The sequence below is a fragment of the Paenibacillus sp. RC21 genome, from assembly GCF_044907935.1.
In the GTDB taxonomy this organism is placed as follows: domain Bacteria; phylum Bacillota; class Bacilli; order Paenibacillales; family Paenibacillaceae; genus Paenibacillus; species Paenibacillus terrae_A.
The window spans coordinates 115,344-230,686 of sequence record NZ_JBIYCS010000009.1 but is presented as its reverse complement, the minus strand read 5'-3'; the positions used below and the strand labels follow the sequence as shown (position 1 = coordinate 230,686).

Annotated in this window: 99 protein-coding genes, 1 pseudogene and 2 riboswitches (2 of these 102 cut by a window edge); of the genes and pseudogenes, 81 read left to right on the top strand and 19 right to left on the bottom strand. The window is 48.2% G+C overall.

Annotated elements, in window-relative coordinates; all coding sequences use genetic code 11:
* The 6 genes from ruvA to yajC all read left to right on the top strand — a co-directional run.
* Positions 1-597, top strand: partial view of a Holliday junction branch migration protein RuvA gene (gene ruvA, locus ABIA61_RS23320; protein WP_283652985.1) — the 3' portion only. It extends 18 nt beyond the left edge of the window; only the last 597 of its 615 coding nucleotides appear in the window; its start codon lies beyond the left edge, outside the window; its stop codon occupies positions 595-597.
* Positions 598-647: 50 nt separating this feature from the next.
* Complete coding sequence (ruvB, locus tag ABIA61_RS23315) at positions 648-1,655, top strand: Holliday junction branch migration DNA helicase RuvB (protein ID WP_283652984.1); 1,008 nt, start codon at positions 648-650, stop codon at positions 1,653-1,655.
* Between the two features lie 278 nt (positions 1,656-1,933).
* Positions 1,934-4,027 (top strand): SpoIID/LytB domain-containing protein, encoded by a 2,094-nt coding sequence (locus tag ABIA61_RS23310; RefSeq protein WP_283652983.1) that lies wholly within the window; start codon positions 1,934-1,936, stop codon positions 4,025-4,027.
* 7 nt (positions 4,028-4,034) lie between these two features.
* Positions 4,035-5,063 (top strand): tRNA preQ1(34) S-adenosylmethionine ribosyltransferase-isomerase QueA, encoded by a 1,029-nt coding sequence (queA, locus tag ABIA61_RS23305; RefSeq protein ID WP_283652982.1) that lies wholly within the window; start codon positions 4,035-4,037, stop codon positions 5,061-5,063.
* Between the two features lie 20 nt (positions 5,064-5,083).
* Entirely contained in the window at positions 5,084-6,223 is a 1,140-nt protein-coding gene (tgt, locus tag ABIA61_RS23300; RefSeq protein ID WP_014282980.1) for a tRNA guanosine(34) transglycosylase Tgt, read from the top strand.
* A 35-nt stretch (positions 6,224-6,258) separates the two neighbouring features.
* The gene (gene yajC, locus ABIA61_RS23295) at positions 6,259-6,594 is read left to right on the top strand and encodes a preprotein translocase subunit YajC (protein ID WP_137064049.1); all 336 of its coding nucleotides are present in this window, start codon (positions 6,259-6,261) and stop codon (positions 6,592-6,594) included.
* A 79-nt stretch (positions 6,595-6,673) separates the two neighbouring features.
* Here yajC and ABIA61_RS23290 read toward each other — a convergent pair whose 3' ends face one another.
* Positions 6,674-7,063 (bottom strand): TIGR04086 family membrane protein, encoded by a 390-nt coding sequence (locus tag ABIA61_RS23290; RefSeq protein WP_283652981.1) that lies wholly within the window; start codon positions 7,061-7,063, stop codon positions 6,674-6,676.
* Between the two features lie 205 nt (positions 7,064-7,268).
* Here ABIA61_RS23290 and ABIA61_RS23285 point away from each other — a divergent pair, with 205 nt between their 5' ends.
* Positions 7,269-8,048: a YetF domain-containing protein gene (locus ABIA61_RS23285; RefSeq protein WP_283656314.1), complete on the top strand. Its 780-nt coding sequence runs from the start codon at positions 7,269-7,271 to the stop codon at positions 8,046-8,048.
* A gap of 5 nt (positions 8,049-8,053) precedes the next feature.
* Here ABIA61_RS23285 and spoVB read toward each other — a convergent pair whose 3' ends face one another.
* Positions 8,054-9,628: a stage V sporulation protein B gene (spoVB, locus tag ABIA61_RS23280; RefSeq protein ID WP_404581322.1), complete on the bottom strand. Its 1,575-nt coding sequence runs from the start codon at positions 9,626-9,628 to the stop codon at positions 8,054-8,056.
* 306 nt (positions 9,629-9,934) lie between these two features.
* On the opposite strand from spoVB, the gene ABIA61_RS23275 reads away from it, so the two are divergent.
* From ABIA61_RS23275 to ABIA61_RS23245, 7 genes are all read left to right on the top strand, one after another.
* Positions 9,935-10,192 carry a post-transcriptional regulator gene (locus tag ABIA61_RS23275; RefSeq protein WP_013311570.1) on the top strand — a complete coding sequence of 86 codons (258 nt, stop codon included), beginning with the start codon at positions 9,935-9,937 and terminating at the stop codon, positions 10,190-10,192.
* A 90-nt stretch (positions 10,193-10,282) separates the two neighbouring features.
* Positions 10,283-11,539, top strand: a complete 1,257-nt coding sequence (gene secD, locus ABIA61_RS23270; protein ID WP_283652979.1) for a protein translocase subunit SecD — start codon at positions 10,283-10,285, stop codon at positions 11,537-11,539.
* A complete protein-coding gene (gene secF / locus ABIA61_RS23265; RefSeq protein ID WP_283652978.1) occupies positions 11,529-12,446 on the top strand; it encodes a protein translocase subunit SecF in 918 nt (305 codons plus the stop codon). The genes secD and secF overlap by 11 nt, the downstream gene beginning before the upstream one ends.
* Before the next feature lie 132 nt (positions 12,447-12,578).
* On the top strand, positions 12,579-13,535 hold the full coding sequence (locus ABIA61_RS23260; protein ID WP_283652977.1) for a cation diffusion facilitator family transporter: 957 nt from the start codon (positions 12,579-12,581) through the stop codon (positions 13,533-13,535).
* Between the two features lie 34 nt (positions 13,536-13,569).
* Complete coding sequence (gene recJ, locus ABIA61_RS23255) at positions 13,570-15,966, top strand: single-stranded-DNA-specific exonuclease RecJ (protein WP_283652976.1); 2,397 nt, start codon at positions 13,570-13,572, stop codon at positions 15,964-15,966.
* A 69-nt stretch (positions 15,967-16,035) separates the two neighbouring features.
* Positions 16,036-16,548: an adenine phosphoribosyltransferase gene (locus ABIA61_RS23250; protein ID WP_283652975.1), complete on the top strand. Its 513-nt coding sequence runs from the start codon at positions 16,036-16,038 to the stop codon at positions 16,546-16,548.
* A gap of 321 nt (positions 16,549-16,869) precedes the next feature.
* On the top strand, positions 16,870-18,828 hold the full coding sequence (locus ABIA61_RS23245; RefSeq protein ID WP_404581321.1) for a methyl-accepting chemotaxis protein: 1,959 nt from the start codon (positions 16,870-16,872) through the stop codon (positions 18,826-18,828).
* Positions 18,829-18,968: 140 nt separating this feature from the next.
* Here ABIA61_RS23245 and uraA read toward each other — a convergent pair whose 3' ends face one another.
* Positions 18,969-20,279: a uracil permease gene (gene uraA / locus ABIA61_RS23240; protein ID WP_044648345.1), complete on the bottom strand. Its 1,311-nt coding sequence runs from the start codon at positions 20,277-20,279 to the stop codon at positions 18,969-18,971.
* 268 nt (positions 20,280-20,547) lie between these two features.
* On the opposite strand from uraA, the gene ABIA61_RS23235 reads away from it, so the two are divergent.
* From ABIA61_RS23235 to ABIA61_RS23185, 11 genes are all read left to right on the top strand, one after another.
* A complete protein-coding gene (locus tag ABIA61_RS23235; protein ID WP_283652973.1) occupies positions 20,548-22,725 on the top strand; it encodes a RelA/SpoT family protein in 2,178 nt (725 codons plus the stop codon).
* Between the two features lie 137 nt (positions 22,726-22,862).
* Positions 22,863-23,309 (top strand): D-aminoacyl-tRNA deacylase, encoded by a 447-nt coding sequence (dtd, locus tag ABIA61_RS23230; RefSeq protein WP_137064039.1) that lies wholly within the window; start codon positions 22,863-22,865, stop codon positions 23,307-23,309.
* 39 nt (positions 23,310-23,348) lie between these two features.
* Positions 23,349-23,573 carry a hypothetical protein gene (locus ABIA61_RS23225; protein WP_152643857.1) on the top strand — a complete coding sequence of 75 codons (225 nt, stop codon included), beginning with the start codon at positions 23,349-23,351 and terminating at the stop codon, positions 23,571-23,573.
* Between the two features lie 160 nt (positions 23,574-23,733).
* Positions 23,734-24,240 carry a type 1 glutamine amidotransferase domain-containing protein gene (locus ABIA61_RS23220; RefSeq protein WP_283652972.1) on the top strand — a complete coding sequence of 169 codons (507 nt, stop codon included), beginning with the start codon at positions 23,734-23,736 and terminating at the stop codon, positions 24,238-24,240.
* 50 nt (positions 24,241-24,290) lie between these two features.
* On the top strand, positions 24,291-24,743 hold the full coding sequence (locus ABIA61_RS23215; RefSeq protein WP_404581320.1) for a hypothetical protein: 453 nt from the start codon (positions 24,291-24,293) through the stop codon (positions 24,741-24,743).
* Positions 24,744-25,409: 666 nt separating this feature from the next.
* Positions 25,410-26,654, top strand: a complete 1,245-nt coding sequence (gene hisS, locus ABIA61_RS23210; RefSeq protein WP_404581319.1) for a histidine--tRNA ligase — start codon at positions 25,410-25,412, stop codon at positions 26,652-26,654.
* 84 nt (positions 26,655-26,738) lie between these two features.
* A complete protein-coding gene (gene aspS, locus ABIA61_RS23205; protein ID WP_283652969.1) occupies positions 26,739-28,517 on the top strand; it encodes an aspartate--tRNA ligase in 1,779 nt (592 codons plus the stop codon).
* Between the two features lie 156 nt (positions 28,518-28,673).
* On the top strand, positions 28,674-29,423 hold the full coding sequence (locus ABIA61_RS23200; RefSeq protein WP_014282962.1) for a tRNA threonylcarbamoyladenosine dehydratase: 750 nt from the start codon (positions 28,674-28,676) through the stop codon (positions 29,421-29,423).
* A 49-nt stretch (positions 29,424-29,472) separates the two neighbouring features.
* Positions 29,473-30,771, top strand: coding sequence for an NCS2 family permease (locus ABIA61_RS23195; RefSeq protein ID WP_283652968.1), 1,299 nt, complete (start codon positions 29,473-29,475; stop codon positions 30,769-30,771).
* Between the two features lie 97 nt (positions 30,772-30,868).
* Entirely contained in the window at positions 30,869-32,665 is a 1,797-nt protein-coding gene (locus tag ABIA61_RS23190) for an ABC transporter ATP-binding protein (RefSeq protein WP_483874923.1), read from the top strand.
* A gap of 401 nt (positions 32,666-33,066) precedes the next feature.
* Positions 33,067-35,208: a HelD family protein gene (locus ABIA61_RS23185; protein ID WP_404581318.1), complete on the top strand. Its 2,142-nt coding sequence runs from the start codon at positions 33,067-33,069 to the stop codon at positions 35,206-35,208.
* A gap of 171 nt (positions 35,209-35,379) precedes the next feature.
* On the opposite strand, the gene ABIA61_RS23180 is transcribed toward ABIA61_RS23185, so the two are convergent.
* The gene (locus tag ABIA61_RS23180) at positions 35,380-35,541 is read right to left on the bottom strand and encodes a hypothetical protein (RefSeq protein WP_404559652.1); all 162 of its coding nucleotides are present in this window, start codon (positions 35,539-35,541) and stop codon (positions 35,380-35,382) included.
* 23 nt (positions 35,542-35,564) lie between these two features.
* Here ABIA61_RS23180 and ABIA61_RS23175 point away from each other — a divergent pair, with 23 nt between their 5' ends.
* From ABIA61_RS23175 to crcB (ABIA61_RS23165), 3 genes are all read left to right on the top strand, one after another.
* The gene (locus ABIA61_RS23175; protein WP_404521012.1) at positions 35,565-36,875 is read left to right on the top strand and encodes a replication-associated recombination protein A; all 1,311 of its coding nucleotides are present in this window, start codon (positions 35,565-35,567) and stop codon (positions 36,873-36,875) included.
* 106 nt (positions 36,876-36,981) lie between these two features.
* A complete protein-coding gene (gene crcB, locus ABIA61_RS23170; protein ID WP_404521011.1) occupies positions 36,982-37,383 on the top strand; it encodes a fluoride efflux transporter CrcB in 402 nt (133 codons plus the stop codon).
* Positions 37,380-37,736 carry a fluoride efflux transporter CrcB gene (gene crcB, locus ABIA61_RS23165; RefSeq protein ID WP_404521010.1) on the top strand — a complete coding sequence of 119 codons (357 nt, stop codon included), beginning with the start codon at positions 37,380-37,382 and terminating at the stop codon, positions 37,734-37,736. The genes crcB (ABIA61_RS23170) and crcB (ABIA61_RS23165) overlap by 4 nt, the downstream gene beginning before the upstream one ends.
* A gap of 147 nt (positions 37,737-37,883) precedes the next feature.
* Here crcB (ABIA61_RS23165) and ABIA61_RS23160 read toward each other — a convergent pair whose 3' ends face one another.
* Both ABIA61_RS23160 and ABIA61_RS23155 read right to left on the bottom strand, forming a co-directional pair.
* Positions 37,884-38,714, bottom strand: a complete 831-nt coding sequence (locus tag ABIA61_RS23160) for a PPK2 family polyphosphate kinase (protein WP_404521009.1) — start codon at positions 38,712-38,714, stop codon at positions 37,884-37,886.
* Between the two features lie 192 nt (positions 38,715-38,906).
* Positions 38,907-39,065 carry a hypothetical protein gene (locus ABIA61_RS23155; RefSeq protein ID WP_404581317.1) on the bottom strand — a complete coding sequence of 53 codons (159 nt, stop codon included), beginning with the start codon at positions 39,063-39,065 and terminating at the stop codon, positions 38,907-38,909.
* A 543-nt stretch (positions 39,066-39,608) separates the two neighbouring features.
* Here ABIA61_RS23155 and ABIA61_RS23150 point away from each other — a divergent pair.
* Together ABIA61_RS23150 and ABIA61_RS23145 are read left to right on the top strand one after the other, a co-directional pair.
* A complete protein-coding gene (locus tag ABIA61_RS23150; RefSeq protein WP_044648697.1) occupies positions 39,609-40,178 on the top strand; it encodes a hypothetical protein in 570 nt (189 codons plus the stop codon).
* Between the two features lie 36 nt (positions 40,179-40,214).
* Positions 40,215-40,835: a hypothetical protein gene (locus ABIA61_RS23145; protein ID WP_404521008.1), complete on the top strand. Its 621-nt coding sequence runs from the start codon at positions 40,215-40,217 to the stop codon at positions 40,833-40,835.
* Positions 40,836-40,886: 51 nt separating this feature from the next.
* Here ABIA61_RS23145 and ABIA61_RS23140 read toward each other — a convergent pair whose 3' ends face one another.
* A complete protein-coding gene (locus tag ABIA61_RS23140) occupies positions 40,887-41,333 on the bottom strand; it encodes a YhfM domain-containing protein (protein ID WP_283652958.1) in 447 nt (148 codons plus the stop codon).
* A 113-nt stretch (positions 41,334-41,446) separates the two neighbouring features.
* On the opposite strand from ABIA61_RS23140, the pseudogene ABIA61_RS23135 reads away from it, so the two are divergent.
* A pseudogene (locus ABIA61_RS23135) lies at positions 41,447-41,641 on the top strand (recombinase family protein); the annotation flags it as partial.
* Between the two features lie 751 nt (positions 41,642-42,392).
* On the opposite strand, the gene mnmA reads toward ABIA61_RS23135, so the two are convergent.
* The gene (mnmA, locus tag ABIA61_RS23130; protein WP_404581316.1) at positions 42,393-43,520 is read right to left on the bottom strand and encodes a tRNA 2-thiouridine(34) synthase MnmA; all 1,128 of its coding nucleotides are present in this window, start codon (positions 43,518-43,520) and stop codon (positions 42,393-42,395) included.
* Between the two features lie 298 nt (positions 43,521-43,818).
* Between mnmA and cymR the strand changes: the two genes are divergently transcribed.
* The 4 genes from cymR (at position 43,819) to ABIA61_RS23110 (ending at position 46,279) form a co-directional block, all read left to right on the top strand.
* On the top strand, positions 43,819-44,238 hold the full coding sequence (cymR, locus tag ABIA61_RS23125) for a cysteine metabolism transcriptional regulator CymR (RefSeq protein WP_014282941.1): 420 nt from the start codon (positions 43,819-43,821) through the stop codon (positions 44,236-44,238).
* A gap of 11 nt (positions 44,239-44,249) precedes the next feature.
* On the top strand, positions 44,250-45,401 hold the full coding sequence (locus ABIA61_RS23120; RefSeq protein WP_404581315.1) for a cysteine desulfurase family protein: 1,152 nt from the start codon (positions 44,250-44,252) through the stop codon (positions 45,399-45,401).
* Positions 45,402-45,534: 133 nt separating this feature from the next.
* A complete protein-coding gene (locus ABIA61_RS23115; RefSeq protein ID WP_404581314.1) occupies positions 45,535-46,056 on the top strand; it encodes a PRC-barrel domain-containing protein in 522 nt (173 codons plus the stop codon).
* 10 nt (positions 46,057-46,066) lie between these two features.
* Complete coding sequence (locus ABIA61_RS23110) at positions 46,067-46,279, top strand: hypothetical protein (RefSeq protein ID WP_013311529.1); 213 nt, start codon at positions 46,067-46,069, stop codon at positions 46,277-46,279.
* A 215-nt stretch (positions 46,280-46,494) separates the two neighbouring features.
* Here the strand turns inward: ABIA61_RS23110 and ABIA61_RS23105 are convergent, their stop codons facing one another.
* Complete coding sequence (locus ABIA61_RS23105; protein WP_404581313.1) at positions 46,495-48,468, bottom strand: methyl-accepting chemotaxis protein; 1,974 nt, start codon at positions 48,466-48,468, stop codon at positions 46,495-46,497.
* A 209-nt stretch (positions 48,469-48,677) separates the two neighbouring features.
* On the opposite strand from ABIA61_RS23105, the gene ABIA61_RS23100 reads away from it, so the two are divergent.
* Positions 48,678-49,745, top strand: coding sequence for an AI-2E family transporter (locus tag ABIA61_RS23100; RefSeq protein ID WP_044648689.1), 1,068 nt, complete (start codon positions 48,678-48,680; stop codon positions 49,743-49,745).
* Between the two features lie 71 nt (positions 49,746-49,816).
* On the opposite strand, the gene ABIA61_RS23095 is transcribed toward ABIA61_RS23100, so the two are convergent.
* Positions 49,817-50,053, bottom strand: a complete 237-nt coding sequence (locus tag ABIA61_RS23095; protein ID WP_354453357.1) for a hypothetical protein — start codon at positions 50,051-50,053, stop codon at positions 49,817-49,819.
* A gap of 34 nt (positions 50,054-50,087) precedes the next feature.
* Here ABIA61_RS23095 and alaS point away from each other — a divergent pair, with 34 nt between their 5' ends.
* The 11 genes from alaS to ABIA61_RS23040 all read left to right on the top strand — a co-directional run bounded on the left by alaS (position 50,088) and on the right by ABIA61_RS23040 (position 62,496).
* Positions 50,088-52,721 (top strand): alanine--tRNA ligase, encoded by a 2,634-nt coding sequence (gene alaS / locus ABIA61_RS23090; RefSeq protein ID WP_283652953.1) that lies wholly within the window; start codon positions 50,088-50,090, stop codon positions 52,719-52,721.
* 136 nt (positions 52,722-52,857) lie between these two features.
* A complete protein-coding gene (locus ABIA61_RS23085) occupies positions 52,858-53,118 on the top strand; it encodes an IreB family regulatory phosphoprotein (protein ID WP_007431624.1) in 261 nt (86 codons plus the stop codon).
* Between the two features lie 9 nt (positions 53,119-53,127).
* A complete protein-coding gene (ruvX, locus tag ABIA61_RS23080; RefSeq protein WP_014282932.1) occupies positions 53,128-53,544 on the top strand; it encodes a Holliday junction resolvase RuvX in 417 nt (138 codons plus the stop codon).
* A gap of 13 nt (positions 53,545-53,557) precedes the next feature.
* The gene (locus ABIA61_RS23075; RefSeq protein ID WP_025682191.1) at positions 53,558-53,860 is read left to right on the top strand and encodes a DUF1292 domain-containing protein; all 303 of its coding nucleotides are present in this window, start codon (positions 53,558-53,560) and stop codon (positions 53,858-53,860) included.
* Positions 53,857-54,162 (top strand): DUF1292 domain-containing protein, encoded by a 306-nt coding sequence (locus tag ABIA61_RS23070; protein WP_283652952.1) that lies wholly within the window; start codon positions 53,857-53,859, stop codon positions 54,160-54,162. The genes ABIA61_RS23075 and ABIA61_RS23070 overlap by 4 nt, the downstream gene beginning before the upstream one ends.
* A 95-nt stretch (positions 54,163-54,257) precedes the next feature.
* The gene (gene mltG, locus ABIA61_RS23065) at positions 54,258-55,286 is read left to right on the top strand and encodes an endolytic transglycosylase MltG (RefSeq protein ID WP_283656313.1); all 1,029 of its coding nucleotides are present in this window, start codon (positions 54,258-54,260) and stop codon (positions 55,284-55,286) included.
* 11 nt (positions 55,287-55,297) lie between these two features.
* A complete protein-coding gene (locus tag ABIA61_RS23060) occupies positions 55,298-56,227 on the top strand; it encodes a peptidase U32 family protein (protein WP_283652951.1) in 930 nt (309 codons plus the stop codon).
* A gap of 32 nt (positions 56,228-56,259) precedes the next feature.
* Positions 56,260-57,591: a peptidase U32 family protein gene (locus ABIA61_RS23055; RefSeq protein WP_283652950.1), complete on the top strand. Its 1,332-nt coding sequence runs from the start codon at positions 56,260-56,262 to the stop codon at positions 57,589-57,591.
* Positions 57,592-57,814: 223 nt separating this feature from the next.
* On the top strand, positions 57,815-60,064 hold the full coding sequence (locus ABIA61_RS23050) for a methyl-accepting chemotaxis protein (RefSeq protein WP_404521005.1): 2,250 nt from the start codon (positions 57,815-57,817) through the stop codon (positions 60,062-60,064).
* Between the two features lie 368 nt (positions 60,065-60,432).
* Complete coding sequence (locus ABIA61_RS23045; RefSeq protein ID WP_082067271.1) at positions 60,433-60,534, top strand: sporulation protein YjcZ; 102 nt, start codon at positions 60,433-60,435, stop codon at positions 60,532-60,534.
* 153 nt (positions 60,535-60,687) lie between these two features.
* Positions 60,688-62,496: a peptidoglycan D,D-transpeptidase FtsI family protein gene (locus ABIA61_RS23040; protein WP_404521004.1), complete on the top strand. Its 1,809-nt coding sequence runs from the start codon at positions 60,688-60,690 to the stop codon at positions 62,494-62,496.
* Here ABIA61_RS23040 and ABIA61_RS23035 read toward each other — a convergent pair.
* On the bottom strand, positions 62,451-63,605 hold the full coding sequence (locus ABIA61_RS23035) for an AI-2E family transporter (RefSeq protein ID WP_283652947.1): 1,155 nt from the start codon (positions 63,603-63,605) through the stop codon (positions 62,451-62,453). The two genes, ABIA61_RS23040 and ABIA61_RS23035, sit on opposite strands and share 46 nt — an antisense overlap.
* Positions 63,606-63,873: 268 nt before the next feature.
* On the opposite strand from ABIA61_RS23035, the gene ABIA61_RS23030 reads away from it, so the two are divergent.
* A complete protein-coding gene (locus tag ABIA61_RS23030) occupies positions 63,874-65,271 on the top strand; it encodes a polysaccharide deacetylase family protein (protein WP_283652946.1) in 1,398 nt (465 codons plus the stop codon).
* An 89-nt stretch (positions 65,272-65,360) separates the two neighbouring features.
* On the opposite strand, the gene ilvD is transcribed toward ABIA61_RS23030, so the two are convergent.
* From ilvD to ABIA61_RS23015, 3 genes are all read right to left on the bottom strand, one after another.
* Complete coding sequence (ilvD, locus tag ABIA61_RS23025; RefSeq protein WP_044648168.1) at positions 65,361-67,049, bottom strand: dihydroxy-acid dehydratase; 1,689 nt, start codon at positions 67,047-67,049, stop codon at positions 65,361-65,363.
* A 237-nt stretch (positions 67,050-67,286) separates the two neighbouring features.
* Positions 67,287-67,535, bottom strand: a complete 249-nt coding sequence (locus ABIA61_RS23020; RefSeq protein WP_014282920.1) for a KGG domain-containing protein — start codon at positions 67,533-67,535, stop codon at positions 67,287-67,289.
* A gap of 175 nt (positions 67,536-67,710) precedes the next feature.
* Complete coding sequence (locus tag ABIA61_RS23015) at positions 67,711-68,745, bottom strand: acyltransferase family protein (RefSeq protein ID WP_404521003.1); 1,035 nt, start codon at positions 68,743-68,745, stop codon at positions 67,711-67,713.
* 315 nt (positions 68,746-69,060) lie between these two features.
* Between ABIA61_RS23015 and ABIA61_RS23010 the strand changes: the two genes are divergently transcribed.
* From ABIA61_RS23010 to ABIA61_RS22990, 5 genes are all read left to right on the top strand, one after another.
* Complete coding sequence (locus ABIA61_RS23010) at positions 69,061-69,867, top strand: alpha/beta fold hydrolase (RefSeq protein ID WP_404521002.1); 807 nt, start codon at positions 69,061-69,063, stop codon at positions 69,865-69,867.
* A 15-nt stretch (positions 69,868-69,882) separates the two neighbouring features.
* On the top strand, positions 69,883-70,662 hold the full coding sequence (locus tag ABIA61_RS23005) for an HAD family hydrolase (RefSeq protein ID WP_404521001.1): 780 nt from the start codon (positions 69,883-69,885) through the stop codon (positions 70,660-70,662).
* Entirely contained in the window at positions 70,650-71,393 is a 744-nt protein-coding gene (locus tag ABIA61_RS23000) for an NAD-dependent protein deacylase (protein ID WP_283652941.1), read from the top strand. Before ABIA61_RS23005 ends, ABIA61_RS23000 begins: the two co-directional genes overlap by 13 nt.
* An 84-nt stretch (positions 71,394-71,477) precedes the next feature.
* Positions 71,478-72,497, top strand: coding sequence for an L-glyceraldehyde 3-phosphate reductase (gene mgrA, locus ABIA61_RS22995; RefSeq protein ID WP_283652940.1), 1,020 nt, complete (start codon positions 71,478-71,480; stop codon positions 72,495-72,497).
* The gene (locus ABIA61_RS22990; RefSeq protein WP_404529695.1) at positions 72,463-72,684 is read left to right on the top strand and encodes a hypothetical protein; all 222 of its coding nucleotides are present in this window, start codon (positions 72,463-72,465) and stop codon (positions 72,682-72,684) included. Before mgrA ends, ABIA61_RS22990 begins: the two co-directional genes overlap by 35 nt.
* 14 nt (positions 72,685-72,698) lie before the next feature.
* On the opposite strand, the gene ABIA61_RS22985 is transcribed toward ABIA61_RS22990, so the two are convergent.
* On the bottom strand, positions 72,699-73,565 hold the full coding sequence (locus tag ABIA61_RS22985; RefSeq protein WP_283652939.1) for an AraC family transcriptional regulator: 867 nt from the start codon (positions 73,563-73,565) through the stop codon (positions 72,699-72,701).
* 218 nt (positions 73,566-73,783) lie between these two features.
* Between ABIA61_RS22985 and ABIA61_RS22980 the strand changes: the two genes are divergently transcribed.
* The 10 genes from ABIA61_RS22980 to ptsP all read left to right on the top strand — a co-directional run bounded on the left by ABIA61_RS22980 (position 73,784) and on the right by ptsP (position 86,708).
* Positions 73,784-74,962: a galactokinase gene (locus tag ABIA61_RS22980; protein ID WP_283652938.1), complete on the top strand. Its 1,179-nt coding sequence runs from the start codon at positions 73,784-73,786 to the stop codon at positions 74,960-74,962.
* Between the two features lies 1 nt (position 74,963).
* Entirely contained in the window at positions 74,964-75,953 is a 990-nt protein-coding gene (gene galE / locus ABIA61_RS22975; protein ID WP_404521000.1) for a UDP-glucose 4-epimerase GalE, read from the top strand.
* 18 nt (positions 75,954-75,971) lie between these two features.
* The gene (locus tag ABIA61_RS22970) at positions 75,972-77,615 is read left to right on the top strand and encodes a UDP-glucose--hexose-1-phosphate uridylyltransferase (protein WP_404521021.1); all 1,644 of its coding nucleotides are present in this window, start codon (positions 75,972-75,974) and stop codon (positions 77,613-77,615) included.
* A gap of 187 nt (positions 77,616-77,802) precedes the next feature.
* Positions 77,803-78,966, top strand: a complete 1,164-nt coding sequence (locus tag ABIA61_RS22965; RefSeq protein WP_404520999.1) for an iron-containing alcohol dehydrogenase — start codon at positions 77,803-77,805, stop codon at positions 78,964-78,966.
* Between the two features lie 182 nt (positions 78,967-79,148).
* Complete coding sequence (locus ABIA61_RS22960) at positions 79,149-79,664, top strand: NfeD family membrane protein (protein WP_044648157.1); 516 nt, start codon at positions 79,149-79,151, stop codon at positions 79,662-79,664.
* Between the two features lie 48 nt (positions 79,665-79,712).
* Positions 79,713-81,248 (top strand): flotillin lipid rafts scaffold protein FloT, encoded by a 1,536-nt coding sequence (locus tag ABIA61_RS22955; protein ID WP_283656311.1) that lies wholly within the window; start codon positions 79,713-79,715, stop codon positions 81,246-81,248.
* A gap of 193 nt (positions 81,249-81,441) precedes the next feature.
* Entirely contained in the window at positions 81,442-82,299 is an 858-nt protein-coding gene (glcT, locus tag ABIA61_RS22950) for a glucose PTS transporter transcription antiterminator GlcT (RefSeq protein WP_283652935.1), read from the top strand.
* A 256-nt stretch (positions 82,300-82,555) separates the two neighbouring features.
* Positions 82,556-84,607: a glucose-specific PTS transporter subunit IIBC gene (gene ptsG / locus ABIA61_RS22945; RefSeq protein ID WP_404581312.1), complete on the top strand. Its 2,052-nt coding sequence runs from the start codon at positions 82,556-82,558 to the stop codon at positions 84,605-84,607.
* A 120-nt stretch (positions 84,608-84,727) separates the two neighbouring features.
* Positions 84,728-85,003 carry an HPr family phosphocarrier protein gene (locus ABIA61_RS22940; protein ID WP_014282905.1) on the top strand — a complete coding sequence of 92 codons (276 nt, stop codon included), beginning with the start codon at positions 84,728-84,730 and terminating at the stop codon, positions 85,001-85,003.
* On the top strand, positions 84,996-86,708 hold the full coding sequence (gene ptsP / locus ABIA61_RS22935) for a phosphoenolpyruvate--protein phosphotransferase (protein ID WP_404520997.1): 1,713 nt from the start codon (positions 84,996-84,998) through the stop codon (positions 86,706-86,708). The genes ABIA61_RS22940 and ptsP overlap by 8 nt, the downstream gene beginning before the upstream one ends.
* Positions 86,709-86,825: 117 nt before the next feature.
* Here the strand turns inward: ptsP and gcvPB are convergent, their stop codons facing one another.
* From gcvPB to gcvT, 3 genes are all read right to left on the bottom strand, one after another.
* Positions 86,826-88,352, bottom strand: coding sequence for an aminomethyl-transferring glycine dehydrogenase subunit GcvPB (gene gcvPB, locus ABIA61_RS22930; RefSeq protein WP_404520996.1), 1,527 nt, complete (start codon positions 88,350-88,352; stop codon positions 86,826-86,828).
* The gene (gene gcvPA / locus ABIA61_RS22925; protein WP_283652932.1) at positions 88,349-89,704 is read right to left on the bottom strand and encodes an aminomethyl-transferring glycine dehydrogenase subunit GcvPA; all 1,356 of its coding nucleotides are present in this window, start codon (positions 89,702-89,704) and stop codon (positions 88,349-88,351) included. Before gcvPA ends, gcvPB begins: the two co-directional genes overlap by 4 nt.
* Positions 89,705-89,834: 130 nt before the next feature.
* Positions 89,835-90,935, bottom strand: a complete 1,101-nt coding sequence (gene gcvT, locus ABIA61_RS22920; RefSeq protein WP_283652931.1) for a glycine cleavage system aminomethyltransferase GcvT — start codon at positions 90,933-90,935, stop codon at positions 89,835-89,837.
* Between the two features lie 80 nt (positions 90,936-91,015).
* Positions 91,016-91,112, bottom strand: a riboswitch (glycine riboswitch).
* A riboswitch (glycine riboswitch) is annotated at positions 91,113-91,301 on the bottom strand. It abuts the riboswitch before it with no gap.
* 299 nt (positions 91,302-91,600) lie between these two features.
* Here gcvT and gcvH point away from each other — a divergent pair.
* The 17 genes from gcvH to ABIA61_RS22835 all read left to right on the top strand — a co-directional run bounded on the left by gcvH (position 91,601) and on the right by ABIA61_RS22835 (position 112,556).
* The gene (gene gcvH / locus ABIA61_RS22915) at positions 91,601-91,996 is read left to right on the top strand and encodes a glycine cleavage system protein GcvH (RefSeq protein ID WP_283652930.1); all 396 of its coding nucleotides are present in this window, start codon (positions 91,601-91,603) and stop codon (positions 91,994-91,996) included.
* Positions 91,997-92,512: 516 nt separating this feature from the next.
* Positions 92,513-93,991 carry a PTS mannitol transporter subunit IIBC gene (locus ABIA61_RS22910; RefSeq protein ID WP_283652929.1) on the top strand — a complete coding sequence of 493 codons (1,479 nt, stop codon included), beginning with the start codon at positions 92,513-92,515 and terminating at the stop codon, positions 93,989-93,991.
* An 83-nt stretch (positions 93,992-94,074) separates the two neighbouring features.
* Entirely contained in the window at positions 94,075-96,153 is a 2,079-nt protein-coding gene (locus tag ABIA61_RS22905) for a BglG family transcription antiterminator (protein ID WP_404581311.1), read from the top strand.
* A complete protein-coding gene (locus tag ABIA61_RS22900) occupies positions 96,150-96,584 on the top strand; it encodes a PTS mannitol transporter subunit IIA (RefSeq protein ID WP_014282897.1) in 435 nt (144 codons plus the stop codon). Before ABIA61_RS22905 ends, ABIA61_RS22900 begins: the two co-directional genes overlap by 4 nt.
* Complete coding sequence (locus ABIA61_RS22895; protein ID WP_404581310.1) at positions 96,581-97,726, top strand: mannitol-1-phosphate 5-dehydrogenase; 1,146 nt, start codon at positions 96,581-96,583, stop codon at positions 97,724-97,726. Before ABIA61_RS22900 ends, ABIA61_RS22895 begins: the two co-directional genes overlap by 4 nt.
* 217 nt (positions 97,727-97,943) lie before the next feature.
* A complete protein-coding gene (locus ABIA61_RS22890) occupies positions 97,944-100,109 on the top strand; it encodes a DUF454 family protein (RefSeq protein WP_404520992.1) in 2,166 nt (721 codons plus the stop codon).
* A complete protein-coding gene (locus tag ABIA61_RS22885; RefSeq protein WP_283652924.1) occupies positions 100,102-101,757 on the top strand; it encodes an amino acid ABC transporter ATP-binding/permease protein in 1,656 nt (551 codons plus the stop codon). Before ABIA61_RS22890 ends, ABIA61_RS22885 begins: the two co-directional genes overlap by 8 nt.
* A 370-nt stretch (positions 101,758-102,127) precedes the next feature.
* Positions 102,128-104,629 (top strand): type I pullulanase, encoded by a 2,502-nt coding sequence (pulA, locus tag ABIA61_RS22880; protein WP_404581309.1) that lies wholly within the window; start codon positions 102,128-102,130, stop codon positions 104,627-104,629.
* Between the two features lie 232 nt (positions 104,630-104,861).
* The gene (locus ABIA61_RS22875) at positions 104,862-105,503 is read left to right on the top strand and encodes a 50S ribosomal protein L25 (protein ID WP_283652922.1); all 642 of its coding nucleotides are present in this window, start codon (positions 104,862-104,864) and stop codon (positions 105,501-105,503) included.
* Between the two features lie 234 nt (positions 105,504-105,737).
* Positions 105,738-106,019, top strand: a complete 282-nt coding sequence (locus ABIA61_RS22870) for a hypothetical protein (protein ID WP_404581308.1) — start codon at positions 105,738-105,740, stop codon at positions 106,017-106,019.
* A gap of 40 nt (positions 106,020-106,059) precedes the next feature.
* On the top strand, positions 106,060-106,197 hold the full coding sequence (locus ABIA61_RS22865) for a hypothetical protein (protein WP_283652920.1): 138 nt from the start codon (positions 106,060-106,062) through the stop codon (positions 106,195-106,197).
* Positions 106,198-106,332: 135 nt separating this feature from the next.
* Positions 106,333-106,491: a hypothetical protein gene (locus ABIA61_RS22860; protein ID WP_404581307.1), complete on the top strand. Its 159-nt coding sequence runs from the start codon at positions 106,333-106,335 to the stop codon at positions 106,489-106,491.
* Positions 106,492-106,566: 75 nt separating this feature from the next.
* Positions 106,567-107,553 (top strand): S66 family peptidase, encoded by a 987-nt coding sequence (locus ABIA61_RS22855; RefSeq protein WP_404581306.1) that lies wholly within the window; start codon positions 106,567-106,569, stop codon positions 107,551-107,553.
* 52 nt (positions 107,554-107,605) lie between these two features.
* Positions 107,606-109,267, top strand: coding sequence for a sensor histidine kinase (locus ABIA61_RS22850; RefSeq protein ID WP_283652918.1), 1,662 nt, complete (start codon positions 107,606-107,608; stop codon positions 109,265-109,267).
* Positions 109,264-110,028: a LytR/AlgR family response regulator transcription factor gene (locus ABIA61_RS22845; protein ID WP_404581305.1), complete on the top strand. Its 765-nt coding sequence runs from the start codon at positions 109,264-109,266 to the stop codon at positions 110,026-110,028. Before ABIA61_RS22850 ends, ABIA61_RS22845 begins: the two co-directional genes overlap by 4 nt.
* Before the next feature lie 190 nt (positions 110,029-110,218).
* Positions 110,219-111,466 carry an L-lactate MFS transporter gene (locus ABIA61_RS22840; protein ID WP_283652916.1) on the top strand — a complete coding sequence of 416 codons (1,248 nt, stop codon included), beginning with the start codon at positions 110,219-110,221 and terminating at the stop codon, positions 111,464-111,466.
* 178 nt (positions 111,467-111,644) lie between these two features.
* Positions 111,645-112,556 (top strand): serine/threonine protein kinase, encoded by a 912-nt coding sequence (locus ABIA61_RS22835; RefSeq protein WP_404520990.1) that lies wholly within the window; start codon positions 111,645-111,647, stop codon positions 112,554-112,556.
* Between the two features lie 41 nt (positions 112,557-112,597).
* Here ABIA61_RS22835 and ABIA61_RS22830 read toward each other — a convergent pair whose 3' ends face one another.
* Complete coding sequence (locus ABIA61_RS22830) at positions 112,598-114,688, bottom strand: VWA domain-containing protein (protein WP_404581304.1); 2,091 nt, start codon at positions 114,686-114,688, stop codon at positions 112,598-112,600.
* Between the two features lie 630 nt (positions 114,689-115,318).
* Here ABIA61_RS22830 and ABIA61_RS22825 point away from each other — a divergent pair.
* Positions 115,319-115,343, top strand: the start of a protein-coding gene (locus tag ABIA61_RS22825) for a transcriptional regulator (RefSeq protein WP_283656309.1). It continues 2,144 nt past the right edge of the window; 25 of the gene's 2,169 nt are visible here — the first part of the coding sequence; its start codon is at positions 115,319-115,321; the stop codon falls past the right edge of the window.

The following is a 115,343-nucleotide window of genomic DNA, read 5'->3' as shown; positions in this document are numbered from 1 at the left end:
GGTTCTGTGGCTCACTTGGAAAATGAATATGTCGTTTTGGATGTGCAGGGTGTCGGGTACCGGGTATTTTGTCCGAATCCTTATGCCTTTGCCAAAACGGAAGGGCCGATTGTCATCTATATTCATCATCATGTAAGGGACGATGCCACTTTACTGTTCGGGTTTGCGACTCGTGAGGAACAGCAGTTGTTCCGTAAGCTGATTGATGTATCCGGCATTGGGCCGCGTGTGGCGCTAGGCATCTTGGGAGGCGGTACACCTACTCATGTGGTAACGGCAATCTATCAGGAGAACATCGCATTTCTCACCAAACTGCCTGGTATCGGTAAAAAGACAGCACAGCGCATGATTCTGGATTTGAAGGATAAGCTGGATGGCATCGGTTCAATCGGCATTGCTACGGGATTGTTTGCGGAGCCTGTCGTGGAAGAGGGCGAGGGTTCCTATTGGAGCGAGGCACGAGAAGCGCTCAAGGCGTTGGGCTACACAGATGCAGAGCTTGATAAGGTATGGAGCAAAATGAAGAAAGATGCGAAACCTGATGAATCTGCCGATATTTTAATGAAACGGGCTTTGCAACTGTTGTTTGCCGGATAGGACGATGATGTCCGTTAAAGAAGTCTGATGAAAAGGAGGAGCGATGGAATATGGATGACCGGATTATTTCCGCCAATTTGATGATGGAAGACCAGACGGCGGAGCTAAGCCTTCGCCCCCGTTATCTGAATGAATATATCGGGCAAAATCAGGTAAAAGAAAATTTGAAAATATATATTGAAGCGGCCAAAATGCGTAAAGAGGCGCTGGATCATGTGCTGCTGTACGGCCCGCCTGGATTGGGCAAAACGACGCTCGCCAATATTATCGCCAATGAGCTTGGTGTTAATTTACGCACGACCTCAGGCCCGGCAATTGAAAGACCTGGGGACCTGGCGGCGTTGCTGACTAATCTTCAAGAGGGCGATGTTTTGTTCATTGACGAGATACATCGCCTGCACCGTACGGTGGAAGAAGTCATGTATCCGGCAATGGAGGATTTTGCTCTGGACATTATGATTGGTAAAGGCCCGAGTGCGCGTTCGGTTCGTCTGGATTTGCCGCCCTTTACGCTTATAGGGGCTACTACGCGCGCTGGGCTGCTTTCTGCGCCGTTGCGTGACCGATTTGGTGTCATTAGTCGGTTGGAGTTCTATACGACAGACGAGCTGGCCTACATCGTATCAAGGAACGCAGATATTATGGAGATTGAGATTGTCGGGGATGCGGCCGAGGAAATTGCATTGCGTTCACGGGGGACACCACGGATTGCGAATCGGCTGTTAAAAAGGGTACGTGATTTTGCCCAAGTTGCAGGAGACGGTATTATTCATTCGGAGCTGGCCGCAGAGGCGTTGAAGAGATTGCAAATTGATCCGCGCGGACTGGATGAAATTGACCATAAAATGCTTAAGGCGATGATTCATTCATTCCGTGGCGGACCTGTGGGATTGGATACAATTGCAGCGACCATTGGCGAAGAAAGTCAGACGATCGAGGATGTGTATGAGCCATATTTGTTGCAAATCGGCCTTCTGCAAAGAACGCCGCGGGGACGGATGGTGACTCCGGCGGCCTATGCTCACCTCGGAATTCCCATGCCAATGGATTCACGGTGAGCAGGGAGTGTGTACTTTTATCACATGAGAACAGGCAGTATCGCCTCATACACAGAAAAATGTAGCTGAAATTAGTTCTTAACGTGATTACAGGGCTATGTACTCGTATGATATTGTGAGACGAATGGTATGGAAAAAGAGAGTGCGTGAATTATGATTTGAGCGGGTTCAAGTTTAGCCGTATTTCGCCGATGTATTAAAAGGGACAGGTATGAGTCAAGTTCCCGCCAAATCATGCAGTATGCGTGCTATGACAGCCAGAAATGGGGGAGCCAGAAATGAGTGAAAAGGCGTTGAATCAAAACACAATTTTCGGCACATGGGCGGGTCGGGCCAAACGGGCAATAGCGGCTATAGTATTAGCTGTAGTTTGCCTGCCTTGGTATCCGACTGTTCACGCCGCTGCCACCCAAGAGGATATTCGTGTAGTGATCTTTGCGGATCTGGGCAGCAAATATAAAGCGACTACACCCGCTGTTACCTTGAAATCATCAGGGGGTTTGAGTGTCGGACAAAACAGTGGGGGCAGCTTTCAGGCCTGGACGAGACTTCCGGACAGCACAGCACGCTTTAGTGTAGACAGCTATCGGGTGAAGGTACTTGAAGGTAATGAAGCGGCTGCGATAAAAGCGGCTCAAGTGTTGCAGAAGACCAATGATAAACCGACGGTTTTTATTGGCTCGAAAAACGGTAGCTCCGTCTATCAGGTGTATGCGGGAATATATGCGAGTGAGCAGGCGGCGCAGGCCGCTGTACAGCGCATTTCTACTGCAGCTGGAGCACAGGCCGAAGTTACGGGGAACAAGCATTGGTCTACAGGGAACTATGGCAGTGAGCAAGAGGCCAATCTCGTCCGAACGACGATTGCTGCCGCAGGTTTTGATGCTTTTACCGTAGTTCAATCGAGAGGTCAATATGCTGTATGGATCGGTGAAGAGAGTAATGACAGCAAGTTGTCCGCTTTGAAAACAGAACTGGAAAGCAAGCAACCGCGACTCACCCTCTCTAAAGTCAACGCTACTCAAACTGGACTGATTGTGAGACAGGAAGCAGGAGTAACGACAGGCTCTCAGGTGATGACTCATTACGTGCTGAGTGGTTCTGATAATAGCAAGGTTATTGTCAACGGAGGCAACGATGGAATTCAAGTGGTTGAGAGATCACAGCGTACATATCGTGGAGACATGGAGATTGGCATGACGTCAGGACAGCTAGCGCTAGTAAACGAAGTGCCGTTGGAGCAGTATTTGTATTCCGTGGTAGGAGCTGAAGTCTATTCCTCATGGCCGGGTGAAGCGCTCAAGGCACAAGCGGTAGCGGCTCGCAGCTATGCGCTTGCCCAAGGCAATCGTTTTCAGATCGGGAACGTGGTGGATGGAACGTTAAGCCAGGCTTATAACGGCAAAGGCTCGGAGCATGCAAATGTTAGCGAGGCTGTAGATGCAACCGCTGGTGAAGTGATTAAAAGTGGTGGCAAGGTGGTTGAAGCTGTATTTTCGTCCAATGCGGGCGGCGTTACAGCGGATGCTTCCGAGGTGTGGAACAGTGGCGGCGAAGCGTTTGCCAGCGTAGATAGCTCTGGAGATACTTCGGCGCAAAAAGGAGCACAGGAGTGGTATCACGTGCTTCTCTCGAGCGGAAAGACAGGCTATATCCGAGAAGATAACGTTAAGGAGCTGGAGGGAGTCACAGAGGCGGGGCTAGACAAGGTCACCGTGACTGCTGAAAATACCAATGTGCGTCCCATTCCTCAAATTCAATCAAACGTGACAGCAGTAGCCAAGGTACAACCGGGTGAAGAAATGATTGTATTGGAAAAGGTACCTCAATCTGGAGACTACGCATGGGTGCGGGGACCCTTTACGGCTGCTCAGCTTGTAAAATCCTTGCAAGGGAAAGTAACGGGCACAGTACCGTCCTCTATTGACCATCTCGATGTCACCAAACGCGGTCCGTCTGGACGAGTGCTGGAGGTTGAAGCGAACGGATCGCCTTTAAAGGTGAAGTATCCTGATATGTATCGTTCAGCGATGGGCGGATTGCCGAGCACGCTGTTTGATATTGCGAGTACCGGCAGTTATACTGTATTAGGCGCTGATGGGGCTACTACTCATGTAAATGGTGCACAGGGAACTACAATCCTGTCGGCATCAGGGAGCAGCACTTCCGGTGGTAACGGGGTGATCGTCATGAATGAAGATCGTCATGCGCGAGTCATCGACAAAACGCAGAGCTTTATTTTTACAGGCAAAGGGAATGGTCACGGTTTGGGCTTGTCACAATGGGGAGCCAACGGTTTGGCTGATCAGGGGTATGATTACAAGAAAATTTTGCAACACTATTACAAAAATGTGGATATAGTTAAGGACTGACCAATATATGAACGTAAACGATTACGATTTTGAATTACCTGAAACATTAATTGCACAGACGCCTTTGCTTGATCGAAGTGCTTCCAGACTGCTGACGTTGAACAAGGGTAGCGGTGAAGTGGATCATCATACATTTTCAGATATTGTGCAGTATCTTCAACCGGGCGATACGCTGGTGCTAAATGATACGCGAGTGATTCCTGCACGCTTGTTTGGTATCAAGGAAGACACGGGAGCTAAGGCCGAGGTGTTACTGCTCAAGCAACTGGAGGGTGACCGATGGGAAGCATTGGTAAAACCCGGCAAGAAGCTTAAAAAGGGCGCGGTCATCGTTTTCGGTGATGAGCTGAAGGCGGTCATTGAGGAAGAAGGCGATATGGGCGGAAGAGTGCTTTCATTCTCATATGAAGGTATTTTTCAGGAGATATTGGATCGTCTTGGGCAAATGCCGCTTCCACCGTATATCAAGGAGCAACTGGATGACCGTGAGCGTTATCAGACGGTTTATGCCCGGCATGAAGGCTCAGCTGCGGCTCCAACCGCAGGATTGCATTTTACAGAGGAATTGCTGGACCGAATTAGAGAAAAGGGTGTTTCCATTGCTTTTGTCACCCTTCACGTCGGTTTAGGAACGTTCAGACCCATGTCTGTGGATACGATTGAGGAGCATGTGATGCATGAAGAATATTACTCATTGTCACAGGAAACGGCAGATGTGCTGAATGAAACCAAAGCGCGTGGCGGAAGAGTCGTGGCGGTGGGGACAACCAGTTGTCGGACGCTGGAGACGGTGGGCAATACATTCGGTGACGGACTATTACAGGCCAGCAGCGGCTGGACGCAGATTTTCATTTATCCAGGTTATGAATTCCGTGTGGTAGATGCGATGATTACGAATTTTCATTTGCCTAAATCCACATTGGTTATGCTGGTCAGCGCACTGGCGGGCAGGGAGAATATTATGCATGCTTACCAGGAGGCGATTGACCAGGAATATCGGTTTTTCAGCTTTGGGGACGCAATGTTCATTTATTAATTAAGGATGGTAGAGAAAATATGGCACCAGCAATAAGATACGAACATATTAAAACCTGCAAGCAATCGGGAGCCCGTCTCGGGCGTGTGCATACACCTCACGGGGTTATTGAGACACCAACCTTTATGCCTGTAGGGACACAAGCTACAGTTAAAACGATGAGTCCTGAGGAACTGAAAGAGATGGATGCTCAAATTATTTTGAGTAATACGTACCATCTGTTTCTTCGTCCTGGTCACGATATTATTCGTGAAGCGGGTGGGCTGCACAAGTTTATGAACTGGGATCGTCCTATTTTAACGGACAGCGGCGGGTTTCAAGTGTTTTCATTGAGTGAAATGCGTAAAATTACGGAGGAGGGCGTTCATTTTCGCTCTCATTTGAATGGAGATAAGAAGTTTCTTTCGCCAGAAGTGGCAATGGAAATTCAAAACTCGCTCGGCTCGGATATTATGATGGCCTTTGATGAATGTCCTCCTTTTCCGGCTGAATATGAGTATGTGAAAAAGTCGTTGGAACGCACCAGCCGTTGGGCTGAGCGCTGTCTGGAGGCGCATGCGCGTCCTCATGATCAAGGGTTGTTTGCTATTGTTCAGGGAGGGATGCATGAAGATCTGCGCAAGCAGAGCGCGGCGGATTTGACTTCCATGGATTTCCCGGGGTATGCTATTGGTGGACTGAGCGTAGGTGAACCGAAGCATTTGATGTATGAAGTGCTGGATTATACGCTTCCTCTGCTTCCCACTAACAAGCCACGCTATTTGATGGGCGTAGGTTCTCCGGATGCCTTAATTGAAGGCGCTATCCGTGGTGTGGATATGTTTGATTGCGTACTTCCAACACGAATTGCTCGCAACGGGACAACGATGACCAGCCAAGGCCGTCTTGTCGTTCGCAATGCCCAATATGCAAGAGATTTCGGCCCGCTTGATCCGGCTTGTGATTGCTATACCTGTCGTAATTATTCACGTGCTTACTTACGACACTTGATTAAAGCGGATGAAACCTTCGGGCTCCGACTGACAACGTATCATAATTTGCATTTCTTAATTCAATTGATGCGCAATGTCAGACAAGCGATTATGGATGACAGACTGCTTGATTTCCGCGATGAATTTTTTGAGCAGTACGGTCTTCATGATAATGATAAAGGTTTTTAAGTTTTAGGGGAGAGTATACGAAAGGGGGATTTAATATGTTTCAATTTGCTACAGCTGCAGCTGCACCCGGTGGAGCTGGGGGGCTTTTTCAAATGATTTGGCCACTGGCTCTGATGTTTGTAATCTTCTATTTCTTGCTGATTCGTCCGAATCAGAAAAAACAGAAGCAGCGTCAAACGATGCTTCAAGCCTTGAAAAAGGGTGATAAAGTGATTACAATCGGAGGTCTTCACGGTACAATTATGGAGATTACGGATGATGTGGTCGTTTTGCGTGTGAATGATGTTACGAAGCTAACCTTTGATCGCAGCGCGATCAGCAATGCGATTGCAAAAGATGCTGCTTCCGAGGAAGTTGTTTCCAAATCATAGAATATTAGCATAACCATGCAAAAACCGAGCCTTTGAGAAGGGCTCGGTTTTTTGTGTTGTTTCGCCACATACATTTTGATTATCTGCTCAGGTTAATCCCAAACATCCCGCCCCCGGCTCCAATGATAAAGGCAATTCCCAGATGCAAAAGATCCTTGGCGTTCATGCCTGCATCCAGTGCCAGAAAACCGACCAGCAGCACGATTAGCCCATACAGGATGCTTGTAATACCGCCTTGATACCAGCCTTTGTTCGTAGATCTTTTACCGGCGACGAAGCCGCCGGATACCATGGCGAATGCATGAACGATGTACGTATACAACGATAAATCCTGTTCCTGCATCTGTGTCAGCCACAAGAGTAGCGAAAGGATAAATGCGCCCAGCAGCATCCATGCAAAAGCATAAAACAAGCCGGATAAAATGGGATGGGCCAGACGAAACGAACACCAGCGGCGAATGAGCTCCATTGATAATTCCTCCTGTACCAAGGTTTGAACTATTATAATTCTATGGCCAAGCCTCCCGGCTTAGTACCAAGTCGTAAGCAGTCTTTGTCTTTATTTGAATAATTTAACCTTTTGTTTTTTGTATGGTTGATATGAGAAACGGTCAGAATACGTGTACAATGAACGGCGAATGTCTTGTCGCAAGTACAGGAGAGGAGGCGACATGTTGGGTCACGATATTTTTGCACATATATTTCGAACGTTGCTCATGTATTTTATTGTATTTCTGGTTATGCGCTTAATGGGTAAACGGGAGATCGGAAAATTATCTGTTTTTGACCTCGTGATATCCATTATGATTGCGGAAATCGCTGTATTCAGTTTGGAAGATATAAAACGTCCGTTGTATGAAGGATTGATTCCTTTGGGCGTGCTTCTGATTTTGCAGATCGGCATTTCGTATTTCAGTCTTAAAAGTCGGCGTCTGCGGCTGCTGTTCGATGGTAAGCCCAGTGTATTGTTCTCCAATGGACAAATAAACAGGGAAGAAATGCTGAAGCAACGCTACAATTTAGATGATCTGCTGTTACAACTTCGGGAACAAAATATCGAAGGCTTGGACGATGTAGAATACGTTATTTTGGAAACGACAGGCAAGCTCACGGTCATAAGTAAAGATGATGACGTTGGAGATAGTGAATCTGAAAAGCAGAAACCAAATTTAGAACAAACGAATTTGATAAACAACGATCAACAAGAGAATAAAGTCCATCCTTCGCCTCAAATCGGCGGGAAGTTTAGATATGAAGGCCTTCCCATTCCGTTGATTATGGATGGCAAAGTGCTGGATCGAAATTTGGAGCGTATGGATATGAACCGTTTTTGGCTTAAAAATCAGATTCAAGCTCAAGGACATAAAGATTTTAAGGATGTTTTCTTGTGCTCGGTTAACCATAAAGGCGATGTATATATTACGCCGCCTGCCTTTGGGGAATCCTCGGATTAAGCCTGCTATGCCTTAAACCATCTTCTCAGGATGGGGATACGATTGAGATTGTCCCAGTCAATCATTTTGATCAGAGTCATTAGAAAAAGGTACAGAATAATGCCTAAGCCTGCGGCGAAAAGAAATTGCAGCCACATTTGACTGAAAACCGTTAGATGTCTGTAAGCATATAAGACGGCAGCCGCCATGATAATCATGCCGACTCCGGTTTTCCAGAAATCAAGCAGCCGCACTCTAAACCGAAGTAGTCTGCTTACACTGAAGCCATGCAAAAGAGTGACTATGGAACTGTTGATACAAATGGCAATAACAGCTCCATAAATACCGTATTGAGGCTGGGAAGCAAGCCAGACGATAAGCACGATTTTGATAACGGCTCCGACAAAGGTATTGAATAAGGCGCTTCCGGGACGATCCAGAGCCTGAAGTGTTGCCTGAAGCGGGGCCTGAATGTACATGAAAAGAGCAAAAGGAGCCATGAGCTTAAGCATGCCCGCAATGTCGCCATTGTTGTAGAGGAGCAGGCACAGAGGCTCAGCCAATACGTACATAATGACAGCAAATGGGGCTCCTGCAACTAAAGCAAGCCGAAGGGATTGATGCAATCGCTTATGAATGGCTGTCATTTGTCCCTTGGCAGCAGCTTCGGATAAAGAAGGTACAAGGGAAACAGCCAGTGAACTGGTGAGGACACCGGGTAGTAATAACACAGGAATGACCATACCCTGCATGGCCCCGTATTGGGCGGTTGCCACTCCGGTGGCAATACCTGCTACGGCCAGGCTGCGCATACATAGAATAGATTCGAGCAAATAGGACAACGATCCCACAAGTCTTCCGGCTGTTACGGGAACCGATATAGACAGAAGTCGTGACAACACAGACGGTTGTTCGGAATGAGCACCTGAAGATGGAGAAACTTCCGGTTGTAGGGGGATATGACCTTTTTGCTGGTTCCACTTGTATTGCCATAGAAGAACAATCATGCCAATGAGTTCACCCGCCAGCGCACCGAGCATCGCCCCCGCAGCAGCATAGGCTACGCCATGCGGAAGGAGCAGATAAGCAAACCAGATGACGCAAAAAATGCGCATGACAGTCTCGGCAATGGAGGAGCTTGCGGACGGAATCATATTTTGTTTTCCCTGAAAATAGCCTCTGTAGGCAGAGGAAACAGCAACAATAACAATCATCGGACTCATGCTGACAAATGTATAATAAACACGGCTGTCTGTCAGCAGGTGGCTTGTAATCCAGGGGGCAAAGAGAAGACAGAGCACCATGGCAAGCAGGCTGAGTGTAACGGTGAAACGCAGGCTTGTGTGCAAAATACGCCGTGACATTTCGGGCTGACCTGCCGTTTCAGATTCGGCTACAAGCTTGGCTACGGCAAGCGGTATCCCCCCGGTAATAAGGGTTACCAGCACGATAAAAAAGGGATACCCCTGTTGGTACAAGCCGACTCCTTCGGGACCGATAATACGCGGGAGCGCGATTCGCGGAATAAAACCCAGCAGCCGATTGATAATTCCAGCCGCTAATAAAATAATTGCTCCATGGATGAATGTCTGCTTTTTCAATCGCAACTCCCTCTTCCCCAAAAATGAATTCCGCGTCTATGTGTTACTTTAAAAGATATGCCAGACCTGTCCATGTTCATGACAAGCTTTTCCGAATGAAAGCAGAGGGATCAGAACAACCAGAGGGGGAGTGGTGAATTCTGCTATTGACGATCGAAATGAATGCATATATTGTTGATTTACGGCTATTTTCGACGAAAAAGAAGGGTTTTCCAGGATCAGGGCAGAAATGTTCTATAAAGCAGTCAATAACCCGCTAATTTCTGATCTGCGGAACCGGAGTCGCTGGGAGGAGGAACGGCCATCGTGGGTATGGAAGAGCTGGATGAGCAGGATTGGGATGACGCAATTGAGATGCTGTGTCAAAGCAAGGCGGACGAGTTGATTCTCGTAGGCTATGAGCATGTCACAAGCAAGGACGTCTGGAATTGTGTCAGCCATAAATATGAAAAGGAGGGTATTCCTCCGCTGCACAAGCTCGTTAACGATATACTTTCCCTTAAAGCGACGAGCTTTATGAACTATTTGACAATGTCCGCATTACGGGGCTCCACTTTCGAATAGAAGGGGGTCTTTTTTTGCGTTCAAATTGACTGCTTTTTGAGGGGTAGCTATAATAGGAATATTGAGAATGAAAGGGGAACATGGGACGGAATGAAGAGAATTCTAAGTTTCATCGTGGTCGTGCTCATAACCACTGGTGTTATGGTCGGGACAAGCCCGGGCCTGCTGAACAGTTTAAAACTAGGCCTCGATTTAAAGGGAGGCTTTGAAATTTTATATGAAGCCCAGCCTTTGGAAGCCGGGCAGAGTGTAACCAGACAGTCTCTCATACAAACAGCTCAAAGTCTGGAGAGACGGATTAATGCGCTCGGTACGACTGAGCCGGAAGTAACAACGGAGGGCACCAACCGTATTCGTGTGCGGCTTGCTGGTGTCTCCAATGAGGCAGAAGTCCGCTCCATGCTGAAAAAGCCTGCCGAGCTGACGTTCCGCAGTGCAACGGCAGCGGATGCTAAAAAGCCGGGCCAATTCAGCAAAGTTGAGCTTCGCGGTAATGATTTTGTGGAGAACGGCGCTGTTGTCGGCTTTGACCAGCTGAACCAACCTGAAATTAGTATCAAAGTGAAAGACAAAGCCAAGTTTGCTGAAATTACAAAGCGACTTCTGAACAAAGAGTTGGCTATTTTCCTGGATCAGGAATTACTCTCCGCCCCTACGGTACGTGGAGAACTGACGGATGGCAGCGCATCGATCACAGGTAACTATACTCGTGATGAAGCGAACAAGCTGGCCGATACGATTAACCTGGGTGCGCTTCCGCTCAAACTGACGGAAAAATATTCTCAGAGTGTAGGCGCTACACTGGGCCAATTGTCACTGGATCAGACGATCCGTGCCGGTTTGATTGGTTCGATCATTATTTTGGTATTCATGATTTTGATGTTCCGTGTACCGGGACTGGTTGCCAGCTTCTGTCTCATCGTTCATACCTGGCTGGTGCTTGCCATCTTCTACTTAGGCGGGTTTGTACTCACGCTTCCGGGTATCGCAGCGTTCGTGCTGGGGATCGGGATGGCGGTCGATGCCAATATCATTACGTATGAGCGGATTAAAGAAGAAATCAAGACAGGTAAAACGATTCGTTCTTCTGTCATCGCAGGTAGTAAAGCCTCGTTCCGTACCGTTATGGATGCCAATATTACAACCATTATAGCGGCTGCTGTTATGTTTGGTCTGGGAACAGGCTCGGTTAGAGGTTTCGCTCTGGTGCTCATCGTTGATATTGTCACCAGTATTTTGACAAATATCTTCTTCTCTCGTTTCTTGCTCAATCTGCTGGTTAAAGCGGATGCTGTGAAGAAGCCCAAGTATTTTGGTGTGAAGGAGAGTGATATCAGTGCGCTTTAATTGGGACTTTAAATATATCAAGATGAGCAAGTGGTTTTACACGTTTTCGATTATTATCACGCTGCTTGGTATTTTGAGCTTGTCGATTTTCGGTTTGAATTACGGTGTTGATTTCCGTTCCGGTTCCAATGTGGATGTCAATTTGACCAAAGCAGTTACACAGGAACAGATTCAAACTTTGCTGGACAAGAAGGGTATCGGCAAAGAGGTGGATTATACGCCGGGCAAAGAACGTTTTGGTATTCGCTTTTCGCAGGTATTGACGGATCAGCAAGTGAATGATTTTAAAACATCTTTCAATAAAGAGCTTGATCCAAAGGCATCCTTTGAGGTTAATACGGTGGATACGGAAATGGCGCAAGAGCTGGAGCGAAATGCAATATGGGCAATTTTGCTGGCCTGTGTAGCCATCGCTGCCTATATCTCGATCCGGTTTGAATGGCGGTTTGCCATTGCAGCAATTGTTTCGCTGTTGCATGATGCATTTCTCGTTATCAGTATTTTTTCCATCTTCCGACTTGAGGTGGATTTGACCTTTATTACGGCAATTCTGACGATTGTCGGCTTCTCCATCAATGACACCGTCGTAATTTTTGACCGTATTCGGGAAAATTTACGATTTGCGAAGAAGAAGTCCAGGGATGACTTGGAACAGGTGGTCGATCACAGTATTGCACAGACGATGACTCGTTCACTTGCAACGGTGTTTACTGTGTTTATTGCCTCCTTGTGCTTGTTCGTTTTTGGCGGCGAGTCGATTCGGATGTTCTCGCTTGCGATGGTTATTGGTTTGTTGTTCGGTGCTTATTCTTCCATCTTCATTGCCAGCCCGTTGTGGGTAGCTTTGAAAGGAAAACAAAAGTCTCCGGCAGCAGGCGGTGGTGCAGCCAAGACTGCAAAGTCTTAAATTATGCTTAACATCAGCAGTATGAATTAAAGAGAAAGCCGCGTCTGCATGGGCGCGGTTTTCTAAGGTTTGGAGAATTTGAAATGGAGCATTACCGGGAAATTGTCAGTTCAGGATTGAGGGGGAGACGTTGTGAATAGCGAACGCAGCCGATCATTGGAAACTGCGGCGTGGAGCGGGATTGTGGGTAATCTTGCACTGGCTGTTCTAAAGGGAACCGTCGGTTATGCGGCAAACAGCAAGGCGCTGATGGGTGATGCGCTGCACACGGCTGCGGATAGTGCTTCCCGTTTGCAGGAGCTTTTGTTTTCCAAAGGTGCAGCAGAGCATGGTATACTGGCACGGTTGCGAAACGGTGAAAAAGTCCGGACTGTCATATCGGTAGTACTGGCTATATTGGTTCTAATGAGTGGTCTTCAGTTGGGCATATCGGCTGTTCGTTCTTTAAGCAGTCCAGATCCGCAGGCTCCAGGTCTGTATGCACTAATTACCGCTTTCACTGCTTTGGTACTGAGAGAGTCGCTGTTTCAGTTTCAATACCGCTACTCCATTAAACATGGTCATAAGGCTGAAGCAGATTTGTACGCTAATCATGAACGGTATTCGCTTTATGCGTCGCTGATTGCTTTGATCGGCATGATTGGGGCAATGACAGGCGAAGCGATGGAGTGGCCTGCATTATTATATCTTGACCCGACCGCTGCGTTGCTGGTAGCCTGTCTGGTGTTGCGTAAAGGATATCTGATGGTACTGAATACCGCCTATTCGGCTCCTGCACAACCTCTGCGTGAGGAAGACTCACAACGCTTTATGGAGACGATACAGCGGGTGCATGGTATCGTAACAGTTGAGCATCTGCATGCACAGGAAGCAGGTCATTTTATAACTGTGGATGTAATCATTAGCGTGAATCCCCGGATTACCGTGCAAGAAGCGCAGGAAATTGCTGATCGGGCAAAAAATCTGCTACTGGCGCGTTTTCCGCAGGTGACCCATGTACAGATGCAGTTCGTTTCTTATCAAGCCGGGTATCCTTACAAGTCTAATCATGAACTACCGGATAATGATGTGTCGTCCTTGCTGCAATAATAACAGGGCGACTATGAAAGAAAGGTGAATAGGATTGCTTCATTCGCAGTACCGATGGAAGACCCCGGAGGTTAGCCTGGAAGCGGCTCAGCCGTTGACGGAAGAGCTGGGGATTTCACCATTGTTGTCCCGGCTTTTAGTGAATCGGGGTGTCACTACGGCCGGGGAAGCAAACCGTTTTTTGTACGGGAGTGCAGACGACATACACGACCCTTTTCTGCTCCTGGGCATGAAAGAGGCAGTGCCGAGGATCCGTCAGGCGCTAGAACGTGGCGAACACATATTAATTTATGGTGATTATGATGCGGACGGGGTATCCAGTACGTCATTGATGATTCAGCTTATGCGCTTCCTGAAAGCTTCGTATGATATTTATATTCCGCACCGCTCCAATGAGGGATATGGACTGCACAATCATGCCCTTGATTGGGCTAACCAGCAGGGGGTTACGCTCGTCATTACAGTGGATACGGGAATTAGTGCAGTAGAGCAAATCGCTTATGCGGCAACCTTGGGTATAGATGTTATTGTTACAGACCATCACGAGCCTCCTGCTGTGCTTCCTGAAGCGTATGCTCTGATCAATCCTAAGCTACCTGGCTGTCCCTATCCATTCAAGGGTCTTGCTGGTGTAGGTGTCGCTCTAAAGCTGGCGCAGGCGCTGCTGGGTGAAGTACCCGAGGAATGGTTTGAAATTGCTGCTATCGGTACGGTAGCTGATCTGATGCCGTTACATGGTGAGAACCGGACGATGGTACGCAGAGGGATTCAGTCTATGAGAAGCTCTGCGTTTCCGGGTATTCGGGCGTTGCTTGGTGTAGCGGGTGTGGATATGTCTACAGTGACCTCTGTCAACATTGCATTTGCCTTGGCTCCCCGGATTAATGCCAGCGGACGTCTGGATCATGCAGGACGGGCGGTCTCCCTTTTGACGACAGAGCAGGAGGAAGAAGCTGATCAGCTCGCGCATGCGCTGGATCTGCTCAATCGGGAGCGTCAGCAAGTAGTTGAACGTATTGTGGAGCAAGCCGAGCAGCAGCTGGCAGCCAAGCTGAATGGAGGCACGCTGCCGTCTGTCATCGTATTGGCTGGTGAAGGCTGGAACGTGGGTGTCGTGGGGATTGTGGCATCCAAGTTGCTGGATCGCTATTATCGTCCAACCATTATTCTGGGCATAGATGCAGAGACAGGAATGTGCAAAGGGTCTGCCCGTTCTATTCCGGCCCTGGATATTTATAGTGCTCTGACAGACAGTCATGACCTGATGGAGCACTTTGGCGGTCATCCTTCGGCTGCGGGTATGACGCTGTCTCGCGACAATCTGGCATTATTTGAGGAACGGTTAAATCGCTATGCCGCTTCCATTTTGACGCCAGACAATCTCGTTCCTGTAGCCGAGGCAGATATGGTCTGTCGTCTGGACGAGGTATCTTTACAGGTGGTTGAAGAACTGGAGTTACTCCAGCCCTTTGGTATGGGGAACCCTTCTCCACGTTTCGTGTTACAGGGTCTTCAATTGCGTGAGGCCCGTAAAATGGGGCGTGAGAAAAATCATGTAAAGCTGTTGCTGGAGCAGAACGGATTATCGCTGGATGCGATTGCCTTCCGGCGTGGTGATCTGGCTGATTTTTTGCAGCAGCAAACCGAGCTTGATCTGATGGGCGAGCTTTCTATTAACGAGTGGAACGGCAAACGCTCCCTCCAGCTGATGATGCAGGATATCCGTGTACAGGCTCCGCAAATTTTTGATTATCGGGGAGTATCGGACCCTTTTGCTGAGCTGGAGCGGGGGCTTAAGATTTTTCATCCTCGTATAGAAGAACGAAAAAATGACGTTGCTGTTGTGATGCATCCATCGTCCAGGCTTCGTCCGTCTCGTCCAGTGAACGCCGAATCCATATGGGTATATGATAAGGAGGGCGGCGTTACTCCCGGTGATGATCGAAGGGATACGCAGCACTCTGTAAAGTCACTGTTCGTGTTGGAGCCACCGGATACGCCAGAGCAGTTGCAGGCATTGTGGTCTACGTTTGAAGATGTGGAGAATGTGTTTCTTCTTCATTCGGTCAGTGAACGAGGCGGTCGGCTCGTCAGCCCGGACAGAGAGCTGTTCAAGCGTATTTACGTTGTGCTTTCCCGAGTAGGGACGCAGCCTGTGGACGAAAAAGCAATGCTGCCTGCCCTTAGCCGCCAATGCTCCTGTTCAGTACGAATGCTATCAAAAGTGCTGGACATTTTCGAGGAGCTTGAGTTTATAACGCGTACAAAAGGGCGATTCTGTTTTGTTTCCAATCCACCCAAGCGAGATTTAACGGCTTCTCCACGTTATCAGGAATTGCATGATATGGCTGAAATGGAGCGTTATTTGCTGGATGCGGATACAACCCAGATGACAAGCTGGATTATGTCGCTTATGAAGGGCGCGTCTTGAGGCGTACCCTCAAAGTCAATGATGTAGGATGGACATACTAATTAGAAGTTTACAGTAGGAGGAACTAAGTTGGACTACAAAGAATATATTCGGGTGATTCCCGATTTTCCACAACCAGGGATTAGTTTTAAGGATATTACGACCCTGATGAAAAATGGAGAACTGTACCGCAAGGCAATCAATGATATGAAGGAACTGGTATCGGATTTGAAAATTGATCTGATTGCAGGTCCTGAAGCACGTGGATTCGTTGTAGGTGCGCCTCTGGCTTATGCGCTTGGTGTTGGTTTTATTCCCATCCGTAAAAGTGGCAAGCTGCCTGGTGATACTATCGAGGAAGCATACGGCTTGGAATACGGCAAGGACATGCTGGCTATGCATAAGGATGCAATTGAGCCGGGACAAAATGTTTTGATTGCGGATGATCTGCTTGCTACAGGCGGAACCATCGCTACATCAGTGAATTTGGTACGTCAGCTTGGTGGAAATGTGGTAGGGACTGCTTTTCTTATAGAGCTGTCTGATCTGAATGGACGGGCGAAATTGCCTGACGTAGATGTATTTACGCTGATTACGTACTAAGCGCTCTAAAGCCTGGGGGTTTCCCGGGAAATATTTGAGCATGAATAACAAAAATAGCTCGATGGAACCTCTCTTTTCTAAAAGAGTTGCTCCATCGGGCTATTTTTGTATAGGTATGTGTTTTTGGTTAGAAATGTAATTAACATAAACTTTCAATTCATTTACGAAAATCGTTATAAAAAAATTGAACGAATTGTCGATAAACAATAAAAAGGGGCAGGGGTGGTCATATTGCGTACATTTCAATTTAAAAGCTTACAAGCACGAACATTCTCTACCTTGGTTCCCCTTGTGCTCCTGACTTTGATTTTAATCAGTTTTTTGTCTTACTTTTTCGCCAAGCAAAAGTTGGACGCGGAAATTAGCCAGAATGCTACCCACTCTCTGTCGGGAGTTAAAGCAGATATTGCAGCTAATGTGGATCGGCATGCTTTACTTGTCTCCATGCTGGCCAAGAGTGCAGAACAGCTGGGGACAGGAACGAAAATTGAAGATTATGGTCATTTGTATGAACAAGAGTTGGCATTGAATGATATGACCTATGGTCTGGGTGTTTTTTTCGCCAAGGATGCGTATGAGCCTGATACGACATATCGATCCAATTATGTGTATAGAGATGGTAAACAAATGAAGCAAACGACTGAATATGATGATCCCCAATATAACTATTTAACAAAGTTGTGGTATACAGGGGCTGTTGAGCGAGGTAAAGATATAAACTTTACGGAGCCTTTTTACGATTCCAAAATGAAAGTAAATATGATTACTGCCGGAAAAGCATTTTATGACCGAACAGGTAAGCTGATGGGTGTCATTACGGGTGACTTAAGTATGGCGAGTATTCAAGCCTATATCGAACGGATGAAATTCGGTGCCCAAGGAAGCGCGGTTTTGATGGACAAGAATGGAGCGATCCTGTCATCGGGACTCCAATCCATAAAAGCAGGTGAACCGCTGGCGAAAGTGTTGGGTATGGAGGAGGCAGAAGCTATCCAAAATGGTGCTTCCGGGCAGTTGTCCGCGTCCATCGGGAATGAGGATTATCGGATATTGTATGATACAATACCGCAAACCGGTTGGAAAATTGGGGTGCTGCTACCGGATTCGGAGCTGAATCGTCCTGCGAACGAAATGCTTAAACTGCTCCTTATCGTTAGTGCTATCGGAATCCTGTTGATCATGGGGGCTTTGCTGGTTAGCAATTCAGGAATGGTCAAAGAAATTAAAAAAATAATGCAGATAACGAATCGCATGGCCGTTGGAGATTATACAGTTGAAGTATCTCATCATCGTAAAGATGAGTTTGGTCAAATGGCAGAGGGAATCAATGAGGTGATTGCTGCTACAAGGGGGATGGCAAGTCGCTTGAGCGAAGAATCCGGCGTGATTACGACGGTATCCTCAACTATTTCCGGGGATATTTCTGGCGCAGCTGAGGATGCGAAGCACAATGCTGACGAGCTGGCTCAGGTAAAAGAAGGCGCAGAACTACAGTTGGCTGCTGCGGCAGAGAGTGCGACTGCGATGGAGGAAATGGCTGTTGGCGTTCAACGTATTGCCGAATCCATACAGCAGGTATCTGAAGCTACCACAGGCATTGAACATAAGGCTCATCAAGGAAATGAACGTTTGACCGAGGTCACCCGAGGAATGCACAAAGCGAAGGTATCTATGGATGAAGCAGGCAAGGTAGTAGGTTCGTTGAATGAACGGTCGGCCCAGATCGGCAGCATTATCGGGATCATTCAGGAAATTAGCGGGCAGACCAAGCTACTGTCGCTGAATGCCTCTATTGAGGCCGCACGTGCGGGTGAGCATGGCCGAGGGTTCGCTGTTGTGGCTTCAGAGATCGGCAAGCTTGCCGTAAATGTCAGCCAGTCAGCGGAGCAAATTACGAGCCGAATCCGATCTATGCAGGAAGAAACGAAATTAGCAATGGAAGGGATGCAACAAGGCACTCTGGAGATGGATGAAGGGGTGGCAATTTTGCAGGAGGTGGAACAGCGTTTTGCTGCGATGAATCAGGATATCCAGCAGGTGGCGATTGAAGTGCAGGAGGTTTCATCGGCTTCGGAGCAAATGTCAGCAGGCTCAGAGGAAGTTGCGGCATCTATTAGTTACCTTGCCGATATTGCAAAAGCTTCTGCTGAACGTGCTGGGCAAGCCTCTGAACGATCTGAACGGCAACTGAAAGCGTTGGAAAGTCTGGATAGCTCAGCGAAGTCGCTTACAAGCGTTTCTGACACGCTCAATCAGGTGGTATCCCATTTTCGTGTGTGATGTTGTTTGAAAATACAGGCGCTGCAATAAAAAAATCGCCGTTCTCCATGGACTGTGGCTCAACACGCTTTGCCGTTTTGGCAGGTGGTGTTCATTCGCAGCACATGGAGTCGGCGATTTTTAATGTGATGGGACAGGCATCAATCCGGTGTTTTTTCTGTCAAGGGTTCCTGAGTTTTATCATTGGACCAGCCGAGTACGTCAATTAGCTTGAAGAACAAGCTAAGGATGATCCCGATGATTGTAGCCAACGCCATACCTTTGAGGGTAACAGCGCCCCAAGTGAGTGTAGCACCACTGATTCCGACGACCAGTACGACCGTAGCAAGCAGCATGTTAGTCGGCTTGGCGAAATCAACTTTTTGCTCCACGAAGATTCTTAGACCGGAAGCAGCGATGACACCGAACAACAGCAAGGATACGCCGCCCATGACCGGAGCCGGGATATTGGAAACAATCGCCGAGAAGGTGCCTGAGAAGGACAACAGGATGGCAATGACAGCGGCCCCGCCAATGACCCATACAGAGTACACTTTCGTTAATGCCATGACACCGATATTTTCACCATAGGTTGTATTGGGCGTCGAGCCAACAAAACCAGAAAAGATAGTGGAGATACCGTTACCCAGCAGCGAACGATGCAGGCCGGGATCTTTGGACAGCTCGCGTCCGACAATATTGCTAGTCACAAGCAAATGCCCGATATGCTCCACGATAACGACCAGAGCGACCGGAAGAATCGTCAGCATAGCCGAGGTGTTAAATACTGGAGTGGTAATTGCAGGATGTCCGAAAAAAGGAGCATCCGCAATTGCTTGCGTGTTTACCATACCCATAAAATAAGCGAGCACATACCCCACCACGATACCAATCAGAATATGAATGATTTTGGCAAACCCGCGAAACAGCACGGCTCCCAGAACAGTGACACCTAGTGTAACAAGGGAAAGGGTAATGGTTTTGGGATCCGGGGTCCAGGCTTTGGTGGGATCGGCATTGATAATGCCTGCCATGCCTGCTGCAACCGGAACCAGTTCCAGACCAATCAGGGCTACGATGGAGCCCATGACAGCCGGTGGGAATACAACGTCCAGCCACCGGGTTCCGGCATATTTGATCACCAGCGCAACAAGGCAGAAAATAATACCTGTAACAATGAAAGCGCCGAGGGCCATGGCATAACCATTGCCACCAGGGTTGTTTTTAAGCACGAGACTAACTGGAGCGATAAAAGCGAAGCTGGAGCCGAGATAGGCGGGAATTTTGCCACGGCAGATCCAGATGTACAGCAATGTGCCAATTCCGTTCATTAGCAAAATCATGCCGGGATCGACACCGAAGATATTCGGTACCAGCACGGTACTGCCAAACATGGCAAACAAATGCTGTACGCTGAGCAGGAACCCGGGTCCTGCCGGAAGCTTTTCATTAACTTGAATTTCGCGTTGCAACGCAGTTCACTCCTTAGTTCTTTCAATTATTCTTATATACATTAATTACTTTTCGTATTTTTTTCAATATAATTCGTTTCATTTCGCCAACAATCCTGATTTCATTGACCTATATGTGTCGGAATGACACGACAATGCCAAACCTGTAATAGTTGACGTGTGACGTGGTAACCGTCATAATTATAGGAAATCACTTTTAAAAGGGAACCTTTGCGCGACATGATCGGCGGGTTCCATTTTGCATAGAAAGGACACGGAATAGAGCAGAATGGGGATAGAGCAATTACTTAAAAAGGCCGGGGCCTATACCAGAGAAGCAGATCTTATCCGCATCAGGGAAGCCTACGATTTTGCCGAGCAGGCCCATTCAGGCCAGACTCGCAAGTCCGGTGAACCTTATATTCTGCATCCGCTTGCGGTTGCTGATATCGTCGTTAATATGCAGATGGATACCATCTCCATTATCGCCGCTCTTTTACATGACGTTGTGGAGGATACGACAGTGTCTTTGGCGCAGATTCGCGAGCATTTTGGCGATACATGTGCGATGCTTGTCGATGGTCTGACGAAGCTGGAGCGTATCCAGTTCCGTTCCAAGGAAGAACAACAGAACGAAAATTATCGAAAAATGTTTATTGCCATGGCACAGGACATTCGCGTCATTGTCATCAAGTTGGCGGATCGTCTGCATAACATGCGCACCTTGAAATACCAGTCCGAGGAAAGCCAGCGCCGGATCGCTTATGAAACGTTGGAAATTTTCTGTCCGGTTGCGAACCGACTGGGTATTTCAGCGATTAAATGGGAAATGGAAGATATTGCTTTGCGCTATCTGAATCCTCAGCAATATTATCGCATCGCCAATTTGATGCATAAGAAGCGGGCAGAGCGGGAGCAGTTTATTGATAACGTTATAGAACGCATCGCTGAGAAGCTGGAAGAGATGGGCATTCAGGCCGATCTATCCGGGCGTCCCAAGCATATTTACAGTGTGTTTAAAAAAATGACGACGAAAAACAAGCAATTCAATGAAATATATGATTTGCTGGCGATTCGGATCATTGTGGATAACATTAAGGACTGCTATGCCACACTGGGCATTATCCATACATTGTGGAAGCCGATGCCGGGGCGGTTTAAAGATTATATAGCCATGCCTAAGGCCAACATGTATCAGTCCCTTCATACGACAGTAGTAGGTCCGAATGGCGAACCAACCGAGGTACAGATTCGCACGGTGGATATGCACCGTACTGCTGAGTTCGGGATCGCGGCTCACTGGGCCTACAAAGAAGGAAATGGATCGAATAACACCAATTTTGAGGATAAAATCACCTTTTTTCGCGAAATTCTGGAGTTGCAAAATGAGGCGAAGGACGCGTCGGAATTTGTGGAATCGCTCAAAATGGACTTTTTCTCCGATCTTGTTTTTGTATTTACGCCAAAAGGAGAGGTTATTGAGCTGCCAGCCGGATCGGTTCCGCTGGACTTTGCTTTCCGGATCCATACCGAAGTCGGGAACCGCACAATTGGCTCCAAGGTAAACGGAAGAATTGTGCCGCTGGACTATCGGCTTAAAACCGGCGATATCGTCGAAATTATGACGTCCAAGCATTCTTATGGACCTAGTCAGGACTGGCTCAAAATTGCCCAGTCCTCTCACGCGCGCAGTAAAATCAAGCAGTGGTTCAAGAAGGAAAAGCGTGAGGAGAATGTCGAAAAAGGCCGTGAGAATCTGGAACGCGAGCTGAGAAAACGCGATATAGAGCCTTCGGTGTGGATGAGCGACGACAAGCTTCAGGAAGTTGCGCAAAAGTTTTCTTTTAACGATATCGAGGATATGCTGTCTGCCATCGGCTTCGGTGGAATTACAGCAGCGCAGGTCTGTACACGTTTGACAGAGAAGCTGCGACGAGAGCAAGAAGAGGCGCGGCTGATTGAGCTGACGACCGAGGTCAAGGAATATAAGCCGCAGGGCGAACGGAAAAAAACACCGACCAATGGTGTCAGCGTCAGAGGCGTAGACAATTTGCTCGTTCGTTTTGCACGATGTTGTAACCCTGTGCCGGGAGACGACATTATCGGTTATGTAACACGTGGACGCGGGGTATCTGTTCACCGCACGGATTGTCCTAATATCCCTTCGGGTACGGGCGAAGATCAGGCGCGTGTGATCGAGGTTGAGTGGGAAGAAGCCGCAGAAGTGAATTACAGCGTCGATATTGAGATTACGGGACATGATCGTAACGGCTTGTTGAACGAGGTGCTTCAGGCTATTTCAGAAAATAAAACCAGCTTCTCAGCCGTTACAGGCCGTACGGACAAAAATAAAATGGCGATGATTCACATTACGATTCTCATCCGCAATACGGATCATTTGCACTCTGTTGTTGAACGAATCAAACGGGTGAAAGATGTGTACACTGTTCACCGGATTATGCAATAGCCCTTGTGGGTGTGCAAATAGGTTTACAGCCTTTGTAACGCATTTTGGTATAGAGACACGTTATGTTGCTAAAAGAGACGTGGCGTGCCTGTAGGAGGCTTTTAAAGGGCAAGGATAAAGGAGACAGCGGACAGGCGATGAAGATTATTATTCAACGCTGTAAAGACGCTCAGGTAGCGGTTAATCAAAAGGTGGTCGGCAAGATCGGAACCGGATTGATGCTGCTGGTTGGTATTGGTCAGGGAGATACGGCGGCCGATGCCGTTTATTTGGCGGACAAAACAGCGGGATTACGTATATTTGAGGATACTGAAGGCAAAATGAACGACAGTGTGCTGGATGTTGGCGGAGCTATTTTGTCCGTTTCTCAGTTTACGCTGTATGGTGACTGCCGTAAGGGCAGAAGACCAAACTTCATGGGGGCGGCCAAGCCTGAGGAAGCAGAGAAGCTGTATGATTTTTTCAACAGTCAGCTAAGAGCAAAAGGCTTGGAGGTCGAGACGGGAATTTTCGGGGCCATGATGGATGTGTCATTGACCAACTGGGGTCCGGTAACGCTGATTCTGGATAGCGAACGTTCGTAACGTGGAGCAGTATAAAATGACCGTTCAAGGGGGAGGATAATGTCATCTCCGCTGGTGTTTAGCCAGATGGATAGCTTTAAGGGTGACAGGAGAGACGAAGCCATGCGTCAAACCCCGAAAATGGACGGTTATCGAACTGCTGCACTTTTTTTTCCCGGTAGCATTCAGGAGGCAACCAGCCTCACTCGTGAGAGTGATACGTTATTGCAGCATGTTGCAGCAGCTATGGACAAGCCGGGACGTGGCGCTTTGCCACGCAGATAGGGAAGGAGCCGAGAGGCTCCTTTTTCTTTTTCACTGCTTCGAATTGTTATAAAAATAGATCAAGCGGGTAATAACAAAGCGTGGTAGACAAATCAAAATTTGTCACAAACTTAACTTACAACTCATCTTTGAGGATAACCGGAAAGGAGATCTGAACGATATGAGTAAAATTGCGTTTTTGTTGGCCGACCAATTTGAGGATTCCGAAATGCAAGTGCCCTACGATGAATTAAAGAAAGCCGGACATGAGGCGGATATTATCGGGCTAAAACAAGGCGAAAAGGTGAACGGCAAGCAGGGAAAAGTAAGCTACACCATCGAAAAATCCATTGCGGATGTGGAGTCAAGTGACTATGATGCTGTCGTTATTCCCGGCGGATCATCCCCGGAAAATCTGCGTCTGGATGCGTATGTTCTAAAATTTGTGACTGAAATTAATGAAGCAAAGAAAACGATCGGCGCGATTTGCCACGGTCCGCAAATTTTGGCGAGCGCTGATTTGTTACAGGGACGGACGATTACAGCTTATCCTCCTTTGAAGGATGACTTAATTAATGCGGGTGCGCATTTTGAGGATCGCGAGGCGGTTGTGGACAGAAACTTTATTACGTCTCGTACACCTAAAGATGAGCCTGCTTTTGTGCGTGAGCTGTTGAAGGTACTGTAAATTCCACTGGAATTCATGCCTGTACAATCCCATTTTGAGGAGGATTTGATATGGAAAAGCAAATTCAGGCTTATTTTCGCACTGAAGATGAAGCTGAGGGCGCCAGATCTTCGCTGCAAGCCTATAGAACGGAGCATTTGGAAGTAGGTGCGCTGGATGATGCGCTCGGCAGGGACACGCGGGTATTAATCCCAATGTTACCCTATAACAACACTGGCACTGCTGGCGCGGCGATACCTGTCGCTGGGGCTTATAGTGAGAACATTATTCCAGAGGCGGAGAATGGCGAGGCTGACCGTGGCACTGCACGCAGGGATTTGAACAAAGACCGCAGCGGAACGACGGATCACGACACAGGCCTACTTCATGCGACAGACGTCTACATTAACGGTGATCAGGATGAATTACGGTATGTGTTATCTGCGAAGGTGAACGATGCTGACTACGATGAGGTTGTTCATAAGCTTCGTTCCAATCGCGGTTATGTAGCACAATTGGATTAAAGCTGAAAAAACTGTCACGGGTTTGTCGAAAAATTGAGGAATTCAGATGTTATAGAACGGCTGTAATACAATTGTAATATTCGAAACATCATTCCTTAATATTCGTTGTTTATAATAACAGCATGACCCCCTTTTGATATATCTTTTGAACCTGCGGACCGTTTCCGCAGGTTATTTTCTTTTTATAGGACTTATTTGTCTTATTGTGAAGGGAATGTCTTGACTTTGTCGAAGCGGTTCTTTAAAATCATAAAATAATGAAAAATGATTTGATGACGGGACCAAGTACTCCGAACCCACAAGCGCAGAGAGGAATTTCCAGGCTGTAAAAATTCCCTTGATGAGCGGACGAATGACTTCCCCGAGAACAGACGGCGAACAATTGAGGCATACACGCTTAGAGTACATGGTAATTGTACCAAACAGGCGATGATCCTGCATAATAGCCGTACTGCGCGTTACGGGCGTTATACGTATGAGCGGAGTCAGCGCAATGCTGACGGGCACTGAGCGTTTTTTACGCTGGTTGTCCAGGCAAACTCCGGAATGTGGGTGGTACCACGGGTGATTCGTAAACGACAATCTCTCGTCCCTGTTAATTTAACAGGGCGAGGGATTTTTTGTTTTATATTGAAACAAGAAATACACAGACGGGGGGATATGTTAATGGCCTTTCAAAAACCGACGGGAACGCAGGATTTGCTGCCGGGCAATGTAGAAAGATGGCAAGTTGTCGAGGAAAAAGCCCGCGAAATTAGCCGCCGCTTTAATTATCGTGAAATCCGTACACCGATGTTCGAGCAAACGAATTTGTTCGTTCGGGGTGTGGGTGAAACAACGGATGTGGTGGAAAAGGAAATGTACACCTTTGAGGATAAAGGAAAACGTAGTATGACTTTACGTCCGGAAGGGACAGCAGGCGTGGTTCGCTCCTATGTGGAGAACAAGCTGTATGGGGAGCCGGATGTAACGAAGCTGTATTATATCGGTCCAATGTTCCGCTATGAGCGTCCACAGGCTGGACGTCAGCGCCAGTTCCACCAATTCGGTATTGAAGCTTTAGGTGCGGTAGATCCTGCACTGGACGCAGAGGTTATCGCTTTCGGGTATCAGTTCTGCCGTGAGTTGGGCTTGAAGGGGGTAAAGGTAGAGATTAACTCAGTCGGCAATGCAGCCAGTCGTGCAGCTTACCGTCAGCATCTGGTAGATTTCCTGTTGCCGATCAAGGATACATTGACCAAGGAGAGCCAAGCGCGTATTGAGCGTAACCCGTTGCGAGTGCTGGATAGCAAGGATGACCAGGACAAATTTGGCGGTGCGCCTTCCATTTTGGATAGCTTGGACGAGGAATCAAGCACGCATTTTGAGAAGGTAAAGCAAAATTTGGACGCCATGGGCGTGGAATATACAGTCAACCCGCGATTGGTACGGGGGCTGGATTACTATACGTTGACCGCGTTCGAATTTAAAGCCGAAGGAATTGGAGCCATTGACACCATCGGTGGGGGCGGACGCTACAACGGATTGGTTGGCGATCTGGGCGGACCGGATCAGCCGGGTATAGGCTTCGGCATCGGACTGGAGCGGATTCAGCTAATCTTGGAGCATCAGGGTGTCGAACTGAACGAAGCCAAGCCGCTGGATGTCTATATGGTGGCGTTGGGTGAAGCGGCAGAAACGGAAGTGACCATACAGCTGTTCAAGCTGCGCCAAGCCGGATTTGCCGCAGAGCGAGATTATCTGGGTCGCAAAATGAAGGCACAGATGAAATCGGCAGATCGTTTTAAAGCACGATATACTGCGATTTTGGGCGAGGATGAGCTGGTACGCGGTGAAATTGCACTGAAAAACATGGAAACTGGCGAGCAGCGTACCGTCAAGCTGGATCAACTGGTGGAAGAGCTAGGTTAATCCAGAGTAACATTCAGTCGGGTGGAACTTCCTTCGGCTGGTCAGATAGCATCAACTACTAAAACATAAACAGGAGTGTGTATTATGAAAAGGAGTCATCAATGCGGCGCATTAACCCATGCGCACATCGGAGAAACAGTTACATTGAACGGTTGGGTACAAACCCGTCGTGACCTGGGAGGCGTACTTTTTATCGACCTGCGTGACCGCAGCGGGATTGTACAAATCGTGTTTAACCCGGCATATTCCGGTGACGCGCTGCAAATCGCGGACCGTGTTCGTAGTGAATACGTGCTGGAGGTTACCGGTACCGTCGTCAAGCGGGATGCAGAAACCATTAACGCGAACCTGCCTACTGGTGAAATTGAAGTACGTATTACGGAAATTGAAGTATTGAATGCAGCCAAAACACCTCCATTCTTCATTGAGGATGGCGTGGAAGTAGACGAGTCGCTGCGTTTGAAATACCGTTATCTGGACCTGCGTCGTCCTGAGATGCACCAGACGCTGAGACTGCGTTCCAAAGCAGCAAAAGTATTCCGTGACTTCCTGGACGGAGAAGATTTCATCGAAGTGGAAACACCGATTTTGACGAAAAGCTCGCCGGAGGGTGCTCGTGACTATTTGGTGCCAAGCCGTGTGCATGAGGGCGAGTTCTTTGCATTGCCGCAATCGCCGCAAATTTACAAGCAATTGCTAATGGTGGGTGGCGTAGAGCGTTACTACCAAATTGCACGTTGTTTCCGTGATGAAGACTTGCGTGCTGACCGTCAGCCTGAATTTACCCAGGTCGACATTGAGACCTCCTTCATGCAACAGGATGACTTGTTGCCTATGATGGAGAAGCTTATGGTCAAACTGTTCAAAGAGACGATTGGTGTCGAACTCGAAACACCGTTCCAACGGATTACACATGCAGATGCGATAGACAAGTACGGCTCTGACAAGCCGGATCTGCGTTTTGGCCTTGAGTTAATTAATGTCAATGATATCGTGGCAAGCAGCGGCGTGAAGGTATTTGCTTCTGTAATCGAAAAGGGCGGCGAGGTTAAAGTCCTCAATGCTAAGGGCTGTGGCACATGGAGCCGTAAGGACATTGATGATCTGGGTCCTTATGCTGCACGTTATGGTGCCAAAGGTCTGGCTTGGATTCAAGTGAAAGAAGGCGAATTCAAGGGGCCTATCGTTAAATTCTTTACACCGGAAGAAATCGAAGCTCTGCGAGAGCGTACAGGAGCCGAAGAAGGCGACTTGCTGCTCTTCTCTGCGGATAACAAAAAAGTAGTCGCTGATGTATTGGGCGCGCTTCGTCTGAAAATTGGCCGTCAACTGGGTCTGATCGACGACAACGTATACAAATTTGCATGGGTTGTAGACTTCCCGCTGCTCGGCTATGACGAAGAACAAAAACGTTATGTGGCGGAACACCATCCGTTCACACGTCCGAAAGACGAAGACCTTGCCCTCTTGGATACAGACCCGGGTCAAGTTCGTGCCCAGGCTTATGACATCGTGCTGAACGGCTACGAAGTGGGCGGCGGCTCGATGCGGATTCATAAACGTGATGTTCAGGAAAAAATGTTCAATGCTCTCCGCCTGTCGCCGGAAGAAGTTAAAGATAAATTCGGCTACCTGTTGAATGCGTTCGAATATGGTGCTCCTCCACATGGAGGTATTGCCTTCGGTTTTGACCGTCTTGTGATGCTGCTTGCAGGCCGTACAAACCTGCGTGAAACGATTGCATTCCCGAAAACAGCCAGTGCGACAGACCTGCTTATGGATGCACCATCCGAAGTGGATCAAGCTCAATTGGAGCAGCTTCATATCCGTCTTGCTCCGAAGCCAGTTGCTCCTAAAGCTTAAGACGAACATTTGATTCTATAAGTGCCTTACTTGGGCCTGTGAATAGCGAAGAAAAATGCCATGAACCCGTTACCCTCTTATGGATAATGGGTTCGTGGTTTGTATGCATGGAGTTCAAGCATAGTGTCTAAATCAGTGAGGGAGGATATATACCATATGCTGCATCAATTTTCAAGAACAGAGCTGGCCATCGGGACTGAGGGGCTAGAGGTTATGAAAAATAGCACGGTAGCCGTGCTAGGTATCGGTGGTGTCGGCTCCATTGCAGTGGAAGCGCTGGCGCGTACGGGTGTTGGACGCATCATTTTGATTGATAAGGATGTCGTGGATATTACTAATATTAACCGCCAAATTCATGCCCTGACGACAACGGTAGGCCAAAAAAAGGCTGATCTGATGGTAGAGCGCGTGAAGCTGATTAATCCTGAATGTGAAGCGATTGCACTGAACATGTTTTATACGGAAGAAACGTATGAGGAGCTGTTCAAGTACGATCTGGATTATGTGCTGGATGCCTCGGATACGATTATTTACAAAATTCATTTGATCAAGGAATGTCTGAAGCGGGGCATTCCGATGATCTCCAGTATGGGCGCGGCCAATAAAATGGACCCAAGCCGTTTTCAGGTGGCGGATATCTCCCAAACGAAAATGGACCCAATTGCCCGTGTAATCCGCACCAAGCTGCGTAAGGAAGGCATTACAAAAGGTGTCAAGGTCGTATTTTCGGATGAGGAACCGATGAAGCCGCGTGAAGAGATTACGAAAAAAATCGTACCTGCGAACGCACCCGAAATCCGGAAGGCGAAGCAGCCGCCTGCGAGTAATGCTTTTGTACCTCCCGTGGCAGGATTGATCATGGTCAGTGTGGCTGTCAAGGATTTGTTAAACAACGCTGGCGTGTAAGTCTGAAATTAGTAGGTACAGATCGAACAACTTGCTGGAGGGTTTTGGTATGAAGGGTGGACTATTGTCCAGAAGTCTCGGTTTCAAACCCGAGCATCATTGGAAAAAGGAAGTGGCTGCTGGTGCCATTTCCTATTTTTCCGTTGTATATATTGTAATGGTCAATGCGACCATTTTGGCAGATGCCGGGATTCCATTACAAGGGGCAATGCTGGGTACACTGCTCACGTCGATTATCGGCTGCCTGCTTATGGCCTTTGGCGGAAAGTCCCCAATGGTTGTGGTACCAGGGATGGGGATTAATGCCTTTTTCACTTATACGCTCGTACACTCTATGAAGCTGAGCTGGCAGGAAGCATTGATGGTGGTCACCATTACAGGCATTTTATTCGCCGTTGTTGCATTTACGTCCTTGTACAAGCTGATTAGCCAGGCGATTCCCCATAATTTGCAGCACGGAATTACGGTAGGAATTGGTTTGTTTTTGACCTTTATCGGATTGCAAAAAAGTGGCATCGTGATTGCTCACCAAACGACTTTTGTCGCTATCGGCCATTTTAATGATCCAAAGGTAATCACGGCTTGTGTAACATTGCTGCTCGCTATTGTGCTGTTTGTGCGCAACGTGCAGGGAGGACTGCTGATTAGTATTTTGGCAGGAACAGGGCTTGCTTACGTGCTGGGAGCTGTAGAACCGACAAGCGGGGTGCGAACCTCTGAAACAGTGCGGCAGTATGGGCAATTGTTTGGTGAGCTATCCTTTTCAGGCATCGTTTCGGTAGCCTTCTGGATCGCTGTTTTTCTGCTACTGCTGATTGTTCTGTTCGAAAACATTGGGATGATTGCAGCGCAGACCAACATGATCGGAAGACCGGACACGTTCAAGAACAGCCTGCGAGTGTTAGCGGTAACCAATATTTTTGCCGGTATTTTAGGGAGCAGTCCGGCAGTAGCGGCTGCGGAATCGACGGCTGGTATTGCAGCAGGAGGTCGCTCAGGGGCGACGCCGCTGGTAACTGCCATTTTATTCGGGGCAACCTTCTTTTTTATTCCGTTGCTAGCTTACATTCCGGATAGTGCCATTGCACCCGTGCTCATCATCATTGGCGGTCTGATGGTGCAAAATGTGCGTGAAATGGATTTTAGTGATTTTACCGAGGCGTTTCCTGCATTTCTGATCATGGTGATGATGCCTTTTACTTATAGCATTGTAGACGGGATGGCATTTGGTTTTATTGCATATCCCGTAGCCAAACTTGCAGCAGGGCGCGGCAAGGAAGTGCCTGTCGCATTGTATATCATTTCCGTGCTATTTGTGGCTAACTTTGTGCTTCATTCTCTGGTGTAGTAAACTCAAATTTAGGCTGTACTGTTCATACCCGCGCACAGCGCGGGTGTTGTTGTTTGGAGAAGAATGGTCAGACAGGAAGCGAGGTACATGGTTTATGGAAAAGGAGCATCATCTACAGCAGGATGAACAGCAGGACCGAATGAAGGAAAAGCCGGATAAAAAACCCGATAAGGCTGGCATGGGCCGATTTGTCAAATTGATTGCGAGTGCGCATCCTCCCAAGGCCATTCTTATTATCGCCCTGATCCTGACTCTGATTCAGACGACTGCCGGTTTAATTGTACCGCTGATGACCAAGGGACTGATCGATGGTTTGACCTTTTCTTCATTGAACAGAATGGTCATTTTTGGCTTGCTTGGGGCCTTCGTGCTCCAGGCTGTGGCTTCAGCGGTTTCCATTTATATGCTGAACTATGCCGGACACAAAATTGTGGCTAATTTGCGCAAACGCTTATGGCATAAAATTTTGTCTCTTCCCATTCCGTATTTTGACCGGAATCGTTCTGGGGATACGATGAGTCGTGTCACCAATGATACAAGCCTCATTATGAACCTGATTACAGAGTATCTTGTGAATCTGATTTCTAACGTAATTGCCATTATTGGCGGTATTGCCTTGCTTTTTTATCTGGATTGGGTCATGACACTCATTATTATGGCTATCGTTCCATTAACAGCGCTGATTTTATTTCCCGTGGGCAGGAAAATGTACCGTATCTCCAAAAAGCAGCAGGATGAGATGGCTGATCTGACCTCGGTACTGAGTCAGGTTATCGGAGAGATCAGGCTGGTAAAGGCATACGGGACGGAAAGCAGGGAAGCACAGGCCGGAGAGGATCGGATTTACCGAATGTTCCGCTTTGGTTTGCAAGAGTCACGTATTTTGGCCCTTGTAGGTCCAATTTCTACTTTCTTGCTGACCGCAGTGCTGGTCATTATTTTGGGTGTTGGTGGTGTTCGCGTCGCATCGGGTGTGCTGACTGCCGGGGATTTGGTAGCTTTCATTTTGCTGCTGTTTCAGGTGATTACACCGATGGCCCAGTTCACGACCTTATATTCACGTCTGCAAAAGGTGGTAGGTGCCACGGAACGAATTCAGACTATTTTGGATCATGAAGAGGAGCCGCTGGAATTGAAGCAGGAAGCAACAAAAGAAAGCAGGGATATCGTGCTGCGTAATGTTGCCTTTTCCTATACCGAAGGTGAAGAGGTTCTTCATCATGCCAGCTTGGTCATTCCGGCTAACCGGACAACTGCATTTGTCGGACCGAGCGGGAGCGGCAAGTCCACTCTGTTTTCGTTGCTGGAGCGTTTTTATATACCAGATACAGGAGAGATTCGTTATGGAGACGAACCGATATCATTGTATACATTATCCTCCTGGCGCTCCAAAATCGGCTATGTGTCCCAGGAAAGCTCGATGATGACCGGAACGGTCAGAGATAACATCACGTATGGCTTGGGACGGGAAGCTGATCTGGAGGAAGTGAGACAAGCAGCCACGATGGCGTATGCGGATGCATTTATTATGGATTTACCGCAAGGATATGAGACTGAGGTGGGTGAGCGGGGGATGAAGCTCTCCGGTGGGCAACGTCAACGGATTGCCATTGCTCGTGCGCTTCTGCGTAGCCCGGATATTCTTATGCTGGACGAGGCTACATCCAGTCTGGACAGCTCTTCCGAACATGAGGTGCAGAAAGCGCTGGCAAATCTGATGGAAGGCCGTACGACCATTGTTATCGCTCACCGTTTGTCTACTGTGGTTCATTCCGATCAGATTATCGTGTTAGACAAGGGGAAGGTGACCGGTGCAGGAACCCATGCGGAGCTGATTGAGTCCCATGAAGTGTACCGAGAGCTGGCTCAGAAGCAGTTTGTGGAAGTGTGAGGGAGAGGAGTATGGAGCGCGTTTGAGGCCGCTTCGCGTGTGATTTGATCCTCCGATCGCTGTTGCCTCTGAATTCCTCTGATTGTAATAAGACAGAAGGTTGGAATTCAGAGGCAAAGGCGAACGCTCCGCTTCTTCGGATTCAAATCACCCGCTTCGCTGGTGCCGCAAGGGTCCATACTTTATGTGAAGGGCAGGGGAAGTTCAAGGGCTAAGATCAAGATCCAAGAACAAGAGCATAAGAGCCAAGGGCAAGGATTTTTCATATAGAAATGGGCGTATTAGGAAATAAGGTTGGATTTTTTGGGTTTAATGTGTTACGCTTACTTTCCTTTTTTTGTGTCGGAGCAAATGAATGGGATACAGAAATCGAGACTTGATATTCTTAGGAGGTAACTGAAATGGAGAACGGGTTTCAAAGTGCCTATCAAGAAGAACAGCACAGGCTGTCGCTTGCTATGGAAGAAATTGATCGCAGATTGGAACGGCTTCGCAATACGCCGGTGTACACGGGACATGATTTTACGGAGCAGGTGCTGGAATCCGGGCGGGAGGAAAAACGCCAGGCTTTGGCAAAAAGTGCGCAGGAGCCTTATTTTGGACGCATGGATTTTGACGAACGTGGCAGGGGACAGCGTAAGCCGCTCTACATCGGCAAAATCGGAGTGGAGCGCGAGGAAGCGTCTGCGTATCCGCTTGTGATTGATTGGCGCGCGCCGATTGCCAGCTTGTTTTATTCTTTTACAGGCGGTGAAGAAACCGCGTCCTACGAGGCTCCAGAGGGAACGATTGAGGGCTTGGTGTATCTAAAGCGCAACGTTGTCATTCGTAAAAGAATACTGGAACGGGTAGCTGATACGTATAATCGTGAAAGCGACGAGCCTGCGGTTTCCGATGAATTTCTCGTCTATCGTCTGGGAGAGAACAAGGATAATCGATTGCGGGATATCGTATCTACGATTCAGGCAGAGCAGGATCAAATCATTCGTGCCGCTAAAAATACAGCCCTCGTCATTCAAGGGGTAGCGGGTAGTGGCAAGACAACGGTAGCGCTGCATCGTCTCGCATTTTTGCTGTATCAATACAAGGAGCAAGTATCTGCGGACAAGATGGTTATTTTTGCACCGAATCATATGTTTCTCGATTATATTTCAGATGTACTTCCAGAGCTGGGGGTCGGAAATATTCAGCAAAGTACATTTGCGGACTGGGCGCTTCATTTGTTGGGTCTGGATTTACCTATAGCTGATCCTGCTGAAACGTTGGCTTATTGGTTTGAGAGCGGCAGCCTCAGAACGGAATCTATGGATGAGGCGCCGGGACGATTCAAAGGTTCGATTCACTTCATGAAACTGCTTCAAGCTTTTGTGGAGCGGCTGGAGCCTGTTTCGGTGCCGGAGGGTGATTTTTCACCATGGGATGGGGCGGTGCTTCCGCGAGCCGAGATTTTGAACTGGTTCAATGAGGAATACAAGCCCTATCCGCTCGCGAAGCGAAAAGAACGTGTGCTTGCAAGAGTCCATCGCTGGATTGAAATGGAGCTGAAAAAGTCGCCCTCGTCGGCTGCGCTCAAGGAACGCAAGAAAAAAGCGGGACCCCGGGAAAAGGCATATGCTAAAAAATGGCCCCAATACGACGCGCTGACGCTTTACAAGCAGCTTTTTCAGGCAGCAAAAGGATTACCCGCAGACACGGCTGCGGAGTTGAAGGCTTCTTTGCCTGCTGCTATTTTTAAGACCACACAGTCGGACCTGCGTAAACAGATTATCCGCGAAGAGGATCTTACTGCGTTGGTATATCTTCACGTGCTGATTCATGAGGTAGAATCGTCTCAACGTTTTGACCATGTAGTCATTGATGAAGCGCAGGATTTTTCACCTTTTCATATCGCACTATTGGATTTGTTCGTTAAAGGGCATTCATTCACGATATTGGGTGATCTGTCGCAGGGTATTCACGAATACCGTGGCGTACATGCCTGGGAAGAAATGAGTTCTCTTTTTGCGCCGGAACATACGGGGTATTTTGCACTTACCCGAAGCTACAGATCTACGCTGGAGATTATAGAGTTTGCAAATACGATTTTGGAGCAGGGGGTTCGCGGCGGCATTGCGGCCGTTCCGGTATTCCGTAGCGGCGATCCGGTGCGTACACTGCCATACGGTACATCGGGGCGTGAACAGAGTTTGCTGACCGCTCTGCAAGAGCTTTCTTCCAAGGAATATCGCACTGTATCTGTGCTGACGCGTACCTTGAAGGAGGCAGTGGAGCTGCATGAGGCTTTTACGAATGCAGGATTAGATGTGAATCTGATTGACGGCGGTAAAAAGCAATACGAAGGCGGATTGTCCGTTCTACCTGTGTACCTGTCCAAAGGGCTGGAGTTCGACGCAGTCATTATAGTGGATGCCGACCGAGAACATTATGGAGAGCTGGCATGGGATGCCAAGCTGCTGTATGTGGGCTGTACCCGTGCGCTGCATGAGCTGTGGCTGTTACATGAGGGTACTCTTCCAAGTTATGTACAGGAACAGGTGAAGTAAGGAAAGGACATTTTAAATTAGCGCTTGAGTTGATGTTTAAGTAACTGCTTAAGCTACCATAATGGTGAACATCATGGGAGTCATATCAGCAATAAGAACAGCCGCGAAATTCATCTTTCGTTCGGCTGTTCTTTCTTTTACTTGCCAGGTTGCAGGTATGTAAATATATAGCTATGCCGTGACCGTGCTATCTGCAACTTGTCTGTGGGTATGGTAGAATAAAAGGCGGTTCATACCGTTTTTAGGATGATAGATCGCTTGAATTTTCAGGTTTTTCAACTGCATGGGCGAACGCAATGCAAATGGACCCGCAGGGGTAGAGTGTTCTCTCATATCACCATAAGGAAGTGAATGAAATGGACTTATTTTCATATTCCCAGGATTCGACGCCAAGCAATCGACTGCTTGCTGACCGACTGCGTCCGACTTCGCTGGACGAATATATTGGACAGGAGCATGTCGTCGGTCCGGGCAAGCTGCTGCGAAGAGCTATAGAGGCAGATCAGGTTTCTTCCATACTCCTGTACGGGCCGCCGGGATGTGGCAAGACGACGCTGGCGCATATCATTTCACAACACACGCAAGGCGAATTTGTCCGCTTGAATGCAGTGGAAGCGTCAGTGAAGGACGTGAGGGAAGTCATTGACCGCGCACAAACGAATAAATCTATGTATGGCAAAAAAACGATCCTGTTTCTCGATGAGGTACATCGTTTCAACAGCTCGCGTCAGGATGCATTGTTGCCTGCGGTGGAAAAGGGCACAATCGTGTTTATCGGCGCCACCACCGAAAACCCTTTTCACTATGTAAACGGTGCCTTGCTGAGCCGTTCTACATTGTTTCAGCTCGAATCGCTGACGCAGGAGCATTCGCTGGCAGCCATGCGCCGTGCCTTGGGTGATGCGGACAAGGGGCTCGGCTATATGCAGCTTCAGGTGGACGAAGCTGCGCTGGATCACATCGCGTCCATGGCGAACGGCGATATCCGCCGCGCCTTGAACGCGCTGGAACTGGCGGCGCTCACGACGCCTCCGCTGGCAGACGGCACGATTCACGTGACGTTAGAAGTCGCGGAGGAATCCATTCGCCGCCCGATTGTCAAGGCAGACGAGTCCACGCAGTATGACGTGCTGTCCGCCTTTCACAAAAGCATTCGCGGCTCTAGCGACGCGGCGCTGTTCTGGTTTCTGTACGCTGTGGAGAAGCTCGGCATGGACCCGATGACCTTTCTCCGCCGTCTTATCGCAGCGAGCAGCGAGGATATTGGCCTGGCAAATCCGCAGGCGATGGTGCAGGCAGTGAGTGCGCTTGAAGCCTATCGCAATAACGGCTGGCCGGAGGCCAAGCTGAACATCGCGCAGGCTATTTTGTTCGCCGTGGAGAGTCCGAAATCGAATGCTGTATATACGGCGATTTCACGGGCCATGTCGGCTATGGACGACATCAAATCTGCTGAGGTGCCGCTGCATTTGCGAGATGCACATTACAAAGGCTCGGAGAAGCTCGGTCATGTCGGTTATCAATATCCGCACAATTATCCGAACCATTATGTGAAACAGCAATATTTGCCTGATTCGATAACAGACCGGACCTTTTACCAGGCTACAGAGCAGGGGAATGAGTCGAAAATCAGACAAAACCAGCAGTGGCGGGATTCACAGTCGTAAAATATATGTAGCAGACGGATATACGTAGTGTGTAAGATCAGGTTCAGCCGAGCCGCTGTTATGGTTACACCATGAATACTGCAAGAGTGAAGAAGGGGATATAAAGATGAAAGACGTGCTATTCGTCGGGGCAGGTGGAGCACTCGGAACCTCTGCCCGTTACGGCGTACAAACATTGCTGCCTGCGGCAGGGGCCGATTTTCCACTTGGCGTACTGTTCATTAATTGGATCGGCTGTCTGTTTCTCGGCTGGTTCTTTACGGTAACTTTGCGGTCGTGGCGGATCAAGCCTCGCTGGCGACTTGCCATCGGAACAGGTTTTACTGGGGGCTTTACAACCTTTTCCACCTTTGCAGTGGATGCCGTGCGTCTGACGGTTCATGATCGTGCGCTTACGGCTGTGTTGTATCTGTTGCTCAGTGTATGTGGAGGTCTGTTTTTGACATGGACTGGTATTCGTCTGGGCACGAAAATGACGCAAGTTGCCCCCAAGGAGGACAACTTATGATCTGGTGGGCGGCGGCAGGTGGAATGGTCGGTACATTGGCGAGATACGGGCTTGGCATGTGGGTTGGAAAAAGGTTTGGCACCGCATTTCCGGGGGGAACGTGGATCATTAACATCAGTGGTTCATTGCTGCTCGGCTGGCTGTACGGCGAATTTACGCAGCATAATCTGTCTCCTGTACTCTGGATGCTGCTGGGAACAGGCTTTTGTGGTGGCTATACCACCTTTTCAACATTCGGGTATGAATCTCTCCAACTGATCGAACGTAGAGAATATCGGCGTACGGCTGTCTATGTGCTGTCTTCCGTGGTGGTAGGAGTAACGGCGGCGGCGGCTGGATATATGATTAGTTGAACTTTATAAGTCTCCAAAATAGTCTGTAAAACGCAAAAAAAGCCTCCAAATCCCTCACGCGGCATTTTCAGCCATGAGTAAGGCTTTGAAAGCTTTTTTTATTTGATATGTTAACAAACACATGATAGAGTACTTGCGCCTGCGAAGCTATTTTTTATCCCGTTCTTTATACAGCTCAGGCAAAAGGGATTCCAGTTCCGGTCTTGGTTCAGGATCGGACAGCTTCATCTCCTCCAGCGTTTGGACGGCAATGCGCAGCACAGTATAATCCCTGTACCAACGGTTATCCGAAGGAACGACATACCACGGAGCCTGCTTGGTTGCGCTTAGCTCCAGCACGTCCTCATAATATTGGGTATATTGCTTCCAAAATTTACGTTCCTGCAAATCACTTGGATCAAGTTTCCAGTTTTTATGCGGCTTTTCAATTCGGTCGATCAGCTTTTCCAACTGGAATTGCTTTGAAATATGTAAAAAGATTTTGACGACCTTTACACCGTTATCCAGCAGCAGTTGTTCAAAATGTTTGATGTGTTTAATATTTCGTTTGGCCTGCTTGTCGGATACCTGACCGTGAACACGTGTAATCAGTACATCCTCATAATAAGAGCGGTTGAATGCCGCGATATATCCCCGCCCCGGAGTTACGCTGTGGGCACGCCACAGGAAGTCGTGACTTAATTCTTCGGCTGTAGGCGATTTAAAACTGTGGACAGTCACCCCCGCCGGATTGAGGTTGGAAAATACTTGCTTGATGACGCCATCTTTTCCGCTGCAATCCATACCCTGAAATACAAACAAAACGGCTTGTTTTTTCTCCGTAAATAATTTGCTTTGTAGTTCCGCGAAGCGTTCCTTCAATTGATCTGTTTCCTGCTGAATTTCTTCTTTATTTTTGATATCCTTCGTATCCTTGGGGTTCCATTCTTTTAAAGAAACTTTTTTACCCGGTGTCAGCATTCCTAATGAATCAGACATAAAAGGCACGCTCCTTTTCAATTGAAGTATGATATCTTGTCTACATCATATACCCAAATGGGGGTGTTATCAAAAATTCCTTATGTATCTTTGCTTTTCTTGGTCTAAACGGCTACATTTTCGACTTTCTGGTCACGCTTTTGGTCACAGAGTTTTTCTTCAATTTCTAGTGGATCAGATACTTCTTTTTACTCAGTAAATTATTCTATCTTTCTTTTCATCAGCCTTGTAATTGTGTTTGGGAAAACTTGCTTTCCAAATATTTGTGCAACAGACTAATTCAATATCTACATACATTTCTCCAGCTAATTCTTTTTCCATAAAGACTCTTTCATGTTGCTTCTGCAACATTTCAATTACTTCGTCTGATATATCAATCGAACATTGAGATTTCCAAATATGGCCTGATTTTTACGATTGAAGTATTTTGATGAACGATTTGACATGGTAAAGACTTACTCTTGCTGAGATAGGTAGACTTGAGTACTCTTTTCCATATCATTAATTAGAAGTAAGCGATCTAAACCCGAAATTTTTATGAAGCCTTGAGCTTCAAAAAGCGTATATTGAGCCTGAAGCAGAGCTATAAACTTACATTTCAAGTAGGAATAAAGAATCAAATTGATGTCGAATTATGAAATATTTTGTTTAAATGGTAGATTGTTGTAACAATAGACTGTATATTAATAGTGGAAATGTCCAAATAAAAGGGAGGATTGAGTTGAAAACAAAATAAAATAAAATCTCAATGACTCTAGTTGTAGTGTCTTTAATACTGGTGGATGCGTTTGGACTTAGTAGTGAGTGTAGCAAGTGCTGCCAATGATTTAGTGGTTTTCTGTTACGTCAGGAATGATAATAAGATTTCCAAATTTCCTAAAAGGGGTGCTAACCTTGAAAAAACTATTAGCTTCCAAGAAAAAGCTTTTTTCCATGGTCGGAATATTATCTATTGCCGTGATTTCTATTAGTTCCACTTCTTTTGCAACTAGCTTTACCGGAGGGAGAAGCTCAGCCAATTTTAATGCATATTATGATTCCTCTGTTTCTACGAATGGCTATACCAGTGCCTATGATACCGCACGTTCTGATTGGAGCGCTGCGTCTGGATCAGTAAACATCGGTAAAACGACATCGACGAGTGGAACTCCAGACAAATATTATGTTGGTTCTACAGCTACTTCTGGTTTATTGGGAGTAACGACTCCTTATAACACATCTGGTGGTGTAGCAGGTGTAAGCGATAGATGGGCATTTGCTACTGTGGCAATTTATCATAATCAGATGGAGGCTTTCGGTATGAATTCCGCACAAAAAACCTCCAACGCAACCCATGAGATTGGCCATACGTTATCTCAAGCGCATCCATCAACTTCTAGTAGCTCTGTTATGAAACAAGGTATTCAGTCTATCGGTGTTCAAGCATATGACAAGCAATCCTTAATTGCCAAGTGGGGAAACTAATTAGCGTAATAACTAATTTAGGGAAGGGGCACTATTATGACTTTTAATAAAAAAATAAAGTTGGGTATTTCTGTATTAGCGGTAGGGGGACTGATTGCTTCAGGGAGTCTTTTTTTTACATCCACGAATGCTTCTCCAAAATTTTCAGAATTAAATACTCCAAAAATCTCGTTAGAAGCTTCTTATATTGAATACGGAACGGCAGACGAGTTGGACTCCAATGCAGAACTTATTGTGATAGGGACTCCTTTACAGGGTTTTGACGATCGTCAACATATCGTTACGAGCTTTGATGATGGCACTATTCAAGACTTTTACACACTTACTAATGTAAAAATTGACAAGGTAATTAAGTCACCCGAAGGTGTAGCACTGAACGCAGAAGAACCTTTGTCTATAGTCGAACCGATTTCTTATATTAAAGATGCTGGGGGCAAGAAAAAAATAGCTTATGAGGATTATACTGAATTGAAGCAAAATGAAAAAAGTATTATTTTTCTCAAGAAAAATACACAAGGACAGTATAGCGTAATCAATATGGATCTCGGAAAGTTTGCTATTGAACCTTCTTCTCAATCCCCTAGTATTTCGGGGGAAAAACAAGATTCAAAAGAACAATTCCGAAAATCAGTATTGGAAAAATATGATTTGAAATAAATTCAAAAAAAGGTCTGTTCTTTATTTAAACAAAAGAACAGACCTTTTTAGCTAATCTTTAATTCTCTCAAGTAATTTATTTATCGAATTTGTGGAGTTGACTGATATCTTGTACGCAGTATGAGTATCGTCCTTATTCACATACATAGCATTGTTGGTTGGATCGTTATTGTTAATCCATAAATAATAAGAATCTTTTGTTCCATCTTTTTGGAATGTAACTTCGTAATTTGGAGAATCCGTATTAACTATACCTGATAACTTTTCTGATTCCTTAATTGCATTGATAAATATCATAGTGTCCGAAGTATCATTAAATGTAGCAATTACATCTTTTTTTGTTTGTTGTTGCAGTGTTGCGTCCTTCTGTAGTTTGTAGACTATTATTTTCTCCTGCCCCTTCCCGCTTTGAGAAATAACTATTTTTTCAGCGTTAGAGCTACAAGCTGTTATTAACAACAACACGATAATCAAAAACAATATTCCATTCTTCCGCATAATAGAACAAATCCCCTTTCTGAATTTTACTCTATAGACGATCCGAATTGGTGAAATGTTTCAGTTTAAAGAATAATTTTGTTGTAATGTATAAAAATAGATAATAGTGTGGGAAGAATTTTGACCGACCTCGCTATCAGGCAATGCGGTTAATGATTCGTGAGGGTGATTTTGGAAGGCTTCTTGAGGATCAATTCCTAAGTATGCTTGCTTACGTAGCTGCACAGGAAAGGTTGAAAAATAAACAACGACAAAGTGAAGGAATAGAGGTAGCCAAAGCAGCAGGGGTGAAATTTGGTCGTCCTAAGCAGGAGATCACGCCTGATTTGTTAGGGTACTCCTTCATCTAATCATACAAGTACGACAACGAATCCACATCCGGCTAAAGGTGAACCTAACTCATCTATTGATATTCTGGATAAAAATACAGGTGAGATAAAAACAAGAAGATATTATGATGAGAATGGAAGAGCTGTACACGATGTAGACTATACGAATCATGGAAATTCAAAGCAGCATCCAGAGTGGCCTCATGAACAAGTTACTATAAGAATGATAGCTATTGGATTAGCCAGAATGAAGAAGAGTACTTTCTTACTCGTGAAAGAGACAGTTTTTCGCAGTCGTTTGAATCAGCAAGAGAGTTGTTTGCTAATGGGAAGATTGCCGACAAGACTATTTTAGAATTGTGGGATAACATAGTGATTTGAAAAAAGTACAATTTCAGCTTGCCCCTTAACAATAAAAAGGGGCGAGCTTTTTTACATAGTTGGCCTATCTGAATAAAGGGGGATTTAATTTGCATACACCTTATTATGGATACTCTTCAGCTAATGGTAATTCGATATGACTAGAATGAAAAGTAGTGAACGAAAAGCATTGATACAATAAGGTTTTTTGAGGTTTAATGAGACTAGATGAGAAGCTTATTGATATCTTGTCTACATAATATACCCAAATGGAGAAAAGAGCATCTTTTCATAAAAAAAGCGTCCCCCCCATAGATAGAAGAGACGCCTCCTGTTTAAGCATTTATGCCAACATCAAACGGGGATTACTTTAAACCGTTTCAGGCTGGAGCTTTTCAACCTTGTCAATGGTTCCGCCGCCCAGACACCGTTCACCATCGTAAAATACGACGGCTTGTCCAGGGGTAATGGCTTTTTGATGTACGTCGAATGCGACGTGTACGGTTCCATCCTCAAGCCATTGTAAAGTCACTTGCTGGTCAGGCTGGCGATAACGGAACTTGGCTGCGCAACGGAATTCGCCGGACGGACGCGTATCCGCGCCTTCAATCCAGTTCACGTCGGTTGCAATTAGACTGGTGGAATACAAGCTGTGGTGACGGTCGCCCTGTACCACATACAAAATGTTCCGCTCCAGATCCTTGTCGGCTACGAACCACGGTTCGCCTGAACCGGAGCCGCCTATGCCCAAGCCTTGCCGTTGGCCGAGTGTATAGTACATCAGACCATCATGGCGTCCTTTGACTTCACCTGTAGCGATATCCACCATGTCTCCGCCTTTAGCAGGCAGATACCCGCTCAAAAACTCCTTGAAATTACGCTCGCCGATGAAGCATACGCCAGTGCTGTCCTTCTTCTTGGCCGTATACAATCCTGCGGCTTCCGCAATTTTGCGGACCTCCGGTTTCGGCAAATGACCAATGGGGAACATAGTCCGAGACAATTGTTTTTGGCTCAATGCATTTAGGAAGTAGGTCTGATCCTTGTTGCTGTCCACGCCCCGCAGCAAGGTGAAACGGCCGTCTTCTTCCACAACCCGAGCGTAATGTCCTGTAGCGACATAATCCGCGCCCAAATCCAGCGCTTTATTGAGAAATTCGCCGAATTTAATTTCACGGTTGCACATGACATCCGGGTTTGGAGTACGTCCAGCCTTATATTCATCAAGAAAATACGAGAATACCTTATCGAAGTATTCTTTTTCAAAATTGACGGTATAGTAAGGAATGTCGATCTGCTCACAGACACGGCGTACATCCTCCGCATCCTCCTCAGCCGTACAACGGCCAAATTCATCCGTGTCATCCCAGTTTTTCATGAAGATGCCGATTACGTCATAGCCCTGCTCCTTCAGTAGCAGCGCGGTAACGGATGAGTCGACGCCCCCGGACATGCCGACGACGACACGGGTTTCATGATTGGCTTTAGCCATGGTCATCACCCAATTCTCTCAATATTGTTGTAGAACCCTCCTATTATAACATAAACGATAATAAGTTACGATGGATGGACGATCCAACGACACAGAGAACGATGGGAGAAAGTTCTATAAAATGGGCCAAAGCCGTTTCAAATGGCCCGAAAACAACTTTTTTTAAGATTGTTACCGTAATATTTCCCTTTACCTGCCCTAATATGTTAACATAAGCTGAGGGTTAAGATCGGAATAGAGAGGTTTATAACACCAGTTATTCCGCGTGTTTAACGGAATTGTTACTATAAGTGAGGTGGCACAATTGAAAATATCAACAAAAGGCCGCTACGGCCTGACGATTATGATGGAACTTGCAGCCAGGTTTGGCGAAGGCCCGACGTCTTTGAAAAGTATAGCCGAGAAAAATCAGCTCTCCGAGCATTATCTGGAGCAGCTTATTGCGCCTTTGCGCAATGCAGGTTTGGTAAAAAGTATCCGTGGTGCTTACGGCGGTTATATTCTGGCGGGTGAACCGGCAGGGGTAACGGCAGGAGACATTATTCGTGTATTGGAGGGTCCGATTTCTCCAGTAGATTTCACTGAAGAGGATGATCCGGCGAAGCGTCAGCTATGGCTACGGATTCGTGACAGTATTGCAGAAGTACTGGATTCCACTACGCTCAAGGACTTGATCACATACCAGGAACATGATGAATTGGATAACTACATGTTTTACATTTGAGGTGAATCGACATGAACAGAATTTATCTGGATCATGCCGCATCGACTCCTATGCATCCTGAGGTTGCGCAGACTATGATGGACATCATGACCGGCCAATTCGGTAACGCTTCAAGCGTTCATGCCTTTGGCCGGGATGCCAAGCGCACCGTCAGCGCTGCACGGGATGCCGTTGCGGCCTCTTTGGGCTGCAAGCCCGAAGAAATCATATTTACAAGCGGAGGGACAGAAAGCGATAATCTGGCCCTGTTCGGGACGGCTACGGCAGATGGCCGCACTTCCGGCCATATCATTACGACAACCATTGAGCATCATGCGGTGCTTCATGCTTGCGCTGAACTCAAAAAAGCGGGATATGAAGTGACCTATGTGCCAGTCAACAGCTTTGGGCGCGTCAATCCAGCCGATATAGAGGCTGCGATCCGGCCGAATACTTTTTTGATCAGCATGATGTATGCCAACAATGAGGTAGGCGTAATTCAGCCGATCCATGAAGTGGGACAGATTGCGGGAGAACATGGCATTGTATTCCATGTAGATGCGGTTCAAGCTTACGGTCATATACAGATAAACTGCCAGAGCCTTCCGGTTGATTTGTTTAGCGTATCCGGTCATAAGATTAACGGCCCGCAAGGCGTTGGAGCTTTGTATATCCGTCAGGGTACACGTATCCAACCTTTGATGCACGGGGGACTTCAGGAGAAGAAACGCCGTGCTGGTACGGAAAACGTTGCCGGGATTGCAGGTTTGGCTAAAGCAGCAACTCTTGCCAACACCTCTATAGAGGAACGCTGGGCGCACGATATGACTCTTCGTCAAACTCTGCTGAAAGCGCTGGAAGACACTTTGGGCAAAGACGCTTTTGTGATCAACGGCGATCCTGAGCATTCTTTACCGAATGTTCTGAATCTAAGCTTCCCGGATATCGGTACGGAGACCATGCTGATGAATCTGGATATGGAAGGAATTGCAGCGGCCAGCGGTTCAGCTTGTACTTCCGGGTCTTTGGAATTGTCGCATGTGTTGCAGGCGATGGATCTTCCTGAAGATGTTTTGAATTCAGCGATTCGCTTTAGCTTCGGTTTGGGTAATACTACGGAGGAAATGGAATACACGGCCAAGAAAATTGAAACCATATGGAAGCGGCTACGTACTAGGTACTAGGGATTTCTCCGCACTTTAATAAGAAGGGAGGGGCGGTTTTCCATTTCATGGCATGAACGGAACCAAGGTCTGACACGCATGAAGGAAAGGACCGCACCTCCGTTCGGATTGCAGAATGAGGAGGTACCCTATTATGAAGCTTCAGGATATGATCGGACTTGCCGTTTTCGACGTAGAGGACGGGAAGCAGATCGGTAAACTACAAGATTTTATGGTGACGGCTGATTGGAAAATTACAGGGATCGAGTTGGAGGGCAAAGGCCTTTTTTCATCTCAAGTGAAAATGGTGGCTTGGGATGACATCGTTGCTTATGGCGAAGATGCGATTATGATTCGCAATCAGCAAGCTGTCCGTAAAACGGAAGCCAACGATATTCAACTTACGTATTTGCTTGGACCCGGTAAATTGAAGGATTTATCCGTGCTTACAGAGGAAGGACTTATGCTCGGACACATTTCGGATGTTTATTTTGACCAGGGAATGGGCAATAACATAATAGGCTTGGAAATCAGCGATGGTTTTGTATCGGATATTATAGAAGGGCGGAAATGGCTGCCCTGCACCGAAGAAATGTCCATCGGGGAGAATGCCGTTATGGTGCCCCCGTTAAGCGAGCAGCGTTTGGAAAAAGCCATATATTCTGTTAATGGATAGGGTGAGTTTATTGAGATGTCCGAATTGTAATTCCAAAGATATCGGCAAAATCGGCTCCCATCAATTTTATTGCTGGGGATGCTTCATCGAACTTCAAGTGAATGGTGAAAAAATGTCCGTCTACCAAGTGGAAGAGGATGGAACGCTCAGTTCGCTGGACGACCTGTTCTTTGGAGATGAAATGGCACAACAGGATCTGCCCCAGATCCACGCTTCTTCCTAAGTTTAAAACTGAAGCGGGGACAGGCTGTCCATCTATATGAGATGTGACTATACTGTTCAGCAGATGAACGGATCATAGTTTGGACCATGCTTGATGAATAACGAAGAGGGTGACTCCCGATGGCTGTAATAGCCTGGGGGTCACCCTCTTTTTCATGTAGATTCCTGTCTGGATGTATAGCATGCTGTTTATCTGTTTTTTTGGGCAGAAGTGTTTTACAGCTTAAAGCGTTTAACCTCTTCCAGCAGCAGGTCTGCGTGCGAGTCAAGTTTGGCGGAAAGCTGGGCAATATTGTTCATGGAATGCCCTTGCTCCTGCACGGAGGAAGCCACTTCCTCGGTGGAAGCTGCGCTTTGCTCAGAAACGGCGACCACGCTGGAAATGACATCGGAAATATGTCCAGCGTTTGTACGGAGATGGTCAGCCGCAGCGGATACGTCCTCAATCTGGGTAAGCATATGCTGAGAAGCTCCCCGTATGGACTCGAACGCCTGTCTCGTAGCGGTAGCCGCATGCTCCTGTTCTACTGTTACAGCGAGAGCCTTCTTCATTTCCTCTGCGCTCCGCAGTCCCGCAACCTTGATTTCCTCCAGCTTGTGCATAATGCTGTCACTGGAGCTTCCTGCTTGTTCAGCCAGCTTGCGTACTTCCCCGGCAACGACGGCAAAGCCGCGTCCGTGTTCCCCGGCACGAGCTGCTTCAATGGAAGCATTTAGCGCCAGCAGATTGGTTTGGGCTGCGATATTATGAATGGCCCCAGCCAGCCGTTCAATATCCTGTGTTTTCAACGTGAGCGAGTCTACAGCTTCACCTACAGCGGTTGTTGTTTGTCTGGACTCGGCTGCAAGCTTCGCTTGACGCTCCGCTGTTTCGTACCCAGCCAGCACGGCAGAGTCTGTTTCCAGCACGGCGGTTTGGGTTCGCTTGACACTTTGGCCGATTTGGTCGATGGAGCCCGTCATATGCGATAGCTTTTCAGAGCCGGAATATACAGCCTCGGCCTGATCACTTGCTCCTTGGGCAAGCTCCTGAACGGCACTGGAGATTTGTGATGCAATGGTCCCGGTATCCTTGGCGTGCTGGTGCATGTCATGAGAAGCTGAGCTGACCTCGCCAGCCGTATCTGCCACTTTGCGCAGTAAGTGAGAAAGATTATCCGACATGATATTAAAATCCGTACCCAAGCTGGCAATTTCATCTTTGCCCTTAATATCCACACGTGCTGTCATATCCCCTTCAGCAATCCGCTTGACGTTCGCTTGAAGCCTCCGAATCGGCTTGATAAAGCTGTTCGCCGCCCAGACCGCCAAAAGCATGGCAACAACGAAAATAATAGCTACAGTAATCAACAGTTGGTTACGAGTGGAGTAGTACTCCTGAAAAGCAATATCTTTTGAGATAGACAAGCCTACAATCCAGCCTGTGCTGGGCATTTTCTTAAAATAAAGCTGGCGATCACTACCATTGTAGTTGTAGTCGGATTTTCCCGAAGGGGCACTGAGCAGAGTGTCCGTTGATGAACCCAACTCGGGCGTATCCTTGAGATTTTTACCAGCCAGCTTGCTGTCCGGATGCGCGACGACAACTCCATTCTGGTCAATCAGAAATGCGTAGCCTAATCCGTTCAGGTTTATGTTCTTAATGATTTTTGTCATGTCGTTTAACATAATATCTTCACTGATCACCCCAGTGATAGAGCCATTGGAGTCCTTGAGAGGCTTTGCAATGGAAATGGTGAAGTCCTGGCTTCCTGCATCAATGTACGGTGAGGAATAATACAATTCCCCCTTGGTTTTGGCATCCTTGTACCACGGACGTGTGCGAGGATCGTAGCCCGCATCAGACCAGCCGGAGCCATCCCAGTAGGTTCCATCCTCAAATCCTGCATAAATGTTAGCGATACTTTGATCCTTATAGTTTTGAAAGGCCGCCTTTAGAGAAGCTATTTTGGCATCTGGTGGAATATTGCCGGATTCCAGACCTGCAGCTAATGTCTCGATAATTTTGGCATTGCCGCTTGTCCATCCGTCGAGCTGATTGACGGTTTCGGTGGCTTTACTGTTCATAAGCTCTTGTATGTCACGGTTGGCCTGATTTTTAATGCTTGTCATGCTAATGACGGACAAAGGCCCAGCTGCAACGATAACAATACAGGTGAAAAGGAGAATAAGCTTCATTTTTAAGTTCATGTAACGACCCCCGATGATTCAGAAATGTGAAAGCTCAAATAGTTCTTTGTACTTATATCGTCAGATAGAATGACTTTGTTAATCATTTTCAATTGTTTTCATTCTTTCTTCATAATCATTATTTAAGGCGCCTCTACAGTTATGGGAAGGATTAAAGTAAAGGTACAGGCATATACTTAGAAGAGGCTAGTCCGGTAAGGGGGCACGATATGGAGCAATTAACGAAAAGCAGGCTGTTCCGATACGGAATATGGACACTGCTGGGACTTGTCATTCTATATTTTATCTGGCTGCTTCGGCCTTTGTTTTTGCATCTGTATGATTTTCTAAAAACAATTATTGCGCCATTTGCGGTGGCGATGATTATTTCCTATGTGCTTAATCCTGTGGTCAATATGCTGGGCGGACGCAAGGTACCTCGAAGCGTAGCCGTCCTGCTCATTTATGCTGTATTTTTGGGCAGCCTCGTCGTTATTCTGATGCACCTGATTCCGATGTTTATTGATCAACTGGATGAACTGAATGAGCATCTGCCTGAGCTGACCATGCATGCACAGGGATTAATGACGAATATGGATGGAAGTATTTTACCCCAAGGGGTACGCTCAGGTATGAATCAGTGGTTTTTTCAACTCGAAAATCGGATGGCTACAGGGATTGCTGCTTTTATGGACAACATCGGCGGGATGATCAATATGTTGTTCAATGTGTTCATTGTGCCGTTTCTCATTTTTTATATTTTAAAGGATTTCGATGTGTTTGAACGGGCTATTGTGTCTTATCTCCCGCGATCCCGCCGCAAGGCTATTGTAACGGTGCTCAAGGAAATTGATCAGGCGCTCGGTAACTATGTGCGCGGACAACTGCTGGTGTGCGTCATTATCGGGGTGATGGCCTATATCGGATATATGCTGATTGGGATGCCTTATGCGCTGCTGCTGGCAGGAGTGGTGGCTGTATTCAATATCGTGCCGTATTTAGGCCCGTTTTTGGGGGCTGCTCCGGCGGTCGTAATGGCTTCTACGGTTTCTTTTAAAATGGTATTGCTGGTCGTAGTCGTCAACACCTGTATTCAAGTGTTGGAAAGTAACGTCATTTCTCCCCAGGTGGTTGGACGAACCTTGCATTTGCATCCGATTGCCATCATTTTCGCACTGCTGGTGGGCGGGGAAATAGCGGGAATAACCGGGTTAATTTTAGCGGTTCCGGTGATGGCGGTCTTGAAGGTGGCGCTTCAGCATTTTTTTGCTTATTACGTGAAGCGCAAAACGATCTGATTTCGTTCATATCCCCGTCTGAAATCGCGTTGACACGGCTAAATGACACGGATATACTGAATTGAGTATGTTTAAATGTGTTTATCCAGTAGGGAAAGCTCATTTCGGAGTGCGGGCTGAACCCGCCGGGATGCTCCCGTTACCAGTGAAAACAAGGCGATCGCTCGTCCGTTAATCAGATGTTGGGTGCGCAGCTTGCGCATGTAGCATTTCGTACAGAGGGGACGACGATAACCAGGGTGGTACCGCGATACAATCGTCCCTGATCCGTTCAGGGGCGTTTTTCTGTTTTTTATGGCCTGTGCCAAGTACAAGTGACACCATAATTAGGAGGCTACTTATATGAAAGCTAGTGAAATCCGCTCCAAATGGCTGGAGTTTTTTGAAAGCAAGGGACATGTGATTGAACCAAGCGCACCGCTTGTTCCGCATAAAGATCCTTCCCTGCTGTGGATTAATGCAGGGATGGCACCGCTTAAGCCTTATTTTGATGGACGTGTGAAGCCTGAGAATCCGCGTATCGCCAATTCGCAAAAATGTATTCGCACGAATGACATTGAAAATGTCGGCAAAACGCGCCGGCACCACACTTTTTTCGAAATGCTCGGTAATTTTTCGATTGGCGACTATTTTAAGGAAGAAGTTATTGTATGGGCGTGGGAGTTTCTGACTGATCCGAAGTGGATCGGCTTTGACCCGGAGCGTCTGGCTGTAACCGTGTATCCTGAGGATGAAGAGGCGTACAAGCTGTGGAACGAAAAGGTAGGGCTTCCTGCTGAACGTATTATCAAACTGGAAGATAACTTCTGGGATATCGGCGAAGGCCCTTGCGGACCTTGTACGGAAATTTTTTATGATCGCGGCGAAGCTTATGGCAGCGACATGACGGACCCTGAAATGTATCCGGGCGGGGAAAACGAGCGTTATCTGGAAGTATGGAACCTCGTATTCTCACAATTCAACCATAACAAGGATGGTAGCTATACGCCGCTTCCGAACAAGAATATTGATACAGGCGCGGGATTGGAGCGTTTTGCATCCATTTTGCAAAATGTGGATTCCAACTTCGATACGGATATTTTCCAACCTATTATTCAGAAAACAGCCGCTATGGCAGGAGTCAAATATAACGAAAATGTGGACAGCGATGTGGCTCTCAAAGTGATTGCTGACCATGTCCGCACCGTAGCTTTTGCGATTGGTGACGGTGTACTGCCTTCCAACGAAGGCCGTGGTTATGTTATCCGTCGTTTGCTGCGCCGTGCTGTGCGTTACGGAAAAATGCTGGGTATGAACCGTCCATTTATGTTTGAACTGGTGGAAACGGTGGGGGATGTCATGGGCGTGTACTACCCTGAGGTGGTGGACAAGCGTGATTTCATCATCAAGGTGATCAAAACAGAAGAGGAACGCTTCCACGAGACACTGACAGACGGATTGGCTATTTTGGCTGATATCAGTGCTCAGGCGAAAGCGGAAGGTCGCAATGTCATCAGTGGAGCAGACGCCTTCAAACTGTATGACACGTACGGCTTCCCATTTGACCTCACAGAGGATTATGCGGATGAGCAGGGTTTGAAAGTAGACCGTGAGGGTTTTGATGAAGCGATGCAGGAGCAACGGCAACGTGCGCGTGACGCTCATCAGGACAATGCCAGCATGAAGATTCAGGGTGGACCCCTGTCTGACTTGGCGGTTAAAAGCGATTTTGTTGGATATAATGACCTCGTAACCGAATCCAAAATTGTGGCTATTGTATATGAAGATGTGCTAGTGGATAGTGTTAGTGAAGGACAGACTTGTCAGGTTGTGCTGGACGTGACTCCTTTTTATGCTGAAAGCGGCGGACAGGTAAGTGACCATGGCTTGCTGCGCGGAGGTACGGTAACGGCGAAGGTCGAAGGACTGTTCAAGGCGCCTCAAGGCCAGCATGTACATCAGGTCGTCGTGGAAGCCGGTGAGCTGAACGTTGGCGATACGGTGAAAGCGGAAGTGGAACAAGCATCCCGTGGTGAAATCGAAAAAAATCATACGGCTACGCATTTGCTTCACAAAGCGCTTAAGGAAGTGCTGGGCGACCATGTCAATCAGGCAGGTTCACTGGTGGAGCCTGGGCGTCTGCGTTTTGACTTCTCCCATTTTGGAAGCATAACGCCGGAAGAACTGGCGGATATTGAGTTGCGTGTAAATCGCGCTATTTGGAGCCAGCTGGATGTAAATATTGAACTGAAACCGATTGATGAAGCCAAGGCTCTCGGAGCGATGGCGCTGTTCGGTGAAAAATATGGAGATATCGTACGTGTCGTCAAGGTAGGCGATTACAGCATTGAGCTGTGCGGCGGCTGTCATGTGAGCAACACCTCACAAATCGGACTGTTCAAGCTTGTCAGCGAGAGCGGCATCGGATCGGGTGTTCGCCGGATTGAAGCGGTGACTGGACGCTTTGGCTTTGAATATATGGAAGGCCAGTTGGAACTGCTAAAAGTATCGGCAGGTCTGGTGAAATCCAAGCTGTCCGAGGTGCCAAAACGCATCGAATCCTTGCAACAGCAAATTAAGGACCTCAGTCGTGAAAATGAATCGCTGCAAAGCAAGCTGAGTGTTATTGAAGCGGGCCAATTGACCGATCAGGTCGTGCAAGCTGGCGGAGTACAGCTGTTGGCTGCACGTGTACAGGCTTCCAGTATGGATGCGCTGCGTGCGATTGCTGATGAGCTGAAAGGCAAGCTTCCAGCTGCTGTGCTGGTACTTGGGGCTGCAATGGATGACAAAGTCAATTTTGTCGTAGCTGTACCGGCAGAGCATACCAAGGCTGGGCTTCATGCAGGCAAGCTTGTGAAGGAAATTGCTGCAGTATGCGGCGGCGGAGGCGGCGGACGTCCGGATATGGCGCAAGCCGGAGGCAAGGATGCCAGCAAGCTGGACGAAGCGCTCGTGCGTGCCCGTGAATTGGTAGTGGCGGCTACTCAAGGATAAAGTTCGATAATTTTTGCGGAATTTTGGAAAAAACCGGACTTAGACATTTCCTTGAAGGGCTCTGCTTATGGTATGATGTATAAGAATAAGCTGGCATAAACATGTACACATGTTTTGTGGAAGCGAGGTGTCAACAGTGGATTCCATGGACAAAACGGTCAAATTTAATGTCAAGGCGGATGAGAAGGAAGCTTCTGCTCAGGAGATTTTGTTGACCGTATATGATGCTTTGGTGGAAAAAGAATACAATCCGATCAATCAAATTGTCGGGTATTTGTTGTCAGGTGATCCGGCTTATGTGCCACGGCATAATAATGCCAGAAGCCTGGTACGCAAAAAAGAACGCGATGAACTGATTGAAGAGCTGGTTCGTTTCTATCTGGCCAAGCACCGTTAGGAGACAGGCATGAAAGTAATGGGATTGGATTACGGGGACCGCCGAATCGGGGTCGCCGTAAGTGATGCCTTCGGCTGGACCGCCCAAGGATTGGAAGTCATAGAACGACGCGGTGACGACAGCGAGTTCGGTAAAATTGCAAATCTGGTACGTGACAATGAGGTCGGCGAGGTTGTAGTAGGCTTGCCGAAAAACATGAACGGTACCGTGGGTCCACGCGGTGAGATTTGCATTGAGTTTGCAAACCGACTCAAGGAGTTACTGGGTTTACCCGTTCACCTTTGGGATGAACGGCTGACGACGCGTTCGGCAGAGCGCACGCTCCTGGAGGCCGACGTCAGCCGAAAAAAACGCAAGCAGGTGGTAGACAAACTGGCCGCAAGCCTGATCTTGCAAAACTATTTGGACGCACACAGTACAAGGTGAGGGGGATTTCGTAATGGCTGAAAATCAAGTGGGTATGGAAGAAGAGCCGGAAATTATTTACATTGCCGATGACGAGGGCAACGAGGAAGAGTTCGAGGTCATTATGAAGTTTGAGGTAGACGGTTCCGAAGCGAAGTACATGATGGTTGCGCCAGTGGACCCTGAAGCCGACGAGTCCGATGTGTACGCCTTCCGTTACGAGGAAGAAGGCGATGATATTAAATTGTTTGTGATCCAAGACGATGCCGAATGGGAAATCGTTGAAGAGACCTTTAATACATTTGTGGAAGAAGAGGACGAGGAAGACGGGAAATGACGAACTATTCACGTGAAGACCTGAGCTGGACCTCTGATTTGAAGGAAGCGTTCGGCGGCGATGTAGAGCTACAGGATGAACAGGGCCGTGCAATACGCATGGAACTGGAAGCAGAGTTCAAGGTAGGAGAGCAACGGTACGCCGTATTGCGCAAGCCCGGAACTGCTGAAGGCGAGCATGAGCTGTATCATGTGAGCCCATCCCCGGAAGGCGATATTTCCATCACCACGATTGAGGATGACGATGAGTGGGAAGATATTTCCGAGCTGTATGATGAATGCACACTGCCGGAAGAGCTGTAAGGTCTGGATAACGAGGAGATCAAACCTGAAAGGGCGGACCAGTCCGCCCTTTTTGGCTGTGAAGGAGTTGGGTGGAAGTGAAGCGAAGGATGACGTTGGTTACGTTGCTTCTATTGATTGTGATCATAGCAGGCGGAGCAACTCTCTATATTTGGAATGCCATGCAGCCTGTTCAGGCGAAAACGCAGCCGGTTGTATTTACAATAGTGAAGGGAACGGGCACGTCCGCTATAGCTGATACACTGGAGCAAAAGGGACTCATACGTAATGCGCTCGTGTTTAAGGCTTACCTTAAATTCAAACAGCAAGGAAGCGCATTTCAGGCCGGAAAATATGAGGTTCAGCCCGGTGCTACCTTCGATCAGCTGATTGCCAAGCTCTCGGCAGGGGACGTTGTGAAAGAGGAAATGATCCGTTTTACGATACCGGAAGGATTTACGATCAGACAGATGGCTGATAAGCTGCAAAAGGAAGGACTGGCGGACCAGAAGCAATTTTTGCAGCTGGCCAACGATCCGTCCGCTTTTGACGTCGCACTGGTGCGTGACATTCCAAAGCAGGCGGGGCTTCGCTATGCGCTGGAAGGCTATCTTTTCCCGGAAACCTATGAGCTGAAAAAGGGCAGTACGACCAAAGATATTATACAGGCGATGCTGGAACAGACGCAAAAACGTCTGGAGACCGTTCCTGATGTGGACGCCAAGCTGAAACAGCGGGGGGAAACGCGGCATCAACTGCTGACCGTTGCTTCTCTGGTGGAGCGCGAGGTCGTTGTAGATAATGAACGGCCTGTCGTTGCTGGCGTTATTTATAACCGGCTCAAGCAGGATAAGAAGCTGGAAATTGACGCTACCGTTCAATATATGCTGGACAAGCAAAAGGAACGGCTGTACTACAAGGATTTGGCTGTAGAAAGCCCATATAATACGTATTTGCATCAGGGACTTCCACCGGGGCCGATTGCAAGCCCCAGCCTGAAATCAGTGGTGGCAGCTTTGCAGCCGGATGCTACGGATTATTTATTTTATGTGACCAAAAAAGACGGAACGCACAGACATTTGTTTGCCAAGACATATAAAGAACATTTGCATAATATTCAGGTAAGCAACCGTAAGACAAATTAGGAGGTGAGCCTATGGCTTACAAACCCGAACTATTGGTAACTGCCAGTTCTCCGGAGGATGCCCGTCAAATGCTGGAGGCTGGAGCGAGCGCATTGCTTATTGGAGATGACCGCTTTGGGATGCGATTACCGGGACATTTTACACCGGACCAAATCCGTGAGGTTGTGGAAGAAGCTCGAAAGCATACGGCCCAGGTATATGTATCCATGACCAACTTGATGACGAACGAGCTATTGCCGTTCCTTTCCGAATACGTACAGACACTTGCCGGATGCGGTGTAGATGCCATTGAGTTTAATGATCCGGCCGTATTAATGGCGGTAAAGGAATATGCCCCTCATTTGAAGTTGTTCTGGAACGGTGAAATGATTTCCACCAACTTCGCAACCGCCAACTATTGGGGAGAGAAGGGGGCTTCGCGCGTCATTTTGGCCCGTGAGCTGAGTATGGACGAAATTACGGAAATGGTGCCAAAGTTGAACATGGAGGCGCAGGTTCAGGTGCATGGCATGACTAATATTTATCATTCCAAGCGCAAGCTTGTACAAAGCTATATGCTGCATCAGGGACGCACGGTGGAAGGTGATCTGGGCAGAGAGCGCGGCTTGTTTTTGATCGAAGCAGAGCGGCAGGAAGAGAAGTTTCCGATTTATGAGGATATCAACGGAACGCATATTATGAGTTCGGATGATTTTTGCATTATGGAGGACCTGCATATTCTGATGGAAGCAGGCGTGCATAGCTTTAAGATTGAGGGCTTGTTGAAGCCTGCGGCTTATAACGCGGCGGTCGTTCGTGCTTATCGCAAAGCGATGGATACTTTTACAGCTGATCCGGACGCTTATGCTTATGATGAAAGCTGGCTGGATGAGGTTCGCCGTCTTCAAGATCCTGAACGGGAACTGTCCTTCGGATTTTTCTATAAAGAACAGGTTTATTAATTTGAAAAAGAGTACACAGAGGGGGGAACGTCATGGGAACGATGACCAAAACGAGAAAGTATACGGGCAAGCGGAATCGTCTGGATAAGCCGGAGCTGCTGGCTCCTGCCGGAAATCTGGAAAAGCTGAAGTTCGCTATTCACTATGGCGCGGATGCCGTGTACATTGGTGGACAAAAATACGGTCTGCGCTCCAATGCCGATAATTTCAGCTTTGAGGAAATGCGGGAAGGCGTAGAGTTTGCGAAAAAATATGGCGCCAAAGTTATTGTTGCTACCAATATTTATGCGCACAATGAGGATATTGCGGGAATTGAAGAATACCTGTGTAATTTGTACAAGGCGGGTATTCATGCTGTAATTGTCGCTGATCCAGCGATTGTATCTGTGGCATTGCGTACGGTGCCGGAGCTGGAAGTGCATTTGAGCACCCAGCAATCGACGCTGAACTGGCAGGCGGTAAAGTTCTGGAAGAATGAAGGATTACCGCGTGTGGTACTGGGCCGTGAGACCAGCTTGGAGGAAATTGAAGAAATTAAAAAGCATGTAGACATCGAAATCGAAGCCTTTGTCCATGGTGCGATGTGCTCTTCATTTTCCGGTCGCTGCGTGCTGTCTAATCACTTTACGGACCGGGATTCCAATCGTGGGGGCTGCTGTCAGTCCTGCCGCTGGAAATACGATTTGTTTGAGGATGCCCGTCAAGACGAGGTGTGGATATCAGAGGAAGAGGCGCAGGATAGCAACGTTCTGAAGCAGTTCCAGCTTGGCGTTAATCAGATTCCATTGTTTGAGGAAAGTGATAATGCCTTTTCTATGGGCTCTAAGGATCTGTGCATGATTGATAATGTCCCTGATCTGATTGATGTCGGTGTGGACAGCTTCAAAGTAGAAGGACGTATGAAGTCCATTCACTATGTGGCTACGGTTGTAAATGTTTATCGTCAAGCGATTGACTCGTATATGGCTGATCCTGAAAATTATGTGCTCAAACCGGAATGGATTGATGAAATAAACAAGGCGGCTAATCGTCCGCTGAACACTGGCTTTTTCTACGATACACCGGATCACGAAGATCATATTTATGAGCCGGAAGAAAAGGCTGCGCCTTATGATTTTGCCGGACTGGTTATGGACTACGATGCGGCGAGTGGTATAGCTACCATTCAACAGCGTAACCATTTTAAACCGGGACATGAAATTGAATTTTTTGGTCCGAACGGAACGTTCTTTAAACAAACGGTTGGAACAATCTGGGATGAAGAAGGCAACGAATTGGATGCTGCCCGTCACCCGCTTCAACGGATCAAAATGAAGGTAGATCAGCCTGTATCTTATTTTGACATGATGCGTAAAAAGAAGTAATTAAGTCTTAAGTCTCGGATAAAAAGATTCAAAAGCCTCTCCTATCGGTTGGAGGGGCTTTTTTTTGAATACTTTTCTAGGAAAAAAGTTTCACAAAATTTAGTGGTTGTTGAAAGGAAAGCTACATTCCTTGTCGAATAGTTCCGATAGATATGATATAGATAATAGATACATAACGGATACGTGGATCAGGAAACTAATTATAGGGTGGTAGGTGAGAGAAATGGCTTTTTGGAAAAAAGAGGGGAATACAACGAAGAAGCAGCCAAAGAAAACGGCTCTAATTAAAGGGTTGAAGGGCAGCAAGGCGACAACGGCTAAAGGAGACAAAACAGTTGGGGGGTATTCGAAGGTCGCTCCCTGGTTGTCTAAGGCTACTCGTGTAGGCGCATACAATTTAAAGCGCTTACTCAAGCCGGAAAAATACAGTAAGGATTTTATGCATTTGGTTAAAAATTATAATCCGGTCCGTTCAGTTGGCATGAAGCTGTTTTTGATCTTTTTTACAGCGATTATGTTGTTTGTGATCAGTCTGGGAATGATTTCATACTTTAAAGCCAAAAATACAATTGAGCAAAATGCGGCTACGGCTTACCAGCAAACGGTTCAACAAACCGCAGAGAAGCTGGATATCATTTTGGAACGCTTTCAGGATACCTCGACACAGGTGTTCTTCGATACTGAATTAAGTGATCAGCTACAAAAGGCGGCAAAGCAGGAGAAAAATTCGTTTGATTCATTTGTCGCTATGGGTGAAGTAAACAAGAAGTTAACGAATATTGCATTTACAAACAAGGAAATTGATTCGCTTTATCTGTATCCTGAACAGACGGATCTGGCTGCTATGGGCACAGGAACACAAAAGGACGTACGACAGGAAGCATGGTTCAAGGATATTTTAAAAAATAAAGGGATTGTCTGGTTGCCTACACAGGTAAATGAAAACGGCAGTAAGACGTTTCGTCTGGCTCGTTCCATGAACAGCATGTCGGGCTTGGGCGGGACTTACGTCTTGGTCATGGATTTGAAGTCCAGTGCCGTGGATGATCAGTTGAAGAGTATTGATTTGGGTGCGGGCAGTATGATTAGCCTTATTACACAGGATGGCGTTTTTATAGGCTCCAACATTGATGCTCTGGCAGGAGGGAAACAAAAGTTGGATTACGTTTCACAGCTCCAGGGTGTTGAAGGAAATCAAATTTTGGAGCAGTCCGCAGATGGGAAAGTGCAAAATGTGCTGGCGGTGCATAATACACTGGGCACCTCCAAGTGGATTCTCCTGGGTGTCGTACCTGTATCTGTGCTGGTTAAAGATGCCGAAGGGATTTTAACGGCGACCTGGATTTTTGCTGCGGTGGCGGCACTGATTGCGTTGTTCATCGGTTTGTGGATGGTGCGACTTGTGGCGCTCCCTTTAACGCATTTAAAAGATCTGATGCTGGAAGGAGCCAAGGGCAATCTGCAGGTTCGTACTAACTACAACGCTAAGGATGAAATCGGGCAATTGTCTGAAAGCTTTGATACGATGATGGAGCAGATTACTTTGCTGGTAGAACAGACGAACGTTTCAGCCCAAGAGGTGCTGGATACAGCGACGGAACTGAGTGATGCCTCAAAGAAAACGGCCATCTCAGCCAAGGAAATTGCAGCAGCAACGGAGGAGATTGCTCACGGCTCCGCCAGCTTGGCGACAGAGGCTGAACGTGGCAGCGGACTGACCGGAAACATATCACAGCAAATGGATACGGTTATAGCTTCCAACCATGAAATGAGCAAGGTTGCACACGAGGTCGAGCAATCCAGTGAACAAGGAACGGTTCAGCTGAAAAACCTCCTGAGTAAGACCCAGGTCACTGAAGAAACGACGCATGCGCTTGTGAGCAAAGTAGACAAGTTGAAGGAGACGACTTCCGATGTCTTCAAGGTGCTGGACGTGCTACAAGATATTGCGAAGCAAACGAATATTTTATCGTTAAATGCAACGATTGAAGCGGCAAGGGCCGGAACAGCAGGTCGCGGATTTATGGTGGTGGCCAATGAGGTTCGGCAGCTGGCTGAACAATCACGTCAAGCCATTCGCACGGCGACGGGAATTATTAATAACATCGTCGGCGAGATGAATGAGACGGTTCAGGCGTTATCGGAGGTTTACCCACTGTTCCGACAGCAGATGGGAGCGGTACAGGAGACGACGGACATTTTCCAATCGGTACAGCAGCAAATGGGAGAATTTGCGCTTCGATTGGGTACGGTTACCTCATCCATTCAGGAGCTGAGTGAATCGCAGGCGATCTTGTCGGAGGCGATGACCAATGTGAGTGCGGTAGCCGAGCAGTCCTCCGCCACTTCGCAGGAAGTCGCTTCTCTCAGCACCGAGCAGGCGAATATCGGGAATCAGCTGGTAGGATTGTCTGATAAGCTGGAAGGGGTATCGGTCAATTTGAAGGAGCAGCTTTCACGGTTTACAGTGTAAGGGTATACGTATCCATAAATTGTAGAGCTTGCTGACGTTTGAGGATTATTGTGTTATATGAATTTATTGTTTACCCAGAAGCCCTTTCCTTAGCCAATACTTTGCATAGCCTATACAGTACGCTAAAACAAAGGAGGCGTTCTTGTGGGGGAAATGGAAAGAGGCTTCGGAGGAGTGTGGACATCAATAGCCGCTATCCTGACACTGTTTATTTTGCTAGTGATCATCTTGAAAACATTTCTCTTATAACATTGTGGGCTCTACTGCATCGTACTGGTAGAGCCTTATTTGTTTGCCTGAATGCCCTGCCCTTGAGTAATCTTCTACATATGCTGAAGTGTACTACACATCAAAGGAGGGATCGAGCCATGGGTGGATTTGAAGGTGGTTACGGCGGTTGGACTTCTACTGGTGCAATTTTGGTACTCTTTATTCTGTTGGTTATCATCACTAAAGCAATTTGGATTTAGTTCGTAAATAATCGTGAAGGCAATGTTCAATAACTAACCACTCGGCTTCTCAAGCTGGGTGGTTTTGCTTTTCAATAAAACGACATGCCATATAGCATACAGATTGGAAAAAACATTTACAGGACATACTACTGGAAAAAAGATGAAAGAAGGATGCATGTGCCGAGGCGTGGCAGCAGTTTTATTCGAAAACGTCGCATTGCATATATGGCTGTGGGCATTACGACATTGCTACTCATTTTGCTGTTGCGGCTGGCCTGGATACAGGGGACGGCGGGTATCCAAATGTCTGCTTACGGGGGGCATTCGCTCAAGGAAATGTCTGTACGCCAGCGGCAGGAGGGCATTGCAATAGACTCGGGGCGGGGACAATTTACGGATCGGTACGGACGACCGTTAACTGGAGGCGTGGTATGGACGCCAGTGCTTTTTCCTGATGTAGACGGTAAAACAGCCGGGCATGGAGAACAGCTTGCCAAGCTGCTGCGGACAAATAAGAAGGAGCTGCTGGCTCAATGGAAGGGGCTGCAATCCCCGCTGTTATGGCGAGACGGGCATGGACAACCCCTGCATATCAAGCCGGATGAAGCGGACCAACTGCTTAGCCTCACACCTTCTCTGGTAGAGCTTGTACCGTATTCGACACGCTACAACAATGTACCCAATGGCAAGCAGTGGCTTGGATTTCTGTACGAACGACCAGATCGACCGGGGCAATTGCCAATCGGGGCAGCCGGGCTGGAAAGAACGCTGGAGCCACTCCTGAGTGGTGTGGGTGAAACCTTCGTTTCCCGATTTGTGGATGCACAGCGCCGTCCGCTGGCTCATTTGCCGTTACGTGTCAGTGCCCCGTCCAATGGCCACTATCCTCTACAGGTCCAGACGACCATTGATCTCCCATTACAGCAGCAGCTTGAAAAGCTGACGGAAACCAATCATCTGGCAGAAGGGGCGGTGGTTGTGCTGGATGCGGGGAACGCCGATGTGCTGGCGATGGTGTCTCGTCCTTTTTATAACCCTGGTCGCGTCGATCCACAACAGACCACAGGTTGGGCTAACCGTGCGCTCAAGGCAGTGACACCCGGCTCTATTTTTAAGCTTGTTACGGCTGCTGCTGCGCTTGAATCGGGGGTAGTCCAACCGAAGGAGCAATTCCATTGTCACGGGACCTATGGGAAGTATGGTTTGGCATGCTGGAAAAAAGAAGGACACGGCGCTCTGAACCTGGAGGAAGGGCTCGCCGTATCCTGTAATATCGTGTTCGCTCATCTGGGTGAACGGCTTAGCCCTGCCCAAATTCAGGCCACAGCCTCTGCGCTCGGATTGAGCCGGACCGTCGGCTGGCAGGAGCGGAATCTTGCAGGCATGTCGCAGTTCAGTCCATTGGATCACGAAGAAAAGGGAGCCGTATTCGGCTCCCTTACAAATGCGACTGATCCGGGTGTACGTGTCCAGACAGCTATAGGCCAGCGAGACGTGCTGGTCACGCCCCTCCAAGTCGCCAATCTCGTCGTGACATTGCTGCATGATGGTCAGGTGCATGCTCCACGGCTGGTGAAGCACGTCGGCTACGCAGACGGAGGTACGTTGCTGGATCTGCCAGCTCACGCTTCTCTATCACCCGAAGGAAGCCATCCGATTCACGCTTCCACAGCTCGTACGCTTCGCGAAGCGATGGAGAAGGTCGTAGCCCACGGCACAGGTGCATCCTTGCGTGGCAAGTCGTGGCATCTGGCTGGAAAATCGGGCACAGCCCAGGCTCTAAAGGATGGTCAACCCGTGAATCACCAATGGTTTATCGGGTATGGCCCGGTGAAGCACCCTCGTTATGCCGTTGCCGTCTTGGTACAAAATGCGCCACAGCATTCTGCAAATCAGGCAACAGCACTGTTTGGTCAAGTGATGGACCTGTTAGCTCAATTTTCCTCGGTCCCACGAGAAGCTACACGCTCTTCCTCCTGAATTTTGACGATAAAGGGAGGCTCCTCGAATTCTTCTGTCGGAAATCGAATCCATTGCTGCAAATAGCCTTGCTGCCATAATTCCTTCAGTAAAATGATCAGGATTGGAGACAGGATCAACCCGGCCAATCCGAAGATCGACAGTGAGATGATGGCAAAGGAAAGCATCAGATAAGCAGATGAAACACCGATGGAATTACCAGTGATTTTAGGCTCTGCCAGCTGGCGGACGATTACCGTTACAGCCATGACAATGAGCAGCCCTACAGCCAGGCCGGTGTTGCCCGTGATGAACAAATAGACTGCCCACGGAATAAAAATAACAGGTACACCCAGCAGTGGCAAAATATCGAACAAAGCCGCCACAAGAGCCAACGACAGGGCATTATCCACCTGCAAAATGAGTAAACCTATAAATACGAGAACAAAGGTAATTCCCACCAGCATGGCTTGTGCCTTCAGAAAGGCTGAAATCGCTTTGAGTACATGATTTTTCAGAAAAAGATAAGCGGTTTTAAGCGTCTTGGGTGTTTTACTGCGAGCAATGCCCTTCCAGAGATTGATCTCCATACTTAAAAAGAAAGCTAAAATAATGGCAACTGCAAAGTTGCCCATAAAGACAGTGAAGGAGCTGAGAAACTGTATGAAAAAGGAGAGCCCCAGCTGTGCCCATTTGGTGGCAATGGCGGTCGCAGTTTCAAAATAATCGTTAACACGTTCGGTAATCCCCGGCGGCAAAGCGGCAATTTTATCTTGGGAAAGATGAAGATACCGTGTGAATTCCGTTTGGATAATCTGGGTATACTGTGGGAGATTTTGCGCCACTTTCGTAAATTGCGTAACCAGAATCAGACCTAATCCAAAAAAAATAGCGAGTAAAAGGATGATAAACAGCAAAACAGAGAGTGCGGAAGCGAAGGGCTTCTTCATACCTTTACGGTGGAAATAACGGGCCACAGGTTCAATGCACCAAAACACAACGAACGACAGGAATACAGGGGCCGCGAGCTGATACAGCTTACTGGATACGAACATAATTAAATACACAGTTAATACAATCAGGCCGATATCAAAAACGGTCCGCCAATATTTTTTGTACAATGGAAGCATATGTATACAACGACTCCTTTAAGATTTTCACCTATTGTACACTAAATTGGATCTCTATGCTGCTTACACAGTGCTAAAATACAGAATCAAAACCGACAGTATAACCGCCTAAAGCAGCAACGGGTTAGCCCAGTAGCTGATCGTTATGCTCAAGAAAGAATGCAGCAAAATCTCGGCACGCTTACGTCTTTGTGATAACATAAAAGTAAGTGAGTTTTCCTCAGGAAGCCTGCTTGGTAGTCCAGAAATAGAAAAGTGGGGATAAAACGTGCAGACTTTACTGTTATGGATGTTTTACATTTCAACTTTTTATGCTTTTATTCCGGCGCTGGTCAGTCGAATGTTTGGATTTCGGGTGTTTCGGCGGGGCAAAAGCGAGCAAGAGTATGCGCTCACCTTCGATGATGGTCCTGATCCAGTGTATACGCCGCAGTTGCTTGATTTGCTGAAGCGTTTTGATGCCAAGGCTACTTTTTTTGTCGTAGGCGTACATGCGGAAAAACACCCGGAGCTTTTGAAACGCATGCATGACGAAGGTCACTTGATCGGTATTCATAATTATGTGCACAAATCGAATTGGCTTATGCGGCCCGTCACGGTCAGAAGACAAATTGCCCGGACAGAGGCTGTTATTCGCCGGGTAACCGGGGAAGGAACGACCTTTTACCGCCCACCATGGGGAATTGTGAATTTCTTTGATATTTCCAACTCGAATGGTCGCCGAATCGTATTATGGTCCTCCATGTTTGGGGATTGGAAGGCAAGCATCGGAGCAAAACAGTTGGCTGAGCGGATGCTCAAAAAGCTGAGGGGTGGCGAGGTGATGCTGCTCCATGACTGCGGTACAACACTGGGGGCAGACGCAGGCGCTCCGCAAAACATGCTGATTGCGCTGGAGAAGCTGTTGGTGGTTGCCCAAGAACGGAAGCTGCGCAGCGTACGTGTCGATACCTTATTTTGTCGTGAGTCTGCCAGCAGACCTGCTACTACCGAAACATCCAATACGAGTTGGTTTAAAAGAACGTTAGTATTCGGATGGTTGCTGTATGAGCGGCTATTTCACGTTCTGTTCCGTCTACGTCCGGTGCGTAAGGAGGACACGATCTTTTATTACAAGCGTAGTATCTATCACGGGCCAAATGTGAACATGGAGAACGGCAGGTGGCTGGAAAAAGGGGACGCCGTGGTTGAGCTGCATTTTGATAATAAAATGCTGTTTCAGTTAGGCACAACCGCCAAGTCTATGGTGCATTTGGCCATTCAACTGATTCGGATTGTAAAACGACAACTTCCTGATCTCGCCTATCGAATTGCGGATGACCCCAAAATGAACGGTATTAAGGCCATCTATGCAGTGAGTATGATTAATCGGGGACCGGAGAAGCTGGGTTTTCAGATACGAGAGCTTCCCAAGGGACTGTTCAGGATAGCGTCAACCTTATATTTAAAGCTGTTATTTAGTGTTATCCACCCTTCCGGCCCAGAGCGGTTGAATGAAAAAAGGGACGAGATGGTGCCGAAGATGATTGTGATGCCGATTGATACTCTGTTTGACCGTTTCTGGCTGGGGGATTCATACCCTACGGATCAAGGCCAAGGCAAAACCGATCCTATTCAGGAAGCAGTTAGAGCCTCGCAAGCAGCAGATACGAGATCAAGTAGTTGAATTAACGCTAAAAAAGCCTCCCAACCCCTGTGATCAGGGTGTTCGGGAGGCTTTTGTTTATTCGTTTTTAAAACATATCATGATAAGGATTAGATTTTCATAATACCGCCGTTGCTTGCATTGGTCACCAGCTTGGAGTAACGTGCCAGATAACCTGTTTTAACCTTCGGCTCGAAGCCTTTCCAGTTTGCGCGACGACGTTCAAATTCTTCGTCACTAATTTGCAGCTCAATCGTACGATTGTTCAGATCCAGCTCGATAATATCACCGTCCTCAACAAAAGCGATAGGGCCGCCTTCTGCTGCTTCGGGGGAAATGTGACCGATGGAGATACCACGGGATGCGCCTGAGAAGCGTCCGTCTGTAATCAGGCCGACCTTGGCACCAAGTCCCATACCGACGATTTGCGAAGTTGGAGCGAGCATTTCAGGCATACCCGGTCCACCCTTAGGACCTTCATAACGGATAACAACAACGTGGCCTTCTGCGATTTTACCATTGGCAATACCAGCCAGCGCATCTTCCTGTGAATCAAAGCAGATGGCAGGGCCTTTGTGATAACCACCAACAGACGGATCAACTGCACCGACTTTAATGATGGAGCCTTGCGGTGCCAGATTACCGAATAATACAGCCAAACCGCCGCGTTCGGAATAAGGGTTGTCCAGCTTGTGGATAACATTGGTATCCAGAATTTCCTGCCCCTCTACGTTTTCACGGATCGTTTTTCCGGTTACGGTAATACAGTCACCATGCAGTGCGCCTGGCTTCTTCAACAATTCATTCAGCACTGCGCTGACACCGCCTGCATTATGAACATCCTCGATATGATAGTCGGAAGCAGGTGCCAATTTGGACAAATGAGGTACGCGGTTCGCCACTTCATTGATCCGTTCGATAGGGTAGTCTACTTCAGCTTCATGAGCCAGTGCCAATGTGTGCAATACCGTATTGGTGGAACCACCCATTGCCATATCCAGCGCAAATGCGTTATCAATAGCTTCTTTAGTCACGATATCACGTGGTTTCAGGTCCAGCTTGATCAATTCCATCAATTGACGTGCAGATTGTTTAACGAATTCTTTACGTTCTTCCGCTACTGCGAGAATGGTGCCGTTACCAGGCATAGCCAGACCCATTGCTTCAGCGAGACAGTTCATGGAGTTCGCTGTGAACATACCTGAGCAAGAGCCACAAGTTGGACAGCCGTATTGTTCTAATTCCAGCAGGCTTTGATCATCGATTTTACCAGCCTGATAGGCACCTACGCCTTCGAAGACGGAGGTCAGGGAGATAGAGCGCCCGTTCTTGTCTTTGCCAGCTTTCATGGGGCCGCCGCTGACGAAAATAGTCGGGATGTTCACGCGCAATGCGCCCATCATCATGCCGGGTGTGATTTTATCACAGTTTGGAATGCAGACCATGCCGTCAAACCAGTGAGCGGAAACGACAGTTTCCAGGGAGTCGGCAATAATTTCACGGCTTGGCAGAGAATAACGCATACCAATGTGTCCCATGGCAATGCCGTCATCTACACCAATGGTGTTAAACTCAAAAGGTACGCCGCCTGCCTCACGAATGGCTTGCTTGACAATTTTGCCGAATTCCTGCAAATGGACGTGGCCCGGTACGATGTCGATATACGAGTTACACACCGCGATAAATGGTTTGTCAAAATCTTCTTCTTTAACGCCCGCTGCGCGCAGCAAGCTGCGGTGAGGAGCGCGGTCAAAGCCTTTTTTAATCATATCGGAACGCATTTTCGTCTTAGCTGTCATGATGCTGGTTTCCCCCCAAAGTTAAAAAATGGTATGGCGTTCGAATGACGCCGAATTAGCGCAGATGTTTTCTAAAGAGTCTATCATACATGTGCGCATATTTCTACATATATAGAAAGTAATCGATTGGATTTTTGTGATGTCGGCAAAATATGAAAAAGCCCACTCCGCAATAAAGCGGGATGGGCTTGAGCTTGCTTTTATAGTTACGAAGGGTGTTTTATGTGGTACTGCACATTAATTTCTGCCGCCTTTGCGTCCAATGTCCCTGTAGAAATCTTTGTCATGGGACTCAGCCGTAGCATCGCCGCCACGTTTACCAATTTCCTGATAAAATTCTTTATCGTGGGAGTTAGCGGTAGCTTGCCCGCCTTTTTTACCAATCTCCTGATAAAATTCCTTGTTGTGCTTCTTGGATGTAGCTTCTCCACCCATACGACCTGCCTCTTCGCGACTCATTTTACCTTGATCCTGATTACGTGCCATTACAAATCACTCCTTTGTGAAAAGTTGTTTTTTGTTGCGCGCATCCTTTACTTACCACATCATGCCTTGATGAAACAGGCCCCTTGCTAAGTAAAGAGGATCAGGGTCCGCCTAGTTCTTCGTCTGATAGCTGTTTGTCGCGTACTGACGCTTGTTATAGGATGGACATAAAAAGTTATGCGGATCGTTTAAAAAGATAAGGAGACGGCTTAAGCATCCAGTCAACCCGTGGCTCGATTAAAGGATGTGTTGCATTTCGCACCCAAGGCAGAGTCAGTAGACAGCACAGACCCGCAGCACACGCTACGATCAGAATCACTTCCACCGGAGTGTCTATATAATCGTAAATCCCCTTGGCAGCAGCGGTACGGACAATCAGACCATGGAGCAAAAAGACGTATAATGTCCGCCGCCCCATTTCAGTCATACGTCCGGTGACGGCTGGAACAAAGCTCAAAAACGCGATAGCCGCTATGAATTGCACTCCGTAAATGCCAATGCGGTAAATCCCCGCATACCATTCGGTATGACCCAGCTCACCATAAGTCATGCTGCCATACAGCCAGCCTGCCGGAATGCCGTAGTACGACGTTCCCGCCAGTACCATAAGCAGAAGGGACACTACGCCTGCGATCACACGGACTGGAGTCGTGAAGAAGCGACGAACATCGGCATAATGCAGATGATACCCTGCTACGAAAAAGGGCAAATAAACAAAGGTTCTGCTTATGCTGAGCCAGATGCCATCCACTGGTAGATACCCGACAAGGATACCCAGCAGCACGGAGATACCTATTTGGACAACAGGTGACATTCCCTGGAAAGCAAGCATCAGCAGTCTCCAGCAGATATGGCTGGCGAGGAACCATAGCAGCAGATAAGGTGCAAAAAAAGAATGATGAATATGGGGAACATGGAAGAGTGCAGCATCCAATATCGAATAGAGGGTTTGAAAAATAAGATATTGCATACCGATCTGAAGCAAGACTTTCCGGCCTGCGTACCCAGCTAACGATGTTTTGGCAAAGTACCCTGTAACGAGCACGAACAACGGCATATGAAACATGAATATCCAGCTAAACCATTGCTGGGCGATGTGAAGCGAGCCAACCAAGGGCTCCAGAGCATTGCCTGCAAATACGCATATGATCAGCATAAAGCGCAAATTGAGAAAGAAGCTTTCTCCTTGTATGTCATGGCTTGTCGTCATGTAATTCCCTCCGAACGGCACTCAGCCGAGTAAACTCTGTGCAAAATAATCCTTACAAGGAACAAGGTACGATACTCTGAGTCTTACCATTGTGATTTTATTCACAATGGTAAGCGCTGTCATATCCTTATTATGTGGCAGAAGCTTGAACAGGGGACAAAGACCAGGCAAATGTCTGGAAATGTCTTCTTATTTGACCCTGTGTGCGCAACGATGGTACCCTAACAAGGTTATAGATAAGCTGATTTACGCAGCAAAAAATTTCATACACCAATCATGAATCATGAGGTACGAAATACGAAAGGAACCTTTAAAATGAGAAGAAGGACGAGAAGATCATACAGCTCATATGGGACACGCACTCCCCGGAAAATATGGAAAATTCTATTGGGTATCCTGATTGTCATTGTGCTTATCGCAGGCTGGGGAGCATGGAAGGTATTCACGCCCTATCAGCCTGATAGCACAGCTACTGCTGCATTAGCAGAATCAGCCGATGCTGTGAAGGTGAACGAACAAGAGTATTGGGTTGGTTTTGAGCCTGTAAAAAGAATCGGTGCCGGAGTTATTTTGTACCCGGGTGCGTTGGTGAAGCCCGAAAGCTACGCTCCTTTGGCCCGCCGTCTGGCGGAAAAGGGTCATCATGTGATCATTGCAAAAATGCCGCTGAACCTTGCACTGACTTCCCCGGATTTGGCGGGTGAGGTGTTGAAGGCATATCCGAAAGAAACCTTTGTGATCGGAGGCCATTCGTTAGGCGGTGTTATGGCTGCCCGTTATGCCGCTACACATCCCGATCAGGTCAAGGGCGTATTTTTCCTTGCTTCCTACCCGGACAGTAAGGGGAATTTGAAGGATAAAAATCTGCCGGTCATTTCCCTGCTTGGAAGTGATGATGGAGTTATTAAAATGGATAGTGTTCAAAGTGGAAGGGCTTATCTACCAGCCAATACGCTGTATTTTACAGTTGAGGGCGGCAATCATGCCCAATTTGGCAGCTACGGAGCCCAAAAAGGAGATAACCCTGCGAAAATTAGCCCGGCCGAGCAATGGAATCAAACGGTTTCAGCTTTGCAGGACTGGATGAAAGAGAGTGTAGATTCAGCTCCAAAAAACCAGTAAAAGGAGGTGGGCTGCATGTCTGAGTTAGTCGTGCAGGGACAGCGGTTTCCATGCCGTGGCATTTTATTGGACAAGGATGGCACGCTGCTGGATTTTATTCAGTTGTGGGGTCCCTGGGCCCGTTCTATACTGGATATGTTGGAACAGCATCTTGCCGTGGCAGGTACTGACTTTACGGTGGAAAAAGGCAGCATTCTGGGTACGATCCACGACCCTGAGGGGCGCGTGATCGGCTATGATCCTTCCGGCCCGCTGGCGATGGGGACAGTGGATGAAAGTACGGGCGTGCTGGCTTGGCAGCTTTATACTGCCGGTGTACCGTGGAATGAAGCAGTGAGGGTTGTTCGGGATTTTAACAAAATGGCGATGGCTGATGTGCGGCGACATCGGGCCGCGAAGGTGTTTCCGGGTTTACGCACGTTACTGGAGCAAAGCCGCCGTGCCGGATTGAAGCTGGCGGTCGTGACCTCTGACAGTACAGAGGCTGCGCAGGAGCACCTGGAGTGGATGGGGCTGACGTCATATTTTGACGAGGTCATCGGACACGACAGAGTTACATACGGCAAACCGGACCCGGAAATGGCTGAAAAAGCCTGTGCTTTGCTAGGACTGTCGCCAGCGGATGTAGCTGTCATCGGAGACAGCAACGGGGATATGCAGATGGGCAAGCGTGCCGGGGTGCGGCTGGCCATCGGATTTGGGTCAGAGCCGGAACGTTCCGATCATTTGCTGGATGCGGACATCATCGTCCGCGGATATGAAGAGCTGGAGGTGCGTGAAACATGGACAAAGTAAAAACGTTGGCTGAATGGATACAGCAATCACAAAATATTGTTTTTTTCGGCGGGGCGGGTACGTCGACGGAGAGCGGTATCCCGGATTTTCGTTCGGCGGCTGGTCTGTATCAGAGTGAGGAAAAATTGCCTTATCCCCCCGAGGTTATGCTTAGCCGTTCTTTTTTTGTAAAGCATCCTGAAGTGTTCTTTGGCTTCTATCGCAGCAAAATGCTGCATCCGGATGCGGAGCCGAACGGCTGCCATCGTTTCCTTGCATCACTGGAACAGCAAGGGCGACTCAAAGCGGTCGTGACGCAAAACATTGACGGATTGCATCAGGCCGCAGGCAGTGTGGATGTGCTTGAGCTTCACGGCTCGGTGCATCGCAACCATTGTATGGAATGCGGGCGCTTTTACAGTCTGAACGAAGTGATGGACAGCTCTGAGGTGGTGCCCAAATGTCCAGTAGACGGGGGAATTATCAAACCGGATGTCGTTTTATACGAGGAAGAGCTGGATCAGGATACGCTTGTCCGGTCCATTCAGGCTATCTCGCAGGCCGATCTGCTATTAATTGGAGGAACCTCGCTGACGGTACATCCTGCGGCGGGACTGATTACTTATTTTCACGGTAAACATACGGTATTGCTTAATACAGACCCCACTTCATATGATCACAAGGCGGATCTCCTGATTACCGATCCCATCGGCAGGGTTATGGGAGAACTCGGCAGTCAATTGAGTTTGTAATCGTTTTCTTGTCAACGGCCGGATAAAAGCGCTATGATGTTGTTGTAATGGACATAACAATGTTTCGAGAGAGGCTGGGATAGCATGGTTTATTTGGCTGGCGATGATCGTTATGAAAATATGAAATATAACCGCACAGGGAGATCTGGCCTTAAGCTGCCTGCCATTTCACTGGGCTTGTGGCACAATTTTGGCGGGATCAACAATGCAGAGAACGGCCGTAACATGGTTACCCGTTCCTTTGATCTGGGGATTACGCATTTTGATTTGGCTAATAACTATGGTCCTCCGGCGGGTTCGGCAGAGGAATTTTTCGGACAAGTGTTGGCTAGTGATTTGAAGCCGTACCGGGATGAGATGGTCATTTCGACCAAGGCGGGCTATTATATGTGGCCAGGACCTTATGGTGATTGGGGCTCACGCAAGTATCTGATATCCAGTCTGGATCAGAGCTTGAAGAGATTGGGTATGGATTACGTCGACATATTTTACTCCCACCGTTTTGATCCTGATACGCCGCTGGAAGAAACAATGCAGGCTCTGGATCATATCGTACGTTCCGGCAAAGCGCTGTATGTGGGCGTGTCTAATTATAGCGCGGAGCAAACGGCAGAAGCCGCTCGTATTTTGAAGGAGCTGGGAACACCGCTGCTGATTCATCAGCCAAAATATTCTCTGCTCGACCGCTGGATTGAAAACGGGTTGCAGGATGTACTGGACGAAAACGAGATCGGCAGCATTGCCTTTTGCCCCTTGGCTCAGGGATTGCTAACCAATAAATATTTGAACGGAATTCCCGAGGATTCGCGTGCAGCGAGTGCATCTGTCTTCTTGAATGAAAACAATGTGACACCCGAAACACTTCGTAAGGTGCGGGCGCTCAATCAAATGGCAGCTGCGCGCGGACAAAGCTTGGCTCAATTCTCGTTGGCCTGGGCTCTGCGTGGTGAGCGTCTGACCTCCGTCCTGATTGGGGCCAGCCGTGTGAGCCAAATTGAAGAAAACGTTGCTGCCTTGTCCAATCTGGACTTTTCACAGGAAGAGCTGGATCGGATTGATTCGATTCTGAATGCCGGGAACTTACAGGACGGCGGCACAGCCTAATGCTCAAAAGCTATTCCATCATCATCGGTATAACGTGCAATTTTTCATACCCAATATACACGCGACAGCCCGCATCGTTGAAGGATGCGGGCTGTTTGCCATTTTCCAAACCATACCAGCTTGGTCGTTGCTCATTCATGCTGGAACTGAGGATCAATCATCAGACGGAGCAGGGCAGGACATGTGATCGGTTAAAGTCTGTTAAGGATGCGGATATTGCTGAACCTTGCTTCGATACTGGGTTGGCGACTGACCGCAGAAGCGCTTGAATTGACGCGAGAAATACAAAGCGTCTGTCAATCCCACCGAAGCGGCCACCTGCTCCACCGAAAGCTCGGGACGCTCGCGTAGCAGTTGACGAGACTTGTCAATTCGCAGCTTGAGCAGATAGGTAACAGGAGAGACGCCCGTTTCCTTCTTGAATATACGTGACAAATACGCACGGTTATAACCAAGTCCTTCGGACATTTGTTCAATAGAAACGGGATGCGCATATTGAGTGGACATATATTGGACCATCTGCTTGACCGTCCGCCGAATTTGCGAATCCGCCCCGGTTGGGTCAGACCAGTCGCTTAAATGATTACCCGCTTCCCCCATGATCAGATACAGGTAGCCGAGGGCTGCAAGATGCGAGCTGGATTTTCGGCTGTAAAAGGCTAACTGCATCTGCTCCAGATAGCTGGGGATCAGGCTTTCACTGGAAGCGTGGAAGACAGGCTGGTGCACGCGCAGTCCTGCTTCCTGCACCATGGTTTCGGTATGCTGTCCTGTAAACGCAGACCAGCGATACCGCCATGGCTCCTCTTCATCGGAGGTGTAGCTTACGAGCTGACCGGGATGGATCAGGAAAAAATCGTTTTTTTCAAGCTGATATGAGTGCTGCTCTGTTCGGAAGATGCCTTTTCCAGATTCTACAAAATGAAGCAGATAGTAATCATAGAGCTTCGGCCCGACGGCATGACCGGATTTGGTTTGGCTCTCGCCGGCAAAAAGCACGTGCAACGGGCTATTTTCATAAAACACCGGATTGGAGGCCACAGCATAGCTATATGAATGCGTTTGCAAATAGGGTCATCCTTCCTGGATTTGTGAATGGTTTATTAGATACGGTATACTTACATTGTACATATCCAAGTCACATTTATCCATAGCTTTAACACATGGATGCATTACATTATTTAACGCTTTCATTTATACTGAAATCATAAGAAGTGTCAACCTGATTAAGTTTGTTACAGGGAAGTCAGGGGGCCTTTACTAACGGTGATGAGGTGGATGTGGATATGAACACTACTGAAATAAAGAAACGTTTTATCGACAAATATGGTGAAAGCAGCCATGAGCTGCGGATATTTCATGCTCCCGGGCGTGTTAATCTGATTGGGGAGCATATCGACTACAACGGTGGTTATGTACTCCCGGCTGCACTGGAATTCGGTACGACGCTGATTCTTCGTGTGCGTAATGATGATGAAATTCATTTTGCTTCGACGAACCTTTCCTATGAAGCATCTATCCCACGTGGAAAAATAGGTAAAAGTAAAACTGATGAGTGGGTGGACTATCCGGTCGGTGTGCTGGTGGAGCTGGCTGAAAAGGGAGTGTATCCGTCTAGCGGATACGACCTGCTCTATCATGGAGAAATACCGAATGGTGCCGGATTATCCTCCTCTGCCTCTATTGAGGTTGTAACGGGATACGCGTTCCTCACTACCGAAAAACAGGAAACGAACACAGTCGAAATTGCTTTATTGTCCCAGCGGGCAGAAAACAATTACGTTGGTGTCAATTGCGGTATTATGGATCAGTTCGCTGTAGCGAACGGTGCGGCTGATCATGCCATTCTGCTGATGTGCGATACGCTGGAATATCGTAAGGTGCCATTCCGTACCGATGCCTATAAGCTGGTGATCGGCAACACGAATAAGCGCCGCGGGCTGGTGGATTCAGCCTATAACGAGCGCCGTAGCCAATGTGCCGAAGCACTGTCCATTTTGCAGCAGCAGGAGCCGACGCTGGAATACCTCGCTCAGCTGGATGAGGCCCGTTTAGGTGAGCTCCAGCATTATATTGCGGATGAAACGGTACGACGCCGGGCACAGCATGTGGTAGAGGAAAACGCTCGCGTGCTGGCCTCTGTCGATGCTCTTGCGGCGAATGATCTCGAAGCTTTTGGGCAATTGATGAACGCTTCGCATGATTCATTGCGCGATTTGTATGAGGTTAGCTGCACGGAGCTGGATGTGATGGTCGAGGAAGCACGGCGCATTCCTGGCACGCTGGGTGCGCGTATGACGGGAGCCGGATTTGGGGGCTGTACGGTTTCACTTGTCCATGAGGACGATGTGGAACGGTTTGTGAAGGAAGTCGGCGAAGCTTATCAGACCCGGACAGGGCTGGAAGCCAGCTTTTATGTATGTAAGGCGGGAGACGGAGTTAAAGAACAGAAGGAGGACGAATAACATGGCCATTTTAGTAACAGGCGGAGCTGGATATATCGGTTCACATACGGTAGCAGAGCTGTTGGATCGGGGAGAAGAAGTTGTGGTGCTGGACAATTTGCAGACCGGGCACAAGGCAGCACTGCTCGGAGGCAAGCTGTATGAAGGTGATCTGAGAGATAAAGAACTGCTGTCCAGACTGTTTTCCGAAAACAGTATCGACGCAGTTATCCATTTTGCAGCCAACTCGCTGGTCGGGGAAAGTATGCAAAATCCGGGTAAATATTATGACAACAACGTATTCGGCACGCTGAGCTTACTGGAGGCCATGAAGGATGCCGGTGTGCGCAGGATCGTATTTTCCTCCACTGCGGCTACCTATGGAGAACCGGAAAAGGTGCCGATTGAAGAGGGCGACCGTACGGAGCCAACGAATGTTTATGGTGAAACGAAGCTGATGATGGAGCGCATGATGTCGTGGTTTGATAAAGTATTGGGCATCAAATATGTGTCCTTGCGGTACTTTAATGCGGCTGGTGCGCATGAGAGCGGCAAAATCGGTGAGGATCATCGTCCGGAAAGTCATCTGATTCCGCTGGTACTCCAGACAGCACTGAAACAGCGCCCGCACATTGCGGTGTTTGGTGAGGATTATGCCACGCCGGATGGAACGTGCATCCGGGATTACATTCATGTGAGCGATCTGGCAGATGCCCATGTGCGTGCGGTGAATTATTTGCGCGAAGGCCATGACAGCAACGTGTTTAATCTGGGCAACGGACAGGGCTTCTCGGTGAAGGAAGTTATCGAGACGGCTCGCAAGGTCACTGGACTCGACATTCCGGTCGTTACAGAGCCACGGCGCTCGGGTGATCCGGCAGTATTGGTTGCCTCTTCTGACAAGGCACGTTCGGTGCTGGGCTGGAGTCCGGCGCGTACCCAACTGGAGGACATTATTAGTGGAGCTTGGGGCTGGCATCAGTCGCACCCTCAGGGCTACGGCGACGAATAGACGGGAGACGATGACATGATGAGCAAGAGTCAATCCGCAGATAGAGGCCAAGGCCGGGAACATTCCCGGCATGCGGCCCATGACATCGATGAAACTGTACAGCAAGCCGCTCTGTATGCGATTGAGCAACTGGTTGCATTCGCACAAAACCGGGGATTGATCGGTCTGCAAGATACAGATTACAGCCGTAATCTGCTGCTGGAGCAGTTCGGGTTTTCGGAGCCTTATTTCGGCGGGGAGGCAGGGGGCATCACAGCCCCCGAGGTTCTCCAGCCTGTGCTTAATATATTAATTGATTATGGGTATGCGATTGGACTCATATCGGAAAACACAGATACGTACCGTGATTTGCTGGATTCCAAAATCATGGGCCTGCTGATGGCAAGACCGTCTGAAGTCATCCGTGACTTTCGCCAAACGGAGGCCGAACGAGGCATAGAGGCAGCGACAGATGCTTTTTATCAATTGTCTATCGACTCGAATTATATCCGAATGGACCGCATTGCCAGCAATGTGTACTGGAACCAGCAGACACCGTACGGAGATATGGAAATCACGATTAATCTGTCCAAGCCGGAGAAAAGTCCGAAGGAAATCGCAATGGCGAAGCTTCTTCCGCCGCCTGTTTATCCAAAATGTCAATTATGCCGTGAAAACGTTGGATATGCCGGAAGGGTGAATCATCCGTCCCGCCAAAACCTGCGCATCATTCCTTTGGAATTGAACGGGGAACCGTGGTTTTTTCAATATTCGCCCTATGTGTACTACAACGAGCATTGTATTGTGTTTCATCATGATCATGTGCCGATGAAGCTTACGAAGGATACGCTGTGGCGGTTACTGGCATTTACGAAAGCGTTTCCGCATTATTTTATCGGTTCCAATGCCGATCTGCCGATTGTCGGAGGGTCTATTCTGACTCACGATCATTTTCAAGGTGGACGTCATACGTTCCCGATTGAAAAAGCAGGCGTGGACGTTGTATATCGCAATGAAGCCTTCCCGCAAGTCACAGCAGGGATTGTGAACTGGCCGATGTCAGTGATCCGCTTTACTTCAACGGATGCCGAAGCGTTGCTGGAGGCGGGGAATGCTGCATTTGAAGCCTGGAAGGCTTACAGCGATCCCGCAGCCGATGTTCTCTCTCATACGGAGCAGGACGGAGAAGCGGTGCCGCATAATACGGTGACACCGATTGTACGCCGGGATGCGGAAGGAAGGTACCAGATGGATCTGGTGCTGCGCAACAACCGGACGAGTGATGAGTACCCGGAAGGTATTTTTCATCCTCATCGCGAGATGCATCATATCAAGAAGGAAAATATCGGTCTGATCGAGGTTATGGGACTTGCGATTTTGCCGGGGCGGCTTAAGGATGAACTGGATGGTATTGCAGATATTTTATGCGGTAACGACGAACTGGCTGTAGCTATGCAGCAGGAAGGGCATCCGCTATTCAAGCATGCGGACTGGATTTACCAGTTGAACACCCGATTCGGTCGTCTGCCTGACAAGGAGACGGCTGTTCGCACTGTACAAAATGAAGTTGGACTGAAGTTCAGTGAAATTTTGGAGCATGCAGGAGTGTACAAGCGTGATTCGGAAGGTCAGCAAGCGTTTGGACGTTTTATAAAGCAACTGGGTTATACAATAGGGGAATAGAATAATTGCAGGCAGCGCATAATACTGTGCGAGAACCCTCCCAAGATATGACATGGAACCATGCTCCTTAAGGAACATGGTTTTTTTTCTGAAAAAGAAGCAAATTTGTTTCCTGTAACTGAGAAGGTTATAATAGAGTAGTTTCTTAACATTAAACTTTGAAAAATATTGGAGGCGAACGTTTGCGATGAAAGCATTCGAATTTTATAATCCTACTCAATTGATCTTCGGTAAAGGGCAATTAGAGGCTCTCAAGCGTGAAGTTCCTAAATACGGTAAACGTGTACTGCTTGTATATGGCGGCGGCAGTATTAAGCGCAGCGGCTTGTATGATAATGTAATAAGTCTGCTTAAAGAGATTGGAGCAGAGGTAACGGAACTGGCAGGTGTAGAACCAAATCCTCGCTTGTCCACAGTACATAAAGGCGTGGAATTGTGTAAAACACATCAAATCGACCTCGTACTGGCTGTTGGCGGCGGTAGTGTGCTGGATTGCTCCAAAGCGATTGCTGTCGGGGCGAAATATGATGGCGATATGTGGGATTTTGCAGAGCGTAAAGCGGCTCCACAGGCAGCATTGCCTTTAGGTACAGTTCTGACGATGGCAGCTACCGGTTCCGAAATGAACGCAGGTTCTGTCATTACGAACGAAGAAACACAGGAAAAACTGGGCTGGGGCAGCGTATTTGCGTTCCCTGCGTTTTCCATTCTTGATCCGGTGAACACGTATTCTCTGCCACAAAATCAAACGGTGTACGGAATCGTGGATATGATGTCACATACGCTGGAGCATTACTTCCATCTGGAATCTAACACTCCGGTTCAGCTTGGCTGGTGTGAAACGATTTTGCGTACAGTTATGGATGCGGCTCCGGGCCTGGTCAACGATCTGGAGAACTACGAGCTGCGTGAAACGATGATGTACTGTGGTACGATGGCGCTGAACGGCTTCCTGAATATGGGGCTGACAGGTGACTGGGCGACTCATAATATCGAGCATGCGGTGTCTGCTGTTTATGATATTCCACATGGCGGAGGACTGGCGATTTTGTTCCCGAACTGGATGAAGCACAATCTGCATGTGAAGCCTGAACGCTTCAAGCAACTGGCTGTGAATGTGTTCCATGTAAACCCGGAAGGCAAGAGTGATGAAGAAGTAGCGCTCGAAGGTATTCAGGCGTTGCGTGATTTCTGGAACTCGATTGGTGCGCCAAGCCGTCTGGCTGATTACGACATTGACGGTTCCCAAATCGACGTTATGGCTGATAAAGCTGTGAAATTCGGATCCTTTGGCGGATTTAACAAGCTGAATCGCGAAGATGTAGTGGAAATTTACAAAGCATCTCTGTAATCCAGTCATTCAGTCATTGGATAATTGTAAGCACGTTTGTACGTCATTAGACGTATGGACGTGCTTTTTTGGGTTTGATTTGGAATTTTAGAGGAAAATTTTGAAACTTTTTAAGGTTGAATACGTAAACATAGTTATAGGCTGGAAACCAGACTGAAAAGGGACATGGAAGGAGGAGCCGCATGGAAACTATATTTTGGTGGTTATTGGCAGGGGGCGCCATCTTTACCGTGGTCAGTGTGTTGATCGGGGATGTACTCGGTGGTTGGCTGGATGGATTGGAGCTTCCCGGCCTCGATTGGTTCAGACCCGTCGTTTTACTTGGAGCGATGACCGCTTTTGGCGGGGCGGGTGTGTTGCTGACGAAATATACCGGGTTGAGCATGAGCCGGGTTGTTCTGCTTGCCCTTGCGATTGCGTTTGTGATCGGAGTGCTCGTATTTTTTGCGTTTATCAAGCCAATGGCGAACTCGGAGGTATCCAGCGGCTTCTCGATGCGTGAGCTGACTGGCAGAATCGGTGAGGTCACCGTTCCGGTACCTGAGGTTGGTTACGGGGAGGTTATGATCCGCTTGGGTGCAGGCAACACCATACATACAGCATCGAGCTTTGATCACAAACCGCTGGCTGCGGGAACCCGTATCGTCGTGGTTGAGGTCGCAGAGGGTGTCGTCCGCGTAGCGTATCTGGACACATAGACGACGCATTCGCTTAACTTGAAGGGAGCGTGAACGGGAGTGTCAAGCTTGCAGGATATTGTGTTGGTCCCGGGGATTGTCGTTATCGTTATCGTCATATTAGGGATCGCCTTTTGGGCCCGTTACAAAACGGTAGGACCGGATGAAGGGATGATCGTGACGGGTTCATTTTTGGGAAATAAAAATATTTCCGAGGATGATTCCGGTCGCAAAATCAAAATTGTGCGCGGCGGTGGCGCCTTTATATGGCCTATTTTTCAGCAGTCCGAATTTATTTCTTTATTGTCCCACAAGCTGGATGTAACAACACCGGAAGTGTATACGGAGCAAGGAGTTCCCGTGATTGCGGACGGTGTGGCAATCATCAAGGTAGGCAGTTCCATTGAAGATGTAGCAACAGCAGCGGAGCAGTTCATCGGGAAGCCGCTGGAGGCCCTCAGGGGAGAGGCTCAGGAAGTGCTGGAGGGCCATTTACGTGCGATCCTCGGCTCGATGACGGTGGAGGAAGTATATCGTAATCGGGATCGCTTTGCACAGGAAGTACAGGGCGTGGCGGCTCGCGATCTGAAAAAGATGGGGCTGCAAATTGTCTCGTTCACGATTAAAGATGTGCGTGATAAGCACGGATATCTGGATGCGCTAGGTAAGCCGAGAATTGCCGCTGTGAAACGGGATGCAGAAATTGCCGAAGCTGAGGCGGTAAGGGATGCCCGGATTCAAAAGGCGCGTGCGGAACAGGAGGGCCAGAAGGCTGAACTTTTGCGTGATACAAACATTGCCGAGGCAGCCAAGGAGAAGGAACTGAAAGTGGCTTCGTTTAAAAAGGAGCAGGATACAGCCAAGGCGGAAGCCGATCAGGCTTATCACATTCAGGAGGCTCGTGCCAAGCAGACTGCTGTCGAAGAGCAGATGAAGGTCGAGCTGGTGCGCAAGGAGCGAGAAATTGATCTTCAAACCAAGGAAATTCAGGTACGTGAAAAGCAATATGATGCGGAAGTGAAGAAGAAGGCGGAAGCCGATCGGTATGCGGTAGAGCAAGCCGCGGAGGCGGATAAATCGCGTAAGATGCGTGAGGCGGAATCGTTGCAATACTCGATTGAGACACAGGCTAAAGCGTCAGCTGAACAAAAACGGCTGAATGGGCAAGCAGAAGCGGATGCGGAACGCGCCAAAGGTACGGCGGATGCTGATGTCATCCGTTTACGTGGTCTGGCGGAGGCCGAGGCCAAGGAAAAGCTGGCGGAGGCGTTCCAGAAATTTGGCGAGGCAGCCGTACTCGATATTATCGTGAAAATGCTGCCTGAGCTGGCCGGACGGATTGCCGAGCCGATTGCGTCCATTGATAAATTAACGGTTGTGGATACAGGCAAGGGAGAAGGAGCAGCGCGTGTCAGCAATTATGTCACAGAGCTAATGGCTACGGCTCCAGAGATGCTCAAGAGTGTGTCCGGTATTGATGTGGAGCAGTTAATTAAGGGGCTGACCACGGGGAAAAAGGGCCTTCATTCCGCACCGTCCTCCGGTGAAACGGATAAGCTGCACATTCATGCCCCGGTTGAGGTTGCGCCGCGGGATAAAGAATAGCCGTAGGGCTTTCAGGAGCGGATACCCCTTAACAGAAAGAACGCTTTTCATCACAGGTTTTCCCGGTTATTGTGATGAAAAGCGTTTTCTTTTTATTGACCTTTAGCGAAATATTTGGTACTTTAACGTGGATTCCTCTGAGCTTCATGCTCTAATTCTTAGGATCAAGGTTCAGATAAAAAGAGGTGCGGATGTGAGCAGCCTACAAGTGGCGAAAGCGCTGAATAACAATGTGATTATCGGGATGCATCCCGAGCATGATGAGGTTGTTGTGATTGGAAAAGGAATCGGTTTCAATCGCAAAAACGGCGATCTTATACCGTTGGATTCAGTTGAAAAATTATTTATATTAAAAAGCCATGAGGAGCAGGAGCAATACAAGCGATTGCTTCCCGAGCTGGATGAAAAACTCATTGAGGTCATTGGTGAGGTGCTTCACCATGTTCAGCTTCAAGCGAAGAAGCCTCTGAATGAGCACATATTGATTGCTTTAACCGATCACATCGCCTTTTCCATTAATCGTCAGAAACAGGGCATTACGATCCATAATCCGTTTTTGTATGAAACGAGAGAAATATACCCTCAGGAATACAAGATGGCTGAACAGGCAGTCTCTTTAATCAAGGACAAGATGGGTGTGGATCTGGGAGAAGATGAAATCGGATTCGTAGCCTTGCATATTTACAGTGCCATGACGAATCAGCATATTTCCGAGGTCAGGAAGGATTCCCGATTGATTGCTGATATGGTACAGGTAGTAGAGACTACGCTGGAATATCGCATTCCTCTCCAATCCCTGGATTACTCACGTTTGTTGACTCATCTGAGGTTTGCGATTGAACGTGTACGTCGGGGAGAGATTGTGCAGGAGATTTACCGATTGGACAAGCTGTTGAATGAAGAGTATCCGGAAATGTATATGTTAGCCTGGAAACTTACGAAGATTATGGAGAAAAGGCTTCGCAAATCCGTATATCCGGCTGAGGTTAGCTATTTGACGATGCATTTACAGCGGTTGTCCCAACGTAAAGAGCAGGGAGAGCAACGTTAGAACAGCTAGAATCGAAAAAAGTATTGCCTCACTTTTGGCAGAATGCTATAATAAATTTTGTAATGAGCAAGACAACAAATGAATATCTAACGTGTTACTGATTCGATCAGGCATGAGTTGTTTTAAGTTATGATTGTTTACAGCCTACCGGGGTAAGCTATATCCCAAGGTTGTGTTCAAACATACTTAATTCGGCTCATGCCTTTTTTGTTGTTTTGCCTCTGTATTCTAATTTTCAGAGAAGGAAGTGGAACGTATGTTTAAAAAGCTTTTCGGTGTTTTACAGCGTGTCGGCAAAGCTTTAATGCTTCCTGTAGCCATTTTGCCGGCAGCGGGACTTTTATTAGGAATCGGCAACATGTTGGTCAATCCCGATTTTCTCCAGTACATTCCGGCATTAAATGCGGGCTGGGTTCAATCGGTAGCGACGATCATGATGAACGCCGGACAAATTGTTTTTGATAATCTGGCACTGTTGTTTGCAGTCGGCGTAGCCGTCGGTCTGGCAGGCGGTGAAGGCGTAGCAGGATTGGCTGCGATCATCGGTTATCTCGTTATGAATATTACATTGGGTACAGCTGTAGGTGTTACACCGGGTCTGATTGCTCAAAAAATACCGGGCTATGCGAACGTGTTGGGGATTCCAACGCTGCAAACCGGGGTGTTCGGCGGGATTATCATCGGTATACTGGCCGCGGCCATGTACAATCGCTTTTTCAAAATCGAGCTTCCTTCGTATCTGGGCTTTTTCGCGGGTAAGCGCTTCGTTCCGATTGTAACGGCAGTATCTTCATTGCTAATCGGACTATTGCTGGTCATTGTGTGGCCTCCCGTACAGCAAGGACTGAACGTTGTATCACACTTTATGGTTGACTCCAATCCGACGCTGGCAGCTTTCATATTTGGGGTGATTGAACGCTCGCTCATTCCTTTCGGATTGCATCACATCTGGTATTCACCGTTCTGGTTTGAGTTCGGCGAATACGTGAACAAAGCCGGTCAAACGATTCATGGTGACCAGCAAATCTTCTTTAACCAGCTTCGCGATGGAGTTGCTTTGACAGCAAGTACGTTCCAGGTTGGTAAGTTCCCATTCATGATGTTCGGTTTGCCAGCCGCAGCGCTAGCGATGTATCATGAAGCAAGACCGGAACACAAAAAATATGTAGCAGGTATTATGGGTTCAGCAGCTTTGACTTCTTTCCTGACAGGGATTACGGAGCCACTGGAATTTTCCTTCCTGTTCGTAGCTCCATTGCTGTTCGCAGTGCACGCTGTGTTTGCAGGTCTGTCGTTCATGACGATGCAAATTTTGAATGTTAAAATCGGTATGACCTTCTCCGGCGGATTTATCGACTTCCTGATTTTCGGGATTATTCCGAATCGTACGCCTTGGTGGTACGTCATCATCGTCGGTCTGATTTTGGCGGTTATTTACTACTTCGGATTCCGATTCATCATACGGAAGTTTAACCTGAAGACACCAGGGCGTGAAGAAGCTACAGAAAATGTTGAAGGGGCCGCAGTCGGTACCACAGACGAGCTTCCAGGCAATATTTTGGCAGCTTTCGGCGGGGCGTCCAATATCAAGCATTTAGATGCTTGTATCACACGTCTTCGTATTGAAGTTAACGAGAAGTCCAACGTTGACAAGGCTCGCCTCAAACAGCTTGGCGCAGCGGGTGTACTCGAAGTCGGCAACAACGTACAAGCCATTTTCGGTACACGTTCCGACACGATTAAAACGCAAATGGCTGATATTATGGCGGGACGCACACCTGCTCCGGCTCCGGCCTCGGCTCAACCTGCTCCGCAAGAAGAGAAGGAAGCTGGCGAACAAAAACAGACCATCATTGTTGAAGATATCGTGATGCCTGTTAACGGAGAATTGGTTGATATTTCGACTGTTCCTGATCCGGTATTTGCAGAACGTATGACAGGAGACGGCTTTGCTGTCGTGCCAAATGATGGAACGATTGTGTCGCCTGTATATGGTAAAGTATTCAATGTATTCCCAAGCAAGCATGCCATTGGTATCCAATCTGACGGCGGTAAGGAAGTACTTGTTCATATCGGGGTGAACACAGTAAAGCTTAAAGGCCAAGGATTTGACGTTTTGGTGAACGAAGGCGATCTTGTGTCAGCCGGTCAACCGATTATGAAAGTAGACCTGGAATACGTGAAGCTTAACGCAAAATCCATCATCTCACCAGTCATTTTTACCAACCTTCCAGAAGGCTCTTCGGTAACTTTAAACAAAACTGGAGTATTGAAGGCTGGCGAAGATGGTATAATTACGATAAAATAAACTCTATGTGTTTCGGATTCGTGATGAGGCGGCTTAGGTCGCCTCACATCGACCCGGTTTCACTACACGTATACTGCGTGTAAACAAATATTATCCATTAGGAAAGTGGGAGGAACAATTATGCAAACAACTTTTAGAATTACAGATGAAGACGGTATCCATGCACGTCCTGCAACAGCGCTGGTAAATACAGCTAACAAATTCAGCGGTGCTGAATCTTTTGCCGAAGCTAACGGTAAAAAAGTAACTTTGAAATCCATTCTGGGTGTATTGTCTCTTGGTCTGGAACAAGGCGATACCATCAACATCATCTGTGAAGGCGCTGAAGCTGCTGACGCTCTGAAAGCTCTTGAAAATGTAATCGTTAACGAAGGGCTGGGCGAAATTCATGCTTAAAATTTCCGGGATTGCCGCTTCGGCAGGCATCGCCATTGCCCGGGCGTTTATCTTGGAGCATCCGAATTACGCTGTAGAGAGACGCGCGGTTGGTGATGCTGAAGCTGAAATTGCAAGATTGGATGCGGCTTTAGTAGAATCTCAAACCGAATTGGAAGCGATTAAGGAGAAAACTTTACAGGAGCTGGGCGAGAAAAAAGCAGAAATTTTTGCTTCTCACCTGTTGATCCTGAATGATCCTGAACTGATCGATCCAGTTAAAGCTAAGATCAGAGACGAGCAGCTTAATGCTGACTATGCTCTGAACGAAGTAGCTTCACAGTTTATTTCCATGTTCGAAAACATGAAAAGTGCTTATTTGCAAGAACGCGCATCGGACATGCGTGATGTAACCAAGCGGATCCTGAATCACCTGCTTGGTGTTCATTTTGTCAGTCCTGCAGAAATTGCCGAAGAAACGATTGTACTTGCAGAAGATTTGACACCTTCCGACACAGCTCAGCTGAATCGCGAATTTGTTAAAGGCTTTGCAACCAACATCGGCGGACGTACTTCGCACTCGGCTATTATGGCTCGTTCACTTGAAATTCCTGCGGTTGTAGGAACTAAAAATATACTGTCCCAAGCTAAAAGCGGCGATTTGATTATCGTCGACGGTCTGGATGGTCACGTATTCGTGAACCCTTCCGAAGAGATCGTTGCTGAATACCGGGCTAAACAGGTGGCATACGACAAGCAACGCGAAGAGTGGCGGAAGCTGCGCGGCGAAGCTACGGTTTCCGTCGATGGTGTGCACGTCGAACTGGCAGCCAATATCGGTACGCCTAACGATGTAGCTGGTGTACTGGATAACGGTGGCGAAGGCGTCGGCCTGTATCGTACTGAATTCTTGTACATGGGACGCGATAAGCTTCCATCCGAAGAAGTACAATACACAGCATACAAAACCGTTCTGGAAAGAATGGAAGGCAAACCAGTTGTAGTCCGCACGTTGGACATCGGTGGCGACAAAGAGCTTCCTTATCTGGATCTGCCGAAGGAAATGAATCCGTTCCTCGGATTCCGTGCTATTCGTCTGTGTCTGGACCGTCAGGACATTTTCCGTACTCAATTGCGTGCTTTGCTGCGGGCAAGTGTACATGGTAACCTGCGGGTCATGTTCCCGATGATTGCTACGCTAAACGAATTCCGTGAATCCAAAGCTGTGTTGCTGGAGGAAAAGGAAAAGTTGGTAGCCGAGGGTGTAGCCGTATCTGAAGAAATTCAGTTGGGCATCATGGTAGAAATTCCTTCTACAGCGGTATTGGCTGACCAATTCGCGAAAGAGGTTGATTTCTTCAGTATCGGTACGAACGATCTGATTCAGTACACGATGGCAGCGGATCGCATGAACGAACGGGTATCTTATTTGTATCAACCATATAACCCATCCATTTTGCGTCTGGTGAAAATGGTTATTGATGCCGCTCACCGTGAAGGACGTTGGGTTGGTATGTGCGGTGAAATGGCAGGGGATACAACAGCAATTCCATTGCTGCTGGGTCTGGGACTCGATGAGTTCAGCATGAGTGCCACTTCCATTCTGCCAGCACGCAGTCAAATTTCGAAATTGTCCCGCGCGGACATGGAGAAACTGGCTGCAAAAGCTTTGGACATGCAAACAGCCGAGCAGGTTGTTGAATTGGTTCAAAGCATTGAAGGCTAAGGAAGGGTATCACCTTTTCAAGGTATATCTTTTTCCAACAAAAATTGCTGTCTACATACAGCGGCCGGTATCTAACAGATACCGGCTTTTTTGTATACCCAAAATTGGATTTTTCTTTTAGCTGCATGAGCAATTCAATATAGGCTTGCGAGCTGCAGTTGCTTCGTCCAGTCGCGTGACTGGAGTGGTATATGGAGCATTCAGCACCAATTCAGGCGTTTCCTCCGCTTCCCGCGCAATTTGGATCATGGTGTCAATGAAGGCATCAAGCGTCTCCTTGCTTTCCGTTTCTGTCGGCTCGATCATGATACATTCCTCTACATTCAGCGGGAAATAGATCGTAGGCGGATGGTAGCCGAAATCGAGCAATCGCTTGGCAACATCAAGTGTACGCACTCCGAATTTCTTTAAGCCTCGTCCGGACATCACAAATTCGTGTTTGCAATAGCCTGGATAGGGGATGTCAAAATGCGGAGCCAGCCGATGCATCATATAATTGGCATTCAGTACGGCACATTCGGATACCCGCTTCAAGCCGTCAGGACCATAGCTGCGGATATAGGCATAGGCACGGACGAGAATACCGAAGTTGCCGTAAAAGGCTTTGACCCGTCCGATGGAATCGCCCTGTTCTCGGTCCCAGTGGTACGTGCCCTGTGGATCACGCACGACAAGCGGCTTGGGCAAATACGGAATGAGCCGCTGCTTTACCCCCACAGGTCCCGCGCCGGGCCCGCCTCCGCCATGTGGGGTACTCATCGTTTTGTGCAAATTGAGATGCACCACGTCAAAGCCCATATCCCCGGGGCGGGTGATCCCCATAATGGCGTTGGAGTTCGCGCCATCATAGTAGAGCAGGCCACCCGCTTCATGCACAATCGCGGCAATGTCAGCGATTTGCTTCTCGAACAGCCCGAGCGTGTTCGGGTTGGTCAGCATAAGCGCAGCGGTGTCGTTGCCTACGGCTTGACGCAGCGCGTCCAGATCCACCAGCCCCTGCGGTGTGGAGGGGAGGGTGACCGTTTCGAAGCCTGCCACAGTGGCGCTGGCGGGGTTCGTTCCGTGCGAGGAATCCGGCACGAGCACCTTGGTACGTCGCTCACCACGTGCTTCGTGGTAGGAGCGGATCATCATCAGCCCGGTCCATTCGCCATGGGCGCCCGCGGCGGGCTGAAGGGTGACGGCATCCATGCCGGTTAACGCGGCCAGATCGTTTTGAAGCGTATGGAGCAGCGCCATGGCTCCCTGGATGCTGTCCTCCGGCTGGTACGGATGGATTTTGGCGAAGCCTGCATAACGGGCGACATCCTCGTTTACCTTGGGGTTGTATTTCATCGTACAGGAGCCGAGCGGATAAAATCCGTTGTCCACGCCAAAATTACGCCGTGACAGTGCGGTATAATGTCGAATAACGTCTACTTCGTATACCTCGGGCAATGCCGCAGGCTCGCTGCGCTGCGCATAATCCGGCAAAAGCTCTGCCACCGGACGCCGGGGAACATCGCATTCAGGCAGGGAATAGGCGATACGGCCCGGTCTGCTCAATTCAAAAATGAGCGCTTGCTCATGCTTTTTCATCTGATTCCGACTGGATTCGACTTCCGGATTCGGTGTACCCTGATCTTGTCCTGTAATATGCGTCATAGCAATCCCCCCAAGGTATGCACGAATTGATCGATCTCTTCCTTTGTTCGTTGCTCTGTCACGGCAATCAGCAAGTGACCTGCATATTCCTCATAATCTCGCCCTAAATCGTAGCCGCCGATAAATCCGGCAGCAAGCAATCCGGCTTGCAGTTTATTCATATCGGTACCCTCAGGTAACCGCAGGGCAAACTCGTTAAAGGTGGGTGCAGTAAAGGAGGCAGTCACGCCCTTCAAGCCGAGTAGTTGCTCCAATGCGTAGCGGCTTTTGTGCAGGTTTAGCTCGGCTACTTCCGCGATGCCCTGTCTACCCATGACGGACAAATACACAGAGGCAGATAAAGCGAGCAGTGCCTGATTGGAGCATATGTTAGAGGTGGCCTTTTCCCGACGGATATGCTGCTCCCGTGCCTGCAAGGTCAGCACGAAGCCGCGTTTACCGTTGCGATCTGTGGTCTGGCCCACAATACGGCCGGGGATACGGCGCATATGCGCCTGAGAAACGGCAAAGTAACCACAGGTTGGGCCACCGAGGGAGGAGGAGATGCCAAGCGGCTGCGCGTCTCCTACGACAATATCCGCGTCCTGCTTGCCGGGCGCTTCCAGCAAGCCCAATGCCAGTGGATTGGCACTGACGACCATAAGACCCTTGTGCGCATGGATCAGGTCAGCCATCGGCTTCAGATTTTCCACGGCCCCGAAAAAATTAGGGCTTTGGACCAAAACTGCCGCCGTCTGCTCCGATATGGCCGCCGTTAATGCCTTCACGTCAGTTACACCATCTGCACAGTCGATCTCCACGACATCCAAATCCAGCCCGCGTGCATAGGCAGCCAACACCTGACGTGCCTCCGGATGGACGGTCCGCGATACGATAAGCTGCTTGCGGCGGGTGGCAGCGGCGGCCAATGAGCCCGCTTCTGCCAGCGCAGTCGCTCCATCATACATACTGGCATTGGCTACAGCCATGCCTGTTAATTCGCATATATACGATTGAAATTCGAAGATGGCTTGCAGCTCGCCCTGGCTTACCTCCGGTTGATAAGGAGTGTAGGCCGTATAAAATTCCGAGCGTGAAGTGATATGCTGGATGACGGATGGAATATGATGATCGTAAATCCCTGCGCCGAGAAAGCTGGCGTGCGTGTCAGTATTGGCATTTTGCCCGGCCAGTCCTGATAAGTGGCGGGTTAAGGCTCTTTCGTCTAACCGAGAAGACAGGAGCAGCTCCCCCTTATACCGGATCGCCTCGGGAATATCGCTGAATAAATCGTCGATGGACGATGCGCCGACCACGCGCAGCATTTCAGCTTGATCCTGCTCGGTCATGGGAAGATAGCGGTGTTGTTTCATTGGGTCTGGCTCCTTTCAACCAACAAGATCGTAAAAACGTAAAACGATTAACAAATGATTAATAAACGATTGCCCACTGGGCAGCGGTTAGTAACGGATCACGATAGTTATAGTAAGACGAGCGTTTAAATCAGCGTGGACGTTTATAAAAGGGCGCTGCTACTACCTCGGCGCGCAGGCGCTTGCCACGAATCTCGACCTCCAGCGGTGTGGATAGGGAACTGAAATGACTGTCCACCAGAGCCAAACCCAGATTACGCTTTAAGGTGGGCGACTGGGTTCCCGTTGTGACCTCGCCAATGTGCTGTCCTTCCGCAAAAACGGGATAATGGGCACGCGGGATGCCGCGGTCGAGCATTTCCAGTCCGATCAGCTTGCGGGGAATACCTTGTTCTTTCTGACGTTGCAGGGCCTCTCTCCCGATAAAATCTCCCTTATTCAGCTTGACGAAGAAGCCTAAACCAGCTTCCAGTGGCGAAATGGTAGCGGACAACTCCTGTCCGTACAGCGGTAGCCGCGCCTCGAAGCGCAGCGTATCCCTGGCTCCAAGTCCGGCGGGAACCAGACCATACGGCTCACCGATGCGAAGCAATCCGTCCCACACTGCCGGTGCATCCGCCGTGGGCACATAAAATTCAAAGCCGTCTTCCCCCGTGTATCCGGTGCGGGAGACGAGCGCTTTTGCCCCGAACAATTGCACATCCTCATTGAATCGGAAGGATGCCAGCTTCGTAATGTCCGTGTCTGTCACGGCTGCGGCAATACGCGCAGCTTCAGGTCCTTGCAATGCCAGCAGTGCTACCGCATCTGATACGTTTTCCAGATGAACGGATGCAGGAGCATGGCGAAGCAACCAATCCCAATCTTTGTCGATATTCGAGGCGTTCACAACGAGCATGTAACGCTCCGGCCCTTTGCGGTAAACAAGCAGGTCGTCTACTACACCTCCATCCGGGTAACACAGCAGCGAATATTGGGCCTGGCCCGGCTCCAATTGGCTGACATCGTTCGTCGTCACCTGTTGCAGAAATGCTTCGGCTTCCTGGCCCTCGACCAGGAATTCACCCATATGCGATACATCGAACAATCCCGCACGTTGTCGGACAGCCTCATGCTCCTTTTGAATGCCGCTGAACTGTACAGGCAGCTCCCAGCCGCCAAAATCAATGCAACGAACCCCCGGCAGCGTGCCGTAGGAGGAATACAGCGACGTTTTTCGCAAGTTAGTCATTTTTTCACTCCTATCCAGTGTGATCAGCTAAACAAAAAAGACAGGCTGAAAAAAACGTATGGACGGCAGTCCACACACTTTTCTTCAGCTCTGTCCTTGATACCTGAGAGTTACCCCGGTGTGTACCAGGTTTCCCCTTGGGTGATCCGCCTGTATGGCGAATGCTCTCCAGAGATGCGTCCGGCAGAGGTCCTTTTGCCTGAGAGATTCACCTGCGGTGCAGGTTTACTCCTTCGGCGCTGCCCTTGGATCAGCTATACGTCATCCGGCCCTGCCGGTAACAGCTTGATCCGACTCGCTTGCTACCTTGTTTTCACAGGCGGCAACAGCTATGCGAGTTTTGGCAGTCTCTCCCTCCACGTTCATCCGCGTTTACAGTTATCGGGTATTTCTAAAAGCACTTGTTATAACCCATTAATACGCAAATTTATTTGAAATGTCAACAAAAATGTCATCAACATCATTTTATAAAACATTTTATTCATAAATAAGGATATGTAAGCGTTTGTTATATCCTGCCGTATTTTTAGCTAGAACGATATATGGAGAAATGTGAAATATTTTTGTTAGTATTATTGACATGAGAGTTCTTGTTGTCATAATCTTAACCTGTCACAGACGGGTAGGCGAAACGATGTAATCCATATGGAAGCGAGGCGAGCAGGATGAGTGAAGTGAAGCAGCAATTTTGGTACACAGAGGAACATGAGTGGGTTCAGCGCACAGAGGATGGAACGGTACGAATCGGTATTACGGACTTTGCACAGCATCAGCTGGGGGATATCGTTTTTGTGGAGCTGCCTGGGGAGGGAGCAACGATTGAGCAGGGGGCAGAGATCGGTACTATTGAATCGGTAAAGACAGTATCCGACCTGTTCGCTCCGGTGACGGGAACGGTGTTGAAGGTGAATGAAGCGCTGGAAAGTACGCCTGAGCTGGTGAACGAGTCTCCCTATGAAAAAGGCTGGATGATCGAAGTGGAGATTGGAGGAGATGTAGAGGAATCATTAAGCAAGCTGCTGTCTGCGGATCAGTACGAGCAGTTGACTGCCAATGAGTAATAATGGGGCAAAGTAGGTTGGATAACTGAATAAGAGTGGCGTTTGTCCACTCGGTTTTGTATAAAAATAGTCGCGATGATTGGGCATAGCGGCTATTTTTTGCTGTCTTTTTTGGCAAGCGTAATTACGTTCTTTTTCCCTTGTTTGGAGGATATTCCTTGTATAGAAATGGTATAGATGACGCATGGTTTCTCGACTAAATTCTAACGTTTCAGGCCACATTAAGAGGAATTATGCCTAATGATTTCGCGCCTGTTTATCTTAAATTTAAATGTTGTCATCAACGTTCATGACGAAAGTACGTTTTCATTTCGTTGATGAAGATAGCGTTGTCATTTAGTATGAATTTTAAGAAAAGGTAGTGATGCTTATTACCTGGGTATTTTGCAACAATCCCAAGAGCGATTTCAAATCAGCAATAGATAGATCGAAACGGTTTAGTTCGTTTATCTATTGTACTTTCGAGCGTTGGGAATCGAATGATGCAAAATACTGACCTATAAGGAGGATATGAATATGAGCACAGTGGACGCAAAGTCCAATTCAAACGGAGGCGCTCGCGTTGCCGTACAGCGTTTCGGTCGTTTTCTCAGCGGTATGGTTATGCCCAATATGGGGGCCTTTATCGCGTGGGGATTGATCACGGCACTCTTTATTCCGACCGGATGGTTCCCGAATGAGGGTTTTGCACAACTGGTTGATCCGATGAAAAATTATTTGCTGCCGCTGCTGATCGGTTATACGGGTGGCACAATGATTCACGGACAGCGCGGAGGTGTGATCGGGGCCATTATGACGATGGGTGTCATTGTCGGGGCGGACATTCCGATGTTCCTCGGCGCGATGGTAGCGGGTCCGCTGGCTGCATGGATATTGAAGAAATTCGACAAAGCGATTGACGGCAAAGTTAAATCAGGCTTTGAAATGCTGGTCAATAACTTCTCGGCAGGGATTATCGGGGCGATTTTAGCGCTGCTTGCTCATGTGGCAATCGGACCGTTTGTACAAATTATCAGTCAAGTGTTGTCAGCAGGGGTACAGTTCCTCGTGAACGCAGGGCTTTTGCCGCTCGTCAACCTCATTATTGAGCCCGGAAAAGTATTATTTCTAAACAACGCACTGAACCACGGAGTATTGAGTCCGATTGCGCTGGAGGAGGCTTCAAGAACAGGCAAATCCGTTTTGTTCATGCTTGAATCGAACCCTGGACCAGGGCTCGGTATTTTGCTGGCCTACTGCCTGTTTGGTAAAGGCCCTGCGAAGTCGTCGGCTCCCGGCGCGGTTATCATTCACTTTTTCGGCGGGATTCATGAAATTTATTTCCCTTATATTTTGATGAAGCCGATTCTGATTCTTGCTGCTATAGCAGGGGGTGTGGTGGGAACGTTCTGTTTCATGCTGACAGGTGCCGGACTGGTAGCAGCTCCTTCACCGGGTAGTATCATCGCTTATTTCCTGATGACGCCAAAAGGCGGATATTTGCCAATGCTGAGCGGTGTGATTGCTGCTGCGGTCGTATCGTTTGCTGTTGCTGCTGTGTTACTCAAGACAGGTAAGCAAAAAGAAGAGGGGCTTGAGGAAGCGGCATCCCGCATGAAGGATATGAAAACTCAAAGCAAGGCTGCAGGCGAAAATACCACTGTAACGGAAGATAACCGCGAAGCTGATCGGGCTGCGGAGATTGGTGAAGTTCAAACGGTCAAGGATAAATCAGATGTGAACAAGATCGTCTTTTCCTGTGATGCAGGTATGGGCTCAAGCGCTATGGGCGCCTCGATTTTACGCAAAAAAATGAAGCAGGCGGATGTGGATGTCACGGTAACGAACACGGCAATCAGTGAGATTCCGCAGGATGCGGATATTGTTATTACGCAAAAAACGTTGACGGACCGGGCTAAAACGGTGGCTCCAAATGCCGAGCATATTTCTATTGATAATTTCCTGAAGAGTCCTGAATACGAAGCGCTGGTGGAACGTCTGAAATCCGATTCTTAATCCCCTGTAGTAGTCAGGCCGCCTTGTATGCAGTTCGTGTGTTCTGCGGAAGGGATGAGCTTGGGAAGGAACGGTATGCGCTTATGAATATTACGAAACGACAACGTGACATCGTGGAATATCTTCTGGAGCAGTCCCAAGAGGTAACGGCCGGGGAAATTGCCACGAAGATTAATGTCAGCACAAGGACGGTTCACCGGGAACTCAGTGCAGTCGAGCATTGGTTAGCGGCTCATGAGGTAAAGCTGGAGAAAAAATCAGGGATTGGTATCTATGTGGATGCCGACCCGGCTCAGCTTGTATGTCTGCGGGAGCAATTGATGCATACGAAGTCGGACGAATATTCGGCTGAGGAAAGAAAGATCGTGGTTCTCTGTATGCTGCTGGATACACAGGAGCCGATCAAGCTGCTGGCGCTGGCTGCTGATTTGAAGGTCGCAGTAACTACTGTCAGTCATGATCTGGACGAATTGCAAGGCTGGATCGTGGAACGGGGACTCGTGCTTGTGCGCAGACGCGGGTACGGCGTCGAGATTACAGGCCGGGAGACGGACAAAAGACGGGCGATTTCCGAGCTGGCTCTAGAGTATTTGGATGAATCGGATCTGTTTTCCAGCCGGGAGGAGCTTCGTCCTGTGACACGTGTCGCTGACAAGTTGCTGGAGATGATTGGCAGAGAGAACCTGCTGACCGTGGAAAATGCCCTCTGGCAGCCCCATGAGAAATGGCTGAAAAACATGGTGGAAAGCAAATATATGGAGCTGTTGATTCAAATTTGCGTTTCGCTGGCACGTCTGCGGCTCGGATACGTTGTGGATCATCGTCTCTCGTATTCCAAAACAGATTCGGATGAGAATATCATGCTGCGCACAGCTATGGTGGAACGCATATGCACGGAATTGTCAGAGGCGCTGGATATTGATTTTCCAGAGCCGGAACGATCTTATTTCAGACTGCTATTCCGTGATGCCGAGGATCATTCAACCCGGCTGCTGCCGCTGGATGATCTCGTACTGCTGGAGTCGGTTCATGAGTTGATTCGTCGTGTAGAGGAAGAGACAGACACGCCATTGGCAGAGGATCGTGTTCTGCGTGAAGGACTGATTGCCCATATGGCTCCGGTACTCAAACGTTTGAAGGAAGGCAGATCCATCCGTAATCCCCTGCTCCAGCAAATCCGCAAGGATTACGGCAGCTTGTTCGACTCGGTGAAGAAGGCTGCGGCGGGCATGACAGAAATGGAAGTGCCGGATGAAGAGATCGGATTTCTCGTCATGCATTTCGGCGCTTCGCTGGAGCGGCTGCGACAATTGCGGCGGGAGGTGCGGGCCATCGTCGTCTGCACGAGCGGCATTGGATCATCCAGGCTGCTGGCAACAAGGCTCGCCAAGGAGCTGCCACAGATCAAAATCGTGGATAGGGCCTCATGGTACGAGGCGGCGCGGATTCCGAAAGAGGATTATGATCTGATCATTTCGACGGTGGAGCTACCGCTGGAACCGGATCGCTATCTCAAGATCAGCCCGCTGCTGACGCAGGAGGAGAGTGACCGTCTGCGACATTTTATCCAGCATATTACACTCAAGCATCCCAATGATCAGCAGCAGGAGCAGGCCGTCCAGCCCGGTCAGGGCATGGAGTGGCTCACGGGGCTGCGAAAAAGTCTCGAGGAAATTGTACACATTGTACAGCAATTTCAAGTGTATACGCTGGAAAATCAGGGGATGGATATGCGCGCTACCGTACAGGCTATCTGCATGCTGGAGGCGGGGCGGGGGAACGTCACAGAGCCTTCTGGCATTGCTGCACAGCTCATGGAAAGAGAGCGCCAGGGTAGTCAGGTGATCCCTGATACCTCCATAGCTTTGTTTCATACGCGCAGCTACTATATTCGCGAGCCTTCGCTTACGCTGTATAAGCTGGCAGAGCCGCTGCTGGCGGATGCAGGCGAACAGGTAGATTGCGTGCTGCTTATGTTGGGACCTCGCGAGCTGCCGAGAGAAAGCCTGGAGGTATTGAGCGAGATTAGTGCATTACTACTTCGGGAAGACATGGTTACGCTACTGAAACACGGTAGCCGTGAGCATATCGCCAATTATATATCGAGTGAACTGGCTGAATTTTTTCACAGTAAATTAGGGACAGGGAGGAACCTACCGTGAGCATTATGACGATAGACAAAGTAAAAATGAACGCAACCGCCAAAGACAAATATGAGGCGATTCGCATGGCCGGACAAATCCTGCTGGATGCCGGACATATTACAGGTGAGTACATTGACAAGATGCTGGAACGCGAGGAGATCGTGTCTACCTATATCGGGAACGGGTTGGCTATTCCACACGGCACGAAGGAATCCAAGACGTTTATTCAGTCGACAGGCATCTCGATCATTCAGTTCCCGCAAGGTGTAGATTTTGGGGAAGAAAAAGCATATATGGTGATCGGCATCGCAGCACAAGGCGGCGATCATATGGAGATTTTGACGAGTATCGCTGTGGTATGCGCGGAGGAAGAAAACATGGATAAACTCCGCAACGCGGTGACCCCTCAGGAAATTATCGATCTGTTCGAAAGTGAGATGGAGCTATGAGAGCCGTCCACTTTGGAGCAGGAAATATCGGTCGCGGATTTATCGGATTGATTCTATCGCGGGCAGGTTATGAGGTTGTCTTTTCGGATGTTAACGACACTCTTGTATCCGAGTTACGCCGGCGCAAGCAATACACTGTAGAGTTGGCGAATGATACCAAGGATGCGGAGATGGTCACGAATGTAACCGCGATTGATGGCAAAGATGCAGCGGCTGTAGCGGATGCGGTAGACCAAGCTGATCTGGTAACGACCGCAGTGGGTGTCAGCATCCTCAAGCATATTGCAGCAGGCATTGCCGAGGGAATTAAGCGGCGGGTAAAACGCGGGGCAGCGCCGCTACATGTGATCGCCTGCGAAAATGCAATCGGAGGCAGCGCCCAACTGAAAGAGCATGTTTTTGCGCTACTGGATGAGGCGACTCGTGCCAAGGCGGAGGCTTCGGTTTATTTTCCCAATGCTGCTGTAGACCGGATTGTGCCGATCCAGCATCATGAGGACCCGTTGCACGTGCAGGTAGAGCCTTTTTACGAGTGGGTGGTGGATCGATCGCAAATGGCTTCTGACCATAAAGAGATCGAAGGCATCCTTTACGTGCAGGATTTGGAGCCTTACATTGAACGCAAGCTGTTCACGGTGAATACGGGGCATTGCGTGGCGGCCTACCTTGGTTATGCCGCGGGTTATGCTACCATTCAGGAAGCGATGAAGGATGACAAGGTGGTGGATTCGATCCAAGGGGCACTGGAGGAAACAGGGGCGGTGCTTGTGAAGCGCTTCGGTTTGGATCAGGGAGAGCATCAGAAGTACATCTCCAAAATTTTAGATCGCTTCCGCAACCCTAATCTGACAGACGAGGTCACTCGGGTTGGACGTTCACCCTTGCGGAAGCTGTCTCCCAATGACCGTCTTGTACGTCCGGCACTGCAAGCGGAGGAGTATGGCATCTTGACGGATCATCTGGCGCTAGGAATGGCTGCTGCCTGTAAATTTGATATTGCGGAGGACCCTGAGGCAGTCGAGCTTCAGCAGGTGATCCGCAGCGAAGGACTGGGTGTGGCGCTGACACGCTATACATCCATACCCGCAGACCACCCGCTACATCGGCAGGTATTGGAGCAATATGATATTATAAATTCATAAAACAACGTAATATCGCGCGTTATTTTCGATAATCTTCTTGAAGCCAATACATCTACACCAACACCCACAAAAGCGTGTTCTGTAGAGATGTGCTTCAAGAGGATTTTTTTATGCGTGATTTACATCACATAACAACCTGTCTAAATTGTTTATATTGATAATGATTATCATTATCCATCAAATGGATCATCATCATATCTTTTTAGGGAGGATTACAGTGAAACCGATCTATGTTACCTTAGGGTTTCTATTTTTGGCGCTTGGAGTCATTGGCGTGGTGGTACCGTTGCTGCCGACTACGCCGTTTTTGCTGCTGGCAGCCTTTTTCTTTATGCGGGGGTCTGAACGGATTCACCAATGGTTTTCGAATACCTCTTTGTACCATAAGCATCTGGAAAGCTTCGTCCAAACGAGATCGTTGAAGCTGTCCACGAAAATCATGACTCTGGGATTGGCGTCAGCCATGCTCATCACCGGCTTTATTTTAACCCCCCCAGTGTGGGCCAAAGTGATTATCGCGTTGGTCATCCTCTTCAAATATTATTACTTTATATTCCGGGTCGGAACGGTGAGAGGCACTACAGGGGAAACTCCATCCCCAACTCCATCTGTAGCTGCACTTGCTGATACCACGAAGAAAAGGTCTAAAATGGTCGATAGCCGTCTGCTTGGTCTGGTGGAGCATTCCCGAAAGTATATCGTTCTGGGTGTGCTTGTGCAGTGGATCGGTCTTTTAGGCAGTATAGCCGCTGTTTTGTCCATGTCCTTTGTTTTGCAACAGGCATGGACGGGACAAGTTACCCGTAAGCTGATTCTATCTGTGACGGCCATTGTCGTTGCTGCGATTGCAGTCCGATGCTTGTGCAATTATGCAGCCAGTATGCTGTCCTATCGGGCTTCCGTGAATGCCAAAAAAACGCTGCGCTCGCAAATTTACGGCAAGCTGCTGAAGCTGGGGCCAGCGTATACGGATCATACCTCCACATCGGGGGTTATTCAGGTTGCTGTAGAAGGAGTGGAGCAGCTTGAAACCTATTTTGGCAGATACATGCCCCAGTTATTTTACAGTCTGCTTGCACCCGTAACGTTGTTCATCACATTATCCTTTGTCAGCTTCAAGGCTGCCATTATCTTGTTGATCTGCGTTCCGCTGATTCCGGTGTCGATTATAGTCATTATGAGGATGGCTAAAAAGCTGTTTCGAAAATATTGGGGCAGCTATGTCAATCTGGGTCACAGCTTTTTGGAAAATGTACAGGGCCTGACCACGCTTAAAATATACGGGACAGACCAGGAGAAACATCAGGAAATGAACACGGCGGCCGAGGATTTTCGCAAAATGACAATGAAAGTACTGACCATGCAGCTAAACTCGGTGGCAGTCATGGACCTTATTGCATTTGGCGGTGCCGCTGCGGGCGTTCTGGTCGCAGTGAGCGAATATTCTGCTGGTCATATCGGCTTGGCGGGAGCGTTGATCATTGTGCTGCTGTCGGCGGAGTTCTTCATTCCGCTGCGGCTGCTGGGCTCCTACTTTCATATCGCCATGAACGGCATGGCAGCGAGTGACAAAATATTTCAAATTCTGAGTACAGAGGAGCTAGTACAAGGAAAAAAAAGCATCAAGACTACCGATATTCGACTGGATCAGGTGAATTTTGCCTACGACGAAAGGGACACCCTGCGAAATATATCTATGGAAATTCCTCAGGGCAGTTTTGTTTCCATTGTCGGGGAATCTGGCTCTGGTAAAAGTACAGTAGCCGGATTAATCGTTGGTCATCATGAGGGTTATCAAGGAAGTCTGACCGTTGGAGGAACCGAGCTTGCCGCCATTTCAGAAGAAAGCCGTATGCGGCATATGACCTGGATCGGTTTCAACAGCTATATTTTCAAGGGCACGGTCGAAGCTAATTTGAAAATGGGCAATGAGCACGCGAATGAGGAACAGATGCTGGAAGCGCTGCGGCAGGTGAAGCTGTATGACTTTGTTCTCTCACAGGGAGGGCTGGAAGTAGAGCTGGAGGAGCAGGGAGCGAACCTGTCAGGGGGACAACGCCAACGGCTAGCGCTGGCAAGAGCGCTGCTGCATGATAGTAGCGTGTACATTTTTGACGAGGCTACCTCTAACATAGACAGTGAGAGCGAGGCAGGCATTATGGAGGTTATACATGCGCTGGCAGGCAGCAAAACCGTTATTCTCATCGCGCATAGACTGGAAAATGTTGTCCAATCCGACCGCATTTATGTGCTGCGGAACGGCCAAGTGGCAGAGTCCGGCACACATGCTGAACTAATGAGCCAGCAAGGGCATTATGCCGAGATGTATCTCAGCCAACACCAGGTAGAGCAGTTTGTAAAAGGAGGTGCTGTATATGCGTAGACACGGAATGCGGATTATGGCCCAATTACTGGTACTGGCCGGGCCTCTTTTACCCGTTCTGCTCATAACGATCGTTACTGGAGTGCTTGGATTTGCTTGTGCTATTGGCATTATTGTCTATGGAGCCCTTGCCCTGCTTACAGCAACGGGCATCACGACGGGCTACAGCATGACGTTCCTGCTCACGCTCATCGTGGTTTGTGCTGTACTGCGCGGCGTGTTCCGTTATGGCGAGCAAATGAGTGGTCATTATCTCGCATTCAAGCTGCTGGCTGTGCTGCGTGACAAGGTGCTTCAAGCCCTGCGCAGACTGGCGCCAGCCAAGCTCGAAGGCAAGGACAAAGGGAATCTGATCTCGCTGATTACAAGTGATATTGAGCTGCTGGAAGTGTTTTATGCACATACGATAGCGCCTGTTATGATCGGAATCATTACTTCCCTGTTGATGGTATTCTTTATCGGTTCCTATGAACCTGTGTTAGGTTGGCTCGCTGCGCTTGCTTACATAACGGTCGGTCTGTTCATTCCCCTGTTAACGTCGCGTATGGGCAGACGTCAGGGGATGGAATACCGGAGCAGCTTCGGCAAGCTGAGCAGTTATTTCCTGGATAGTCTACGTGGTATGAAGGAAATTGTGCAATACGGGCGCGGGGAACAACGACTGGCGGAGATTAACCGTCGCACGGATCAATTGGATGCCAAGCAGAAGAGCTTGAAGCATCATGAAGGCATCACAAGAGCGATAACGGATGCAGCGGTCGTGGGTTTTTCATTTCTGATGCTACTGGCTGGATTGTATGGCATGTCCAAGGGGCAGGTCAGCTTTACAGGGATGCTTGTTTCCGTCATTGCCCTGTTTAGCTCGTTTGGCCCGGTAGTTGCGCTTAGCAATTTGTCCAACAATCTGCTGCAAACGCTGGCGAGCGGGGAACGCGTGCTGAGTCTGCTGGAGGAAACCCCGGAGGTCGAGGAAAATATCGGGGGAATGAGCGTTGCTTTTTCCGGGGCGAAGGTGGACAGGGTTACTTTTGCATATGATGGTCAGACGGTGCTGGATGATGTAAGTCTCACGATACCGCACAAGCGGATTACAGGTATTCAGGGTAAAAGCGGCTCTGGCAAGTCCACTTTGCTCAAGCTGTTGATGCGGTTCAGGGACCCACAGCAGGGCGGGATATTGCTATCTGGACATGATTTGAAAGAAATCGGAACGAAGCATTTGAGAGGTCTGCAAAGCTATGTGGATCAGGATACGTTCCTGTTTGATGACACGATTGCGGCCAATATTAAAATTGGAAAACCTGATGCTACGCATGAGCAGGTTGTGGAAGCAGCCCGCAGGGCGTCGGTGCATGATTTTATTATGACCTTGCCTCAAGGATATGACAGCCGTGTTGGAGAATTGGGGGACAGGCTGTCCGGTGGTGAACGTCAGCGGCTGGGGCTGGCCAGAGCCTTTGTTCATGATGCTCCGCTCCTGCTGCTCGATGAGCCTACCAGCAATTTGGACAGCCTGAACGAAGCGATTATCTTAAAATCATTAAAGGAACAGCAGCAGGATAAAACGATTGTCCTTGTTTCCCACCGAGGCTCTACCATGCGGATTGCGGACGATATGTTTCAGATGGATAACCGTAGGCTGTCCTGACGTGTGTGAAGGGATAAAGGGAATTATTTATGGTGCTTGAAGGGCTGCTGCTGTAGCCTGTTCATGGTTTTGTCATAAAATGGAGTGTGCGTGTGAAATGAAAGCAGCATCCGTATTTGAAATCATCCAACTTTTCAAGCTTGTCTTATTTTGATAGCCTAGTAGGTGAGGATTTTGCAAGAATCCACAAAGCGACGTGTAATCAGCAATATATAGATCGAAATGATTTTTTCCGTCTATGTATTGTACCTTGGAGCGACTGGAATCGAATTTTGCAAAATCCTGAGGTATACTGACAAGTCGTATACATCATAAATGATGGATGAACAGAGGCTGAAAGCCGATGTAACGAAATGGGTGGTGAACAGGAATGTCTGATTTCAATCAACTCAAGGAGCTTGAGCACACAACATATCCCACATATGAAGGCCATGATTTGGGTCTTACTTATACGCCTGCGGGCAGCATGTTTAAAGTATGGGCACCGACTGCGAAGCAGGTCCATGTAGCGCTGTATGACAACGCTGGATTGTATGACCAGGAAGGTAACGTTCAGGACCATAGCGGTGGCCGGGAATTTCCGATGAGCCGTGATGAGCATGGTGTATGGTCCGTAGAGCTGGAAGGCGACTGGAACAAGTATTATTACATGTACAGGCTGGACGGGGCAGACAGTACCCTTCATTATGCCGCCGATCCTTATGCGACAGCGGTATCAGCCAATGGACAGCGCACGGCAATCGTTGATTTGATTCAAACCCATCCGGACGGATGGAAAGAGGATGCTGGACCCACACTTGCCCGGGCTACGGATGCCATTATATATGAGCTTCATGTGCGTGATTTTTCAATGGATACACATTTTAATACTGGAGAAAAAGGCTTATCTGCCGCACAAGGACGGTTTGCAGCCTTTACGTATACGGGACTAAAAGATTCGGTGGGCAACAGCATCGGACTGGATCATTTGCTGGAGCTGGGCATTACACATGTCCATCTGCTTCCAGTAGCTGATTTCCATACGGTAAATGATTTTGCGGAACAGGGCACGGAATATAACTGGGGTTATGATCCCCAGCACTATAATGTGCCGGAGGGATCTTATTCTTCCAATCCGGCTGACCCGGAGGCACGTATACGGGAGTTGAAGCTGCTAGTGCAATCCCTGCATAATGCTGGCATCGGTGTCATTATGGACGTCGTGTACAACCATACTTTCTCGGTGGAAAAAGGGCCGTTCGACCCTGTTGTACCGGGTTACTATTACCGTACGGATGAGCATGGGCAGCTTTCCAACGGCTCGGGTGTGGGTAATGAGGTGGCAAGCGAACGCCCGATGGTTCGCAAGTATATCAAGGATTCGCTGCGCTATTGGGCAGAGGAATATCATATAGACGGCTTCCGTTTTGATCTGATGGGACTGATAGATACGCCGACTGTGGAGCAGCTTACACAGGAGCTTCGCTCTGAGGTTCGTACCGATCTGCTTATCTATGGAGAGCCTTGGACGGGGGGAGAATCCCCGCAGCCTCTGCTGACGTTAAAAGGAACACAACGGGACAAAGGCTTTGCCGTCTTCAATGACAACTATCGTTCTGCTATTAAGGGTGACAGTGATGGTACCGCAAGTGGCTTTGCCACGGGGGCATGGGATCAGGAGGAACTGGTGCTTAAAGGTGTTTTTGGAGCTATTCATGATTTTACAGCCCAACCTTCGGAAACGGTCAATTATGTCACGGCTCACGATAATCTCAATCTGTGGGATAAAATTTTGACGGTGCGGCATTTGCGGGAACGCTGCGGTTTTCCTCAATGGAAGCAGGGTCAGCCGCAGGATGGGAGAGCCGCCGAACAAGCCGTGGCGGATGCAGACCCGTACCGGGAAGTGAATGAGCATGACTTGCTGGAGAATGAAACCGTACGCAAATCCTTGCTGGCAAACGGCATGGTGCTGACCTCCCAGGGCATTCCCTTTATCCATGCAGGTGATGAACTGTTGCGCTCCAAATATGGAGACCATAATAGCTACCGTAGTGTGGATGTGGTGAATGCTATTCGCTGGGAGAACAAAGCGAGATTTCGTCCCGTATTTGATTACTATCAGGGACTAATCGCTTTACGGCGCAGTCATCCGGCATTCCGGATGGATCATCGGGAGCTGGTGAAGCAGCATATGGAAGTGCTGCACAGCAGCGGGCATGTGGTAGCTTTTGCATTGAGGCACCATGCTAACGGCGATGCCTGGAATCAGATTGTGGTGATTTATAACGGCTCGGATACGGAGCAGACGATACTGCTGCCTGTGGAATCGGATCGCTGGCATGTCGTTGTGGATGCTCACGGGGCTGGAAATGAGATACGGTATGAAGTAGCAGGCCATCGTGTGACCGTTTCGCGCTGGTCGATGATGGTACTGTATGATCAGGAGGAACCCGCTCAGCCATCCTTTTTGACCGGACAGGATCAGACGACCGAGCTGGCGGAGAACGGATTGGAAGGTTCGGATGAGGGAACAGACCAAGAAATCGCAGGTTACTACGAAGAAGTGGCGTTGTATCGCACCATTGAGTTGATTTACGAGCGTGCGGATCGACAATATTCTGGCTGGAATGTGTGGGTATGGGGCACCGGATGCCGGGACGGACATGTAGAATTGAGTGAATTGGATGACGGTCGCGCAGTAGCGCTTATTCAAGTGGCTCCTCATGTGCGGCGTATCGGCTATATCGTCCGCCTCAATCAGTGGGATGCCAAGGATATTGAGGCCGATCGGTATATTGATGTAGACCTGAACCGATCTGTGATGCAGGTATTGATTCACAGTGGCAGAGAAGAATATTTGCTGCTGGTCAACGACAACCGGGCAGGATAGCTTTATAGGGGTGGTTGTCTTTCGTACATTGAATAGCATTTTTCGATTATTTCGAGAGATGCTATTTTTTTATGCAAACGTGTGTCATTTTCAGAAAAAAGGGGTAATATAGAATTATGGACTTGTTTGATTTTGCCAGCTTGCTGGCTTATACCTTGTAGTGCGACTGGTGAACAGGCAAGATTCTTGAGGAATAATCATTTGTAAGGTAACCTGAAGGAGGTTGTATATCATGAGTTCTAATGGAGGAAGTATTCAACTGACCGCCCAGCCGAGAACAGAGAAGAAGGGTTCGGCACTTCGTGGATTGAGGTTAAAAGGACGGATTCCAGCTGTGGTTTACGGCTCTGAGCTTGAAGGAACCCCTGTACATGTCGATGCCAAAGAATTTAATAAAGTAGTCAGAACCGGACGTTCGGAGGTGTTCAACCTCACCGTAGAGGGTGGAGAAACCATTCCGGTCATCATTAAGGATTATCAGCAGCGTGACAACCAGTGGTTGCATGCCGATTTTTTGAAAATTTCCAAAAACAAGCCGCTTCGCGTGCGTGTTTCTATTGATTATCAGGGTACACCTGTAGGTACAAAAACGGGCGGTATTCTGCAAATTCAGGAAAACGAAGTCGAAGTCGAGGGTCTTCCTGCTGACCTGCCATCTACCATTGAGGTGGATGTATCCGCACTGGATGTCGGTGACAAGCTGAGCGCGAGCGACCTGAAACTTCCTAAAGGAGTAACGTTGCACGTTCCTGAGGAAGAGTTGCTTGCTTCCATTATCGTTCCGCGTGCGGTTGAGGTGGAAAATGCTGCTGTGGCAGGCGATGCAGCTGCAACAGAAGGTACAGAAAAGGCTTCCGAAAACAAGGAGGCCTGATGCTGTAGGTCATCGGATAGATGAGTGTCTTCCTGCCGAAGACGGCTATTCAAAGATAAATGTAAAATCGCTCCCTGATCAGGGGGCGATTTTTTGCGTTTAAATAATATGCGATTACATCCATCTAGTGATGATGTCATTTTGTGACTTGGTAATTAAAGGTGATTGGAAACCACCATATTGATTTGCTCTTTATTTTTGCTGTATCCGTCTTACCGATACTTTCTGGTGGCTATGATCTTAAATCTGTGTAATATTTTTGTGCAAATTTCGATCGGTACGCCTGCAGGTCCACCTGTTACCAGTTCTTTGCGCTATGTTCACGAGTTTGTGATTGTTTTATTAATTGGGCTTTTGCTGTTAGTGGTGTCGGTATTGAATCAAATGCAGTATCAAAAAAGTGAAGAGCAAAATAAAGATATTAATGCGACAAGGCAACGTATTGATTTTCTTTTTGAACAGGTTAGACAAGCTGTGGCTGGATTGTATAGCTTTACCGAGCGTTTTAAAGTGTAACCGAACAGTTAGTGCGGCGTCGGAACAGATTTTTGCTGGTGTGGAGGAGCAACAAAATATAACCTCCAACATGGTGGCTGGCTTCGGTGAGCTGGAGACGCTGATTATCCAATTGAAAGAGCTGGTACAAGAAAAGAATGAGGACAGTAACCATATCGAAACCAGCAAAAGCAAGTAATCAGATAGCTTCATCATCGGGCTAATGAGCCGAGGAATATCGCTATCAGACGGTAATCCCCGGTTTTTTGCTGATGTAGAGTTGAGAGTATATTTCTAAAAGCTATAATTACATAGGCTGAACTAAAAAAGGTACATGGAAAACGGAGTAGGCGGAATGGTGCTGTACAAGCGAAGCGGTCGCTTTTGTCCCCGGATTTCTTCCCTGATCAGAGGCTTTATTCGAGAAATCCGGGGGGCGGTGGCGATGGGAAGCACTATCCGACTGTGCAGTGGCGCAATAGGTAACTTTTAAGTTCAGTTTATATAGATGGAAGTTGATGGTATAATTTGTGGCAGTTTAAATGCTTCGTATATAGGGGGAATGACCATGATCATGGGAAAGCAAGCGCCCAAACTAAAGGCTGGAGACGAGATACGCATTCTTTCGCCGTCCAGAAGTTTGTCTATCGTTTCTGAGAAAAATCGTCTAATTGCCCAGCAAAAGCTGGAGCAACTCGGATTTGTGGTAAGCTTTTCGCAGCATGTGCTGGAAAGCGATGATTTTACATCTTCCTCAATAGAATCCAGAGTAGCAGATTTACACGAAGCTTTTGCCGATCCGAAGGTGAAGGGCATTTTGACTGCCATTGGAGGGTATAATGCTAATCAGCTCCTTGCCCACCTTGACTATGAACTGATTGGCGCTCATCCTAAACGGTTATGTGGTTATTCGGATATTACTGCTTTAAGCCATGCCATATATGCAAAGACGGGACTTATCACGTATGCAGGGCCTCATTTTTTGACATTTGGCATGCAGCAAGGAAATGAATATACGACAGCGTATTTTCAAAGGATGATGTTGGAAGAGGGCAGTATTCAAATCCAGTCTTCGCCAGAGTGGAGTGACGATACATGGTATTTGGATCAGGATCAACGAATCTTTCACCGCAATGTCGGGCCTTATGCGATTCACGAAGGAGAAGCATACGGTACGATTGTGGGTGGAAACCTTTGCACCCTGAATTTGTTGCAGGGAACGCCGTATATGCCGAGTCTGGAAGGAACGATTCTATTGGTTGAGGATGATTATGAAAGCTCTCCTGCTACGTTTGATCGAGATTTGCAATCATTGCTGCACCAGCCGGGATTCGATCAGGTGAGAGGAATCATCATCGGACGTTTTCAGCAGGCATCTCATATGACGGAAAAGTTGCTGCGGCAAATCATTAGCTCGAAAAAGGAACTGACCTCTATTCCGGTGATTGCAGATGCCGATTTCGGACATACCACACCACAATTTACATATCCGATTGGCGGGAAGGCGAGTATTCGTGCCCGGAATGACATGATTGATCTTGAAATATGTGAATAGTGAGTGGGATAGAGAAGGCTTAATGATGGGTTTATATTTAGGAGGAACGCATGTGAACGGCTTTTTGGAAACGCTGATGCAGCTATTTGAACGCGCAGCGTTGTTGCTGATTTGTCTATTTTTTATTACCCGTATTCCCCGGTTTAAGGAGACCTTGCAGAAGAACAGTCATTCCCCGGCAGAGCTGACGCTATTAACGATGATTTTTTGCATGTTTGCACTGTTTGGCACGTACACCGGGATTGAAGTCGAAGGCTCGCTTGTCAATGTCCGGATTATTGCGATTATGGCGGGTGGCATCTTATTTGGACCGTGGGTCGGGATTATTACGGGTATTGTATCGGGTATTCACCGTTATCTGATTGATATCGGGGGAGTGACCTCAATTCCGTGTCTGATTACGAGTATTCTGGCAGGTGTGGTATCGGGATATATTGGGCGCCGGGTCGACCGCTCCAAGAGGTGGCTGGTCGGTATTGCCGCCGGGATGATCTGCGAAACATTAACGATGCTCCTTATTCTGGTGATGGCACAGCCGTACGAGCTTGGTTTGGACATCGTCTCTAAAATAGGTTTGCCCATGATTATCGGGCAAGTCAGCGTCGGTCTGATCGTTCTGCTGATTCAGAGTGTCGAGGGGGAAAAGGAAAATATCGCGGCCAGACAGGCCAAGCTGGCACTAGATATTGCCAACAAGACTTTGCCTTATTTTCGCTCCATTAATGCGGAATCGTTGCATACCATTTGTTCGATCATTAAGGAGGATATCAAGGCGGACGCGGTGGCGATTACGGATACCAGAGATGTATTGGCCTACGTTGGTTTTGGCGAGGAACGTTATCATATCGGCGACGAGATCATTAGCGATGTGACCAAATCGACGATCCGCAGCGGTAAAATCACGATTCGCAACCATATTGCCGACGATAAAACACCCCAAATCCAGTCTCTGCTCATTATCCCGCTGGAGGAACGGGGAGAGGTGACCGGAACCCTGAAAATTTACTACCGCAAAGCTTATAAAATCACGTATCCGTTGCAAACGATGGCGATTGGCTTGTCCCAAATTATTTCCACATTAATGGAAGTATCGCGGGTGGAGCAAATTAAGGAAGCGGCGAATAAAGCCGAGTTGAAGGCGCTCCAGACTAAAATTAATCCGCATTTTCTGTTCAACGCACTGAACGCCATTGCCTCTACGACGCGCACCAAGCCGGATAAGGCACGAGAGCTGATCATTAATTTGTCGGGATATCTGCGTTATAATTTGGAGCTGAATGATGATTTGATCGAAATTCATAAGGAGCTTCAGCAGGTGTCTGATTACGTGGAAATTGAAAAAGCCCGCTTCGGGAACCGGCTTCAGGTGGAGTATGTGATGGACGAGGTGTCTGTGCGCATTCCAAGCCTTATTATTCAGCCGTTGGTTGAGAATGCGATTAATCATGGAATTCTCAAGAAAAAGGGACCGGGTACAGTGACCATTTCCGTAAAGGATCGGGGAGAAAAGGTGCGGATTTCTGTGGCAGATACAGGAGTAGGCATACGGGATGATGTCGTGGATAACCTGTATCATGATCGGGTTCCAGCCAAACAAATTGGCTTGTATAATGTGCATAGACGACTCAAGCTCATGTATGGAGAAGGGGTTATTATTCTCAAGCATGAGCAAGGCACCGAAGTTTATTTTGACATACCAAAGGAGCAGTCATGAAGGCCATCATTGTAGAAGATGAAATTCCGGCGCGTGAAGAGCTGGAGTATCTTATTCAGACCCACAGCCATATTGAAGTGACGGACAGCTTTGAGGACGGGCTGGACGTGTTCCGTTTTTTGCAGGACCATGAGACGGATGCTATTTTTCTCGATATTAACATTCCTTCGGTGGACGGGATGCTGCTGGCGCAGAACATTAGCAAATTTGCCAAAAAGCCTTATATTATTTTTACGACCGCCTACAAAGAGCATGCCGCGCAGGCTTTCGAACTGGAGGCATTTGATTACATCCTCAAGCCGTATGATGAAAAGCGGATCGCCGCCATGCTGCGCAAGCTGGAAAATGCTTATGAGCAGCGAAACGTTCAGGTACAGGAGAATGCCCAGCCTGCGCAGCCCCGACCTGCTGAAACCAGCATCGTTAGCGCCCCGGGCCGTATCAATCTGCTGAAAAACGACAAAATCATCGTAACGGATGCCAACGATATTTATTATGCGTGCGCACAGGAAAAGGTCACTCTTGTCTTTACTAGACATGAGGAATATACGATGCCGATGAGCATCTCGGATTTTCATGCCCGACTGCCGCAGCAGGACTTTTTCCGCTGTCACCGATCCTACACGGTTAATCTGTCGCAGATCCGTGAAATTGTACCTTGGTTCAATCATACGTATCTCCTGCGCTTGCGGGGTCTGGACGCGGAGATTCCGGTAAGCCGCAGCAAGGCCAAGGAATTTCGGCAAATTATGCGGCTATAAAGGCATTTCATTCCGCTATAGGTGCATTTCATTCCTCAAACGATTTCTGGCTAACATGCAACGTTATAATGATCCATGTAGAGAGAATCCTTACAGACTTGCTTCTCCCAAGACGCAAAGCGTACTGGATTCCCGGTCATCATGATAACGAATTGAAGCTATAGAGCCGGAATGAAAAGAGGAGATTCATATGAAAACAAACAGCGGAAACCGTTGGCTGGTCGTGCTTGGAACGATCATCGTCCAAATGGGATTAGGAACGATTTACACATGGAGTTTATTCAATCAACCGCTGGTGGACCGCTTTGGCTGGAATCTCAGCTCGGTCGCCATTACATTTTCGATTACCAGCTTTGCGCTGGCATTTGCTACGTTATTCGCAGGCAAGCTACAGGATAAATGGGGACTACGTCGTCTGATTTTGTGTGCGGGCGTCGTGTTGGGCGCTGGACTCATGCTCAGCTCACAGGTAACTTCCCTGTCCCTGTTGTACATTTTGGCGGGTATTGTTGTAGGATTTGCGGATGGTACGGCTTATATTACATCACTGTCGAATCTGATTAAATGGTTTCCTGAGAAAAAAGGACTCATTTCCGGTATCTCGGTTGGGGCATACGGAACAGGCAGTCTTATATTCAAGTATATTAACGGTTCGCTGATTCAGTCCGTTGGCGTATCGCAGGCATTTCTGTATTGGGGAATGATCGTGCTAATCATGATTGTGGGTGGTTCTTTCCTGGTGAGAGAAGCTGCAGTCGTGAACAAGCCTTCGGTACAAAATGGAGTTGTGCAGCGTGACTACACTGTTAAAGAAATGCTGCGCACCAAGCAGGCGTATCTGCTATTCGTCATGTTCTTCACAGCTTGTATGAGTGGCTTGTATCTGATTGGAGTTGTAAAGGATATCGGCGTACGGATGGCGGGGCTGGATGTAGCTACAGCCGCTAATGCGGTTGCTATGGTCGCTATTTTCAACACGGCGGGTCGGATCATATTAGGTGCGCTGTCGGATAAAGTTGGTCGTCTGAAAGTAGTAGCGGGTGCGCTGCTAACAACAGCGGTCGCAGTTGCAGTGCTGAGTCTGGTGCCGCTGAATTACGGTTTGTTCTTTGCCTGTGTAGCAGGGATTGCCTTCTGCTTCGGTGGTAACATTACAGTCTTTCCTGCCATCGTAGCTGATTTCTTCGGTCTGAAGAATCAAAGCAAAAACTACGGTATCGTGTATCAGGGCTTTGGCCTTGGTGCGCTGGCGGGATCCTTTATCGCAGCCTTACTCGGCGGATTCATCCCGACCTTTACCACGATTGCTGTGCTGTGTGTCGTATCGTTCCTGATTGCGCTTACCATCCGGACCCCGGATCAAGGCAATCTGCGCAGCCAACGAAAGAAAGATACCAACAGCATGCGCAGCATGAAGCCTGAAACGAAGCTGGGTTAAAAGGGATTGAGAACAAAGTACCAGATGAATGCCAAAAGACCTGTCATCATTTCTCTGAGGGAGATTATGGCAGGTTATTTGTTTTTCCATTATTCGATTATACGGTATAATAAAAAGATATGTGATAAGCCGATATATACAAAAGACATAAGCTAAGAACCTGACAGGAGGACGAGTCATGATCGTGGATACAAGCGGGAATCTGCTTGCCCGCAATACGAAGCTGCGAAATACATATCAAATTCGAAGCGCCTTGTCCCGCAGTGAGCTGGCCATCGTGTATACGGCAAGGCTGTTGGATAATCGTGAAAAGGTCATTGTTAAGGAGTTTTTTCCGAATGCGCTCGCTTTGCGGGGATCGGATCGAAAAATGGTGACCTGCAGTGCATCTATGCAATTCAAATACGTGGAGTTTATGCATTATTTTTTGCGTGAAGGGCAAATGCTCAAGGAATTAAGCCATCCGGGTATTGTCGGTTATATAGATCACTTCGAAGAAAATGGAACCGCTTATCTGGTCATGGAATACTGTGCCGGCAAGACGCTGGACAGGGTGATGAAGGAAGAGGATGCTCCAACATCCGATCCTGCTTTTTTGTACCATGCGCTGCTGCCTTTAATTGATGCCATGGAATACATTCATGATAAAGGCATTATTCATCGGGATATTAAGCCGGGCAACATTATGATCGGGGGGAATGGCAACATCAAGCTGCTTGATTTCGGATCGGCTGTGCATTTTGAAGGCAAAGAGCATCCGATTTTCACCACGGCGGGCTACTCTCCGCTGGAGTTCTACTCTAACCGCTCGCAGCAAGGACCCGTGTCAGATATCTACAGCCTGGCGGCCACGCTGTATTATTGCCGAAAAGGATCACCTCCACCGGATGTGCCGGGCAGATTGTTTGCAGATCAGGCTGACCGGATTCAGATCGAAAATGCAGGTCTTTCCCTGCTGCCGTATGTGATTCGGCGTGGTCTGGAGGTACAGGCTAACAAGCGTTGCCGCTCGCTCAGATGGTTTAAAGCCGCACTGCGTGCGGAATATTGGATAAAAAAAGGGAAGCGCCCAACTCTTACGGTTCGTTAATCGTAAGAGACGGCGCTTCCCTTTTTTGTTTCCGAAGTACGTTATCCTGTCGGAGCTTGAATATGATCGGTGTACACGGAGGTATTGGGCTTGATCGCCTTGTACCGCAGCTCGATTTCAGTAACACCGTCCTCGAACGTAATGTACAGCTTGTCGCTGTACTCCAGCACGGCCTTTTTATTGCGGGTAATTCTGACTTTCCCGTGCTGCAAGGCGCAGCGTGTATCATGTTTGACCACCAGAGTCCCTTTTTTACCCGCGGAAAAGACAATCCGCTCCGCTTCCGGCAGCGGTTCGTGAACGTCAAGCGTACGGAACAACTCCTGCAAGCTGACCTTCTGTCCCGGAAAGGAGGTAAGCGGCCAGGATTTTACCGGAATCTCCTGTCCACTTGCTGTCGCGAGGAAATATCCTTCGATTCTTCCCGCAAACTGCGGTTTTGGCCGCAAGAACCAGTACAGAAGTGCCGCTACTACGACACTAACAGCTACCGTCCATTTGATGGCTGTATACCGGGACTGTACGGAAACGGTCAGCGTAGCGCTACTGGATGCTCCTTCCGAATCGGTAGCGGTAATTTTCAGCTCGGAGTCGCCCGTGTGAAGCCCGGATAACAGCAGATCTGTGTCGTTAATCTCAGCATTCACCGCATCCCCGGAGGCTCCTGAATCCAGCTTATAGGTGAGCTTGTCATGATTAGGATCAGCAAAAAATTCGCTTAAACTCCGGCGGGCATTCCCGTCTTCCTTCACCAGACGAATCGTCAGGTCCTTTAAAGCCTGCGGTGCTGCATTCGCCGCATGGACGGTATGGACTGCTCCCTTGCGATACCATTGCGGGCTGTCCAAAGACAACTGCCACGTATAATCTCCCGTTAGAGGGAACGCGTATTCGGCCTGAAAGAATCCCAACTTGTAGGTCATAGGTACCTTTTTGCTTGTACCACCCTTTACGGGTGTAACCATGATATGGGCTTGAAGTGATTTATATATGGCTTCGTCTGTAAGCCTTTGACCATCCGGCAGCAACAACTGAGCTTTGAACGGTATGGCTTGTCCTTTAAGTAGCTGCACGGGTTTGTTTCCAGTGGCTTGTGTTTCCTTAATTCCTGTCATGGTGGCCTCGGCTTCCAGTCGATAGCTGCCAAGCAAATTGATTTTGACCAAATCTCCGCGAATGCCCCTCAGTTTCAGCTTTACTTTGCCTGCCTGTGGATGCTCAATTTTTAAAATTGCATATCGGCTCGATTTGTACCTGCGGACATTTTCTGAATTGGAATAGAGCTGTGTTTCCTGAAGAGGATGCTCCGACAAAAGTACCAGATTGGCTTCTTCCATACTAGAGTCCGGTATATCCACGGTTAATTCCTGCATTTCGCCAGTGGTTGTAATCGCCGCGACTGGAACGAGCTTGGAACGAATTTGGCTGGCGAAAATACGGTTTAATATTTCTGGCAGATCCTCGGCGCTGCTCGTTATAAAAGAAGCTCCCCCCGTTTGCGAAGCGATTCGCTCCAGTTCCTGACGGTTCACCGTCCCGTCATGATTCAGACCAATCGTATACACCGGGTATCCTTTAGTCTGTGCAGATTTAATAACGGAGGACACGTCATTACTTGAGTCTCCTTTGGATCGGGAACCGGAAGAGGCTCCAAAATCAGTCTCTCCATCTGATAACAGGATCATAAAAGGCTGACGTCCTTTAGAAGCCCCTGCGGAAAGCAGTTCCGAGCCTTTACGCAATCCAAGTCCCAAATCTGTATAACCGGAACGGTTTAGCGTTCTGATTTCCTGCTGAATTTGTGATTTTTGCGCTGCTACCGCAATAGAAGTCAGCGACTTCGAGGCGACTACATGATGGTTGTAAGCGACGAATCCGACGCGTGTACGGTCTGCATCACTCAAATCCATAAACATATTGATAACTTCGGCCGCAATGCCCTCGGGATCGGTATCCCTCATGGAATAGCTGGTATCCAATACAAAAACGGCATCATAACCCTCGACCGGAACAGTTCCCAAAGATACGGCATTGGCCTGATTTACAGTCCCAATGACCCCGTTTGAGCCAATTTGAAAAAATAGTACAAAAGTCATAAAAGAAATGATTCCCAATTTCCTCATTCTGAACATAAGCCCCTCCATCGACGAGGCCAATGCGGGCGCGCCCACTCTCCTAATCCTTGGGATATAAGGGATAAAGGATAAAAACAGACTGTTAACCCTCACATTAGCCATGAATTTGATACTTTTACGCTTAACAGATATATCCAATGGATTTCTATCGGCAATTGAGTTCCATTTGTGAATAATTCCCTGAATAAACAGGTCTAACATATCATGAAAATTACGTATTTACGCATAAAATGAGTCGAATTGCCCTGTTTCAATCTGGGGCTACAGAAATTGACAAAACTAACGGGTACTTTGTATGATAGCTCTCGTATCAACGGCAAAAAATGGGATAGCAGTAGGATCACGGAATAGCAGAAACGCAATATTCCTTGTTATCTGAACAACATATCTCCGTTTGTTAATTTTGTAATTAAAAGTTAAATGAACGCTTCGGACTAATTTTCGAGGTTACATGCCTGTACTGCATATGCAGTATGAGCCGAATCCTTTGGCCAATTTGAATGTTATGTAGGGGGGGAGGAGGCAAAAGAACTAAGCGTGGAAACCCGGCTGCTCTAAATTGGACATCCCGTGTCCGTGTATGGGGCTTTCGGCGTATATCCATACTTTATTCGTTTGCCGACAGCGATGGAAATCATTTATCAAACAAACC

Bases quoted from the DNA above. Each gene is read 5' to 3' on its own strand.
- ruvB (WP_283652984.1), top strand. From the start codon at position 648: ATGGATGACCGGATTATTTCCGCCAATTTGATGATGGAAGACCAGACG.
- ABIA61_RS23310 (WP_283652983.1), top strand. From the start codon at position 1,934: ATGAGTGAAAAGGCGTTGAATCAAAACACAATTTTCGGCACATGGGCG.
- queA (WP_283652982.1), top strand. From the start codon at position 4,035: ATGAACGTAAACGATTACGATTTTGAATTACCTGAAACATTAATTGCA.
- tgt (WP_014282980.1), top strand. From the start codon at position 5,084: ATGGCACCAGCAATAAGATACGAACATATTAAAACCTGCAAGCAATCG.
- yajC (WP_137064049.1), top strand. From the start codon at position 6,259: ATGTTTCAATTTGCTACAGCTGCAGCTGCACCCGGTGGAGCTGGGGGG.
- ABIA61_RS23290 (WP_283652981.1), bottom strand. From the start codon at position 7,063: ATGGAGCTCATTCGCCGCTGGTGTTCGTTTCGTCTGGCCCATCCCATT.
- secD (WP_283652979.1), top strand. From the start codon at position 10,283: ATGAAGAGAATTCTAAGTTTCATCGTGGTCGTGCTCATAACCACTGGT.
- ABIA61_RS23235 (WP_283652973.1), top strand. From the start codon at position 20,548: ATGGGGATAGAGCAATTACTTAAAAAGGCCGGGGCCTATACCAGAGAA.
- dtd (WP_137064039.1), top strand. From the start codon at position 22,863: ATGAAGATTATTATTCAACGCTGTAAAGACGCTCAGGTAGCGGTTAAT.
- ABIA61_RS23225 (WP_152643857.1), top strand. From the start codon at position 23,349: ATGTCATCTCCGCTGGTGTTTAGCCAGATGGATAGCTTTAAGGGTGAC.
- ABIA61_RS23220 (WP_283652972.1), top strand. From the start codon at position 23,734: ATGAGTAAAATTGCGTTTTTGTTGGCCGACCAATTTGAGGATTCCGAA.
- ABIA61_RS23215 (WP_404581320.1), top strand. From the start codon at position 24,291: ATGGAAAAGCAAATTCAGGCTTATTTTCGCACTGAAGATGAAGCTGAG.
- hisS (WP_404581319.1), top strand. From the start codon at position 25,410: ATGGCCTTTCAAAAACCGACGGGAACGCAGGATTTGCTGCCGGGCAAT.
- aspS (WP_283652969.1), top strand. From the start codon at position 26,739: ATGAAAAGGAGTCATCAATGCGGCGCATTAACCCATGCGCACATCGGA.
- ABIA61_RS23200 (WP_014282962.1), top strand. From the start codon at position 28,674: ATGCTGCATCAATTTTCAAGAACAGAGCTGGCCATCGGGACTGAGGGG.
- ABIA61_RS23195 (WP_283652968.1), top strand. From the start codon at position 29,473: ATGAAGGGTGGACTATTGTCCAGAAGTCTCGGTTTCAAACCCGAGCAT.
- ABIA61_RS23190 (WP_483874923.1), top strand. From the start codon at position 30,869: ATGGAAAAGGAGCATCATCTACAGCAGGATGAACAGCAGGACCGAATG.
- ABIA61_RS23185 (WP_404581318.1), top strand. From the start codon at position 33,067: ATGGAGAACGGGTTTCAAAGTGCCTATCAAGAAGAACAGCACAGGCTG.
- ABIA61_RS23180 (WP_404559652.1), bottom strand. From the start codon at position 35,541: ATGAGAGAACACTCTACCCCTGCGGGTCCATTTGCATTGCGTTCGCCC.
- ABIA61_RS23175 (WP_404521012.1), top strand. From the start codon at position 35,565: ATGGACTTATTTTCATATTCCCAGGATTCGACGCCAAGCAATCGACTG.
- crcB (WP_404521011.1), top strand. From the start codon at position 36,982: ATGAAAGACGTGCTATTCGTCGGGGCAGGTGGAGCACTCGGAACCTCT.
- crcB (WP_404521010.1), top strand. From the start codon at position 37,380: ATGATCTGGTGGGCGGCGGCAGGTGGAATGGTCGGTACATTGGCGAGA.
- ABIA61_RS23160 (WP_404521009.1), bottom strand. From the start codon at position 38,714: ATGTCTGATTCATTAGGAATGCTGACACCGGGTAAAAAAGTTTCTTTA.
- ABIA61_RS23155 (WP_404581317.1), bottom strand. From the start codon at position 39,065: ATGTTGCAGAAGCAACATGAAAGAGTCTTTATGGAAAAAGAATTAGCT.
- ABIA61_RS23145 (WP_404521008.1), top strand. From the start codon at position 40,215: ATGACTTTTAATAAAAAAATAAAGTTGGGTATTTCTGTATTAGCGGTA.
- ABIA61_RS23140 (WP_283652958.1), bottom strand. From the start codon at position 41,333: ATGCGGAAGAATGGAATATTGTTTTTGATTATCGTGTTGTTGTTAATA.
- mnmA (WP_404581316.1), bottom strand. From the start codon at position 43,520: ATGACCATGGCTAAAGCCAATCATGAAACCCGTGTCGTCGTCGGCATG.
- ABIA61_RS23120 (WP_404581315.1), top strand. From the start codon at position 44,250: ATGAACAGAATTTATCTGGATCATGCCGCATCGACTCCTATGCATCCT.
- ABIA61_RS23115 (WP_404581314.1), top strand. From the start codon at position 45,535: ATGAAGCTTCAGGATATGATCGGACTTGCCGTTTTCGACGTAGAGGAC.
- ABIA61_RS23105 (WP_404581313.1), bottom strand. From the start codon at position 48,468: ATGAACTTAAAAATGAAGCTTATTCTCCTTTTCACCTGTATTGTTATC.
- ABIA61_RS23100 (WP_044648689.1), top strand. From the start codon at position 48,678: ATGGAGCAATTAACGAAAAGCAGGCTGTTCCGATACGGAATATGGACA.
- alaS (WP_283652953.1), top strand. From the start codon at position 50,088: ATGAAAGCTAGTGAAATCCGCTCCAAATGGCTGGAGTTTTTTGAAAGC.
- ruvX (WP_014282932.1), top strand. From the start codon at position 53,128: ATGAAAGTAATGGGATTGGATTACGGGGACCGCCGAATCGGGGTCGCC.
- ABIA61_RS23075 (WP_025682191.1), top strand. From the start codon at position 53,558: ATGGCTGAAAATCAAGTGGGTATGGAAGAAGAGCCGGAAATTATTTAC.
- ABIA61_RS23070 (WP_283652952.1), top strand. From the start codon at position 53,857: ATGACGAACTATTCACGTGAAGACCTGAGCTGGACCTCTGATTTGAAG.
- ABIA61_RS23060 (WP_283652951.1), top strand. From the start codon at position 55,298: ATGGCTTACAAACCCGAACTATTGGTAACTGCCAGTTCTCCGGAGGAT.
- ABIA61_RS23055 (WP_283652950.1), top strand. From the start codon at position 56,260: ATGGGAACGATGACCAAAACGAGAAAGTATACGGGCAAGCGGAATCGT.
- ABIA61_RS23050 (WP_404521005.1), top strand. From the start codon at position 57,815: ATGGCTTTTTGGAAAAAAGAGGGGAATACAACGAAGAAGCAGCCAAAG.
- ABIA61_RS23045 (WP_082067271.1), top strand. From the start codon at position 60,433: ATGGGTGGATTTGAAGGTGGTTACGGCGGTTGGACTTCTACTGGTGCA.
- ABIA61_RS23040 (WP_404521004.1), top strand. From the start codon at position 60,688: ATGCATGTGCCGAGGCGTGGCAGCAGTTTTATTCGAAAACGTCGCATT.
- ABIA61_RS23035 (WP_283652947.1), bottom strand. From the start codon at position 63,605: ATGCTTCCATTGTACAAAAAATATTGGCGGACCGTTTTTGATATCGGC.
- ilvD (WP_044648168.1), bottom strand. From the start codon at position 67,049: ATGACAGCTAAGACGAAAATGCGTTCCGATATGATTAAAAAAGGCTTT.
- ABIA61_RS23020 (WP_014282920.1), bottom strand. From the start codon at position 67,535: ATGGCACGTAATCAGGATCAAGGTAAAATGAGTCGCGAAGAGGCAGGT.
- ABIA61_RS23015 (WP_404521003.1), bottom strand. From the start codon at position 68,745: ATGACGACAAGCCATGACATACAAGGAGAAAGCTTCTTTCTCAATTTG.
- ABIA61_RS23010 (WP_404521002.1), top strand. From the start codon at position 69,061: ATGAGAAGAAGGACGAGAAGATCATACAGCTCATATGGGACACGCACT.
- ABIA61_RS23005 (WP_404521001.1), top strand. From the start codon at position 69,883: ATGTCTGAGTTAGTCGTGCAGGGACAGCGGTTTCCATGCCGTGGCATT.
- ABIA61_RS23000 (WP_283652941.1), top strand. From the start codon at position 70,650: ATGGACAAAGTAAAAACGTTGGCTGAATGGATACAGCAATCACAAAAT.
- mgrA (WP_283652940.1), top strand. From the start codon at position 71,478: ATGGTTTATTTGGCTGGCGATGATCGTTATGAAAATATGAAATATAAC.
- ABIA61_RS22990 (WP_404529695.1), top strand. From the start codon at position 72,463: ATGCCGGGAACTTACAGGACGGCGGCACAGCCTAATGCTCAAAAGCTA.
- ABIA61_RS22980 (WP_283652938.1), top strand. From the start codon at position 73,784: ATGAACACTACTGAAATAAAGAAACGTTTTATCGACAAATATGGTGAA.
- galE (WP_404521000.1), top strand. From the start codon at position 74,964: ATGGCCATTTTAGTAACAGGCGGAGCTGGATATATCGGTTCACATACG.
- ABIA61_RS22970 (WP_404521021.1), top strand. From the start codon at position 75,972: ATGAGCAAGAGTCAATCCGCAGATAGAGGCCAAGGCCGGGAACATTCC.
- ABIA61_RS22965 (WP_404520999.1), top strand. From the start codon at position 77,803: ATGAAAGCATTCGAATTTTATAATCCTACTCAATTGATCTTCGGTAAA.
- ABIA61_RS22960 (WP_044648157.1), top strand. From the start codon at position 79,149: ATGGAAACTATATTTTGGTGGTTATTGGCAGGGGGCGCCATCTTTACC.
- ptsG (WP_404581312.1), top strand. From the start codon at position 82,556: ATGTTTAAAAAGCTTTTCGGTGTTTTACAGCGTGTCGGCAAAGCTTTA.
- ABIA61_RS22940 (WP_014282905.1), top strand. From the start codon at position 84,728: ATGCAAACAACTTTTAGAATTACAGATGAAGACGGTATCCATGCACGT.
- ptsP (WP_404520997.1), top strand. From the start codon at position 84,996: ATGCTTAAAATTTCCGGGATTGCCGCTTCGGCAGGCATCGCCATTGCC.
- gcvPB (WP_404520996.1), bottom strand. From the start codon at position 88,352: ATGACGCATATTACAGGACAAGATCAGGGTACACCGAATCCGGAAGTC.
- gcvPA (WP_283652932.1), bottom strand. From the start codon at position 89,704: ATGAAACAACACCGCTATCTTCCCATGACCGAGCAGGATCAAGCTGAA.
- gcvT (WP_283652931.1), bottom strand. From the start codon at position 90,935: ATGACTAACTTGCGAAAAACGTCGCTGTATTCCTCCTACGGCACGCTG.
- gcvH (WP_283652930.1), top strand. From the start codon at position 91,601: ATGAGTGAAGTGAAGCAGCAATTTTGGTACACAGAGGAACATGAGTGG.
- ABIA61_RS22910 (WP_283652929.1), top strand. From the start codon at position 92,513: ATGAGCACAGTGGACGCAAAGTCCAATTCAAACGGAGGCGCTCGCGTT.
- ABIA61_RS22905 (WP_404581311.1), top strand. From the start codon at position 94,075: ATGAATATTACGAAACGACAACGTGACATCGTGGAATATCTTCTGGAG.
- ABIA61_RS22895 (WP_404581310.1), top strand. From the start codon at position 96,581: ATGAGAGCCGTCCACTTTGGAGCAGGAAATATCGGTCGCGGATTTATC.
- ABIA61_RS22885 (WP_283652924.1), top strand. From the start codon at position 100,102: ATGCGTAGACACGGAATGCGGATTATGGCCCAATTACTGGTACTGGCC.
- pulA (WP_404581309.1), top strand. From the start codon at position 102,128: ATGTCTGATTTCAATCAACTCAAGGAGCTTGAGCACACAACATATCCC.
- ABIA61_RS22875 (WP_283652922.1), top strand. From the start codon at position 104,862: ATGAGTTCTAATGGAGGAAGTATTCAACTGACCGCCCAGCCGAGAACA.
- ABIA61_RS22870 (WP_404581308.1), top strand. From the start codon at position 105,738: ATGATCTTAAATCTGTGTAATATTTTTGTGCAAATTTCGATCGGTACG.
- ABIA61_RS22860 (WP_404581307.1), top strand. From the start codon at position 106,333: ATGGAAAACGGAGTAGGCGGAATGGTGCTGTACAAGCGAAGCGGTCGC.
- ABIA61_RS22855 (WP_404581306.1), top strand. From the start codon at position 106,567: ATGATCATGGGAAAGCAAGCGCCCAAACTAAAGGCTGGAGACGAGATA.
- ABIA61_RS22845 (WP_404581305.1), top strand. From the start codon at position 109,264: ATGAAGGCCATCATTGTAGAAGATGAAATTCCGGCGCGTGAAGAGCTG.
- ABIA61_RS22840 (WP_283652916.1), top strand. From the start codon at position 110,219: ATGAAAACAAACAGCGGAAACCGTTGGCTGGTCGTGCTTGGAACGATC.
- ABIA61_RS22835 (WP_404520990.1), top strand. From the start codon at position 111,645: ATGATCGTGGATACAAGCGGGAATCTGCTTGCCCGCAATACGAAGCTG.
- ABIA61_RS22830 (WP_404581304.1), bottom strand. From the start codon at position 114,688: ATGTTCAGAATGAGGAAATTGGGAATCATTTCTTTTATGACTTTTGTA.